This window comes from Candidatus Nitrohelix vancouverensis, from assembly GCA_015698305.1.
GTDB lineage: Bacteria > Nitrospinota > Nitrospinia > Nitrospinales > VA-1 > Nitrohelix > Nitrohelix vancouverensis.
In genome coordinates, this window is sequence record CP048620.1 from 371556 (window position 1) to 486898 (window position 115343).

The window sequence follows — 115343 nt, forward strand, 5'->3', positions numbered from 1 at the left end:
CGCAGTCGGCTGATGGAATCCGGCCTGAAAATCAGTTCCAATTTATTGCGCTTTGCAGACATCGTGAAATGAATACAGACATACCCAGCCTCGATTCAGTCCCCAAAAACGTTCGTCGGCGTTTTTTCATTTTATCTTTCATCCTCTGCCTGGCGATCCAGCTATACACGCTGATTCTTTGGCAAGCGCTTGTTAACGAGGAACATGAAAATATTCGCTCCACGGTCAGAAAGGAAGCGGAGAAATTCACCTTGGAATTCAAGGCGGAAATCACCAATGGAATCGTCGCCCTTGAACGAATGGCGGCGCGCATTAAAAATCACACCGCCTTGCCCGGGCACACAAGTCCTCACGTGTCGCTTTGGATTTTGGATGCGCAGTCTTTTTTAGCCGATTTCAATACGCTCGATTCAATAGGACAATTCGACCAGAAATTAAACGAACGGTGGAAGGTCACAAAGAAATCAGAAGCGGATCAAGCCAGCATGCAAGCGTTTCTGAACCGAGAAATCAATCTGGCCAATAACAATATCAAGTCCACCTTGATCCATTCTGCGACCTGGAGCAATTCTAGAAATCTTGTGGTCATCATTCCGCTGATGATGGGGGATAAAACGAAGGATTATCTGATCGCATCCTTTAACCTTGACGATCTGATCAGCAATATCCTTTTTAAATTTCCCGTAGAAGATTTTTCAATTATTTTCTCCAATAGCATGGAGGTTTTTAACAACGATCGGCAGTTTGATGATTATTCAAAATCCCCCTATGGCGCGCAGGAAGAAATCAATTTCCTCGGTCAGAAATGGGATCTCTATATTTGGCCAAACCCTGTTTTTCTTGAACATGGTAAAAACATATTGCCCGGCGTTGTGCTGTTTACCGGCATCCTGACCAATTTATTAATTATCGCCATCCTGTTCTTGTCCTTCAAAACATGGGTCGGATCAAAGAAGATTCTGGCCTTGAATCAAACGCTGGAGTTGAACGTAGAAAACCGGACCAAACAATTGCGTCTGGCAAAAGAGGAAGCGGAACGGGCCAACAGAGCCAAATCAGAATTCCTGGCCCGCATGAGCCATGAACTGCGCACGCCCATGAACGCTATTCTGGGCTTCACGCAACTGCTGGAAATGGACGGCTCTAATCTGACCGAAACTCAAAGGGACAATATACAAAAAGTCATTTCTGCCGGAAACCATCTCCTGGAACTCATCAACGAAGTGCTCGACTTATCGAAAGTCGAATCGGGCAATTTGAAATTGACCTTCGAGCTTATCGACATAGTGCCTCTGGTTGACAATGTCTTTTCCATTTCAAGACCTCTCGCTAACCAGCGCGGCGTCTCTCTCGAATACGAGAGAATCCCTGACGAAAATTATTTTGTCAAAGTGGACCCGCTTCGCATGAAACAAGTGGTGTTGAATCTGGTGTCCAATGCGATCAAATACAATAAACAAGGCGGTTCAGTTGTGGTCTCTTATGAAAAACCCAAAGCCAATAGAATTCGACTTGGCATCCGCGATACGGGACCCGGAATCCCCCATGAAAAACAAGACCGGCTGTTCAAACCGTTTGAGCGTCTTGACATTGATCAGGATCAAATAGAAGGGACAGGAATTGGTCTGACCATTTCAAAACAATTGGTCAATTTGATGAACGGGGCGATCGGCTTTCAAAGCGCGCCGGGCAGGGGCAGTTATTTTTATATCGACTTCCCTCTGTCTGCCAACATCACACAAACCGACGCAAAGGATAAATCTCTCGATGCAGAAGAACCCGCATCAGTTAAAAACAGCAAAAAGCAGATTCTTTACATTGAAGACATTCCCGCCAATGTGGAACTGGTGAGGCAAATACTGTTAATAAAATCCAATATCGATTTGCTATGGGCAGGAAATGCAGAGGACGGGATCTTGAGCGCGCAAAAGAACATCCCGGATTTGATTCTGATGGACATCCATCTACCCGGCATGGATGGTTTGACCGCATTCAAGCAATTGCAACAAATCGAAGCGGTCAAACACATCCCTGTGATCGCTCTTACAGCCGACGCCATGAATTTTGAGGTCAACAAAGTTTCCGACCTTGGATTCCACGCTTACATAACGAAACCCATCAACGTTGCGGCCTTCCTCAAAATCATCGACGAAATTTTACAGTAAGCCCGGGCGCAGATAACCGCGCTTCGCTTAAACTTTAAATTTACTCACCAGGCTTTGCAAATCGTTCGCGAGTTTTGACAACTCAACCGCCGCTTCACGAGTTTGACTCGAACCGTGAGTGGTTTCCTGTGCCGCCGTAGAGACGCCTGCGATATTCTCGGCAATCTCGCTAACGCCTTTGGAAGCCTCCGACACGTTACGCGTCATCTCGTTGGTCGTGGCGCTCTGCTCCTCCACAGCGCTGGCGATGGTGTTCGAAATATCATTTGTCTTGTTGATGATTTCGGTGATCTCTCCGATCGCCTCAACCACATCGCCGGTGCTTTCCTGAATCATCTGAATCTTCTGGCTGATCTCTTCCGTCGCCTTTGCGGTCTGCGTTGCCAGTTCCTTGACCTCGTTGGCGACGACGGCAAAACCTTTGCCCGCTTCACCAGCGCGCGCAGCCTCGATCGTTGCGTTGAGCGCCAGCAAGTTGGTTTGTTCCGCAATCGACGTAATGACCTTGATCACCTCGCCAATCTCCTTGGAATTATCGCCCAGCACATTAATGGTCCCGCTTGTTTTGCGAGTGATCTCGACCGCTTGCGACGAAACCTTCGCCGCCTGCGTGGCATTGCTTGATATTTCCTTGATGCTGGCGCTCATTTCTTCAGAACCTGTCGCCACGGTTTGTACGTTGGAACCGACCTCCTCGCTGGCCGCGGCGACAACTCCCGCCTGAGCCGAAGTCTCTTCCGCATTTGCAGACATCGTGGCGCTGGTCGCGGTGAGTTCTTCCGCCGCCGCGCTGACCGATTCAGCCGTCTGCCCGATTCGCCCCAGGTCATTTCGCAACTCATTAAAAAACTTGCTCAAGCCTTCGCCGAGTTGCCCTATGGCATCGGCGCCGCTGACCGTCACGCTTCGAGTGAGATCACCTACTGACGCCGAAGAAACCACTTCGAGTATGCTGTTCACTTTCGCCTGAAGCTCTTCCGCCTCTTTTCTTTCTTTCTCCGCCTGCTGTCGCTCCGCTTCGGCTTGTTCTACAGCGAGCGTTCTCTCACGTTCATCCTGCTCGGCTTTCTGAGTCCGTTGCAACGCCTCCTGTTCTCGTATTTTTTCATCATTTTCAATTTTTTCCTTCGCCTGTTTCAGCATGCCCTGCAAGGACTCTTCGAAATCCCCCTGCAATCCAAATTGCTCCTTGCTCACATTGCCTGCCAGTATCTCGCTGGATGATTTTAAAAAGACCTGCAGGCTCTTCAACATTTCGTTAAAGACTTTTCCCAATTCGCCAATCTCGTCATTAGATTTCACAACCACAAGATCCTGCTTGAGCTTTCCATGAGACATCGTGCTCAACTTGCCGGCAACTTCCACCAGCGGCGCTGAAATGGTTCGGGCCGACATCAGTCCCAGAGCTACGATGATGATCACGCCGATGAAACCAATAATCAGAATCGTATTTCTTAAATCTCGCGCAGGCCCGAGGGCTTCTGCCTCGTCAATTTCCGCGATGAGAGCCCATTTCTGATCCGCAATTTTTACCGGGGTGTACGCGGAAAACACGGTTCCGCCCGTGTAATCGATCAGAACTTTGGCGCCGGTGATTCCAGACAGGCTTTCGCGAGAGGCGTCTGTATCCACCTTTCCATTCGCCGGATCCGCAAAAGACGCTTTCACGCTATGCCCGACGGGATCGAGAAAAGAATCGGATCGCATCAATTTGTCGGAACCCACCAGATAGGTTTCCCCCGTTTTCCCCAGTCCCGAACGCTCTTGCATGATGGCGTTGATATCTCCCAAGGAAACCTGAAAGGCCGCTGATCCGATATAATTTCCCTTGGCGTCCATCAAGGGAGTCGCAATAAAACTAGCCGCTTCATTGGACGGATCGTACCAGGAAAAGTCCTCGAAAACCGTTCCCGATTTCGACTTTTTGAAAACCCGCGCCAGACCAGAATTGGACAGGGGGCCTGATATTAAATTCGTTCCAAGGTCGGATTCTCTGGCGACGGTATAAACCACATCGCCGTTCGGAGCAATGAGGAAGACGTCATAAAAACTAAACACTCTGTTGAATGTATCTAACCCTTCATGATGTTTACTGAGAAAATCCTTATAGGCCGAACTCTCAAGCCCTCCGGAATGAAAGGCCTCTCCAAAATCTTTCATCCCGTTCGCGAATCTTAAATTTTTTGGGATGTCTTCCATGAGCTTCAATTTATTTTCAAAATATTTTTCGATCTGAAGCTTTTTCACTTCGCGCAGGGAGGACAACTGATTGATCGCCTGCGTTGACAATGCGGAGGTAGACTGGTTCAAAGAAATGAGGGACACTGCGGAGAGAGGAACAATTCCAACGATCAGAAAAAGAATGAGCAATTTCTTTCCGATATTCATATGACCTCCAATGTCAAAACTGGAAAATATTTATGTGTATAAAGATACTAAATATTAACACAAGTAAATGTAAATATAGATGATTTACAGCTCTCATGTGTTTCTCTACTCTACATTCCAGAAGAATCAGGGGTCAGGCAAGCCCCCCTGCTCACCTCCAGAGGAGTAGGAATTTTTCCTATAATCATACTTCAACAAAACACTAACACAAAACAGACGCCAAGACGTCGGCAACCGCCAAGCTTTACCCAACTTTATAAAGGCGCTCCATTACCGGGGCTGATTTAAGGGGGCCTGCTCTATTAAAAGTACAAGCCGGGCGACAATTCCCAGCGAAACTTTATACCTGCGAGACGAGACGTTACAGTTGCGATCATCATCAACCCGCAGGCGGAAGATAATCGACGTTTGCAGATCCGACGGCCTCTGTTTCTATAGCGCTTCAGGTTTGAAAGAAAACTACAGGTGAGTTCGGGTTAAACGATCAGGAATCGCAAAGCGGGATACTTTGGGAAGGTTCATCTAAAATCGTTTGGATCGTTGAGTTTCTGAAAACTTCTTCCATCAAATGAATGGAGTGGTTGATTTTCTTATGCAAGGCGCAAAGATTGGTTCCATGCGTCTCCAGCTTCAGGGGACATTTTTCGATCTGCTGGATGGGGTCCACCACGTTGATGATCGAAAGCAAAGGCAATTCGTCGACCGGATGGTCCAACACATAGCCGCCATGCAAACCCCTCTGAGAGCGCACGATCTTACCTTTCGCCAGGGTGTGTAATACTTTGGAAAGGTAATGCTCCGGCACCTTGGTCAGTTTTGCAATCTCCACGGTTGTCAGAGGTTTGCCGGGATTTTGCGCCAGGCTGACCACCGCTCGCAGAGCGTATTCTACTGTTTGTGAAATCATATTTGGATTTTAACCCGATAAAAAAATCTTGACTTTGATCATAGCAGATCGTAAATTAAGATCAATCAAAAGATAAACATATCTTTTTATCTCCATCACAACACTCAGCAACAAACGAGGTCATCATGGAAGACAAAAAAGACAGCCCCGACCCACTCCCCCAGGACATCCAGTCCGGCCCAGCCATCCGCCATCTCGTCGATACATTCTATACAAACGTGCGACAGGATAACCTGATCGGACCGATTTTTGAAGAAACCGTCGAAGACTGGGGAAAACACCTGCCCACCATGTATCGTTTTTGGGAGAAACTTCTGTTCAACGTCCCCGATTACGACGGCAACCCCTTTCAAAAACACCTGAGCCTGCCTGTGCAACCGCCCCATTTTACGCGATGGATCGAATTATTCACTCAAACCGTGGACGACCATTTCGCAGGCCCCAAAGCGGAAGAGGCCAAGACCTTTGCCCGAAAAATAGCCAGCACCTTTCAGCTGAGAATGGGCCTGAAGCCTGAAAACCCCGAATGGGCGGTTCCGAATTATACGCGCGGATGATGGCAGGGGTCCAGAAACATATGAGGCCTCGCCAAACCTGTTTTTTCTGAATAAATTTCATGAATATCAGGAACAAGACAATGGACGCCATCCTACTGGCAGGAAAACAGGCAGAGAGCGATTTTGTTAACCAGAACCCACAAGCGAAGGAGCTGGAAGCGGACACGCACCTGCATGTCCACAAGGAAAACAACCTGCTTTTTCACAGGCGCTGGAAGCGTCTTTGGTATAAAATAGACGGTGGGTAGATCAACCTACGGAAGCTCGCATGCTATGCAAGGGAGCTTCCTCTTTAGCTTGTTCCCCGGCGCTATGGGAGAAACAAGGAAAGGAAACTCCGCATGTCAGTTGCAGATAAGAAAAAAGCATACAGCAGACTGAGCGCTCTTCAGTTGGCCGAGTCCCTTGGCAATGTCACCGAAGCCTGCAGACAGCAGGGCCTCTCGCGCGCGCAGTTTTATCAATACAAGCATCGCTTCAAAACGCATGGTCTGGAAGGGCTGGAAGATTTATCCCCCATCAATCGGCGCCATCCCTTAACAACGCCGCCTGAAGTTGTGGACACCATCATCCAGCTTTCACTGGAAAACCCGCAATGGGGGTGCGTTCGGCTTTCGGACCAACTCAAACTCAGGGACATTTCCGTTTCCAGCCCCACGGTGCAAAAGATTTTGATTCAGAATCGAATGGGATCAAAAAACCAGCGCCTGCGTAAACTCGAAAAGAACGCGCTGAACAGCAAAGTCGACCTGACTCCCGAACAGGTGATGATCCTGGAAAAAGCCAATCCCTGCTTTAAAGAAAGACATCGCGGCTATTTTCGTCCCGGTGAATTGCTAACGCAAAACACTTTGCTCGTCGGCTCCCTCGAAGGCATCGGTCGAGTCTACGCGCAAACCGTGATCGATATCTGCGGCTCTTACGCCTTTGGCTACCTGCACGTCGACAAACTGCCTGCGCACGCCGCCGCCATCCTGCATCGAAAAGTTTTACCGCAATACAAGGAATGGGGATTCGAGGTCAAATCGATCCAGACCGATAGCGGACGCGAATATCGAGGCAAGGATTATCACCCTTACAAGTTATATCTAGCTCTCAACGAGATACGGCACTGCCGCCTCAAGGGAGACCACCCCTCCACCAATGGGGGTTACATCGAACGATTCAACCGCGTCGTCATGGACGAATTCTTCCGCCCCAAATTGAAGGGGACGCGCTACGATTCACTCGAACAACTGCAAAATGATTTTGATCTCTGGCTGAAACATTACAACGAAGAACGTCGCCATCCCGGTTTCCCGAATAAAGGCAAACGTCCGATCAACATCATTCGGCAATTCAACCGTAGCATCCCCCAACCGGGCTAAACCGCCCGAATCAAGCGGCGGCCCGGTCGAGATCATTTCCGGTCTCGCTCCGAACGCCGCGCGACCGAAGCCGATCAAAACGAAACTGCAAAACCATTGCGTACAAAGCGGGCAGAACGATCAGGTTCAATAACGTCGCCGTGACCATTCCGCCGATCATGGGCGCGGCGATCCGCTTCATCAGTTCCGAGCCGGTCCCCTCTCCAATCATGATGGGCAGAAGCCCGACGATCGTGGAGATCACCGTCATCATGATCGGACGAATTCGAGAACAAGTCCCTTCCCAAACCACCGCCAAAACGTCTTGCCCGTTTTTAATGGCGGCGCAGGCCATTCGTTTTTCAAACAACTGCCCCGTATAAACCAACGCCAGAACGCCGATCTCCGCCGCCACGCCCGCCAACGCGATGAAACCGACAACCACCGCCACGCTCAGTTCGTATTGCAGGTAGTACAACATCCAGATACCGCCGACAAGGGCAAAAGGCAGTGAAAGCATAACGATCAAAGTCTCCGCCATGCGCTGAAAATTCAAATACAGGAGTAGAAAAATAATCAGCAAGGTGAGAGGAATCACGACCTTCAATCGCTCCTTCGCTCTTTGCATGTATTCGTATTGACCGCTCCAGGCCAACGAATACCCCGCAGGCAATACGAGACGTTCGTTCAAAACGGCTTGCGCCGTTTCCACATAACTGCCCACATCGATATCTTTCAAATCGATATAAATCCAAGCGTTCAAACGCGCATTCTCACTCTTGATGACAGGAGGACCTTTCTTGAACGAGATCGTTGCGACCTGCGCGATGGGAATATGATCGCCGCCCGGAGTCGGTATCAACACCCGCTTCAACTGGCTGATATCTTCGCGAAAGCCGCGATTGTAACGCACATTGACAGGGTAACGCTCCAGTCCCTGAATGACTGTGGAAACGTTCATGCCTCCGATCGCCGTTTGTATCACGTCCTGTATGTCGCCAACGGTCAGGCCATAACGCGCGGCCTCCTCCCGGTTGATATCAATATCCAGATAGTTCCCGCCGACGACGCGTTCGGAAAAAACGCTCAAGGTTCCGGGCAGGTCCTTAATAATGGATTCCGCCTTCATGCCCAGTTCCTGCAGAACTTCCAGATCGTTCCCGGCTATCTTGATTCCGACCGGCGTTTTGATTCCCGTCGAAAGCATATCGATACGCGTCTTGATCGGCATGGTCCAGATATTGGTCAGGCCGGGAATCTGCAAAGCCGCATCCATTTCCTGAACCAGTTTCTTATGCGTCATTCCAGCCCGCCATTCCGACGCCGGTTTCAGCATGATGGTCGTTTCCACCATGCTCAGCGGCGCCGAATCGGTCGCTGTTTCCGCGCGACCTATTTTCCCGAACACGCGATGGACTTCGGGAAAGGTTTTTATAATTTTATCCGTCTGTTGCAAAATCTCTTTGGCCTTGGTGATGGAAATACCAGGCAAGGTCGTCGGCATGTAGAGGATGTCTCCTTCATTCAAAGGAGGCATGAACTCAGAGCCGAGGCGCTGTAAAGGAACGACCGTCACCGCCAAAGCCACCAGAGCCGACAGAATCACCGGCGTCTTCAATCGAAGAGCAAGCCAGATCAGCGGTTTGAACAATCCCGTGAAAAGAAGATTGAAGGGGTTGTAACGTTCCGGCAGAACTTTGCCGCGCACAAAATAACCCATCAACACCGGCGTCAGCGTGATTGATAACAAGGCCGCCGCAAACAGCGAGTAGGTCCAGGTGAAGGCCATTGGAGTGAAGAGCCGACCCTCCTGCGCCTGCAAGGCAAACACGGGAATGAAGGCGGCGGTCATGATCAACAAACTGAAAAAAATTGCAGGCCCCACCTCTATCGCCGATTCGTAAATGATCTGCCAATGATTCTTCTCCCCCTTGTCCCGCGCCAGATGCTTGTGCGCGTTTTCTATCATTACGATGGCCCCGTCGATCAAAGCCCCGATGGCGATGGCGATGCCGCCAAGCGACATGATATTTGCGTTCAAGCCCTGCAGGTTCATGATGATGAAGGCCATGAGAACGCTGAGAGGAATGATGATGATCGCCACCAGTGCGGACCGCAAATGGAGCAGAAACAGAATGCAGATGAGAGAAACGCCGATGCCTTCTTCAATCAACTTTTCCTTCAGGTTGTCAACCGCGCTCAGGATCAGGCCCGAACGATCATAAACCGGAACGATCTCCACGCCATCCGGCAGCCCCGCCTTCAAAGCCTCCAGCTTCTTCTTAACATTTTCAATGACCTCCAGCGCATTCTCTCCATAACGTTGAACAACGATTCCGCCAACCACCTCGCCCTCGCCGTTCAAATCCACCAGACCGCGCCGCAACTCCGGCCCCACCTGCACCCGCGCCACGTCTCTCAACAAAACAGGAACGCCTTGCTTGTCCGCGCCCACCGGAACCGCGCGCAAATCGTCCAGAGTTTTGATGTAGCCGAGTCCGCGCACCATGTATTCCGTTTCGGACATTTCAAGAAGACGACCGCCTACGTCGTTGTTGCTTCTCTTGATCGCCATGACGATCTTGTGCAAAGGCAGGTCATAAGCGACGAGTTTGTTCGGATCGATCTCGACCTGAAACTGTTTGACGTAACCGCCGATACTGGCGACTTCGGAAACGCCGGGCACGGTTTGCAATTCGTAACGCAGGTACCAGTCCTGCAAGGAACGCAGTTCGGACAAATCGCGCTTGCCGGTGGAATCCACCAGCGCGTATTCATAAATCCAGCCCACCCCCGTCGCATCCGGCCCCAAAGTCGGCGTCACGCCCGCAGGCAAACGATCCGACGCAAAGTTCAACTGCTCAAGCACCCGACTGCGCGCCCAGTACATGTCCGTGCCGTCTTCGAAAATGATATAGACGAATGAGAGGCCGAAAAATGAAAAGCCGCGAACCACCTTGGCGTGAGGGACTGAAAGCATCGCCGTCGTCAAGGGATAGGTGATTTGATCTTCCACAATCTGCGGTGCCTGACCGGAATACTTGGTGAAGAGGATGACCTGCACGTCGCTCAGGTCCGGAATCGCATCCAGCGGCGTCCGGTTCATGGAATAAGCGCCCCAGGCCATGATGAAAGCCGTTCCCAGCAACACCAGAAACCGGTTCTTTAATGAAAAGCCAATGACATGTTTCAGCACAGGGTCTCTCCAGAAAAGCACGAAGATTCTTCCAAGCTGAGCAAGCCCTTCGAGCGATCGATGCGCCTCATTTCATCCCCTCCATCGCTGAGCGCTCAGCCATCGGAGCTTCTTCCAAATGAAGTTTCAGGTCGGCGTCCACGCCTTTCGAACCTTCCGACTTCAGCGCGCGCGCGGGTTTTCCCTCCTCATTCATTCTATTGAGCGCGTCTTTCATTCTGCTTTCAGAATCGATCAAAAACGTCGACGAAGTGACCACGCTCTCGCCAGACCTCACTCCCTCCAACACCTGGACATAACCTTGCGCCTTCACGCCGAGCTTGATCTGGCGCGACTCGAAACCTCCCGACTTGTTTTGCACCAGCGCATGCGTCTTGTCGCCGGAATGGATCACCGCCTCCTCTGGAATCGCCGCGCCGCGCGCGCTCGCCTCGGTTTTCAAGACGACATTCGCGAACATCTCCGGCTTCAAATCCCAGTCCGGGTTGGGAAACTCCATACGAACTTTCAAGGTGCGCGAATCCGCGCTGAGAACCGGATCGATGAAGGTCACATTGCCCTTATAGGTTTTTCCCGGAGCATAGGACAAAGTCATTTCCGCCTCCTGCCCCAATCGCACCCAGGGCGCCTCGTACTCATACACGTCGGCGATCACCCAGATCGTCGACAAGTCGGCGATCATGTATAAATTCATGCCCGGTTGAACGTGCATCCCATGCAAGACGTTCTTCTTTAAAACAAAACCTTTCACCGGCGAATGAATGTGCAGGTTTTTTTCAACCTTCCGGCTCTTCACCAGTTCGTCGATCTGATGTTGTGGCACATCAAACAATTCCAACCGCCTCAATGTCGACGCCAACAGTCCCTCAGCGCCGCGACTGATCTCAGGAAAAGGACTGTCCTTGAGCGTCTCCTGATAATTCAGAGCCAGAATCAACTCTTCCTGCGTCGAGACCAACTCGGGACTGTAGATATCCAAAAGCACATCGTTGCGTTTCACCTCCTGCCCGGTCACGTCGACGTAAAGTTTTTCGATCCAGCCGCCGTATTTGGTGTGAATATGATGCACCAGACGCTCATCGTAAGTCAGCCGACCCACCGTTCGGATCTCGCGTTGTAATGCGCGGTTTTTAACCTTCTCCGTTTTCACGCCAAAATTCTGGGTCACTGTCGGGCTGATGGACACCGAACCATCCGCCGAATCGTTCGCGCCTTCGTAGACCGGGATCAGATCCATTCCCATGGGGCTTTTCCCCGGGCGATCCGATTTGAACGAAGGATCCATCGGCGCCCGCCAGTATTTGATTTTCTTACCTGCCGATGTAGAATCGCCGGCAGTCGGTTGACCAGCGCCGCCCGCCGCCCCAGCCTGCCCGTGTATTCGGTCGACCAGCGCTTCGGTTTTTTCATAAACCCGATCGCTCAGGGGAACGGCCTTCTCCATCCCCATCGCAAACCAGCGTTCGCCTTGCTTGACCAGCTCGCTCATCACCTCAGGGCGCGTCGCGAATCCCATTAAAAACACGCCAAGAACCAAAGCAAACAGCAAGACCGCTCGCAGAAGACTGAATCTCTTTTCCCGCGCCTGCGGCTCGAAATCATCTTCCATAGGAAAAAGAACTTCATCCGCGTCGGCATCTTCCCGCTCTACTCCCCCAAGGCTTCCCATAGACTCATCCGCGCTCGTTTCAGGACCTGCCTGCGGCGAATGATCTCGAAAAAATTTCTTTTTGAATTGTTCAAACATTTTTAATATCCCGTATGAAATGGCTGATGAACCCGTTAGAAAAGATTTTTACCGACGACGTTTTCTATCTCCGCCAAATTCTTTTCATAATCCGCCAACTCCCGGTGATACCGGATATCCCAGTTGAACAAGGTCACTTGATTGCTCAGCAGGGTCAGAAAATCTACTTTATCCACGCTGTAGCCCGCCAGCGCCGACTCCAGAGACTGCTTCGCCTGCGGCAATATTCCCGTCTGAATCAACTGCAAGGTCTTGGTGATTTGCGCTTCCTTATCGACCAATTCCTTCACCTTGAAATAAATTTCATTCTTTTCTTTATTGTAGGCTTCGCGAAGCATATTCACCTGATGCGCGGTCTCAGCCACCTTTCGAGACTGCTTACTCTCGAACCAAATGGGGATGTTGATCCCGACAAACGCCGACACCATGTCCGCTCGCTCAGACACAAGGCCGTCTTCCCTTTGCCCGTATTGAACGCCGACATTAAAATTGGGATAGAACTCCTTCTCCGCGAGCCGCTTTGAAGTTTCATAACGTTCCCGGACGATCTGGATTTTTGACAGCAGGGGCCGGTTTGCATCGGCCATTGCCTGCAACTCTTCCACGGAAAATTTAAAAGAACTTTTGGCGATGCCATGAGGAATCGTGAGCGGCTCCTGAGGCAAACGATTCATCAGGGTATTCAGGCGCGCTTTTTCGAGGCTTGCCAGTTTTTCCAGAACGATCAGTTGATCGAGAATTTTTGTCAGTTCCACCTGGGCCTTCAACACATCCTGTTGAATGCCTTTGCCGACGGAATACTTGGTTTCCGCAATGGAGACAAACTGCTCCAGCAATTTCTTGTTTTGCAGGGTGATCTCCGTCGCCGTCAGCACGAAACACAATTCAAAAAAAGAATGCTTCACGCTTCGCACGAGCCCCAGACGCACTTCATCCAGATCCCGTTCGTTGATGAATACGTCCTTCTCCGCAATCTCGGCGCGCAGGGCCAGCTTGCCGGGAAAAGGCAGAGCCTGCGATACGGTGACGGTTTTCTGCGTCATCATCTCCTGACTGAAATCAAAGCTATCCGTCGGCATGTTCATCAAGCCGAAGCGGAGCATGGGGTCGTCGAGAGAACTCGCCTGAGAGGGGACTTCCTTCGACGCTTTGATGCGGCTTTGTATCTCTAAAACTCCCGGATTGCTTTGCAACGCCGTTGAAATAAAATTCTGCAGAACTTCTTTAAATGGATGCGGTTCGCCGCCGACTGCCTGAATCGGCGTGAAAAGAGCAAGCGTGAACAGCAGGAACGCTGAAAATGAGCGCATGATCGCCTCGTATTTCCGTAACAGGTGAATGAACTCCAGAAAAGCGCGCCGAATGCGGACGGATTTCAGCCGCAAGGCTCCAATCTGGACACAATGATTCTAGGGAAACGTGAAACGATTATCCGGGGGGATGGTAAAAAGGCAGGGGGAGCGGTTCCGGCTCCTCAACGATCGAGGCGCCCAGGTATTCAATAAAAGACGTTTCGTATTTAATGGCAGGAGTGGGGGTCAGGTTCAAGGTACAGCAGGAACTGCAGGTATCCACAACCTCGCACTCCGAAGAATCCATCATCAAAGGCATGGCGATGGAATAGGTCGTCGAGAACACCAAGCCTACAACCACGAAGATGGATATCAGAAAACGTCTTTTTAGAAATCTTTGAAAAGCCATAATTATATTTATCGGTTGATATACCATTAATATAAATCTTTTGTGCGGCGCGTCAACACATTATTCCGGTCGAATCCAATCATCTCCGTGTAATGCCTTGCGGTTGATTGCATTCTTCAAGCGCTCTAGAATACTTTCATTGAACAACTCGCTTCGCTTGCGCAAGCCGAATCATTCACCTTTTGAAAATGACCGAAACATGAAAGTTACCCTCTATCACAATCCCAAATGCAGTAAATCCCGTCAAACGCTGGAACTGCTGGAAGGACGCGGCATCCAGCCGACGATCATCGAATACCTCAAAAATCCGCCAAGCGCAGAAACGCTCAAAACCTTGCTGAGTCAACTCGGCATGACGCCGCGCGAATTGATGCGCCAGAATGAAGATGAATACGCCGAATGCAAACTCGACGATCCCTCATTGTCTGAAGACGAACTGATCGACGCCATGATAAACAATCCCATTCTGATTCAACGCCCCATCGTGCAATGCACGGACAAAGCCGCCATCGGTCGCCCGCCGGAACAGGTCCTGGACATTCTTTAGGCTCGCATTCCTTCGAGGAATCAAACGACCGGACCTCATTTCATTTCACTTTATAAAAAGTTCGGTACAGCGCGGGCAGTACCAGCAGGGTGAGCGCCGTGGAGGACAGAATGCCACCCACCACTACCGTCGCCAGCGGCCGTTGCACTTCCGCCCCGGTTCCCGTTGCCAGCGCCATCGGAATGAAACCGAACGACGCCACCAGCGCCGTCATCAACACAGGCCGCAGTCGAGTCAACGACCCGTGACGAATCGCATTGTCCAAAGATTCGCCTTCCTCCCTCAGTTTGCTGATGAAGGAAATCATCACGATGCCATTCAACACTGCGACTCCAGAAAGCGCGATGAAGCCCACCGCCGCAGAAATGGACAGCGGTATCCCGCGCATCCACAGGGCCAGCACGCCTCCGGTCAATGCAAGCGGAACTCCTGAAAATACGAGCAGAGCGTTTTTCATCGAATCGAAGGCGCTGAACAGGAGCAGGAAAATCAAAGCCAGGGTCAGAGGCACAACCACCCAGAGCCGTTTGGCGGCTGAGATCATGTTCTCAAACTGTCCTCCCCAGGAAATCCAGTAACCGGCGGGCAGTGTGACCTTTTGCCGAATCACCGTTTGCGCATTCTCGACAAAGGCGCCCAGGTCTCGCCCGCGCACGTTCGCCGTCACCACCACGCGGCGCTTGCCATTCTCCCGGCTGATTTGATTCGGCCCCTTCACCAATTTGAATCGAGCGACGGAACCCAGAGGAATGTAATTCGATTCCTTAATTGTCCTCTCTGTCGATAAGCCTTTGACGCCGCTGTGCTGATGACGACTCGGAAGCGGAAGCGGCATATTTTTTAATCGCTCCACGTCCTGACGCAGAAGATCGGGCAGGCGAACGATCAAATCAAAACGCCGATCACCCTCAAACACCTGTCCCGCAACTTTCCCGCCAATGGCTATCTCAATCGCGTCTTGCACGTCGGAGACATTCAAACCCATCCGCGCCATCTCCACGCGATCCATTTCCAATGTCAATATGGGCAGACCCGTCACCTGCTCTGTCCGCACATCCGCCGCTCCGGCAACCGTCGCAAGCGCATGTTCGACTTCTTCGGCTGAGGCGACCAGCGTATCAAGATCATCGCCGAAAACTTTCACCGCGACATCGCTCCGCACGCCCGCAATCAATTCATTGAAGCGCATTTCGATGGGCTGGGTGATCTCATACTGGTTCCCTGGGATTTCAGTCAATTTCGCCGCAAGGCCTTCTATAAGAACCGCCTTGTCCTGTGCGGGATTCTCCCAGTCAGAGCGCGGCTTGAGTATGACAAAGACATCGGCGACGCTCGGCGGCATGGGATCCGTGGCGACATCTGCGGTGCCAATTTTAGTGAACACAAAGTCCACTTCCGGCAGTTCCTTGATTTTTCGTTCCAGCGCATCTTGCATGCTCACGGACTGCGAAAGACTGGTGCCTGTGACGCGCAAGGCATGCAGGGCGATGTCGCGTTCATCCAGAGTCGGTAAAAATTCGGTTCCCATTTTGGTCGTCATCAAGAGACTGAGAACCACCAGAACCAGCGCAAGACTGAGCGTTGCGAGCCGGTTGGAAAGTGAAAAATCCAGCAAAGGCGCGTAAATTTTTTTCGCTGCTCCAAGCAGGAAGTTTTCTTTTTCAGAAATTTTTCCCGTCGCAAACTGCGCCACCATGGCGGGGATGAAGGTCAGAGAAAGAATCATCGCCCCGGTCAAGGCGGCGAGAACGGTGAAGGCCATGGGATGAAACATCTTGCCCTCGATTCCCGTCAAAGTCAGGATCGGAAGATAGACGATCATGATGATAAAGACGCCAAAGATGCTGGGTCGGGAAACTTCCCGCGTCGCCTCTCTGGCGAGCGCCAACCTCTCCTCTTTGGAAAGAACACGCCCTTTGCTCGCCTGCTCTTCCGCCAGACGTCGGTAACAGTTTTCCACGATAATCACCGCCCCATCGACGATGATACCGAAATCGATCGCGCCCAGACTGAGCAGGTTGCCGCTCACGCGATTGCTCACCATACCGGTCACAGCGAACAGCATGGACAAGGGAATGACCAACGCGGTGAGAAGAGCGGCGCGAAAATTACCCAGCAGAACAAAGAGCACCACGATCACCAGAAGCGCGCCTTCCAGCAAATTCTTGCGCACCGTCTCCAGAGTCGCATTCACCAGTCGGGTTCGGTCATAAAGGGTTCGGGCGACCACGCCGGGAGGGAGCGTCCGGTTGATCTCTTCCATGCGCTCGGCGACGCGCAGGGATACTTCCCGGCTGTTTTCTCCCTTCAGCATGAACACCGTGCCCAGAACCGCCTCTTTTCCATTCAAAGTCGCCGCGCCGGTGCGAAGCTCCTTGCCCAGACCGACCGTCGCAACATCCTTGATAAAGACTGGAACCCCGTCATGCGCGCCGAGCACAATATTGCGAATGTCTTCAATCCCCTTCACCTGACCCGGACTGCGAATCAGGTACTGTTCGCCCTGCCGTTCTATATAACCCGCGCCGACGTTCGAATTATTCTTTCGCAAAGCCTCCATCACCTGACTGAAGGTGATGCCGTAAGCGATGAGTTTTTCCGGGTTCGGCGCGACCTGATACTGCCGCTCGTAGCCGCCGATGCTGTTCACTTCCGTAACGCCCGGAACATTCAGCAATTGCGGGCGGATGATCCAGTCCTGAATCTCGCGCAGTTTCATCAGCGATAAGGCCGGGTCTTCATTCTGCGAAGGACTCGATTCCTCTTCCACCGACCACATGAAGATTTCTCCGAGTCCGGTCGCGATAGGCCCCATGACCGGTTCCGCGCCAGCGGGGAGGACGTCCTTGACCTCCTGCAATCTGCCGCCGATCAACTGCCGCGCGAAATAAATATCCGTACCGTCCTCAAAAATAGCGGTGACCTGCGACAATCCATATCGAGAAATGGAACGCGTGTGGATCAATCGCGGCAGACCTGCAATCGCGGTTTCGACGGGATAGGTGATGCGCTGTTCGGCCTCGGCAGGAGTGAGGCCCGGAACTTCCGTATTGATCTGGACCTGAACATTCGTGATGTCCGGCACCGCGTCAATGGGAAGGATTAAAAAATTATAGGCTCCCACCGCCGCCATGCCGAGAGTCGCGAGGATCACGAACAGGCGTTGCTTGATGGATGCGTTTATGATTTTATCGAGCATGATTGCGTCTCGTTTAATGTTGATGGACGGCGCCGGACTTTTCGATTTCGGCCTTTATCGTGAAACTGTTTTCCACGGCGTAGGATTCTCCCGCAGAAAGCCCGCCTGTGACCTCGACCCAGACGCCATCGCTGACGCCAAGCTCCAGAGGCCGCCCTTCGAACAAATCTCCATATTTCACAAACACCACCGACCAGTCCCTCAGGCTCTGGATCGCTGAACGCTTCACCGCGACCGGCGCGGTCCGCTCATCCAGAACAAGATCCACGCCGATAAAGGTTCCAGGTCGCCAGAGCCGATCGGGATTGGCGACGACCACCCGCCCCGTCACCGTCCGCGTGTTCACGTCGATCACCGAATCCAGATAGGTCAAACGACCCAGCCCTTCAATGCCCATCACGTCATTATAAATACGCACCGACTGCCCCAGCTTCACGCCCTTGAGATCGTTTGCGGGAATGGCGATGTTCGCCCACACGTCGGACAAGTCCGCCAGCACAAAAATATTATCGTCCTGACCCACCGCTTCGCCGGTTGTGAGATGTTTCTGGATGACGGTTCCGCCCAGGGTGGAACGCAATTCGTAATAGGTGAGCGTCGGTTCATCGTGCTCGCCGAGACGTTCAATCTGCTTCCGGGAAAGACCGATGGCGAGTAATTTTTGGATAGCCGTTTGCAAGTTCAGCTCTTCCATCTCCGCTTTTTTTTGTTTCTGCTGAATGGCCCAATCGCCGTCGTAAGCGATCTTCTCTCTCAAGGCCCGGTACTTGGCTTCGGCGCTTTTATGATCCTCCAAGGCGCGCAGGTAATCCGACTCGGAGGAAATACCTTTGTCAAACAGTCGTTTTTCCCGGAGATACACCGACTCCGTCCATTGCAATTTTGCGTAAGCGGGAATCAGGGTCTCCCTGTTCTGACCAATGACCAGCGTGTTCAAACGACGATAGACTTCGTCCGTTTCCAGTTTTTCTTCAAGCAGGTTCAGCATGGCCCGGGTGTTATCAAACACCTGCTTCTCCCGCTCCAGGTCGATGGCCGCCAGCTTCGAATGCTTCATCGCCGCAAGGTAGTTGATCTTCGCGTCCGCCAGTTCGCGGCTCTCGATGATGGCGAGCAGTTCGCCGCGCTTGACCTGATCGCCAAGGTCCTTGAAAACCTTCTTGACCACGCCGTTGAGTCGAGGAACGATATGGACCACCTTTTCCTCATTCAGTTCAATCTCACCGGTCAATCGGAGATTGGTTTTGATCGTTTGCGGCCCCGCCTTCTCAATGGTGATTCCCGAATTTTTCAGCGCGTTTTCAGGCAGTTCAACGCGCGCTTCGATCTGCGAATGATGCCAGGTATAAACCCTCTCCCGCCAGCGCGAGCGGATTTCCATTTCAAACGAATGCGGTTCGACAACAATTTCCTGTCCGAGAAGATAATCCCTCATCGGCGCAAAATGAATCCGATCCGTTCGATCCAGACGTTTCAATTCGATGGCCAGATCCACGTCCTCAAGTGGGATCGGCTCTCCATTGAGCTTTGTCGGGTAGACCCGGAACTGAGGCGGCGTTCCGCTCTCAAAGATCGAAACTTCCAACTGAAAATCATCCTTGGCAAACATCCAGCCACCGTGCGGGCCGCGCTTCATGACTTCGTCATGCGAATGCTCGCCGCTGTGTCCTTCATCCTTGTGCGTATGATCGGAATCGTCGGAATGTTCATGGTCCGATTCTTTCTTAGAGTCATGCGCGTGTTCCGCATCATGTTCCGCCGAAGCGGATTCGTGCCCGTGGTCATGCGCATCGCGAGACGCCTGTCGATCCATTTGCATGATCCAGACTCCGGCGACCAGACCCAGCCCCAGAATGACGATGGCCAAAAATGGAAAACGCGATTTCATTTTGAAGTCTCCTCGACGGATTCTTTGCCAAGCTCATCGCTACTTATCGTAAAACTGTCGGTCAGGTGTTTCAATTCAGCAGACGCTTTATGATATTCAGCAACGGCGTCCAGGTATTGCGCCTTGGTGTCAAACAGGGTTCTCTGGCTATCGAGCACATCAAGGAGGCCAAATTTTCCATACTTATACCCTTCGCTGATCGCGTCGAAAGCTTTTTGGGCGGCGGGTAAAATTTTCACCTGCAAGGCGCTGGCAAAGGAGTGAGCGTAGTAAAGCGATTGATACGCTTCTTGAAAAGTTTGATACACTTGTAACTCGGCGGCTTTGCGCCGTTCCCCTGCCTGCGCATATCTAATCCTTGCTTCAGCCACCCCCCCTTGATTGCGATCGAACAATTGCAGGGGAATGGAAAATCCGAACACAACCGCGCTATCGTCGGTTTCTTCCACTCTTCTAAAACCCCCTGAAACCGACAGATCCGGAATCGTTTTGGAAAGTTCAACATCTACCATCGCCTGCTGACGTTTTTCCTCGGACTCCCAGAACGCAAGGTGCGGAGTGATGAGCAACCGTTGTTTGAGCGGCTCCTTGGGCGGCACAGGTTCGATGCGGTGCAGATCTCCCAGCGCCTGATTGAAGTTCGGTTTGTCAGCCCCGCATACCCGGGCCAGTTCGCGCCGCGCTTTGTCCAATTCAATTTCTTCTCGCTTCAACTCAATGCCGTAATTTGCGAGCGCCACCTGAGCCTTGATAATTTCAATAGTAGGCGCCTGCCCCGCTTTGACTTTTTCATTCACCGCGTTATAAAACTGCTCGCCCAGTTCGATCTGCTCTTGCGCCAGTTCGATCTTGTGTTGCGACTTGAGGGTTTCTGCAAAGGCCTTATGCACATCCGCCAGCACGTCCAACCGCTTGCCTGTATAACTCCATTCAGCCAGCGATTCCGCCATCTGTCCGGCGTGCCTTCGAGCGTCGCGTTTGCCGCCCAGTTCGATCCGTTGTTCCAGCCTAATGGTAGTCTCAGATCGGTCGAATCCGCTAAACGAACCCGATCCCATTGCATCGTCCACGTCGATGGCGAGTCGAGGATTGGGAAGCAAACTGGATTGCAGGGTGCGAGCGCCGAGCGCCTGCTTTTCCAGAGAAAAAACGGCAAGGTCTGGGTTCCGCGCTAGCGCCTGCGCAATCGCGTCTTCCAGAAGCAAACTATCAACTTTCACATCTGTGAATTGAGGCGGGGCGATCGTTTCGGCCTGGGCGCAGGTAAGCGCCGCAAGGCTCAACAGGGAAACCACGCCCCAGGAAATCATAAATCGTTTCATGGGTCTGCTCTTATTTTCAGGCCCCGATAGCGCGCGGACAAACCTGGCGCTGACGCGCTGTATGCGCGTTCCATCGGAACGTTTTTAGAGTTGGAATAAAAAATTAAAAACTGGAGGAACTACAGAGGGGGAGAGCGCTCGCGTAACCGGTAGGAGACGGCGAAACGACTGACCGTGTCCGGTGGAAGCGCCACGGGTCCAGCTTGTGTAAATTGATGACGATCCTGCGTGACCGGAAAATCCGCCGATACTTTCAATACCTTGATCGGTTTCTGAGGATTCAGCGTTTCCTTATTGATGTCGATCTTGAAATGTTCTTCGCCCTGATGATCCAGAGGGTGATGGGTATGACCCGCCTCCTTATCATGGAAATGGCCTCCGCGAACCAGATTCTCCAGTTCCGGGGAATGGAAATGCCCGCCGTGTCGATGCGGCGACAAGTCGCCCGTATGACCGTGCACCATGTCCGGGTGGAAATGAAAGAAGGGAAACAATAAAAACTGTATTCCCAACACCCAGATCAAAGCCGTCAGGCGATTCTTGATTTTTTGAACACGACGAAACATGAATCAGCGTTCCCGTTGATGGCGTTATCTATTATTATCGGCTAGAATGGTAATAGTATAAGTCCATTTTGCATTTTTATGCAAGCGCCTCCGTATTTTCATGGACAACGAGGGCGCCCTGCTGATAAATATCGGATCAGAATCTTATCAAGCGCCGTGGAATGGGCGCGCCTCTGCAGGCAAGCGTCAGAGGGACTTCCATAGCCACCGTGTTTTAATTTTCCATAACAGCTCAACACCCCGTCGCTTCGCATGGCCCCAGGCGAGCGATAGAACCGCAACCACTTGCATGCTTCTGACCAATGATTAAAAAGAAACACAAAAAAAGGAAGGAGCACAGCAATAGAATCGGCTGGAGGGAGTGGGTTGCATTCCCCGACCTCAATGTGGACTCTATCAAAGCTAAGATCGACACCGGGGCCAGAACGTCCTCTCTCCACGCTTACGATATTCAGATAGATGAGGGCTCCAATTTAGTGAACTTCAAAATTCACCCCGTGCAACGGAGCGCCAAAGGAGAGATCCGCGCCACGGCGAAATTAATAGACGAACGTTCGATTAAAAGCTCCAATGGAGGCCTGTCCATTCGACCGATCATCATGACGCGAATCAAGATAGGCAACAAATTGTTCCCAATTGAACTGTCCCTGATCAACAGAGATCTGATGGGATTTCGGCTCCTGCTGGGACGAAGCGCGTTAAAAAATCATTACCTCGTAGATTCGGGAGCATCTTTTTTGATCCCACAAAACAACATGAAAGGCTCAAAACCATGAATATCGGAATTTTATCTTTGGGGCAAAAACTCTATTCAACCCAACGACTGGTTGAAGCGGCCAAAAAACGCGGGCACACAGCTGAAGTCGTTAATTATCTGAAATGCTACGTAAACATCACCTCGCACAAACCGTCGGTTCACTACAAGGACCGGGTGCTCAATCAATTCGACGCGGTCATTCCGCGCATTGGCGTGTCCAACACCTTTTACGGAACCGCCATTTTAAGGCAGTTTGAAATGATGGGCGTCTACCCGCTGAATGAATCGGTCGCCATCTCCCGATCCCGCGACAAATTGCGCTCCCTGCAGATTCTCGCTAAAAAAGGGATCGGTCTACCGGTTACAGGTTTTGCCCATTCCATCAAGGACACCGACGACATCATCGCTCTGGTCGGCAGCGCGCCGCTGGTGGTCAAACTGCTCGAAGGCACTCAGGGCAAGGGCGTGGTGCTGGCGGAAACAAATAAAGCGGCAGAAAGCGTCATCGGCGCCTTCATGGAACTGGACGCGCATTTTCTCGTTCAGGAATTCATCGCCGAAGCGGGCGGCGCGGACATCCGTTGCCTGGTCATCGAAGACAAAGTGGTCGCCTCCATGATACGACAGGGCAAGGAAGGAGAGTTTCGCTCCAACCTGCATCGCGGCGGTAGCGCGCAATCGATCAAAATCTCGCCGGAAGAACGAAGCACTGCGGTTCGTTCCGCAAAAGCGATGGGACTGAATCTTGCCGGCGTCGATCTGCTCCGCTCCAAGCACGGCCCGCTGGTCATGGAGGTCAATTCATCTCCGGGACTCGAAGGCATTGAAACCACCACCGGCATCGACGTGGCGGACAAAATCATCAAGTTCATGGAAAAAGACGCAAAACCGGGCAACACAAGAACCGCAGGGATCGGTTAGTGAAATCAGAATTTAAAATTGGCGGCGTCGTAGTCAAAAAGGGGGAATCCTGCAAGATCGATATCCCCGTCGCCAAACTCTACGACGGCACCGACGTTTCAATTTCCGTAGAAGTGATTCGGGGCAAAAAAGACGGCCCGGTACTGTTCATTTCCGCCGCGATTCATGGCGACGAAATCAACGGAACCGAAATTGTCTGTCGAATTCTAAAGAGCAAATCCCTGAAAAAAATGAAGGGAACCCTCATTGCCGTTCCGGTCGTCAATATATTTGGATTCAATATGCTGTCGCGCTATCTGCCCGACCGCCGCGACCTGAACCGCTCCTTCCCCGGCTCCCCCAAAGGCTCGCTGGCTTCGCGATTAGCGCATATCTTTATGAAGGAGATCGTTAAAAAGTCGACGCACGGAATCGACCTGCACACCGGCGCGATCCATCGAACCAATATCGCGCAAATCCGCGCCTGCATGACCGACACCGAGACCAAGGGACTGGCCTTCGATTTTGGCGTGCCCGTGGTTTTGAATTCCGACCTGCGCGACGGCTCCCTGAGAGAAGCGGCGCGCAGAAGAAATATCCCCATGCTGCTTTTCGAAGGCGGCGAAGCCTTACGTTTTGACGAACAGATCATTCAAATCGGCGTGCACGGCTGTCTCTCCGTCATGCGTTCCATCGGCATGCTCCCCCGCAAAAAAAATCCCGTGCGCCGGGAAGTCTTCGTTTCCTGGGGAACGCAATGGCTGCGCGCGCCCGCGAGCGGCCTGATTCGGACCTTTAAAGACGCCGGTTCCTACGTCAAGGAGGGCGATCTGCTAGGAGTGGTGACCGATCATTTTGGCGATATAAAGGGGGAAATTATCGCGCCGTTTGAAGGGATCATCATCGGTCAGCTCAAACTGCCTCTGGTAAATGGAGGAGACGCGCTGTACCATATCGCCAGTTTCCACAATACCAAAAAGGTTCAAAAATCCATCGAACAGATCGAGGATATTTATTGATCCATCCAACATCTGTTTCGATAGAAGTTTTCCCGCCAAACCTTTTCGACTCACAGACTCATTTTTTTCAACAATCGGCCGTTGAATCTATTTCAAAGGTTATTTCCCTCAGTCCCGCCGCCGAGTTTATAATCTTTAAACAACGCATCAAAGTTGCGGGCTTCGCCTTGTCTGTGCGAAAATGGACGCAACCTTCTTATGAATCGATTCAATTGAACAACCGAGACCATCAGGCCCGTCAATGACACCACTCCGCCCCAACCCGCGCCCTCTGAATTTGGCGTTTCACTCAATCCTATGCGCGATCTTTGTACTTGCTGGTTGCTCAGCCGAGGAAGAAAAAAAGGCCAACGGTTCCCGAGGCTTTTTTATCCCCGTAGAATTGGGAAGCGTGTCGTATCGCGACCGCGACGACCCATTGACGACCGTCGGCAATCTGCAGGCCACGCAGACGGTTTCCATTGCGCCTGAGGTTGCGGGAAAAATTGTGAAAATGTCCGTGCGCGAGGGAAGCCAGGTCAAGGCAGGCGATCCCCTGTTTCTCATCGATCCTGAAAAATTCCAACTGGAGCGGGAACGCGCGCGTCTCGAAATGCTAACGGCGGAGCATGAGCTTGAGAAAGAGAAAGCGGGTTTGCGGGAAGAAGATCGTCGACGGCTGGAGGCGGACAAACGCGCCGCTGAAAGCGCGCTGGAACTGAGCCTGAAAGAACTGGATCGTGTCAAAACGCTGGTGAGCAAAGGCGTGGTCGCGCGCTCGGAACTGGACAAGGCGGAAGATCAAACACGCCAACAAGCTGAAGCCTTAAAAATAAGCGTCGCGGCTGTCTCCGCCAGCCAACGCTCCCGGGAGGAGTCCATCGCCCAGGCCCAGGCCGCGTTGGATATCAAACGGGAAAACCTGCTAATCGCCGAATTGAATTTGAAAAAAACCGACGTTCGCGCGCCCTATGCGGGCGTCGTTATTTCCCGGCAAGGCGAAATTGGAACGGTGGCGTCCACCAGCACGCCGGTGATCAAAATGGCGGGAGTGAATGTGTTCACCGCCGTCTTTCAGCTTCCCGAAAAATACAGGGGCAAACTCTCCGCCTTGAAATCCGTCGATTTTTGGATCAAGGAAATCGATTTCAAATTCCGTCTCGACGAAGACCTCGACCGGCTGGTGCGCGTGATCCCTGCTTCGGATATTTATTCGGGGTCCATCTGGATATTGGTGGGACTCAAAAAACCGGCGCAGGAACTGTTCCCCGGCCTCACATTCGAAGCGACCTTGCATTTTAAAACGCGAAAGAACGTCCTGCATGTCCCTTCAACGGCTCTGGCCATCACCGAGCAAGGCTCCCTGCTTTACGTCGTCAAAGAAGGCAAGGCGCACCCTGTACCGGTGCGCGCTCTCAAGGAACAAAACGGTTTTGTTGAGGTGGTCGATTTCACCCGTCAACTGACCCCGAAAACCGAACTGATTGTGCGCGGCGCGGGCTCCGTCTTTCCCGGCGCGTCGGTCATGGTGTCGGGCGCCTGACCCGGTCCCCCAAAAAACCAACCGTTTCAGCGAACATCCTTCGCGCAACGAAAGCCTAAAAACTGAAACGCATTTTCAGGGTGCATCCAGTTGCGAAACCAGGTCGGCGAGAATTTGATCGTCACATGCGTTTGCGTCAAGCCGCCTCGGATGACGCGAAAGGTCTCCCTGTCCGCCCGCGGCTGACCGGGATAACCGTACCAGTCCGCCGTCCACTCCCACACATTGTGCCCCATCCCGTACAGGCCGTAAGGGCTGATCCATTCCGGCCGCTTCGCCACCGGCTCGGACAAGAACCCGGAGAATCCGTTATTAGGATGCTCGAAGAATCGACCCCAGGGCCATTTGCGCGAATCGACGCCGCGCGCCGCCTTTTCCCACTCCTCCTCCGTCGGCAAGCGACCTCCTTTGGAAGCGCAATAGGCCTGCGCCTCGGCATGGTTCACAAACACCACGGGAAAGTCCGCCTTGGATTCCGCAACGCTTCGTTTCGGATCGAATTGGGCGTAGGCGCCGCGACTGACTTCATAGCGGTCGATGAAATAAGCGGGAGTGGAAACCTTAACGCCCCCTCGCGTTCGCGGCTCGTCGGGATGCCCCATGATGAATTCGCCTTCAGGGATGTAGACCATGCCTTCGGGAACCTGAACGCCGGAAGGAATCTTCACGTCGAGCGTCTCGACCTCCGGCTCGCCGCAAGCCGACAGCGCAAGCACAGCGAGGATGAGAAAAATAGATCTCATCGGCGCCCGTCAGGAAGGACGCTTGTCAAAGGGATGAAACACCTCTCCGCCATTGATGGGGAGCGGTTTTTTGCCATAATCCAGGGGATGGTCGATGCCCGGCTGAATGGTGCCGTCGACCGAATAGGGACCGTAGTTCGACCAGTAATTGCGACCGGGTGAATCGGTGAACTGGATGCGGGTGATGTATTTTATATTTTTATAACCATACTTGAAGGGAACGATCAGGCGCAGGGGATAGCCGTGTTCCCTCGACAAGGGAGCGCCGTTCATGCGCAGGACAAACAACACGCGCGGACGCAACAGTTCTTCCAGCGGGAAGACTTCATAATACGAATCGGCGGAATCGAATTTCACATACTTCGCTTCCGGTTTGGGGTTGACCTCCTTCAGCAATTCTTCCATGCGAAAGCCTTCCCACTCCGCTTTCGCCGACCAGCACTCCACGCATTTGAGGCGCGAAATCTGCGACGTCGTTTTGAATCCAAACAGGTCTTCGTAGCCCAGTCCTACGGGCTTCTCCACGAGGCCGGAAACGGACAGACCCCATTCGTCGATATTGACTCCAAGGAAGGGGTTGGCGCTGCGGATATGGAATCCGGGCGTATCGCGGTTCTGCACATAATTTTCAGGGATATTTTTATCGTTGCGATAATCGCCGATCGCGGCGGCTTTGCCAGGAATAAACGCAGCGCCGACAAGCGAAAGCGCTTTGAGAAAGGTACGTCGATCAAATTTTTTCTTCAACAAACGGAAGGACATGGCGCCGCCTCCTATGACAGTCCAAGGACATCCTGCATATCATACAATCCCGGCTTCTGGTCGGCAAGCCACAAGGCCGCCCGCACCGAACCGCGCGCGAAGGTATCGCGGCTTTGCGCCCGGTGTTGCAATTCAAGGGTTTCACCCATGCCGCCGAACATGACGCGGTGTTCTCCTACGATATCACCGGCCCGAACCGTATGCACGCCGATTTCTTTGGGGCCGCGCACCGCGATTCCCTTGCGTCCGTAAACGCCGTCTTTATCCAGATCGCGATCCAGCGCTTGCGCCACAATCTCCGACAACCGCACGGCAGTTCCGCTCGGCGCGTCCTTTTTAAATTTGTGATGCGCTTCGACGATTTCGACGTCGTATGCATCCCCCAGCGCCTCAGCCATCAGACTGGCCATTTTGAACATGACGTTGACGCCAATGCTCATGTTAGGAGCCAGCACGCAACGAATATTTTTTGACAAGCGCTCGATCTCTTTTTTCTGCTCTGGTGAAAATCCCGTCGTCCCGATGACCGCCGCCACTCCCATTTCGGACGCAAGCCGGAGGGTTTCCATACTGGTCTCTGGAGAACTGAAGTCGATCACCGCGTCGGCCCCCTTCATGCAATCCGCCAGCGCGCCGACGATCGGGACGCCCTTCGTGCCGAGCCCTGCGATCTCGCCGATATCCGCCCCCACTTCGGAGCTACCGGGACGCTCTGCGCCGCCGTGAATGCAAGCCCCCGCCTCTTCAATACAGCCAAGGATCGTTTTGCCCATGCGGCCTGCGGCCCCCACTACGGAAATTTTGACCTGGCGTTCCATCAGACTCCTGCAAAAAATAAAGGTTGTAAAAGAATCGCGCCTGCACCCTGCTCAGTGCAGGGAATAGTCGCTCATGATCTTTTTAAGAAAATTCAAACTCGACTCCGTCAGCGGCGCCAGAGGTTGACGCACCTCGTCTTCAATCCAGCCCATCAGATGCAGAGCTTTCTTGACCGGAACCGGGTTGGTCTCCACGAACATCGCCTCGTTCAAGCGAAACAGTTCATGATGCAATTTGCGCGCGGTCTCCATATCGCCCTTCATCGCCGCGCCGCACAACTGCGCCACCTTTGCTGGAAGCACGTTCGCCGTGACCGAAATGACGCCTTTGCCGCCAACGCTTAGAATCGGCAACAATAGCGGATCGTCTCCGGATATCACGCTGAAGTCCTCGCCGCATCGGGCAATGACTTCCGTGATCTGCGTCAAGGAACCCGAGGCCTCTTTAATACCGACGATATTCCTGATTTTCGACAAGCGCTCCACCGTCTCCGGGAGCATGTTGACCGAGGTTCGACCTGGTACGTTATAAAGGATGATCGGTAAATCGGTCTCCTTCGCCACGGTTTCAAAATGGCGATACAAACCTTCCTGGCTCGGCTTGTTGTAGTAGGGCGTGATCAGCAGGGAACCGTCCGCTCCGGCTTTCTCCGCGTGTTGCGTCAGCTTGATCGCCTCAAAGGTCGAGTTCGACCCGGTGCCCGCAAGCACCGGAACTTTTCCGGCGCAGGCTTCCACCGCAATGGCGATGACCTGATCGTGCTCTTCATGCGTCAGAGTCGCCGATTCGCCTGTTGTACCGCAAGGCACGATGCCCTGCGTGCCGTTGGCGATTTGAAATTCGATCAGACGACGCAACGCGTACTCGTCCACCGCTTCGTTTTTAAACGGAGTTACAATCGCGACAAAAGAACCTTCAAACATTAGCTCGCTCAATCTCTATAAAAAAATTTAATATTCGCCAAGAACGCCGTCGAACGATTTGCTCGCCAGACCTTCAAGGAACACGTCGCCAAAACTGCCGTTGCCGGGTTGAAAATAAACCTTGAGAGTTTCGCCCCCGCGCGTTCGCGCCGAGATGGGAGAAGTCAATTCATGCTTGCGCGCCGCCAGCAGGGCCGATGCCACAACGCCCGTGCCGCAGGCCAGGGTTTCGCCTTCCACGCCGCGCTCGTAGGTGCGCACGACCAGACTGCCGTCGTCGTTCACCTGCACAAAATCCACGTTGGTTCCCGCAGGAGCAAACTGGGAATGAAAACGAACGCCGCGACCGATTCCGGCGACGTCGATGTTCTCAATATCATTGGTGTAAATAATCGCGTGCGGAACGCCCGTGTTCAGACTGTCGATCACAAAAGTCTCTCCATTGACTTCAACGGACTGATCGGGCCGGTGATCCACAGGCTTCGTGAGTTTGATTTTTACGGTCGACCCGTCCACGTCCGCTGTGATGACTCCGGCGACGGTTTCAAACGACAATTGCGATCCTGCGATTTTATTTTCAACCGCGTAGCGCGCGGCGCAACGTCCGCCGTTGCCGCACATTTCTGCAGAGGAACCGTCGTCGTTATAAAAGTCCCAGCGGAAATCAGCGTTGCTGGAAGGCTCGATAAAAATCAAACCGTCCGCGCCTACGGATGTTCTGCGAGCGCACACGCGTTTTACAAAATCTCTTTTTTGATCGTCGGGAATGAAGGGCTTGCGGTGGTCAATGATGACAAAATCATTGCCGCTCCCGCTCATTTTGGTGAATTGAATCGTCATGGCTCTTTTCGAAAGTGTTTATGCTGTTATGATGCATCCCGAATTGCGTTCGATTCCGCAATTGTCTTAATTTTTGAAGAATTTACAAAGGGCGATGCGGGGTCGAAAAATCTTATCACAGGCCTCGATAGGCGTCAATTGCCGACCCTTAGCGCTGATACGCGCATCCCAAAAAGGGTGAGGCGCCTCAGGCCTCAGGCGTCTTCAACATTTTTTGCAGGGATTTCCACTCGTCGCGAATCGCCGACTCCGCCTGCGCCTCCATCGCCCGATACGATGCAACGACACGACGTCCCATCGGGGTCAGGCTGGCCCCTCCGCCGCCTTTGCCGCCTGCGGCGCCGGCAACGAGGGGACTTGTAAAACACTGGTTCATCGTATGAATCATGTCCCAGGCCCGGCGATAACTCAACTTAAGAGAACGCGCCGCCTGGGAGATCGAACCGGTTTGATCGACGGCTTCGAGCAAATCCGCCTTGCCCGGCCCCAGCGCGATGACCTCCTCGCCGGAGACGCGAATGCGCGGACGACAATTGAAATAGGGTCGCTTCTTTTGCCGCGACGCCATAGGCCCCCTTCACTTCTATTGCGTGGTTTTTTTGATGGGCGTGATGCCGACCACATTGGGGATCGGCCAGCCAAACTGGTTTTCTCCCACCCCTCCGCCGCCAATCACGTATTTGCCGAGCCACTCCATATCCCGCCCTGAGGAATTGACGTACAGCTGAGCCTGCGGACCGCCTTCGGTATACATGGCCCTTTCCAGATCGATGGGCAACTCCAGCAACATATTGATGAAATCATACATCGAAAAAGGCGTCTGAACATGGATAAACAGGGTCCGGCCTTGTTTATCCGTACCGATCGCCGTCGCGCTCCACACCTTGTCCTGCGGCTTCCAGACATTCTTGCCCTTGCAGGAAACCATTCGTATGCTCTGGATCAAGGTCCCGTACTGCTCCCGCAAGGCGCCCAGGTTCTGGCAGTCCCGATCAATGATCTGCGCTTTCGGCAGGGAGTCGCCGACCGGATCGAACGCGAAAACGCTCCGATCCTTGGACAGCCAGTTGCTGTTCACATGCTCGCCGGTACGCATCAGAGACACGCTGGTCTTGAGATTGGCCTGATACATGCTGGCGTTGATGGTTGCCGTCAAATGATGTTTCCGCGCCCAGTCTTTAGCGGACAAATTTTTTCCATCCGCCTGGGCGGACGCGTTGATGAGATGAAAATCGAAAAACTCGGGATCGATTCGCAAAATCCTTATCTTTGAATCACCAAGCGTTGAGGACTGCGAACCGACAAAGACGCCCCAGTCCAGACCCGGCTCCAGCCTTTGCCATTCACCCGCTTTAGAAGACGAATTGATCTCCGCCAGAACGCTCTCGCCCAGCGTCGCCAGAATCAACAAGAAAACCAGCAATTGGATGCTGTAAACTCCAAAGCGTTTGATTTCATATTTCAGCGTTTTCCGCATCAATGAATTCCCCTACGATCAAAATTTCAAGGCCTAATGAAAATAGATTAAGCCTCATCTTGATACAAGCCTTTTCTAAACCGACCCGGACAAAGCTCAGCTTCGTTTCAGGGAACAGCAGGGCGTCCAAAGTCCTTGATTCCGTGGAAACATTTGATTTTTGTTAGCTTCTGGGGGATAATGGAGCCTTCAAACATTAATTCTACGTCCTCAAAACGATGAAATTGTCGTATGAACCCTGTTGTATGTTCGCCGACAGATTTTGAGTTTTTTTATAGCAGTCCAGGTCTGGGAAAATAGGCAGTCCCGATTAGAATCCGTATTACAACATCAAAAAAGGAGAGGTCCCAATGAAATTTGGAGTTCAATGTTTAGCAATGGTAGCGGCAACGATGCTGGTCGGTTGCACCACGGGTGGAATGCACGCTTCAAGCTCGCATTCTGCAAACAGCGGGCAGGTTCTCACGATCACGACGCCTGCAACCACTGCCGACGTCACCAATCCGGTGGAAGTTTGCATGGCGATCAACGGCTACACGGTTGAGCCTGCCAAGAACGGCGTGAATCCCGGTAAAGGCCACCACCATCTGTTGATCGACGTGGATGTTCCGAAAGATTTGAGCCAACCTCTCGCAAAAGATTCCGAGCATGTCCACATGGGCGACGGTTCGACCTGCAAGAGCCTCACTCTGTCTAAAGGCCAGCATGTCATCACGGCTGTATTTGCACAGGGCAATCACGTGCCCTACAACCCGCCGATCACCGCCGCGGTCATTGTTCACGTCAAATAAGTTCTGAAACGATTGAAATTCCGCCCCTGTTTTCAGGGGTGGAATTTTTTTGTTTGAAATTGATTCGATCCCCATAATCACTAGAATCGCGTGAATAGCCTCATGAACGAACCCTTAGCGCCTTCCGGCCTGCTGGTCGGCGACGACAACCTCATCAATCTGTATTACCTCAACGAACTGTACGGCAAGATTGCCCGTCATGTTTCCGGCGAAATCAGCCATTTTCTTGGCCATGACATTCCCATCACTTCGGGAATCTGGGGCGGCACCTATCTCATCGCCGACCCGACAGGGAAATGCCGACGCCGGGTCTGGCGTCTCTACAGCATCGTCAACCTGCCGCAAAACACGCCGCTGGATGAGCAAAAAAATCTGGAACGATTGATCGAGTTCTACTTCAAGGCCTACATCAGCGCCTTCAAGCCTTATGACATGGAACTGGATCTGAAAATGTGGGGCGGTAAACTGCCTTACGGGTGCAAAGAAAAACCCAGCTTCACCATGCATATGGAAGACGCGAACAAGCGCGTCAACTGGCTACGTTGTTTCTTCGTCTGGAATCAGGCGAGTTGGGAAGAATCCGTCATCTACGATCTGGTGAGGATCATCAAGGAATACAAACAATATTTCAATTTTGATCGCGGCAAGGTTGTTAAAGATGCCAAGGATTTGAAGTACATTCTGCAAGACGTCATCATCATCTATCGAACGCTGGAGAAAGCCTGCCACCCTGATTTCGTCGAACACGCGGAACCCATCATCGCCGATCTGACGCAACATTTCATGAAGGGCCTGCACGATGCTCCGCTCATTCAATCGCTGTATGAAAAGGTGTATGACAACGCGCTGATCTATGGCTACGAACAGGCTCTGGAAGGCCCGTATCAGGAGGCCGGGCTGGATATCAGAAAAATCGAACACTGGCCGGTGGAGAAAATCAACTGGGTTCCTGACGCTTTAGTGAAATCGCTCGCCCCGCCCATCACCCAAATGTTCGAAGGCTTTCGCAAAAATCTGGGCATCCCGCAGGCTGAAGACGACGATTTCTAATCGCCCGCAAAAATTCCCTTCCTTCAAAAAAATCGCGCCAGAAAGACAATGGCGACGGCGACCGGCGTGACGTATCGGATCAGAAAAACCCAGCCGCTGGCCCAGTGAAATGTGGTTTCATGACGCTCAATTTCGGCCTTGGCCTTGTCCGTACCCCAGATATAGGCGACGAAAATCGCCGTCAACATCCCGCCCAGAGGCAGAAGATAATTCGACGCGATGTTATCGACATGATCGAAAAAGGTCATGCCCCCCGGTTTGAAATCCGCCCACACGCCAAACGATAGCCCCGACGGAACCCCCAGCAGAAAGATGACTCCCGCCATCACGCAAACGGCGCGGTTGCGCGGCCAGCCTTTTTCGTCGATGAAATAGGCGACGACCACTTCCAGAAGAGAAATGCCGGAAGTCAGCGCCGCGATAAACAGCAGGATAAAAAACACGATGGATACAAACGCGCCCATCGGCATTTCGGAAAACACCGTAGGCAGAACGCTGAACACCAGACTCGGGCCTTCCGTAGGCTCCAGACCGACGGCAAAGACTGCGGGAAAAATGACCATGCCGACGAGAAGGGCGATCATGGTGTCGAATAACACGACATAAACCGTCGAGGCCGTCAGATTTTCTTCCGGCGGCAGGTAACTGCCGTATGTCAACATCGCCCCCATGCCCAGACTGAGCGAAAAAAAGGCCTGTCCCAGAGCGATCAGAATCACCTCCGGGGTGATCTTCGAAAAATCAGGTTGCAGATAAAACTTCACGCCTTCCATCGCCCCATCCAGAGTCAATGAACGAATCATCAGTAGAACCAAAATCACCAGCAAGGTCGGCATGAGAATATCGCAGGCTTTTTCGATGCCGCCATGCACGCCTTTGATGACCACGCCCGCGCACACAACAATGAACAGGAAATGGTACACCGTGCTTTCTATGGGGTTGGCGATGAACTGTCCAAAAAACTCGCCCGCCTGCTGGGGTGATGAAAAATGCACCGAGGCGCCGGACAGGGAATTGACCACGTAAGCGATCGTCCAGCCCCCCACCACGCCGTAAAACGAGAGAATCAAAAATCCTGCGAGCACTCCCATGTAGCCAACGGCGCCCCAGGCCTTCCCCGGCGCCAGACTCTTAAACGCGCCCACGGGATTGAGATTGGTGTGGCGCCCCAGAGTGAACTCGCTGAGCATGATCGGCAGACCGATCACCACAATGCAAAGTAAATAGACCAGCACGAAAGCGCCGCCGCCGTTCTGACCGGTGATGTAGGGGAACTTCCAGACATTGCCCAGGCCGATGGCCGAACCCGAAGCGGCAAGGATGAATCCCAGCCGACTGGTCCACAAGCCTCTTTGATTTGGGGGTGACGTCATGAATCCTTAAACCGTTTGATTAAAAATTCAAAAAAGGCAGGGAAAGGGAAAGGCTTGACTGATTTTGCGCCGCTTCCCTAGTATAATGAAACCATAACAATCTTTCCGTTTCATTATCGTTAACGCTCATGGCATTCGACATCGCAGACATTCTTGAAAAAATTCCTCAGCGTCCGGGAATTTATATCATGAAGGGGGCCAAAGATGAAATTCTTTATATTGGCAAGGCCAAGTCCCTCAAGAATCGCGTCCGCTCGTATTTTCAGAACTCGCGCAATCTGCATCTGAGAACGCGCACCTTCGTCGCCAAAGTTCGCGACATCAAGGTCCTGACCACCGAGACCGAAACCGAAGCGCTGATCCTTGAAAGCAATTTCATCAAGAAGCACCAGCCTCGCTACAACGTTCTGCTCAAGGACGACAAACATTATCCCTATCTGCGCCTGACCACCCAGGAACGCTTTCCCCGCCTGGAAGTCGTGCGCAAGGTGAAAAAAGACGGCAGCGCCTATTTCGGACCTTACACGATGGTTAAAGAAGTTCGCGAAACCATCCGGTTGATCTATCGTATCTTTCCGCTAAGACAGAGCCGCGACAAGCTCGACGGCAGCGCCATGCGTCGCCCCTGCCTGAATTATCAGATGGGTCGTTGTCTGGCGCCCTGCGCCGGTTTCGCCGAGGAAGCGGAATACGCCAAGGTCGTGCAGGATGTGACCCTGTTCCTGCGCGGCAAAAACACCGAACTGATCGACAGCCTGAAAGAAAAAATGAGCCTCGCTTCCGACGCCATGCGCTACGAAGAAGCCGCCGCATGGCGCGACAAGATCGCGGCGGTTCAAACGGTGCTCGACAAACAGAAAATCATTTCGACGGACCTCGAAGACCAGGACGCTATCGGTTATTACCGCGAAGGCGGTCTGGCGATGGTTCAAACACTGGTCATCCGGGGCGGGAAAATGGTCGGTGAAAAAATTTTCAAACTCAAAATTCGCGAGGAGACCGACCCAAACGAAGCGCTCTCCTCATTTTTGAAACAGTATTATTCGGGAGAGATCAACTTTCCCGAAGAGATATTGCTTCCGCACCCGATCGAAGAATCTGCGGTTATCGCAGAATGGCTGAGCGCCAGGCGCGGAAAAAGCGTGCGACTGGAAACGCCGGTGCGCGGCAAAAAGCGACATCTCGTCAACATGGCGGAAGAGAACGCGCAGTTCGCCCTGCGCACGGAACTGGACAAGGGCGACGTCGCCACCCGACTCCTGGAGGAGTTGAAAGAAGCCCTGCATTTAAAATTTTTCCCTTCCGTCATCGAGGGATTCGACATCTCCAATATTTCGGGAACCAACGCCGTCGGCTCCATGGTCTGCTTCGTCAACGGACAGGCCGACAAATCGCGCTACCGCAAATTCAAGATCAAACGCGTCGAGGGTATCAACGACTACGCCATGTTGCAGGAGGTGATCGAACGCCGCTACCAGCGTCTGCTCAAGGAGGACAAGCCGTTACCTAAGCTGGTGCTGGTCGACGGCGGACGCGGCCATCTCAACGCCGCGCTGAAAATCATCGACAAGCTGGGGATACGGGATCGACTCGACCTGGCCTGCGTCGCCAAGGGTCAATGGCGTCACCACGCCGAAACGGATGAAGTGCTTCTGCCGGACATGAAAGACCCTGTGCTGTTTTCAGAAAACTCGCCGCCTCGGTTTTTACTGCAACGGGTTCGCGACGAGTCGCACCGTTTCGCCATCAGCTTCCACCGCAAATTGAGAACGCGCGGCAATCTCGCCTCGCCTCTCGACGACGTGCCCGGCGTCGGCAAAAAACGTCGGCTGATGTTGTTGAAAAAATTTGGCAGTCTGGATAATATTCGCACCGCAACGGTGGAAGAGTTACAGGAAACGCCGGGCATTACGGAACAGATCGCAAAACGTCTTCGGCTCATCTAAAAAAATGCATACTCGTTCATCATGAGAATTATTTTCAGGAAACCATTTATTTTCATCCTCGCAGTTTGTCTGACTTTGTTCTCCACACAGACTTCCGCTAAAGAAGCTTCTATCGACACTGCCCGAAACCTGCTTGCGCTGGAAAAAGATTTTATCCACCAGCGCATCAAAGAAGATTGGGAGGCGATCTACCAGTATCAGCATCCGAAATATCGCGAAAAAATCTCCATCGAAGAGTTCAAATTCTTCAATGGTCGCCTGTCCTATAATTACAGGGAACTGGCGGACGCGCATATTTCAGGGGCCAAACCGCCGCCAGTCGAGTATATTAAAAAATCCGGTCACCAGCGGGACATGCTGGGCTTTCCGATTCCTTTTAAATTTCGCTGGGTCGCCAACCCTTTGTTCAAAATGCAGTCGCACTCCATAGACAAAGTCGCTATCAGCAAAAACGGAGCTTTGGCAAAAGTTGAATGGAAAGTCAACGGCCTTGAAAGAGTCGATCCGCGCTTCACCCGTATGGACATTTCCTACGAAATTCAACTCCCCTTCATCGACTACTGGGAAAACACTTCTGAGGGCTGGCGGATTTCGCTGTTAACCCTGGCTCCGAATATCAGCGGCGGACCTTTGATCAATTACCTGATTCCGAACGACAACAGCGCCTGGAAGCAGTCGGATTTTATCGAGTGGGACGCAGAACATTTGGAACACGCCGGATCAACAAACAATACTCTTTATTCAAAGGACGCCCAATGAGCGTGGACCTGCCTTTCCATCAATCCTGGCTCGACGATGACGAAATCAACGAAGTGACGGACACTCTTAAATCGGGATGGCTGACCACAGGACCCAAAGCCCTGCGCTTTGAAGAAGCCTTTCGCGAACAGGTCGGAGCGGGTTACGCGATCGCCCTGAATTCATGCACCGCCGGACTGCATATCGCCGTCAAGGTGAGCGGCCTGAAACCCGGCGATGAAGTGATCACCACTCCGATGACATTTCCGGCCACCTCCAATGTGCTGGCGCTCGAAGGGATCAAGCCGGTGTTCGTCGATATCGAACCGGGGACGCTCAACATCGACCCTGAAAAAATCGAAGCGAAAATCACTCCACGAACGCGCGCGATTTTACCCGTTCACTTCGCCGGTCACCCTTGCGACATGGACGCCATCGAAGACATCGCGCAAGGTCGCCAACTGAAAATCATTGAAGACGCCGCGCACGCGCTGGGTAGCGAATACAAGGGGAAAGCGGTCGGAGGAAGAGGCCATCTCGCCGCATTCAGTTTTTACGCCAACAAAAACATCACCACCGGCGAAGGGGGAATGCTGACTCTGGACGATGAATCGCAGGCGGAAACCCTGCGCGCGCTTCGCCTGCACGGCCTGAGCCGGGACGCCTGGAAACGTTTTGGCAAAAGCGGTTTTTCCCATTGGGAACTGAACTTCCCCGGCTACAAATACAATATGCCCGACATCAACGCCGCCATCGGCATCCATCAATTAAAAAAGGCGCCGCGTTTTCTACAACTTCGACAAGCTCATGCGGCGCGATACGACGCCGCATTCGCAAACGAAACCCTTATCGAAACCCTGCAAACCAAAGACTATGCGCTGAACAGCCGCCACCTCTACATCATCACCCTCAACACGGACAAGCTGACCGTCACGCGCGATGAATTTTTAAATCATATGCAGGAGGCGGGCATTGGCGTCGCTGTGCATTACATGGCTCTGCATTTACAACCCTACTATAAAAATGAATTCAATCTGCGCGACGAAGACTTCCCCGTCGCCACCCACTATTCCCATCGCGTCCTCTCTCTGCCGCTGTACCCCAAAATGACGGAAGCCGATGTGGATCGGGTGATCCAGACCACGCTGGACCTGATTCAAAAGTTCAGAAAATGATCAAGGTTTTATCCAATAAACTACGAACTCTGCTGATTCGCTTCACGGCCCCTTTACTGACTTTTTTTCAGGAAAATTTTTTACCACGTTCCCGCGCAATGCTGGAACGCTTGAAGGCCCGTTTGTTTCAGGCAAAGAAACCTCCCGCAAGGAAAAAGAAAAACGGTCAAAAGAAAAAGAAAGACGGCGATCCCAAAAAAGTTGAGCGTTCTCTTTCCGTCCTCAAAGGACTGGAGGCGGAACTGCGCCGGCAACTGGCGCGTTACCCTCACGAAGGAGACTATTATTATCAGCTGGGCGAGGTGTTGATGGACATGCATCGCTATGGCGAGGCCAGCGCGATGCTAAAGGAAGCGGTTCGCCTGAACACAAAAAACAAAAGCGCCCGCTTTGTACTCGCGCATTCCTATGTGGAAATCGGCCGCGATGAGGATGCCGTCGTTCTGCTTGAAGAAGAACTGATTAAAAAACCCAATTCGATGGCAGTCAAAAAAATGCTGGCGCGCGCTCACTCCAACCTTTCCGTTTCCTTTGGAAAACTGCGCCGGCAGGAGGATGCCAAGAAACATTTCCACGAGGCGATCAAAATCGTCCCCAACTATGGCCCGGCGCATTTGTCGATGGGAATCTGCTATACAGAGATGGGTTTTTACAAGGAGGCTCTGCAAAAATTTGACGACGCCCTGGCGCTTGATAAAAATTTATGGGTCGATTCAAATTACTACTGCGGCAAAGTTTATGTGAAGCAGGGAAAAAACCGCAAGGCGCTCAAACATTTCAAGATGGCGATTTCCGTCACCTGCAAGTCGGCCTTCCCTTATCTGCACCTGGGCTTGTTATACGTCAAGATGAAAAAATACAAGGACGCCGTCGAACCGTTGGAAACTGCATACAAGCTCAGCCCCAACCGCGTGCCGGAGGCGCCTTACAATCTGGGATGGACTCTGGTTCAACTGAAACGGTATGAAGAGGCTCTGGAGCCGTTGCGCACCGCCATGGAGCTGACGCCCGACGACGAGAACGTGTTGAAAATGATGGCGCGCGCATTGTACGAGTCGGCTCTGCAATGCCGGAAAGATAAGAAGTACGCGGACGAGGTGGAAAAATTGCGCGAGGCGGTTCGCCTGCAACCGGACGACCCTAAAATACGCGTGGCGTTGGGCCTGGCTTTCGACAATGTACGGGAAGGGTACTCCGCTATCTTCCACACAATCATCGCAAAGCAGTTATTCATCCAACTTAAAGATGTTAAACAGGCGGGAAAATGCGTCAAGGCGCTCAGCCAGTTTCTCTACAAATACCCTTTCAAACCTGAAGACTTTTCCAAGGTGAAAGCGCCGCTGATTCGGACTCGAAAATAAGGTTGGAGAGAAACTTCATCAGCCAAGGAAATTTCAAAAAGGTGAAGGCGCCGCTGGTTCGGGCTCGGAAATAAAATTTTCAAAGTGAATCGCTATTCTATTTTCATCTCGTAATCAAATCAGGCGCGTCATTCCAGATTTTTGAAGGCATCGATCAGTTCGTTCATCGCCTCGGATTTCATAGACTCATTCAAACGCTCCAGTTGATCGCTCAATTCCCTTTTGGTGCGGAATTTCAGTTCGATTTTTATTTCGTCGCTCTCGAAAGTTTTGCTGGTGCGCAATCGCGTTTCCGGGTGCAGTTCCAGTTTGTCCACCGCCGCCGCGACCTTACGATTCAATCGGGACAATAAAGGAAATCGGCGCGGATGCAGAGACTGGAAGACCTGGTCGTATTTTTGCGCAGGAGCAAAATGCGGATGCTCAAGAACGGACTGGATCGGGTCCCAGTCAATGATCTCCACCGGCGATACATTTTCCCGAATCGCCGTCTCGTCGATCAGTTCCACCATATCGCGCCACTTGTTCACGCCCGGTCGGAGCGTCGAAAACAAGTCCTCTGCGGCCTGTCGGCTCGCCGGGTCCCAGCCGCAAATGACATTCGCCACGCGCAATGAAACGTTCAAATCGTGCAGTAATTTTTTAAAGCCCGGACTCAGCTGGCTGGCCTGCAAAAACTCGCGCAGTAATTTTTTACTTCGCTCGAGACCTATCAGCGGCATATACTCTTGGAGAATCCGCGACTCGGGAACTCCCGCCCGGATCAACCGGTCGAGAATGACGCCTTTCTCCATATCGCCGTAACAGCGATGAGCCAGATTCTCGTTCAGGTTGGCCGCAAGCATACTCTCTGCGCTGTCGTCGACTTCCATCACAAAGGCGCTGATCTCGTCGATTCCCAGCTCTTCAGCAATTTGCAAGCGCCGATGACCGCTGATGATGCGATAGCGTTCCGCGCCAGCGACCAGCCCTACCGGGTGAACGATGCCAAGAGCCTGAATGGATTGTTTCAGGGCTTCCGGCGCCGGGTTCATTGAAAAGTCGGTCCACTTGTCGAGCAAGTCGATTTCGTTTAATTTTACCGTCTGAATCTGATTTAGAGAAATAGTCATGAATCTGAAGTTATGTATAAGATTGACAGGGTTGTTACCTATCCTGCTTACGGCTCTCGCCGCTTGTTCTCCGCCTCCATCGGGAATGGTCCTGGTGCCTGCGGGCGAGTTCATCATGGGAACCAACGAAACCGACGCTCTCAACCGCGCTATGGCCCTGGGACTGGATAAACCCTGGTTCGCCGATGAATCGCCGCAACGCAAGGTGAATCTCCCGTCTTTCTATATCGACAAATACGAAGTCACCAATGAGCAATATTATATTTTTTGTCAGGCGACCGGTCATCGCCCGCCGCCGCATTGGAAACGAAGCCAAAAATATCCCGAAGGAACCGGCCGTCTGCCCGTCACCGCCGTTAACTTCTTCGACGCCGCCGCGTATGCAGAGTGGGCCGGAAAGCGCCTGCCCAACGAGGCCGAATGGGAAAAGGCCGCGCGTGGATACGACGGCTGGATCTATCCCTGGGGCAACGAATTTTCTCTCGACTCCGCCAACATCAGCCCCAGCGCCACATCCAAAAGCGGACAGGGACTCAAACCCGTGGGAAGCTACCCGCATGCATCCAGCCCTTTTGGAGCGGAAGACATGGTGGGCAACGCCTGGGAATGGGTCTGGGATTATTATTTCCCTTATCCGGGCAACACCTACAAGTCAAAGGACTATAACAAAAAATATATAGTCGTTCGCGGTCTTTCTTATATGGGTATCGGCCATTTCTCGAAAAAAGATTACCAGGAAGCGCTGCGCTTGAAAGCGCGCGCATCGTTTCGGGAAAAATTAAATCCAATGTCGCGCAAAAAGGACCTCGGCTTCCGCTGTGTGAAAGACAAATTAAGCCTCTACGAACAATGGTTTGGCAAAGAACCCCCCGCCGTTAAAGAAGCCCAGGAACTGTGACGCGCTTTCAATTCGCCGCTATTTTCCGCTGATTCGATAAACCGCGCCCAGAAAATCATCCGAAAGAAACAACTCTCCTTTCGGCGACACTTCAACATCCACAGGTCGCCCGCTCGGGCTTCCGTCTTCCAGCAACCAACCGTCGATCCATGTTTCTTCCGAGATGATTTCCCCTTTCGCCGACAAGCCCAGACGAACCACTTTGTAGCCCGCAGGCTTGGAGCGATTCCAGGAACCGTGAAATGCGATGAACAGACTGTTGTCGTATTTTACGGGCAGAGCGCCAGTCTGATAAAACGCCAGACCCAGCGGCGCCATATGCGCGGTGAAGGTATGAGCCGGAACCTCCGTCTTCGAGCAATCCATACGCCCGCCAAAATCCGGGTCCGGTTTTCGATCCTCATAGCAATAGGGCCAACCGTAATGTTTGCCGAAACGGATGCGATTCAACTCTTCTCTGGGATGATCGTCGCCCTGCCAGTCGCGACCGTTATTGACGCCCCACAAGTCGCCGTCGTAAGGAGAGAATTCAATACCCACGGAGTTGCGCAGACCGCTGGCGAAAATTTCCGGGTCCGAACCATCCAGGTTGTAGCGCGAGATGGCCGCCCGTACTGGTTCCTTTTCCTCGCAAACGTTGCAGGACGAACCCACCGAAAGGTAGAGTTTTCCATCCTTGATTTTCAAGGTGCGGGTGAAATGCCCACCGCTGGGAATATCGGCGACGACCACTTCCGGCGCGCCATAAGCAAAGGGCGGCGACTCTCGACGCAAACGCACCACCTGCGTTTCTTCTGCAACATAAAGATAATAGCCGCTCTCCAGCTCGACAAAGGCCAAACCATGCGGCGCCCGCCGACCTGAGAGGATCGTTCGCATCGTATCCGCGCGTCCATCGTTATCCGCGTCGGGAAGGGCCGAAACGCGACCGGCGCGCGCCTGGCTGATGAACAGGTTGCCCAAATCGTCAAAGGCCATATGCCGCGCTTTGGCGACTCGCGCGAACAATTCGATCTTGATCGAAGGATCATGACGCAGTTTCAGCTGTTCCATCAACAGGGCATCTGCGGATTTTTCCACCGCCCCTGCCTGAGACGCCAGAAACAGAGTCAAAAATACAAGCGTAACGCCTCGATACAAAACATGTCTCATGCTCGATCCCTTTCAAACTGAATTGTCGAAACTCTTTAATTTTCAGAAGGATCTGTTAAAATAGCGTGTTCGCTCTGCAATTCCGCCAAAGTTGCAGAAACTAATTGAACCTGATCCTCTCTTCGCTAAATCGGCGTTTATTTAAAGATCGCCGTCTTGCTTATATTATCTCTTGACCCGATGGTCCTTACAAGCGACGACTGATGAAAATTCTCCAATCGCTAAACATGACCCGCAAGCCAAATTCAGGTTTTAAATCTTAATGCGCGCATCTAGCCGAAGCGTAGCATTTCGATACTCGCTCTCTCTGATAGCCGGGATTTTATTCGCCCTGATTCCAATCTCAGGAAACGCCTCGGAGATGGAAATCAGTGAATACCCGCCTTCCATCCGAACCCTGAACTACGCCTCTCCTGAAGAGCGGGCCGAAACGCTGGCGCTTGGCTACGTCACGCATAATCCCAAAAAACATTTTAAACGCCTGAAGCCGATGGCGGAATATCTGGCCGGACAACTGGATGGAATCCGGCATGGACGCGTTCTCATGGCAAAAACCAATGAAGAGATGGTCTGGCTGGTTCAAAATGGCCATGTCGATCTGGTTTTTGAATCGGTTGGCTCGGCCATGCAACTCGTCAAACAAGCCGACATGCAATTGATGCTTCTACAATGGAAAAAGGGGAGCAAGGACTATCACTCTCTCATCATCACGCATCAGAGTAGCGGCATGAAATCTTTAGCGGACCTCAAGGGCAAGCGAATCACTCTGGGAGAAGTCGACTCAACCACCTCGTATCAGATGCCCGTCGCCATTCTGGAGCGCGCGGGTCATTCCCTGATTCGCCTCAACCACCCCAAAGACCCTGTACCGCCTGGGAAAACGGGTTATCTGATCGTGTCGGGCGATGAAAAAACCATCGCCGCAAGCGTCGCGCGTCAACTCACCGACGCTGGAGCCTACAGCAATCAGGATTGGGAGTCCGCAAAGGACACGCCTGAGACCTATAAGAAAGAACTTTCGATCCTCTACCAATCTCGGGCCATTCCCAGAAGACTGGTTCTGGCGCGAAACACCTTGCCGGAGCCGATCAAAACGGCGCTCCGTTCTGTATTGCTGGACATGAAGAATCGACCCGATGCCGAACCCGTGTTGAAGCGGTTTTACAAAACCCGTCAATTCGATGAACTGCCCAGAGAAGCGTTGGAACAAATTGTTCAGATTCAACAACTGCTCGAATCAAGTTCACACTTGAAAAGTTTCTCGCAAAACCAATGAAATTAAATTTACAGGCCAAATATTTTATTCTGATCTTTTCATTGACCCTTGCGCTATCAGCCGCTTTTGGGAGTATTGTTTTTTATCAATCCCAAAAATCATTGGAAGCGGCAAAAACCTTCAGCACAAATTCCTTAAAAAATTTATCCATATCCCAACTTGAAAACAGAGCCAAAGAATTCGCTGAGTTTCTCGCCAGAAGCCTGGCCGCTTCTATTTATTTTTATGATTTCGACGCAATCAAAGCGCAAATCAAAGCCTCTGAATTGAGCTCTGATATTAATCAGATCCGGATATTTGACCATAAAGGCCTTATCCTGCACCGCTCAGGAGATCGCTCTGACGAAATATCCATCCCTAAAAACTCTCTCGGCATGAAATCGCTGGCCCAACGATCCATGCTGACCTTTTACGATAAAAATACTTACACCGTCACAACCCCCGTGTTGATTGAAGATGAGCTGATCGGGGGGATTCTTGTTCAATTTTCTCTGGGCGCCATGTGGAGGGAAATTGAACACGCCATGGTCGATTTTCAAGCCCTCGAAAACAAAGTCATACGTCAATCCTTTATAAACATTGGCGTCATCCTGGCCTTATTCGCTTTTCTCGATCTCGTCCTCGCGTATCTGATCGCCAGGCGATTGAGCGACCCCATCACATCATTAGCGAGCAGAGCTCAGGAAATTGGCCAGGGACGATATGAAGCGCCCTCCCCCTCCAAAATGCCGGATGAATTCAGGGGGCTTGCAGACGCTTTTGAAAATATGGGGAAGGAAATCAACGCCAAAACGGTTTCAAAAAAATTCCTCAACGCCGTGATCGATTCCATGCTGGGAATTCTGGTGGTTTTGAAACCGAACGGAGAAATGGAATTGATCAATCAGGCGACGCTGGACCTGCTCGGATACCGGGAAGCGCAGTTAAAGGATCGAAACATCGCGACCCTGTTCGATACCGATTCGACATTTTCAAACGACTTGCTGGCTCGACTGAGCCGCAAGGGTCGATTGGCCAACATTGAAAGTTCCCTCAAAACCCGCGCAGGGAAATCCATTCCAGTTTCGATCTCCGGTTCGGCGCTTCTCGATTGCGACGGCGTCGTGCAAAAATACATTCTTCTTGCTCACGACATCACCGAACGCAAACAGACGGAACAAAACCTTGTCAAGTATCGCGATAATCTGGAAGAACAGGTTCAGGAGCGGACCCGGGAACTGCAGGCGACGCATCAAAAACTTCTGCATTCCGAGAAGCTATCCGCTCTAGGCAAACTGATCGGTTCGGTATCGCATGAATTCAACAACCCGATTTACGGAATCAGCAATATCCTTCACCAGTTACGCGAACACGAAGGCCCTTTGAACGAAGAACTGAACCATCTCCTCGATCTGGCGATCCGCGAAACGCGGCGCATGAGCGATTTGATTCGCAGACTCCAGGGCTTTTATCAACCCATGGACGAAGTCGTGACTCTGGTGGACATCAACGAAATCATCAACGATATCCTGCTATTGAGCGACAAAAGCTTCAACGACAGAAAAATTATCGTCAAGAAAACGCTTTCCCCTTCCGGCGCCAGGATTCACGGCATCGCCGATCAAATTCGTCAGGTTCTGCTGAACATCATACAAAACGCCCAAGAAGCGATCGTGGGAAAAGGCGGGCTGATATGTATTTATACCAGACAAGAAATGGAGAAAACGTATATAATCATATCAGACGATGGCATTGGAATACCCAGGGGAAATCTGGACCGCATTTTCGATCCGTTCTTCACCACCAAGTCGAGCGTGAAGGGAACCGGGCTTGGACTTTCCATCAGTTATGACATCATAAAAAAACACGGCGGCGATATCAGCGTTGAGTCCCGACCGGAAGCGGGCGCAACATTCACCCTTTCGCTTCCCGCCAACATCGCGTTTGCCGCCGACCAGAAATCTCAATCTTCCACCTGAGCGACAAGCGCCTTGGGTGGATTTTTCTATTTTTTTATTACCCTATCCGACAGACTGATTCATGACTTTCACCGAAATTCTTAAAAAACAAATTCTGATACTGGATGGCGCCATGGGAACGATGGTTCAGGCGCTAGAATTGAGCGACTCCGACTTTGGCGGCCCTGAGTTTAAAATGCTCACCGACCTGCTGATTTTTTCTCGTCCGGTCGACCTCAAGAATATCCATCTCAGTTACTTGAAAGCGGGCGCCAATATCATTGAGACGAATACCTTTGGCGCGTCCCCCCTGCGCCTTGGCGAGTTCGATTTCTCGCAGATGGACGCTTCGCAGTTGAAATCCATTCCAGAGGGTCTGGATATCAGGCAATGCAATCTGGCCGACATCACGCGCGAATTGAATCTGCACGGCGCTCGCATCGCCCGCCAGGCGGTTGAAGAATACAAATCGCTCCCGGAATACGATGGCAGACCCTTGTTCGTGGCAGGCTCTATCGGCCCTTCCAATTATGTCTTGTCGAGCACCGACGCCGATTTGAAAAAAGCGACCTTCCCGCAAATTGAAGAGAATTTTCGCTTGCAGGTTGCGGGTCTGCTCGAAGGCGGCGCGGATATCATGTTGTTTGAAACGCAACAGGACATCCTTGAAACCAAGGCCGCCTTGTTCGGCGCGCACAAAGCCTTCAGAGAGGCGAAGAAATCAGCTCCGATCATGGTTCAGGTCACCGTCGATCAATTTTCTAAAATGCAGATTTTCAACACCGACATTCACGCCGCCTACACCACCGTATCCGGATTGGGCATCGACGTGTTCGGCATCAACTGCAACGTCGGACCGGAACTCATGCCGCCGACCGTCGAAAAACTCAGCCGCTATTGCAATCACCCCATTTCCATCGTCCCCAACGCCGGTCAACCGGTGTCGGAGGAAGGCAAAACCTGCTACAAATTATCGCCGCAGGATATGGCGAACGAAATGGAGCCCTTTGTCCATAAATGGGGCGTCAATATCATCGGCGGATGTTGCGGAACCAGCCCGGATCATATCTCTGCGCTGAGTCACAAATTCAAAGGAGTCGTCCCCGTCCCGCGCCAGACCGAACAGCGCGTCTTCGTTTCAGGCCCGCAAGTCGCAGTGCCGCTCGATAGTTCTGAAAGCCTGATCCGCATTGGCGAACGCCTCAATGTGCGCGGCAGTAAAAAAGTCCGCGATGCGGTCGAGCAGACCGAAACGATCAATCTACACGCTCTGGAAGAAGTCATGCGCGAACAGGTCGAAGACCTCGGCATCGAGATCATCGACGTGTGCATGGACAGCAATATTGTCGAGACGGAAAAAGCGCTTCCAGAAATCATTCACGGCCTCAACAGCGACTTCAAGGGCGTCATGTGCATCGACTCGTTTTCCGTCGAAGCGCTGGAGGAGGCGATCCAACGCTATCCCGGTCGCCCCATCATCAACTCCATCAGCCTGGAAGAATATCGCGACGGCGTGTCCAAACTGGACGCAGTTCTGGAAACCACGGCGGGACATCATCCCGTTTACATGGCTCTGGTCAACGGCCCGCTCGGCCCCGCGCAAACGGCGCAGGAGAAATACGACCTGGCCCTGGCCATCGTCGAGCAGGCCAAAGAACGCTACAACGTTACGCCCGATCAGATTTTAATCGACGTCAACGCCTATCCCATAGGCAGTGAATCGGTGGAAGGACTCAACTTCTGCGCGGAAACTCTGGAAGCCCTGCCGCGCATCAAAGCCATTCACCCGGACCTGAAAACGACGATCGGCGTCGGCAACCTCACCAACGGTTTGGCGCAAAAGCCCTACATGCGTATTGTTTTGACCAGCGTCTTTTTGCATGAAGCGCGCGAAAAAGGACTCGATTGCGCGATCCTCAATCCCAATCATTACGTCCCTCTGACCAGTCTTCCCGCTGAAGACGTGGCGCTTGCCAGAGACGTCATTCTCAATCGCAATATGGACGCCTTTGAGCGTTTGGAAGAAATTGCGATGACCAAGAAAACCGGGACCGTTCAGAAAAAAATCGATTACAACGCGCTACCTCTTGAGGAAAGCATCTGTCTTAAAATCAAAGACGGCAAGAAGGAAAAAATCGACGGCACTCTGGACAAGGACGGCTGGAAATACAACTACGCCGACTCCATCGTCCTGCAGGTCGCGCAGGCGGTCGACAAACACGAACCGCTCGAATTCATCAACAGCTATTTGATGAAAACCATGAAGGAGCTGGGGGACGGCTTTGGACGCGGCGAAGTAAGTTTGCCGCATCTCTTGAAAAGCGCCGACGTCATGCGCAACGTCATGACCTTCCTCGAAGCTTACATGCGGCAGAAGAGCGGCGCGGATTTGTCCGATCAGATTCAGTACAAGGGCATCGTCGTGCTGGGCACCGTGTATCAGGACGTTCACAGCATCGGCAAGGACCTTGCGAAAACGCTCCTGGAAAATTACGGCTATCGCGTCATCGATCTGGGCGTGCAGGCTCCGCTTGAAAAGTTCATCGAAACCGCAATCAATGAGAATGCCACGGCTATCGGCATGAGCGCGCTTCTGGTTCAGACCTCGAATCACATGATAACCGTCGCCCGCATGTTGCAGGAACGCAATATTTCCTTCCCGATTTTAATCGGCGGCGCGCCGGTGAACATGCGCCACGCCGGTTATGTGGCGATGCACGGTCAAAGCGACACCGGTCGCATCCTCGACAATGTCTTTTATTGCGAAAGCGGTATGGACGGCGTCAACGTCATGGGCAAGTTGATCGACCCCAAGGTTCTCAATTCAGTTTTGAAAGACAATCGGGAGAAGTTGACCAGCGAGTACCAACGCGCTAAAGGCCTGGCAGAAACGCATGACAAACTGTTGAAGGAATTGCCACGTCGCAAAGTCAGCTTCAAGCACCACGAACCCGCGCGCGACGGTTTCGGCATTCATCGACTGGAATTGAAACTCAGCAATATGGAATCCAATATCGATTCCAAAAGTCTGTTCTCGCTGAACTGGAAATACGGCAAGCGGTCCTCCTGGGAACAGCAGGGCGTGCAGGAAAAAGACCTGCAGACATTGCAAAAGGACTGGATCGAAAAAGCAGAGAGCAATCGCTGGATCATACCCCGCGCGAGCTTTGCATTATTGCCCGCTCAATCCGAAGAAGACACTGTCATTCTTTATGATCCAGAAAATACCGAGCGCGAACTGGGGCGCATCAAATTCAACCTCTGTGTGGGCAAGGGGCGAAAGGACAAGTTTTCCGTCGCCCAGTTTGTTCATCCCAAAAGTTCGGGCATCATGGACGCGGTGGGACTGCAGATCACCACCGCAGGGGCGCAACTGGTGGATGCGGTGGAAAAACTGAAAAACGATAACGACTCGGAATCCTCTCTCTATCTGCAAGGGCTGGGCGACCGGGTGACGGAGGATCTTGCAGAATACATTCATCAGTTGATTCGTCAACGCGCCGGACTCAAACGCGACCGCAAGGGCCAGCGCTATAGCCCCGGCTATGCGGCGCTGGAGGACATGCAGAACAATCAGGTGATCTGGAACATTTTGCAGGCGGAGGATATCGGCGTCACCCTCACCGATTCTTACGAATTCAACCCGCCCAGCGCCACCGCCGCGATCGTCTGTTTTCATCCCGACGCCAGTTACACCTGATACCGGTCGAAACTCGCCAGACAAGGCCACGCGACTTAACTGATGTGGAAAAATGTTTCCATGGTTTGACTTCGGCGCTTGAGGCATGCGATAGTAGCAGACCGTGGGCGTTGGGTATTCGCATTGACGTCTTCCCGCCCTTTTAAACCAATCACTCAATCATAATCAGGTTAACACGATGTCCAAGGAAACAGACCGGATACACGATACCAGCCAGTGTGAAAAATGCTTACCGGCCTTTTGCTGTAACTATTTTGCGTTTGGAATTGATGAACCGGAGACCCGCAAAGATTACGAAAGCCTGCTCTGGAAAATCGCGCACGAAAAAGTATCTATCTATATATATCGGAAGGCTTGGTACATCATGATCCATACCCGCTGCAATTTTCTATCGCCGACCAATAAATGCATGATCTACGAAACGCGCCCTTATATTTGCAAGGAACACAGCGTGGAGAATTGCGAATACACCGGCGAGGATTACGGCTTTTCAGAGCATTTTAAAAGTTACGACGACTTGCTGGTCTATATAAAGGAAAACACGAATTTTCGATTCAAACAGGAATTGACCGGAGTGGCTCCGAATATTGATTGAGGGAGTTGCAGGGAGGTTGATTCAGGCGGGAACTAAAAAGGGGGAGCCTTGCGCTCCCCCTTTTTTTATTTCTCTTCTTTTTTCTCTTCGTCTTTTTTCTTAACGGCTTTCTTAACTGCTTTGGGCTTCTTTTCAGCCGCTTTCTTTTCCGTCTTCTTTTCGGATTTTTCTTTCGTATCGTCCGCTTTGGCTTTCTTCGCCGCAGGTTTCTTCTCGGCTTTCTTTTCTACTTTGCTTGCCGCCGCTTTCGGGTCCGTATCGCGATCCACCAATTCGATGAACGCCATTGGCGCATCGTCGCCCTTGCGATTGCCAATCTTGATGATTCGCGTATAACCGCCCGGTCGTTCCGCGTAACGTTCCGCCAGCGGGCCGAACAACTTTCCGAGAATGTCCCGATGCGCGATCAGGCGAAGGGCTCTTCGACGCGCATGCAAGGTCCCTTTCTTACCGAGAGTGATCGTTTTTTCCACCTTGCTTCTCAATTCTTTTGCTTTGGGCAGGGTGGTGCGGATACGCTCTCGCTCCAACAGGGCCGTTACCATATTACGAAACATGGCCTTGCGGTGCGCAGTCGTGCGACCAAATTTTCTGCCTGCTTTTAAATGACGCATGGATCCTCGATTCCTATTCTATTGAGGGAACATTGATTAGGGTTCCAGTTCCGTTTCTACTTCTTTTTTCTTTCGCAACTGGCTGATTTGTTTCAGGTCTTCCTCTTCAACCTTGATACCCAAATGCAACCCCATTTCTTCAAGTATTTCTTTGATTTCATTCAATGACTTGCGGCCAAAATTCCTTGTCTTCAGCATTTCACCGTCGGTCTTCTGCACCAGTTCGGCGATGGTTTGAATATTTGCATTCTTCAAACAATTGTAGGAACGAACCGACAACTCCAGCTCTTCCACGCTTTTTGCAAGATTGGCGATGACTTTTTGTTTCTTTTCGTCGACCTGGGGAACCGTCGGTTCCGGCTCTTCATCAAAATTGATGAAAATCTGCATATGATCTTTGACGATCTTGGCGGCATGAGCCACGGCATCTTCAGGAGAAATACCGCCGTTGGTCCACATTTCCATAACCAGCGAATCGTAATCAGCCGACTGACCGACCCGTGTGTTCTCAATCTTGTAGGTGATTTTCTCAACAGGAGAGAATACCGCATCGATGGGAATCATTTGAACAGATTCATCTTCCATCTCTTGCGCTTCAGCAGGAACATAGCCTCGGCCCCGTCTGACAATCACTTCCATTTCCATGGAACCATTTTGATCAACTGATGCAATATGCAGATCGGGGTTCAAAACGACTACGTCGGGATCATTCGAAATCGACTGGGCCGTTATTTCGCCTGCGCCTGAAGATTTGAAATTGAGGCGTTTTTCCTGAATGCCAGGAGCCATCTGCAAATTGACTTGTTTGAGATTCAGGATGATCTCAGTCACGTCCTCAAGAACTCCCGGTATGGATGAGAATTCATGGAAAACGCCTTCAAATTTAACAGCGACAATCGCCGCGCCTTCAACCGAAGAAAGAAGCATTCTTCGGAGAGAGTTACCAATCGTCACGCCGTAGCCCCTTTCGAAAGGACCCGCCGTGAACTTCCCGTATGAATTTGACTTCGTTCGTTTATCGAATTCCAATCGCTTGGGTTTAACGATGCCCTGGGCGTTGAACATAGTGCCTCCGATTATTTACTTCCAGCAATCTATTATTATTTGATCCGCTTCGCCTAAATATTCCCGAAACAGGAACGGAGTTAGCGGGAATAGAGTTCGACGATCAATTGCTCCTGAATAGGAATATCGACGTCCTCTCGGGCGGGCAGGGCCTGCACAAGTCCCTGCTTGTTTTCTGGGTCGAACGCCAGCCAATGAGGCAGCGTTTTACCTTTCATTTTCTCCAAAGCTGTCTTGATAGGCGCTTTTTCCCCCTTGCGAGGATTGGGCGTTATGACATCGCCTTGTTTGAGGAAATAAGAAGGGATATTGACCTTTTTCCCGTTCACAAAAAAATGACTGTGCCGGACCAGCTGTCTGGCGGCGTTTCGCGAAGGCGCGAAACCCAACCTGAATATTACATTATCAAATCGCAATTCGAGCGACTGGAGAAGATTCTCGCCGGTGACCCCTTTTTTGCGGTCTGCGGCGGCAAACATATTGCGAAAAGGTTTTTCAAGCACGCCGTACACTCGTTTGGCCTTCTGCTTCTCGCGAAGCTGTATTCCATATTCGGAAAACTTCGCGCGTCGACCCTGGCCGTGTTGCCCCGGCGCATAGCCGCGCTTGTCAATTGCGCATTTGGCGGTCTCACATCGCTCGCCTTTTAGAAACAGTTTAATGCCTTCTCGGCGGCACAACCGGCATACAGATCCTCTATATCTTGCCAAACCCCGACTCCCTTATTAAAAAGGTTATTATTGGTTAAACTCTTCTCCGCTTGCGCGGACGGCATCCATTGTGCGGGATAGGCGTTCGATCGCGAATCACGGTAATTTCCATACCCACATTCTGCAATGACCGGATGGCAGATTCTCTTCCGGACCCTGGCCCTTTCACATGAACTTCCAGCTTTTTCATACCCATATCTCTTGCTTTTTGTCCTGCCTTTTCGGCGGCTACTTGAGCGGCGAACGGAGTGCTCTTTCGAGAACCTTTGAAACCCTGCGCGCCGGCGCTGGACCATGATACGACATTGCCCGACATATCGGAAATGCTAACGATGGTGTTGTTGAACGTCGCTTGGATATGCGCCACGCCCATCTCGGGAGCTGTCTTTTGTTTTTTCTTACCGCCCTTGCTTTTCTTCTCCGCCATGCTTATCCTTCCTTTCGGTTATTTTTTGGCTCGCGCGCCTACGGTTTTACGCGGACCTTTGCGGGTGCGCGCATTGGTGTGGGTGCGCTGACCCCGCGCCGGAAGTCCTTTCCGGTGCCGCAACCCGCGATAGCAACCGATATCCATCAATCGCTTGATGTTCATGGTCACTGCGCGTCTCAGGTCGCCTTCCACTTCATACTCTTTTTCTACCAGATTACGAATTTTGGTGACTTCGTCGTCCGTCAGGTCTTTCACGCGGACGTTATCGGCGATCGCCGATTTTTTCAGAATTTGTTTCGCCGCCGTCGGGCCGATGCCATAAATATATTCCAGGGCAATCACTGTTCGTTTGTCTCTGGGGATGTCAATCCCTGCGATTCTAGCCACTTTAGCTCCTTGTCAAATTTGGGTTTCGCCCAGTCGGTTCAGCCTTGGCGCTGTTTGTGTTTCGGGTTTTCGCAAATCACCCGCACAATGCCGCGCCTGCGAATCACTTTACATTTATTGCAAATCGGTTTTACGGAAGATCTTACTTTCATTACTTTGTTCCTGTTCTTTATTTATAGCGGTACGTTATTCGGCCTTTTGTCAAATCATAGGGGGACAGTTGTACTTTGACCTTGTCTCCTGCCAGGATACGGATGAAATGCATTCTCATCTTACCTGAAATATGGGCGACTACTTTATGCCCGTTTTCCAACTCGACCCTGAACATTGCATTGGAGAGAGGCTCAAGTACGGTCCCTTCTACTTCAATCGATTCTTCTTTAGACATATAGGGTCAGGGTAAAAGGGCGCAAACGCGAGAAAATACCTGCTCCACGTTTCCTTCGCCCAAGGCGGTTTTGAGTCGCCCTTGATTTTTATAAAATTCAATCAGTGGTTGCGTTTCCTTCTTGTAAATTTCCAAACGGTTAACGATGGTTTCGCGCTTGTCGTCTTCCCGTTGAATCAACTCGCCCCGACATCCATCGCAAACGCCCTTTTCCTTTGGCGGCCGGGCCGATTGATGAAACATCGTCCCACATTCCGAGCAAGTCCTTCGTCCGGTCAAACGATCTATCAGCGCGTTTTCATCCACTGCAATTTCTATGACCGCGTCCAGATCAACACCCATCGACTGCAACATTTCCGAAAGTTTTTCCGCTTGCACTCGAGTGCGGGGAAAACCGTCGAGGATGAAGCCATCCTTGCAATCTTCCTCCTTGACGCGCTCCCGGATCAAGTCGATGACCAGATCGTCGGGGACCAGATTGCCAGCGTCCATATAATTTTTAGCTTCGAGCCCGATCGCAGTTTGATCCTTGATCGCCTGCCTCAGTATATCCCCGGTCGACACCTGGGGGATATGATACTTATCTATCAGTAGCTTTGCCTGGGTCCCTTTACCAGCGCCCGGCGGCCCCAACAGGATGAGCCTCATTAATCACCCTCGTCGGCCTTTCAGTTTACCCTTTTTAACAAATCCGTCGTAATTGCGCATGACAAGGTGGGATTCAATCTGCTGCATGGTGTCAAGAGAAACGCCAACAACAATCAGCAAACTGGTACCTCCGAAATAGAACGGAATGTTGAAATATTTTATCAAATAATCCGGTAAAATACAGACTAAAGACAAGTAAACCGCGCCATAAAACGTGATTCTTGACAAAATCTGGTCAATATACTCCGATGTACGCGGCCCCGGTCGTATTCCCGGAATAAAGCCCCCGTACTTCTTCATGTTGTCGGCAACGTCTACAGGATTGAAGATAACGGCCGTGTAGAAATAACAGAAAAAGAAGATCGCCCCGACAAATATCATACTATAAATCAAATTTCCTGGCGTCAAAGCCGCTGACACGGTCTGCATCCACGGTTCGTTCACGAACTGTGCGATCGTCGCCGGGAACATGATAATAGACGATGCAAAAATCGGCGGAATAACGCCGGATGTATTCACTTTCAGAGGCAAATGCGTGCTCTGCCCGCCCATCATTTTACGTCCGACGACGCGCTTGGCGTACTGTATGGGTATGCGCCTCTGGCCGCCCTCCGTAAATACGATGGCTCCAACGACTGCGACCATCATGATCAGCAATGCCAGCATCACCAGAACCGGCAACTCGCCCGTTCCCATCAAGTCCATGGACTGGAAGATGGCGCTCGGCGTGCCTGCGACAATGCCTGAAAAAATGATCAAGGAAATGCCGTTGCCAATGCCCCGCTCAGTGATCTGTTCGCCCAGCCACATCAGGAATGCCGTTCCTGCGGTCAGCGTGAGGATGGTCATGACTCTGAATTCCCAACCCGGATGCGGCACAATTGGCGCGCCCGACGGGCTTTTCATCGCTTCCAGACCGACCGCGATGCCAGAGGATTGAACCATACTCAGAACAATGGTTCCGTAGCGCGTGTACTGCGTGATTTTCTTTTGCCCCTGCTCGCCCTCTTTTTTCAATCGAGCCAGATACGGGGACACCATCGTCATCAACTGCAAAATGATCGATGCGCTGATATAGGGCATGATTCCCAACGCGAAAACCGTCAAACGGCTCAATGCGCCGCCGGAAAACATGTCAAAGAAACCAAGAATGGTTCCTGACGCCCGCTCAAATATTTCAACCAACGCCGCAGAATTGATTCCAGGGGTCGGGATATGCGCCCCGATCCGGTAGACAACCAATACTGCCAGCGTGAATAAAATTCGTCGTTTTAATTCTGGAACGCGAAAGACATTACCAAAGGAATCAGCTCCACTCATTTAAACTGTCACAGCCTTTCCGCCTGACTTTTCAATCTGCTCAGCTTTCCCGCCGGATTTTTCGATCTTCTCAGCGGCTGTTTTGCTGAACTTGTGAGCTTGCACCGCGACTCCACGTGTCATCTCGCCATCGCCCAGAACTTTAACGCGATTCGTTTTCTTCACCAGTCCGCGCTCCTTCATGACTTCCGGGGTGATCGGATTCGCGTCGGTGATTTTTGCCAAATCGTCCAGATTGACAAGTTCGTATTCTTTTCGAAAGATATTGGTGAAACCTCTTTTGGGGAGCCTTCGCTGGAGAGGCATCTGTCCGCCTTCAAACCAGGGATGCGGCTTGCCGCCAGATCGAGACTTCTGACCTTTCTGGCCTTTGCCCGAAGTTTTGCCTGTGCCGGAACCGATGCCCCGACCGATGCGCTTGCGATTTTTCCGTACGCCAGGCGCAGGTTGTAAATTCGATAATTTCATTTGCTGGTTCCCGTCTTCCTTGCTTAAGCTTTGCCGCGCATCTCAGCGCATTCTTTTGCGCCGCGCAGAGAGGATAATCCTTCAATCGTCGCCTTCACCACATTGTGCGGGTTGTTGGTCCGCAGACATTTCGTCAAAATATCTTTAACGCCAACCGCCTCCAGCACAGCTCGCACTGCGCCGCCGGCGATCACGCCTGTACCGCGTGACGCGGGTTTCATCAGTACGCGACCCGCTCCATAACGGCCCGTCACTTCATGCGGGATGGAGCCTCCATCCAACTGCACTTTAATCAAATTCTTTTTGGCGCTTTCCACGCCTTTTCGAATCGCTTCGGGGACTTCGTTGGCCTTTCCAAGACCCCAGCCCACTTCGCCGTCATGGTTACCCACAACCACAAGCGCGCTGAAGCTGAAACGTCGACCGCCCTTAACCACTTTAGCTACGCGGCGGATATTCACCACCTTATCAACAAATTCCTGTCTGGCCTCGCCTTGTCCCTGCAATCCACACCTCCACTATTTGATGTCCCCGACGGCGCTTTCTCCGTCCGGTTAAAACTTAACTCCCTTTTCCCTGACTGCATCGGCGAGGGCACGAACCCTGCCTGCATAAATAAAACCGTTTCGATCGTAATACACTTCATTGATTCCCTGCTTCACGGCTTTTTCGCCGAGCAGTCCGCCCACCAGGGCCGCCGCTTTCACGTTGCCGCCGTTGCCCACCTGGCCCCGAATGGATTCGGAAAGAGTGGACTCGGACACCAGGGTCTTGCCCTGCTGGTCGTCAATGATTTGCGCATAGATATGTTTAGCGCTTTTGAATACCGTCAAACGCAATTTTGTTTTGTCGCGTTGTACGGCATTTTTAACCCGAATCTTGCGCTTGTCGCGAAGCGCCTGTCTGAGCGATGTTTTCATTCTTATCCCTTAGCTCCCGCAGTCTTACCAGCTTTACGGATGATTCTTTCAGTGGAGTACATAATGCCCTTACCCTTGTAAGGCTCCGGCGGTCGAAACGCGCGAATCTCTGCGGCGGCCTGTCCCACTTTTTCGTTATTCATTCCTATTACTTTAATCGTATTCGCTTTCGAATCCACTTCGAACTGAACCCCTTCTGGCGGCGGGTAAAGGATGGCGTGAGAATGACCCACGTTCAAGTTCAAATCCTTGCCCTTCAGTTCGACGCGATAACCAACGCCGACAATATTCAGTTGCTTGACAAATCCGTCGGTGACGCCGATGACCATGTTATTGATCAGAGATCGGGTGAGTCCGTGCAGGGATCGATCCTGTCGACTCTCGGTCGGTCGCACAACGCGAATCTCAGCGCTCTCAATTTCTATCTTCATGTTCGGATGCAGTTCGCGCTCCAATTGCCCCTTGGGACCCTTGACCGTCAGACGGCTACCCGCCAACTTGCACTCCACCCCGGAGGGAACCACTACCGGTTTTTTTCCAATTCGAGACATTCCTGTATATCCTTCACATCCGCTTTTGATTTAAATTAGAGCGTTCCATCCGCCCTTGCATTCTTGAGCTTGTTACCAAACGTATCCAAGCACCTCGCCGCCTACTTTTTTCTTGCGGCAATCCTCATCGGTCAAAACCCCAGAGGATGTGGTGAGAATCGCGATGCCCAGCCCATTCAAAACTTTTGGCACCTCATCCGATTTCACATAATTCCGACGTCCGGGAGTGCTCACCCGTTTGATGCCGCGAATGACAGGAGTTCCCTCATGATATTTCAAATAAAGGCGCAGGATACCCTGCTTTCCATCGTCAAACATCCGATAGTTTCGAATGAATCCCTCTTCCTTGAGAATCTCCGAAATACGGGTTTTCATTTTGGACCCGGGCACTTCCACCCGGTCCTTTTTCACCATCAATCCATTTCGGATTCGGGTAAAATAATCAGCAATAGGGTCTGTCATCGACATAATTCAGTACAACTCCTTAACTTGGACTCAGCGTCGGTTTACCAACTCGATTTCGTTACGCCTGGGATCTCTCCCAGCAAGGCTCGCTCTCGAAAGCAGATACGGCACATGCCAAACTTTCTGAGAAAAGCTCGCGGACGCCCGCACACCCGGCACCGGTTGTACTCGCGCACATTGAATTTCTTAACTTTTAATGATTTAGCTATTAGGGATTTTTTGGCCATTGTTCTTTCCGCCAGGTTTCGGTACCAGAACGCTCAAAAGGTTACAATTATTTTCTGAGAGGGAAACCCAGATGTCTCAATAAACACCGTCCCTCTTCATCGTTTGTTGCCGTGGTGCAAATGGTGATATTCATTCCTTTGATTTTGTCCACCTTGTCAAAATCGATTTCCGGGAAGATCAATTGTTCCTTGATACCCAGAGAATAGTTGCCGCGACCGTCGAAAGATTTCGGCGACAGGCCTTTGAAATCGCGCACGCGAGGAAGAGCGAAACTCACCAGACGCTCGTAAAACTCGTACATTCGCTTGCCGCGAAGCGTGACGCGAACTCCAATCGGAACGCCTTCGCGCAACTTGAAATTCGAAATGGCTTTCTTGGCGCGTGTCACAACCGGCATCTGCCCGCTGATGACACGCAACTGCTCTACGCCGGCTTCGATCAGCTTGGAATCCTGAATCGCTTCGCCCAGCCCCATGTTCAAAACTATTTTGTCCAGCCGTGGAACCTGCATGACATTTTTCAGCCCGAGTTCCTTCTGAATCGCCGGCTTGAATTTTTCTTGATATGCTACTTTGATATTCGCCATGTTAAACCCTGTCTATAACTTCGCCGCACTTCCGGCACGCGCGGACTTTTTTTCCGTCGTCCAGCAGTTTGCGCTTGAAACGAACTCCCTTGCCACACTTGTCGCAAACCAGGAGAACATTAGATATATGGATCTTGCCTTCGCGTTCCACAATGCCGGGTTGACGGGTCTTGCCATCGCCCTTCATATGTCGCTTGAATAAATTGAGTTTCTCGATCGTGACGCGTTCCTGATCGGGGAACAATGCCAGGATCTTCCCCTTCTTACCTTTTTCTCGCCCAGAAGTTACCTGAACGATATCGTCTTTTTTCAATCCAAATTTTATTTGCGCGTTAGCCATTAAAGCACCTCGGGGGCTAAAGACAGAATTCTCATAAACCGTTTGGCTCGCAACTCTCTAGCAACCGGACCAAAAATACGGGTTCCGAGAGGCTCCTTGGCGTCGTTTATCAGCACTGCGGCGTTGGTATCAAATTTAATATAGGTTCCGTTCGGCCGACGAATTTCCTTGCGGGTGCGAACCACCACCGCTTTTTTCACGTCGCCTTTTTTGATTGGAGTGTGCGGTTCCGCCTCTTTCACGGAAACGACGATGATGTCGCCAATGCGGGCGTAACGTCGACGCGAGCCTCCGAGCACTTTAATGCACTGAACCATTTTGGCCCCGGAGTTGTCAGCCGCCTCCAATACCGTTCTCAACTGAATCATTTGCTTTCCACCCTTCCAATGATCTCCGCCTTTTTAATGACTTCAACAAACATCCAGCGCTTGGTTTTGCTGAGAGGGCGCGTTTGACAGATGCTCACAAAATCGCCCACCTGACATTCGTTTTTCTCGTCGTGCACGCTGTATTTGCTGGTACGCTTGACGATCTTCTTGAAAGTCGTGTCGGCATATTTGCGCTCGACGCGCACCATCACGGTCTTATCCATTTTGTCGCTTACGACCGTTCCTGTAAGCGTTTTTCTTGTCTTCTTCTCTTCCAAAAGATGCTCCTAAGTCAAGTAACCGGCGCTGTCTGCCGCAAAACTATTATTCTTTTGCCTCGGCTGTTTCCGTCTTGCTTTCGCTTGCGGATTCAATGGCCGCGGCCTGCCCTGTCAATTCATGCTGAATGGTCTTGATCCGCGCAATATCACGACGAATCGAGCGCACCCGGGAGGGATTCTCAATCTTGCCGGTCGCCAGTTGAAACTTCAAATTGAAGGACTCCTGGCTCAAATCGGCAACTTTCTCTTCCCGCTCTTTTTCTGATAATTCTCTAATTTCCTGTGGTTTCATCACTATATCACACGCTCTAAAAGATCTTAAATCTGTTCTTTGAGTACAAAGCGAGTCGCAATGGGAAGCTTATGAGCCGCCAATCGAAACGCTTCTCGAGCCGCTTCCTCTGAAACGCCTTCCATTTCATACAGAACTCGCCCGGGCTTCACTACGGCGACCCAATATTCCGGGTTGCCTTTACCTTTACCCATTCGCGTTTCAGCGGGTTTTTTGGATACCGGTTTGTCGGGGAATATTCGCAACCAGATCTTCCCGCCGCGTTTAACATGACGGGTCATTGCGATACGAGCGGCTTCGATCTGGCGATTGGTGATTCGACCGCATTCAACGGCCTGCAAACCAAAGGCGCCAAAATCCACCTTACCTCCGCGGAACGCCACCCCGCGCATACGACCTTTATGTCGTTTACGGTATTTAACCTTTTTTGGCATCAACATAGCAATCTACCTTAACCTTTCCACTCCAGACTGTGACGCCCGGTTATTCTCCAGCGGTTTCTTTTTCAGGCGCTTCGCTCTTCGAAGGAAGAATCTCTCCCTTGTAAACCCATACCTTGACGCCGATCGCGCCAAAAGTGGTTCGCGAAGTGGCCGTACCATAATCGATGTCGGCGCGAAGCGTATGCAGAGGCACGCGTCCTTCGCGATACCATTCGCTTCTTGCAATTTCGGCTCCGCCCAATCGACCGGAAACCTTGACTTTCACGCCCTTGGCTCCAAATCGTCTCGCCGATACCACGCTCTTTTTCACAACGCGTCGGAAAGAAACTCGTTTCTCCAACTGAAGCGCAATGTTCTGGGCGATCAAGGTGGCGTCGAGTTCAGCGCGCCGGACTTCCTTGATGTTCAGGCTGACCTGCTTGCCGGAAAGCATTTTCTGCAACTCTTCCTTCAAGCGATCCACTTCCAGCCCCTTTTTACCGATGATGATGCCAGGGCGGGCGGTGTGAATATTGATCCGCACTCGGTTAGCCGATCGCTCCACCTCTACCCGCGACACGCCAGCGTGCGACAAGGTTCGGGTGATATAATTTCTCAGCTTGATATCCTCCAAAAGGAGGTTCGCATAATCTTTTTTTGCGTACCAGTTAGCGCTCCATGGCTTGTTAACACCTAAACGGAAACCGTACGGATGTACTTTTTGACCCAAAGTGACCTCCCCTAGCCTTTCTCTTCCAGCACCAGCATTAAATGACTGGTTCGCTTTCGAATCGGAGTCGCCGTACCGCGCGCCCGAGGTATATTACGCTTCCATGTAACCCCTTGATCGACACGGGCCGATTTAATGACCAGATCGTCTACGTCAAGAACCTTGTGATTCTCTTCCGCATTGGCAATGGCCGATTTCAGGAGCTTCTGAAAAATCCCCGCCGCTTTCTTAGAGCTGAACTGGAGGACATTCATCGCATCGTTTACATTTTTCCCGCGAATCAAATCCGCAACCAACGCCGCTTTTTGCGGCGAGGTGCGCGTGTGTCTTAAAATAGCTTTAACTTCCATAATTGCGAAATCCGTCTAAGTGACTTTATTTACCCGGAGGGGTTTTTTTAGTTTTGCCGCTATGCATCTTAAAAGTACGCGTTGGCGAAAATTCTCCCAGTTTGTGCCCTACCATATTCTCCGTCACAAACACGGGGATGAATTTTTTTCCATTGTGGACTGAGAAAGTATGCCCCACAAAATCCGGGGTGATCGTCGAACGACGCGACCAGGTCTTGATGACCTTGCGCTCATTCGCCTTATTCATCTTTTCTACCTTGTCGCCCAGCGATGTATCTACAAAGGGACCCTTTTTTAGGGAACGTGCCATAATTTTTCCGCCTGATCTTTAAAACGTTATTTCTTACGTTTGGACAAAATAAACTTATTGGACTGCTTGCTGATTTTTCTCGTCTTCAAACCCTTGGCGATCTGCCCCCAAGGACTACATGGGTGACGCCCGCCGGAAGACCGGCCCTCGCCGCCGCCCATAGGATGGTCGACCGGGTTTTTAACAACCGCTCGAACTCGCGGTCGTCGACCTTTCCATCGGGTTCGACCTGCTTTACCGATTGAAATATTTTCATGGTCTGCATTGCCGATCGTGCCTACCGTTGCCCGGCAGTTCACGTCAATCAGCCGAACTTCTCCAGACGCCAGCTTCACGTTTGCGTATGCGCCTTCTTTTGCCATCAACTGAACCGAAGTTCCAGCGCTTCGCGCCAACTGACCGCCTTTACCAGGTCGCAATTCCAAATTGTGCAAGATGGTGCCTTCGGGGATGTTCTTCAATGGCAGACAATTGCCATTGCGCACTTCCGCTTCCGGTCCGGACAATATCTGATCGCCTACCTTCAGATTATTTGGCGCCAGGATATAGCTTTTTTCTCCATCGGCGTATACCAGCAGAGCGATCCGCGCTGAGCGATTCGGATCGTATTCGATTCCTGCAACTTTAGCGGGAATCCCATCTTTGGTTCGGCGAAAATCCACCAAACGGTATTTCTTGCGGTGTCCACCGCCGCGATGCTTGACGGTGATTCTACCGTTACTGTTACGACCGCCTGTGCGGGAGATCGACTGAACCAGACTTTTTTCGGGCGTTGACTTGGTGATATCGTCAAATCCGGAGATGGTCTGGAACCGTACTCCCGGCGACCTTGGCTTAAGTTTCCTGATGGGCATTTAGATCACACTCCTTCAAACAGCTCAATCTTATCGCCTTCTTTAAGAAGAGCGATTGCTTTCTTCCATTTTTTACTGTATCCGACATTACGGCCATATCGGCGCTTTTTACTTTGCACCATGCTCGTATTGACAGAGAGCACTTTCACGCCAAAGATTTTCTCAATTGCGTTTTTAATCTGAATCTTGTTAGCGTCGGGGTGCACGCCAAAAGTCACGCGATTGCTTTCCTGCTGGATCGTCGCGCTCTTTTCAGTAACAAGCGGTTTTCGCAGAATTCGGTAATGTTCTTCCATTAGTTCAATCGCTCCTCAATTTTCTTCAACGACTCGGGAGTGCAGACAATCTTGTCATGATTCAAAAGATCGAATACGTTCAACCCATCAACCTTCAAAATCTTGGAGCCGGGTATATTTCTCATGGCCAACTGCAAATTCACATTATCTTCACAAAGGATGAACAGCGTGCTGGCTGGCAATTCAAGACTCTTCATCAGCGCAACCGCTTCCTTCGTCTTCGGATTATCAAGATTCAACTTGTCGACGACAGCCATTCTTTTTTCTCTAACGCCGTCTGTTAAAGCCGATCGCAAGGCAATCTTCTTCGCCTTCTTGTTCATCTTGAAATCGAAGTCTCTTGGCGTCGGACCAAAAACCGTCATACCGCCGCGCCAGATCGGAGATCGGCTGTTACCCGAGCGCGCCCGACCGGTGCCCTTTTGCCTCCAGGGCTTCTTACCGGAACCATGCAGATCGCCCTTGTTGCTGATCGTCGAAGCATTGCCGCCGCGTCGCGTCGCCAACTGCAATCTCACGTATTGATGCACCAGGTCTTTTTTAATTTTAACGTCGAACACCTCGGGGGACAGTTCCACCGATCCCACCTTCTGGTTCGAAGCGTCTACTAAGTCCAGTTCCGCCATCTTACTTCTTTCCACCCTTACGGGATTTGATAATTTTAACAATTCCGCCGTTAGCCCCTGGCACCGCTCCATTCAGGAGAAGAGCGTTTTTGTCCTTGTCGACGCGAAATACTTTCACATTATGAACGTGAATCGTATCTCCGCCCATTCGACCCGGCATTTTCTTGCCTTTGAACACTCGGCCCGGATAGGTATGCATACCGATGGATCCGCCGCCGCGAAAAGCTTCATGACTCCCGCGCGATGCAGGAGCGCCATGAAATCCATGACGTTTCATTACGCCGGCAAAACCTTTACCCTTGGACACGCCAACGATATCGACACAATCACCCGCTTCGAAGATCTCGACCGAAAGGGGCTTGCCCAACTGATCTTCCTCGATATCCTGACCTCTAAACTCCGTCAGAATTTTCGCAGGCTTTATCTTGTGTTTTTCGTAGAATCCCCGCATCGGCTTATTGACATTCTTATCCTTTTGCTCGCCATAAGCCGTCAATACCGCCTGATACCCGTCTTTCTCCTCGGTCCTTCGAAATACGGGAATGCATTTCTCAACCTGGACGATGGTGACTGGAATACAGTCGCCCTTCTCCGAAAAAATCTGGGTCATTCCTATTTTTTTTGCCAGTAAAGCTTCCATAACTCTTTTCAATTCTCAGCCGACCGCATAACGATCAGAGTTTAATTTCAATATCCACGCCGCCCGACAAGTCCAGCTTCATCAACGCATCCACCGTTTGCGGCGTCGGCTCCAGAATTTCCAGAAACCGTTTGTGCGTACGAATCTCGAATTGTTCCCGGGATTTCTTATCCACATGCGGCGAGCGAAGAACCGTCCATCGGTTTCTCACTGTCGGCAGAGGAATCGGCCCCACAACCCGGGCGCCAGTGCGCCGGGTCGTTTCTACAATCTCTCCCACTGACCAGTCCAGCAACTTATGATCGTAGGCTTTCAGCTTAATTTTTATTTTCTGATCGCTCATTACTCGATAATCTCACTTACAACTCCAGCGCCCACCGTTCGGCCGCCTTCTCGAATAGCGAATTTCAAACCCTTGGCCATTGCGATCGGAGCGATCAAAGTCACTTCAAGCGCCACGTTGTCGCCGGGCATAACCATCTCAACGCCGGAAGGCAAGGTCGCCACGCCGGTGACGTCTGTGGTTCGGAAATAAAACTGCGGTCGATACCCGTTAAAGAAAGGCGTGTGTCGCCCGCCCTCGTCTTTGCTCAGGATATACACTTCCGCTTTGAATTTAGTATGAGGCGTGATGCTTCCGGGCTTGGCAAGAACCTGTCCACGCTCGATCTCATCGCGCTTGGTGCCGCGCAACAAAATACCCACGTTGTCGCCAGCCTGTCCCTCGTCCAGCAACTTGCGAAACATTTCAACGCCGGTCGCCGTGGTCTTGGTGGTCGGTCGGATACCAACGATCTCAACTTCCTCGCCCACCTTAACAATCCCGCTCTCAACACGACCCGTCGCTACCGTTCCGCGACCGGAAATACTGAAAATATCTTCGATCGGCATCAGGAAAGGCTTGTCAACAGGACGCTCTGGAACCGGGAAATACTCATCCAACTGACCCATCAACTCCCAAATGCACTTGGTCTTCTCTTCATCTTCCGGATTCTCCAGAGCCTGCAGGGCAGAACCGCGAATGATCGGAACATCGTCGCCCGGGAATTCATATTTGGAGAGCAACTCACGAACTTCCAGCTCAACCAGGTCGAGCAATTCTTCATCGTCAACCATGTCGCACTTGTTCATAAACACAACGATTTTCGGCACGCCAACCTGTCGAGCCAGGAGGATATGCTCGCGGGTCTGAGGCATGGGGCCGTCTGAAGCGCTGAGCACCAGAATCGCGCCGTCCATTTGCGCCGCGCCAGTGATCATATTTTTTACATAGTCGGCATGGCCCGGGCAGTCGACATGAGCATAATGACGCTTGTCGGTTCGATACTCAACGTGAGCGATTGCGATGGTGATGCCGCGCTCGCGCTCTTCCGGAGCTTTGTCGATTTGATCAAAGGGGGTATAATCTGCATAACCTTTTTTAGACAAAACCTCAGTGATTGCCGCCGTCAACGTGGTTTTACCATGGTCGACGTGACCGATCGTGCCAACATTCAGATGAGGTTTATCCCGGACGAACTTCTCTTTTGCCATTTCAATTCACTCCAGATTAATGTGTTTATTGTTTGCGTTTATTTATTTATGTTTCAGACGGCCAGTTTTTCTTTATCTGCACCCGAAATTTTAGCTATCAGCTCTTCAGCAATCTGCTGAGGAACAGCCTCATACTTGGAGAATTCCATCGTGTAATTGGCGCGACCCTGCGTCGCCGACCTTAAATCCGTGGAATACCCAAACATTCCCGACAGCGGCACTTCGGCGCGAATCACCTTGGCCCCGGACCGATCACTGAGATCCTTGATCTTGCCGCGCTTGGAATTCAACTTACCAATGACGTCGCCCATAAATTCTTCCGGCGTGACGACCTCCACTTCCATAATAGGCTCCAACAGAACCGGGCTTGCCTTGCGGCTCACCTCTCTGAACGCCATGGATGCGGCCATTTTGAACGCCATTTCCGACGAGTCAACATCATGATACGATCCATCCAGAAGAGTCACGCCCACATCAACCACGTTATATCCGCAGAGGATGCCGCGGGCCATCGCCTCTTCAATTCCCTTCTGAACCGGGGCGATGTATTCCTTCGGAATTGCGCCACCGACGATCTTGTTGACAAACTCAAAACCGGAACCCGCTTCGCGCGGCTCCAGCAAAATCTTGACATGACCATACTGACCACGACCACCCGTCTGCTTGACGTATCGATACTCGCCTTCGATCGGCTTGGTAATGGTTTCCTTGTAGGCCACCTGAGGCTTCGACACAGAAACGTCCATGGAAAACTCGCGACGCATTCGATCGACAATAATCTCCAAATGCAACTCGCCCATACCCGAGATGACCGTTTGATTGGTCTCGGGATCCACTTTGACGCTGAAGGTCGGATCTTCCTGCAATAATTTCTGCAAACAATCTGAAAGCTTGTCCTGCTCGGCCTTGGTTTTAGGCTCAATAGCGACTGATATAACCGGCTCAGGAAAGGAGATGGATTCGAGGATGATAGGATGGTCCTGGGAACATAAGGTGTCCCCAGTAAAAGTCTTCTTCAAACCAATAGCCGCGGCGATATCGCCCGCTCTCACCGAGGTCACTTCCTCCCTCTTATTCGCATGCATGCGAAGCAGTCGACCGACGCGCTCACGCTGATTCTTGGTCGAATTATAAACATAGCTTCCGCTCTTCAATTCACCAGAATACACCCGAACAAACGCCAGCTGACCCACAAATGGATCGGTCATGATTTTGAACGCCAAAGCCGACAAGGGCTCGCCATCTTCAGGCTTGCGCGCCTCTTCCTGCTGGGTATTGGGATTTTCACCAACTACCGGAGGGGTCTCCAAAGGCGAAGGCAGGTAAAGCGTCACCGCATCCAGCAACTGCTGAACGCCTTTGTTCTTGAAAGACGCGCCGCACAAAATAGGGGTAAACTGCAGGTCCAAAGCGCCCTTACGCAGAGCCGCCAGCACCTCAGCCTCCGTCACTTCCTCGCCGCCGAGAAACTTCTCCATCAAAACCTCGTCCACATCGGCCAAAGCTTCCAGCAGAGCCTCACGGTATTCATCCGCTTGCTCGCACATATCTTCAGGAATGTCTACCGTCTCATAAGTCTCGCCGTTGTTATTGGCCTCGGAATACACATTCGCCTTCATCTTCACAAGGTCGATGACGCCGACAAAATTATGCTCCGATCCGATCGGCAACTGAATCAATACCGGCTTCGCATTCAAACGACTCTTCATTTGACTGACAACATTGAGAAAATCAGCTCCCGCGCGGTCCATCTTATTAACAAAGCCTATTCGTGGGACGCGATACTTGCTCGCCTGTCGCCATACTGTCTCCGACTGAGGCTCCACGCCGCCCACCGCACAGAATACGCCGATCGCGCCATCTAAAACGCGTAGGGAACGCTCCACTTCAGCCGTAAAGTCAACATGACCGGGGGTATCAATAATATTCACCAAATGGTCGCGCCAAAAACAGGTGGTCGCCGCCGACGTGATCGTGATGCCGCGCTCTTGCTCCTGCTCCATCCAGTCCATGGTCGCGGTGCCGTCATGCACTTCACCGATTTTGTGACTTCGCCCGGTGTAGTACAGAATTCTCTCCGTCGTCGTGGTTTTACCCGCGTCGATGTGCGCAATAATGCCAATATTTCTCACCCTTTCCAAGGGCGTCTTTTTACTCATAATCGAATCAAATTTTAAGAGGGTTTTTTACCACCGGTAATGAGCGAAAGCCTTGTTAGCTTCTGCCATACGATGCACTTCATCCTTCTTCTTGACGGAACCGCCCGTGTTATTGAACGCATCCAGCAACTCACCCGTCAATTTTTCAGCCATCGACCGACCCGGTCGAGCCTTGGCATGCTGAATCAACCAGCGAATACTAAGCGCAACACGACGACTCTCCTTCACCTCAACGGGAACCTGATAGGTTGCGCCGCCCACTCGTCGCGATCGCACTTCCAGCAAAGGAGCCGCATTCTCCACAGCTTTCTTAAAAACCTTCAACGGCTCTTCTTTAGCTTTCTCACCCACTGCATCCAAAGCGGAATACAGGATGCGCTCAGCAAGACTCTTCTTACCCTGGCGGAGCACACAGTTAATGAACCGCGCCACCAGAATATCGTTATACTTGGGATCAGGAATGATCTGTCGCTTTTGTGCTTCTCTTCTACGTGCCATTGTTTATTCTGGTCTCAATTAAGATTTTTTAGGCTTCTTTGCGCCATATTTCGAACGCCCTTGCATTCGCTTGTCCACACCCAGCGTATCAAGACAACCACGAAGCACATGATAACGCACACCCGGCAGGTCTTTCACACGACCCCCGCGTATCATCACGATAGAGTGCTCCTGAAGATTGTGCCCGATACCCGGAATATAGGTCGTGACCTCCATACCATTCGTCAAACGCACGCGCGCTACCTTGCGCAACGCAGAGTTCGGCTTCTTTGGAGTCGATGTATACACACGAACGCAAACACCCCTCTTCTGAGGACATGATTTCAGCGCCGGACTTGCGGTCTTTCGAACCGCTTTTTTACGACCTGATCGCACTAATTGATTAATTGTCGGCAAAACGAATTTCTCCTACCAGCCATCGCAATACAACACGAGGCTACCGATCGCTCACAGCACTTAAATTTAAAAAAACAATAACTTAAGCGCGTTTGTTTTCGCTAAGATTTACGGCGTGAAAAGTTAGTAATCTTATCACTGAAAATTCAGGAGTCAAGGCAAAACTACAAAAATCTGAGAGAATTTTTTATTCGGCAGGTACAGCCGTCTCTTCCTCTTCAATTTTATCCTCTTCGTCCATTCCAGGCTCTTCGATCCGAATGCCGGTGTAAGCTCGACAGCCAGTCCCTGCAGGGATCAATTTGCCCATAATGACATTCTCCTTCAGACCCACCAGATCGTCCCTGCGACCGCTCACGCTCACTTCTGTGAGAACGCGCGTGGTCTCCTGGAAGGAAGCCGCCGAGATAAAACTTTCCGTACTCAGCGACGACTTGGTGATGCCCAGCAGAACCGGCGAACCCTTCGCCGGTTTCTGATTATTCTTGATCGCTTCCTGATTTCTTTCGTTAAACACTTTCTTGGTGACTTGTTCGCCGATGAGCAGATCCGTTTCTCCCGGTTCCTCGATGATCAAGTGGCGCAACATCTGCCGGACAATGACCTCGATATGCTTGTCGTTGATAGCGACGCCCTGGAGTCGATAGACCTCCTGAACCTCGTTCACCAGATATTTCTGCAACTCGTTTTCACCCAGAATCCTCAAAATATCGTGAGGATTGGACGCGCCGTCCATCAGCGGCTCGCCGGCGATCACTTCGTCGCCTTCGTGCACGTTGATGTGTTTGCCGCGTGGGATGAGATACTCGAATTCTTCTCCGGTTTCGGTCTCGACGATGACTTTGCGCATGCCCTTGACGAATCCGCCAAATTTGACCTTGCCCGCGACTTCGGTGATGGTGGCCTGCTCATGCGGCTTGCGGGCTTCGAACAATTCCGCAACACGCGGCAGACCGCCGGTGATGTCTTTGGTCTTCGCCGATTCGCGAGGGATTTTCACGATCATGTCGCCTGCGTGCACCGCGTCGCCTTCGGTAACGTTGATATGTGCGCCTGCGGGCAACAGATAGCGCCGTAGCGTTTCGCCTTTTTCATCTTTAATGGAAACGCGCGGCTGTTTTTTCTCGTCGCGATGACTGATGATGACTTTGGTGGACAAGCCGGTGATTTCGTCAAAATCCTCTTTCATGGTCACGCCTTCAACCACGTCGCCAAAGGCTACGGAACCCGAAACCTCGGTAACGATTGAGTTGGCGTAAGGATCCCACTCTACCAGCGTTTGGCTTTCCTGAACCTCCTGCCCGTCGTTCACCTTCAGTTTTGCCGCATAGACCACAGAGTAGCGTTCTTTTTCGCGGCCGTTCTCGTCCTGAATGGCGATGAAGCCGTTGCGGTTCATGACGATGATTTCGCCATTATGGGTTTTGATCGTTCTCAGGCCCATGTATTTCACAAAACCGCCCTTTTTGCTCTGCAAGGTGGTTTGCTCAACAACGCGACTCGCCGTTCCGCCGATATGGAAGGTACGCATGGTCAGCTGGGTTCCCGGTTCGCCGATGGATTGCGCCGCAATGACGCCGACCGGCTCGCCCACTTCAACCCAACCCATGGTAGCCAGATTGCGTCCATAGCATTTGATGCAGATACCGCTTCGCGATTCACAAGTCAGACCGGATCGAATTTCCACGCTCTCGACGCCTGCATTTTCGATGATCTCTACCGCCTGCTCATCGATCATGTCGTTGGCTTTGATCAATACTTCGCTGGAGAAAGGATCGCACACATCTTCCAGCGCGGTTCGACCGAGAATACGTTCGCCGAGCGGCTGAATGACTTCTCCGGCTTCGACCAGCGCAGACACGGTCAAGCCCTTCAAGGTGCCGCAGTCTTCTTCGTGAATGATAATGTCCTGGGCCACGTCCACCAGACGTCGCGTGAGGTAACCGGAGTTCGCCGTTTTCAAAGCGGTGTCCGCCAAACCTTTGCGCGCGCCATGGGTCGAAATAAAATACTGGATAACCGACAGGCCTTCGCGGAAGTTTGCGGTGATCGGCGTTTCGATGATCTCGCCCGAGGGCTTGGCCATCAAACCGCGCATACCCGCCAACTGACGCAACTGCTGTGCGGAACCGCGCGCTCCGGAGTCGGCCATGATGAAGATCGAGTTAAAATCTTTCATGTCGGCGCCGTCTACGATTCGCTCGTCTTCCTCTTCCAGCTCGCGGAACATTTCTTCCGAAACTTTTTCGGTGACATGCGCCCAAATATCGATCACTTTATTGTATCGCTCGCCGTTGGTGATCAAACCGTCGCGGTACTGCTGATACACTTTCAATACCTGCTCGCGGGTTTTTTCCACCAACGATATTTTTGCATCCGGAATCTTCATCTGATTGAGGGAAATGGTCAAACCGGCTTCGGTTGCAAACTGGAACCCGAGTCGTTTGACGCTGTCCAGCAAGCCGACGGTTTTTTCACGACCCGCTATCAGGAAGGATTTGGATATCAATTCCGACAAGGCTTTCTTGTCCATCAAGCGATTGATCATATCAAACGGCAATTCACTCGGCAGTTCTTCGCCCAGCATGATGCGTCCGGTCGTGGTTTGCACCAGCTCTCCCTGAACGCGAACCATGATGCGCGCCTGCAGGTCAAGCTGACCGGCATCGTAAGCGGCGATCACTTCCTTGGAATTGGCGAATACTTTTCCCTCGCCCCTAACGTTGCCCTTGACCTTCGTCATATAATAACAACCCAGAACGATATCCTGGGACGGCACCGCAATCGGCTTGCCGTTCGACGGGGACAAAACGTTGTTGGAGGACATCATCAACAACTTGGCTTCCACCTGCGCTTCCATGGAGAGCGGCACATGGACCGCCATCTGGTCGCCGTCAAAGTCGGCGTTGAACGCGGTACATACCAGGGGATGCAATTGAATGGCCTTGCCCTCGATCAGTATGGGCATGAACGCCTGAATTCCGAGTCGATGCAATGTAGGCGCGCGGTTGAGCAGAATGGGGTGACCGTCGACCACTTCTTCGAGCACTTCCCACACTTCGGGCCGCTCCTGCTCTACCAGTTTTTTTGCAGTTTTAATTGTCGCCGCATAGCCTTTTTTCTCAAGCCGACTGAACACAAAGGGCTTGAACAACTCCAGGGCCATTTTCTTGGGCAGTCCGCATTGATGAAAATCCAGTTCAGGTCCGACAACGATGACGGATCGACCGGAATAGTCAACGCGTTTGCCAAGCAGGTTCTGTCGAAATCGACCTTGCTTGCCTTTGAGCATATCGCTCAGCGATTTCAGCGGGCGTTTGTTCGTGCCGCGCAGGGTGCGTCCACGACGTCCGTTATCAAACAGAGCGGACACCGCTTCCTGCAACATGCGTTTTTCGTTACGGATAATGATCTGCGGCGCTTTCAACTCCTGCAATCGCTTCAGGCGATTGTTGCGGTTGATGACGCGGCGGTATAAATCGTTGAGATCGGAAGTCGCAAAGCGTCCGCCATCCAAAGGCACCAGCGGGCGCAACTCGGGCGGAATCACGGGAACGACCTTGAGGATCATCCATTCGGGTTTGTTGCCGGATTTTCGGAACGCGTCAATGATTTTGAGGCGCTTCGAAAACTTCCGCTTGTTCATGACCGAACGGGTATTCTCCAGATCGACCTTGATTTTTTCGATTTCTGCATCGAGATCGAGAGAGGTCAGCAATTCAAGAATCGCTTCCGCGCCGATCATCACTTTCAAGGTGTCGGGGAACTCCATCTCCGCTTCATGATATTCTTCTTCAGCGAGGAGTTGACCGCGTTGCAGATCGGAATCGCCCGGATCCACGACAACATAATTTTCAAAATAAATGATGCGTTCCAGGTCTTTCAGGCTCAGGTCGAGCACATGACCGATGCGGGACGGCAATCCCTTGAAAAACCAGATATGAGCAACCGGGCTGGCCAGTTCAATATGCCCCAGGCGTTCGCGACGCACTTTGGACAGAATGACTTCCACGCCGCATTTCTCACAAACGACGCCTTTGTGCTTCATGCGCTTGTACTTGCCGCAGTTGCACTCCCAGTCCTTGACCGGGCCAAAGATCTTGGCGCAAAACAAACCGTCGCGCTCTGGCTTGAAGGTTCGGTAATTTATGGTTTCGGGTTTCTTGACCTCGCCATAGGACCACGAACGAATTTTCTCAGGCGATGCCAATCGAACTCGAATCGCGTCAAACATGATGGGATTCTTGGGCTTTTCGAAAAACATAAAGCTATCCACCAGGTTTATCTCCTTTTGTTAGTATGCGCACACATGAAAGCTGAATTGAAACGCATGGTTGACGGGTTTGATTTATTTTATTGACTCGATCAACTCAACGTCGATCGCCAGACTCTGCAACTCTTTCACCAGAACGTTAAACGATTCCGGCAGGCTGGGCGTCAAGTTGGTGTCGCCCTTGACGATCGCTTCGTACATACGCTTGCGACCTTCGACGTCGTCGGACTTGACGGTCAACATTTCCTGCAGAGTGTAGGCCGCGCCATAGGCTTCCAGCGCCCACACTTCCATCTCCCCCAGACGCTGTCCGCCGAACTGAGCTTTACCGCCCAGCGGCTGTTGCGTGACCAGCGAGTAAGGACCCGTAGAACGGGCATGGATCTTGTCGTCTACAAGATGATGCAGTTTCAACATATAGATATAACCCACCATGACCTTTTGTCGAAAACGCTGGCCGGACCTGCCGTTGACCAGGGTCATCTCCCCCGCTTCCGGGAAATCATGGGCGTGTAAAATGTCTCGAATATCCTGCTCTTTGGCGCCGTCGAAAACCGGAGTCGCCATATGCTCGCCTGTTACTTTCGCCGCCATACCCAGATTGGTCTCCAGAATCTGCCCGACGTTCATACGAGACGGTACGCCAAGCGGATTCAGAATGAGCTCAATGGGTGTGCCGTTTTCAAGATAGGGCATATCCTCTTCAGGAACGATAGTCGACACGACGCCCTTGTTTCCATGACGTCCCGCCATCTTGTCTCCAACCTGCAACTTGCGTTTCATTGCAAGGAAGACCTTGACCATCTTGATCACGCCAGGGGCCAGATCGTCGCCTTTTTTCAAACGCGCAACCTTGTCCTCTTTCATGGTCTTGAGAATATTGACCTGATCGGCGCAACTTTCAGCCCATTCCTTGAACTGATCCGTCACAGCTTCCGAACAAGGCGTCGAGGGCAGGTCTTTCACGCCCAGAACATCCAATTCCTCTTCCGTGATCTTCTGACCTTTCTTGAATTTTGCTTTGCCGACCGTGGTCGACTTGCTTGCGGTAGCGCCAAGTAATGCGGCGCGCATTCGTTTCTCGGTCTCGCTGATCACGATTTTGATTTCGTCGTTGAAATCTTTTTCAATCAACGAAATTTCTTCCGTCTCAATGGAGAGCGTGCGCGAATCCTTATCAATGCCTTTTCTAGAAAACACCTTGACGTCGATCACGGTGCCCTGAATTCCCGGTGGAACGCGCAGGGAGGTGTCGCGAACGTCGCCGGCTTTTTCACCGAAGATCGCTTTCAGCAGTTTTTCTTCGGGGCTGAGCTGGGTTTCCCCTTTCGGAGTGATCTTTCCGACCAGGATATCATTGGGCTTGACGTTCGCCCCAATGCGAATGATTCCGCTGTCGTCCAGATTCTTTAACGCATCCTCCCCGACGTTGGAAATATCCCGCGTGATCTCTTCTTTACCCTGTTTCGTATCCCGAGCCTCAACTTCAAACTCTTCAATATGAATCGAGGTGTAGACGTCCTCCTTCACCAGCTTTTCGCTGACGATGATCGCATCTTCAAAGTTGTAACCGTGCCAGGGCATGAACGCCACAAGCGCGTTGCGCCCCAGAGCCAGTTCGCCGAGTTCCGTCGAAGGTCCGTCGGCAATCACCTGACCGGCCTTGACCTTGTCGCCCGTTTGAACGAGAGGCTTCTGATTAATACAGGTGTTCTGATTGGAACGCTGAAACTTGGACAGCGTGTAAATATCCACATTCGAATCCAGCAATCGACTTCGCGATGTCTTGGCCTTGCCTTTTCCTTTTCCTACGGTACGAACCACAATACGCGTGGCGTCGGCGCTGATGACTTCGCCGTCGTGTTCGGCGACAATGACCGCCCCGGAATCGCTGGCGACAATCGCCTCCATTCCCGTTCCCACAAAAGGCGCTTCCGCCCGCAGGAGAGGGACTGCCTGACGTTGCATATTGGAACCCATCAAGGCCCGGTTGGCGTCGTCGTTTTCGAGAAAAGGAATCAGGGATGCCGCGACGCTGATCAACTGCTTCGGCGACACGTCCATATAATCAATCTTTTCGGTCGGAGACAGAATGAAGTCGCCGCCTTGGCGCGCAGAGATAATTGGCTCAACAAATTTGCCATTATCATCCATTCTTGCGTTCGCCTGAGCGATGACGTAATTATCTTCTACCATTGCCGTATGAAATTCGACGTCTTCGCTGGCCCGGCCTTTTTCAACGCGCCGGTAAGGCGTCTCGATGAAACCGTACTCATTCACTCGCGCATAGGTGCTCAAAGACGCGATCAAACCAATATTCGGTCCCTCAGGCGTTTCAATCGGGCAAATACGACCGTAATGCGTCGGATGCACGTCGCGCACTTCAAAGCCCGCGCGCTCCCGCGTCAAACCGCCCGGCCCCAAGGCGCTCAATCGTCGCTTGTGGGTGACCTCGGACAAAGGATTGGTCTGGTCCATGAACTGGGACAACTGACTGCTTCCAAAAAATTCCTTGATCGCCGCCGTGACCGGTTTCGAATTGATGAGATCATGCGGCATGGACACTTCTAAATCCTGAATGGACATGCGCTCAATGATCGCGCGTTCCATACGAACCAGACCGACTCGGAACTGATTCTCCAGAGACTCGCCCACAGCGCGGACGCGACGGTTGCCGAGATGGTCGATGTCGTCGATCGTTCCCACGCCATTGCGCAGGTCAACCAGATGACGAACCACGGCAACCAGATCTTCCAGGTTCAGAAGTCGATTGTTCTCAGGAATATCCAGATTGAATTTCTGATTCAGCTTGATGCGCCCCACCACCGACAGATTGTATCGCTTGGTGTTGAAGAACAGGTTGACGAACAAACTGCGAGCAATGTCTGGCGTTGGCGGATCGCCGGGACGCAGACGCTTGTAAATCTCGCGAATCGCGTCGATTTCGGAGGTGATTTTCGCCGCCGCAATGGTGTCGCGAATACTGGTGTCCGGCGTCTCGTCGTCAATGCGCAGAACGCTGATTTCCGCAGGCGCGTTCTTCTTGATATTGGCAAGAACGTCTTCGGTGATCAGGGTGTTGGATTCCACCAGCGCTTCGCCGGTTTCCGCGTCGATGATATCGTCGAACAGGTATTTGCCAATCAAGCTCTCCTCGTCAATCTCAACCTTGGAGGCTCGCGCCATGCGCTGAACTTTTTTCTTCAAAACCGGCGTGACTTTTTTATTGGCCTTGAGGACGACTTCGTCTGATTTTGAATCGACGATATCTTCCAGAGTTTTGAAACCCACCATCAGACTCTTGGAGTTGATGAAGAAACGACTCTCCTCGCCCTTGGTGGTGATGCTGATTTTTTCGATCGGGTAGAACGCTTCCAGAATCTGCTTGTTATCCATCCCAAAGGACTGCAGGAGGATGGTGGCCGGAAGCTTGCGACGTCGGTCGATCTTAACGTAAAGAATGTCTTTGATGTCGAATTCGAAATCGACCCAGGAACCGCGGTCGGGAATGATGCGCGCCGAATAAAGCACCTTGCCGCTGACATGCGTCTTGCCCTTGTCGTGCGAGAAAAACGCGCCGGGAGACCGGTGCATCTGGCTCACGATAACGCGCTCAACGCCGTTGATCATGAAGGTGCCGGTCGGACCCATCATGGGCATTTCGCCCAGAAAAATCTTCTGCTCTTTCACTTCGCGAATGACGTTAATCACCACCTGCTGGACTTTTTCGTCCTGCAAGCGCTGAACAATTTCTTCCGTAGCCAGCGTACGAGACGCCACGATCACCTTGCCGGTCGCAGGACTCTTCACCTCTTCCATGATGTGCTGACCCACAAGGGTCTTCAGATTCTTGGCGTTGAGGTCAATGCGCTCCCGGTCAAACAAAACAAGCCGAACCATTATCTTAATGGGATCGGCATAGGTCAGCCCTTTTTGGCGGCATTCGCTCAGCTTATATTTTTCCTTATAAGCGACTTCCTGCCCTGTTTTTGAGCAGACCACTCCCGGTCCGCCCAGTTCACTGAACTCTCCCTCGCTCGTTTCCCACACGCCGACTTCATAGCCGACGTATTCAATACGAGCGTTAATATTCAGATCTGAAATAGGAAAAATATCCTGAAACACTTCCTCCAACCCCTGGCTTTTACGCTCGCCAGGAGCGACTTCCCACTGCAGAAAGTGTTCAAAGGACTTTTTCTGAATTTCAATCAGATTAGGGATATCAATTACTGTTGGAATTTGGGCGAAATTTTTCCTATTTCTCAAACTGACAAGCGCTTTTTGAGAACGGCTTTTCGTCATAGGCTGCCTAACCCTCTATAGAAAAGGTTAAAAAAAGAAAATGTGTGTCTGACGCAAATCAAAGATCGGGGAATTACTTAATTTCAACCGAACCGCCGGCCGCTTCGATCTTGGCTTTGATATCGTCCGCTTCTTCTTTTTTAACGCCTTCTTTCAGGGGCTTGGGCGCGCCGTCAACCAGATCTTTCGCATCTTTCAGACCCAATCCAGTGATCGTGCGCACTTCTTTAATGACCTGAATTTTCTTGTCGCCCGCCGCAGACAGAATAACGTCGAACTCCGTTTTCTCTTCCGCCGCGCCGCCAGCGTCGCCGCCCGCAGGCATTGCCATCATAGCCGCCGGAGCCGCCGCAGTTACGCCATACTTGTCTTCCAACTCTTTTACAAATTCCGACATCTCCAACACGGTCATCCCGTCAATAAAAGAAATGACATCATCTTTCGTCACAGACATTTAAAATCTCCTTTCACAAAATATATAAAAACTATTAATTATTGAAATATTCAGATTCAGACCCGCCAGTATTCGCCGCTTCTTATTCGGAAGCTTTTTTGTCTTTCACGGCGTCCAGCGTACCAACCAGTTTTCGCAACAGACTGCTGAACACACCCACGAAATTGGTGGTGGGCCCTTGCATTACGGACAGCATTTGAGAAATCAAAACTTCTTTCGATGGCAAATCAGCCAGCGCTTTCACCTGCGCAGGCGTGCATTGCTTGCCTTCGACCACGCCGCAAATGATTTCCGGGTTTTTCTTTGGCCCTGTCTTGGAGTATTCCATCAACGCTTTTGCGGGAGCCACCGCATCGTCGTAACTCAAAGTCAGAGAAACCGGACCTTTCAGCTGATCACTCATCACCTCAAAAGACGTGTTTTTGGCCGCTTCGCGCGCCAAGGTATTCTTGATGACGCGAAATTCAATCGAACGCTCCTTCATGTGAGCGCGCAATGCGGTGATCTCCAGAGCGTCGATGCCCTGGTAATTTGCCAGCACGGCGGACTTCGCCTTTTGAAACACTTCCGTCAATTCTTCGACTGCTTTTATTTTTTCAGCGTTGGGCACGTTGCAACCTTTCGACTTTGTTTCCTGATAATTACTTTTTGACAAGCTCCGCTGGAGCCAACCACCCTCAGTTCATCACGTGGTTGATTTTGATGCCGATTCCCATCGTCGTCGACAGAGACACGCCGCGAATATAGAGACCCTTACTGGAAGACGGCTTCAATTTCACCAACATCGACACCAGCGCATCGTAGTTTTCTGCAAGATCGTCCACGCTGAAACTTGCTTTTCCCAGCGGCGCATGAATGATGCCCGCCTTGTCAACGCGAAAATCCACTTTTCCCGCCTGAATCTCTTCGATCGCCTCTTTAACGTTGAACGTTACCGTTCCCGTTTTCGGATTCGGCATCATGCCGCGAGGCCCCAGCACGCGACCCAGCTTACCCACAACGCCCATCATGTCGGGAGTAGCCACAACGCGATCAAACTCCATCCAGCCGCCTTGAATTTTAGCCGCCAGCTCATCGCCGCCCACATGCTCGGCGCCGGCGTCCAAAGCTTCTTTTTCCTTTTCGCCTTTGGCGAACACCAGCACTCGAAACGTTTTCCCCGTTCCACGCGGCAACACCACGCTTCCGCGCAGGTTCTGATCCGCCTTGCGCGGATCGACGCCCAATTTCACGGCAACGTCTACGGATTCGTCAAATTTCGCCTGAGCGCCTTCTTTCGCCAGACCGATCGCGTCCTTCAACTCATAACGCGTGTTTCGATCGACCTTTTCCTGAAACGCTTTCTGCTTCTTGCTTAACTTCGCCATTTCAATTCCCTCGTTCCAATTAACCTTCTACCTTAAGCCCCATGCTTCTGGCGGAACCCTTGATAATGTTTACAGCCATATCCAAATCGCTCGCATTCAGGTCGTTCATCTTGGTTTTCGCGATCTCCTGAACCTGTGCCAGAGTCACCTTGCCAACAAACTCCTTACTCGGATTCGACGATCCCTTGGCGATGCTCGCCGCCTGCTTGAGCAGAACGGACGCCGGAGGCGACTTGGTGATAAAGTCAAACGTGCGATCCTTGTAAACGCTGATGACCACGGGAATAATCATTCCCTCCTGACCCTGCGTCGAGGCGTTGAACGCCTTACAAAAATCCATGATATTCACGCCATGCTGACCCAATGCAGGACCCACTGGCGGAGACGGGGTCGCCTGACCCGCCGGAATCTGCAACTTAATCAGCCCGGTTACCTCTTTTTTAGTCGCCACGAAACCAATTCCTTTCTAATTATCCGTTATTCACTAAATTCTTCAATTTCTTATCGCCAGGCCAGGATCAGACCCGCTCGATCTGCGGAAATTCCAGCTCCACAGGCGTTCCGCGCCCAAAGATCGACACCATGACCTTAACTTTACCCTTGTCATGATTCACATCGTCCACCACCCCGTTGAAATTGAGGAATGGACCCTCGATCACGCGAACGCTTTCACCCTTCTCAAAAGAAAATTTCGGCTTCGGACGAGAAGACTCACCCTTAATCTGATCCATGATCGTCTTGACCTCACCCTCAGACAAAGCCACCGGGTGCCCGCCAGCGCCGGGAAAACCCGTCACCTTCGCGGTATTTTTGATCAGATACCAGATATCCTGATCCATCACCACATTGATCAAAACGTAACCAGGAAAAAATTTTCTGGAAGAAATTCGCTTCTTGCCCTTGCGAACCTCAACCACTTCTTCCGTGGGAATCACCACATCTCCCAGAACGTCCTTGCGACCCGTCGTCTCAAACTGCTCCAACAGGCTCAACTTCACCTTGCGCTCGTAACCGGAATAGGTATGAATGACATACCATTTTTTTTCGTCGGAATTCTCTTCCACAGGCCCCCTTGAGATCGCGATTAAATGAGACTTTGCACCAGCTTGGCCAATAACATATCAACCAAACCAAGGAACACCGACATCAGAAGCACCGTCACCAAAACGACCATCGTGCCGCCCATCGACTCTCGCCGGGAAGGCCACGTCACCTTTTTAACTTCCACCTTAACTTCTGATAAAAACTGTATTGCCTTGGCTATCATTTCTTTCCAAACCACCGTTAAAATAAGTACAGGCCAGGAGGGATTCGAACCCACAACCCTCGGATTTGGAGTCCGATGCTCTAACCAATTAGAGCTACTGGCCTTGGTTTTCCTGGACTTAAATCATCGAAGGCGCCACGGGTATCTCGCCCATCCACAACCCGGCACGCAAACGTAAAATTTTATTTTGTTTCCTTATGGGGGGTGTGCTTCCTGCAGAAGCGGCAATATTTTTTTATTTCGAGCCGATGCGTCGTTTTTTTCTTATTTTTTGTCGAAGAATAATTACGTCGCTTACAATCTTCGCATGCCAACTGAATAATATCTCTCATAATCGCCCGTCAAATTAAAGCCAACCCTGTTATTCTAAAGCCGCCGAACCCCGCGCCCAACGACAATCCATCCTATAAAAATAAGCCCACGATCGGGATTGAACCGATGACCTCTTCCTTACCAAGGAAGCGCTCCACCACTGAGCTACGCGGGCATTCTCCGCGATATCACCCACCAAATACCTGAAATCCAAAAGGTGGAGCGGGAAACGGGACTCGAACCCGCGACCCTCAGCTTGGAAGGCTGACGCTCTAGCCAACTGAGCTATTCCCGCCCAATTCCCGCAATATAGCTGAATGGGGAGGGGAGGATTCGAACCTCCGAAGGCGGTGCCGACAGATTTACAGTCTGTTCCCTTTGGCCACTCGGGAACCTCCCCGTTCTAATTCGAAGGCATTCTTCCTTCGCGCTAATTCACTGCAAAAACACAAAAAAAGCGCGAAGTCCTCTTAAATCCGACTCCTCACGCCATAGCAATGCATGGAGCTGGCAAAGGGACTCGAACCCCCGACCGGCTGATTACAAATCAGCTGCTCTACCAACTGAGCTATGCCAGCTCAGCGAAATGGAAATTTTGGATTCTAAAGGTTTTATGTGACGCCTGTCAATACAAAAAGACACTTCCTTAGATTTTTTGAGGAGCCGCAAGGGCTAAATTCTCAGAAGCCTAAATGGTCAGACGGCAACGCACTTGCTCGTATTTTTTACTCACTTTAACACGCTTGCAAGTGTTTTCACAGATTATTTTTACTTTTTTTCTATCTTTTCCAAAATAATTATATTCTGCTGGCGCGGAGGCTTTGGCGGCGGGGGTTTGACTCTTTTTTTTCGCTTCAGCGTTTTACTGATAACACGCTTACGGGAACTCTTTGATTTTTTAACGCTTGCCTTGTTTTCTCGCTTGTTTGGCCTTTTCACGTTAAATTTTCTGCGGCAATACTCCAGAGTGTAACGAAAATTATAATAATCGACGGAATTTTGCGCGTCTTCAAAAGATACGATATAGGGGATCAGCAGAGGGGAGGAAAGCAGATACATCCAGCCTTTACCCGATTCGCCTGTGTAAAACTGCCCGCCTCCGGGGATCACCGAATACAGACGGGCGATTTCTGGGTCCAAGTAGCGGTATTCTTTGTCACAGCCTCTCTTTATATAGGAAGCCATCTCAAATTCCATGTCGGGCGTGATTTGCTTGAAGCGCATGCGGGGGTCCACGCCGGCGCGGGAACTCACGCAACCGGAAAGGATGACGCCCGCCAACACTATCAGCGCGACTAAAACGGAATTTTTTACAGCAAAAACCCTCATAACCTAATGAATTATATAGGATTATAATTTTTAATCAAATCAACGCGCGGACTTCGGGCCTGAGCGATAAAATGGTCTTTCTATTTAACGGCTCTTTGCGCTAAGCGCTTGATGTTTAATAAGCCTGGGTCGTTCAGGAGGCGGGTTCTGCGTGTGGATGCCAGACGATCTTGCCGCGACTCATGACAAAATCAGCATTCTGGCGTGTTTCTTCGAATGGCAGGGTTTCGGGATCTTCAACATCGGCGGGCATACGAAATCCAATCACATCGGCGGGGCGCCCCGGGGCCAGAATACCGGAATTCAGGCCCAGGGCCTTGGCGCCTTCGCGCGTGGCCATCTCCAACCAGGCGCGGTGGCTGATTTCGGGAAAAGTCGCGCTGGCAATCCTCAATTCGCGAAGAAAATTCAAGGATTCGTTGCTGGCGAGGGAATCGGTGCCCAATCCGACGGCTATCTTGCGGGCGCGCAGTTCGGGGATCGGCAATAGCTCGCGCCGTCCAAACCATTGCGAGCTTCCGGGACAGAACACGGCGCTGGCTTTGTTCGACGCGATCCGATCCAAATCGTTCATATCCATATGATTGGCGTGGATGAGGGTCATCTGATTGAGAACGCCCAAGGCGTCGAGATAGGCGACGGGGCCTTTTCCCGGAGGACGCCAGTTCGGGTCCAACGCTCCGCGTTCTTGCAGAAATGCCGCCATCTCGCCGCCGCCCTCCTTCAAAAATCGCTCTTCCTCTGGAAATTCGGCGACGTGACAAGACCAGGGCGCGGAATGGCGCTTCGCTAATTTTCGTAACGCTTTGAACAATTCGGGGGAAACGGAATACGGGGCGTGCGGGGCGATGCCGGAGCGCAGGCTTTCACTGCCTGCGTCGAAGGAATCGAGCAGATCCTCCAGCCGCGCCACGATCTGCGTTGCGGCGTCGGACTTGAAGCCCAGCGTTTCCCAAAACAAAATCTGGCGAAAGGGAAAGTTTGCGTACTCCGGCAGTAATTCCGCTTGCGACAGATAATCACCAAGGGAGGTCACGCCGGAGCGCATCATCTCCTGCGACGCTTCACGCATCGCTTCTAAACGCTCGGAGAAAGTAACGGCGGCGTTAACCCTCAACAAATCGCGCACCCAGTCGGTGAAGCGTTCGCGCTTTTGCAGTTTGCCCTTGAGCGCAGACAGGGATAAATGACAATGCGCGTTCACGAAACCGGGAAGCAAAAAATAATCGCTCAGATCAAGCGTGCGTATATCGGCGGGGCCTTGACTGCTCGCTTCAATGGAGAGGATGCGATCGCCTTCGATCAGCAGTTGTCCGTCTCGAACGGCTTCGCCCTGCATCGAGGACAAGGCGCCAAATTTTATTTTCAATTTTTCAGCCATCGCATTTTTGCAAATCGCGCGGTGTTGTCTCCAGCCGCCTAGAAAAAAGTCCGGTCGCGATAAAGGCGGTAAGCGTCGCCAAAATTTTCGATCAATGCCTGTTCTTCTCTTTTGGCGCGGAACCGGTTCAAAGGTAGCACGACGAGCGCCAGATAGGCCAGACCGAGCGCAGACCCGCAGGCCAGAAACATACCCAACAGATTGAGGCTGATGCCGACGTAAACCGGATGCCGAATCCATCGATAAATGCCGCCCGTCGCCAGACTTTCCGCGCCGGGGAACACCGCCAGCCGCTTGCCCAACGAGGCGAAACCCGCGATCCAGACGATCAACCCCAGAGCCGCGCAGGCCAGACCGACATAGACCAGCCAGCGATGTCCGAATCCGAAATCTTTGGGTAAGAAATAGACCGCGACCAGAGGGATCAGATAAAGGGAGGGAATCAATATGCCGAGGAACAAACCGCGAACGCCCTCGCCTGAATAGCCGCTCATGAATCGCTAGTCCAGCAGGTCTTTAAGAAAGGCCTCGCGTCCTTCGAGGATTTCTACTTCCAGCGACACCTTGTAAATCGGCAGGCTGAAGACATGATCGACAAATTTCACGGCGTCTTTTTCGGTGGTCACGATCATCTCTGCGCCGGAGTCCATCGCTGATTTTTCGATGGCTCTCAAATCAATCGCCTCGTAATCATGATGATCCGGGAAAGCCTGATAATAAGTCAATCGCGCCGAAGCCTCTTCAAGAATGCGCCGGAAGTCTTCGGGATTGGCGATGCCGCAAAACGCGGCGACGCGTTTCTGGCGAATGACGCTGGCTTCCAGACTCTCTCCCGCTTGCAGGGGAACCAGCAAATCGAGTCGCATGGAAGATTTCATGATGGGAATATCGCCGAGTAATTTGGAATCGACGCCCGGCGTTCGCCCTTTGCCGGCGTATCGCGTCACGCAGACCCGGTCGGCCCGTCGCGCGGCGCTTACAGGTTCGCGCAGTTCTCCTGCGGGAAACAGACTGCCGTTGCCGAAGGGTCTTTGATGATCGAACAATAAAATATCGAAATCTCTTTGCAGGGAGAGGTGTTGAAACCCGTCATCGAGGACCAGCGAATCGACGCCGAAATGATCCATCGCATAACGCCCGGTCTGGTAGCGGTCGGCTCCGGTCAATACCGGAATATTCTGCAGGCGCTGGGCGATCATCACCGGCTCGTCGCCGGCAAAGTCAGGCGATAGCAGAATCTCGCGTCCGTCGCACACCACATTGACTTCCTTATTGGACCGCCCGCCGTAACCGCGACTCAGGATCGCCGGTTTGCGTCCGTGTCCGCGCAGGGTTTCCGCTATCATGATCACGAAGGGAGTTTTTCCGGTGCCGCCGAGGGTGAGATTGCCGACGCTGATGACCCGGCAGTCGAGTTTTCTCTGCGGAAACAAGCCCCATCGGTAGGCCCATAAGCGAAACTGGATCGCCCAAAAGTAAATGCCAGAAATTATCTTCAACCCAAGGTAAATGGGTATATGATAAAACTTTCGCTGGGGCGAAATGACCTGGTAAAAGAATTTTTCTAGTGACATATGTTCATCCGTTATCAACCTTAGAGAGTATACTCGCTGTTTATGGATTTTTTATACAATATCTTTTCCAGCGCGCTGGCGCTGGTTCTTTCTCCGATTTTATTATTCAAGATGGCGACCAACGCTGCTTTTCGCGCAGAAATACTGGAGCGCGCACGCGTTTCGCCGCAACTCGACGCGTCTTCGGGATGCGTGTGGTTTCATGCCGCCAGCGTCGGCGAAGCGCAAGCCGCCAAAATTGTCATTCAGGCCTTGCGCGCCGACAAGCCAAAGCAGGCGATTGCCTTGTCCACTTTCACGCGTTCGGGCAGGGAGTTCGCCCTTAAGGAAGGACTCGAACCGGTCTTTCTGGCGCCGTTGGATTTGTCTCTCTTCGTCCGACCCTTTCTAAACCGACTGCAACCGCGCCTGCTGGTATTGATCGAAGCGGAGTTCTGGCCCTGCCTTTTGCGTTCCTGTCTCAACAAAGGCATTCCTGTTTTGCTGGTCAACGGTCGCATGACGGAAAAGACCTATACCTCCTATGCGCGCTTCGCCTGGTTCTTTCGCTGGATGACCGAAGGCGTCGTGCATTTCTCCATGCGCGGTCAGGAGGATGCGGATCGCATTCGCAATCTGGGAATCGACGCAAGCCGCATCTCCATCGCGGGCAACGTGAAGTTCGACGCGCTCGACTCCAGCTCATCCCAATTTAAAGGAAGTTTGATCGACAGTCCGCTCAAGATCACCTTCGGCTCCACGCGTCCCGGCGACGAAGGGCCTATCATCGAAGCCATGATGAAATTACGCGAACAGTTCAGCGATCTGTATTGCGTGATCGCGCCGCGCCACCTCGAACGCATGAGCGAAGTGGAACGTTTGATTAAAGAATATGGACTCGATTACAAACTGCACTCGCGCATCGGCGAGGACGATTCCGACGCGCCTCTCATTCTGGTCGATCAAATGGGTGTGCTGAAGCATTATTACTCCGTCGCCTCCATTGCCTTTGTTGGCGGCGGATTCAACCCGCGCTTCGGCGGACACAATATTCTGGAACCGGCGGCCTACAATCTGCCCGTCCTCTTCGGACCGCATATGAATAATTTCGTCGAGGAAGCCCGACTGCTGACGGAATCCGGCGGCGGCTGGCAACTCGCCAACGTCCAGGCGCTCTACCCCGCGCTTCTGGAATTGCTGGAAAACAGCGACGAACGCAAACGACGCGGCGCGGCGGCGCGCAAGGTTCTGGAAGAGAATCAGGGCGCGGTTGAAAAATCTCTGGAGTGGATCGACGAAATTCTGGACAAAGAATGATTGTTATCTACCATCTCATCGGCATCGCGCTTTTACCCCTCATCGTTCCCGGCTTCGCGCTTTACGCCTTTTTTTCCCGCTATAAATGGAAACATCTGGCCCAGCATTTTGGCCGCGTTCCTGCCCTGTCCCAGGATGATAGACCGATTCTATGGTTGCAGGCCCTGTCCGCCGGAGAAGTTCAAAACGCCGTTCCGCTATTAGCCAAACTCAGCGACAAAAAACCGGACCTGCGCATCGTCGTCTCGGTGACCACCGATTCCGGCTATGAAATGGCGAAGCGCAAACTCAAAGACATCGCGGAATGCATCTTCTTCCATCCGCTCGACATACTGCCCTTCACCGCAATGGCTCTCAAGCGGATTCGCCCAAACGCCTACGCCCTGATGGACACCGGTTTCTGGCCCGGCATCCTGCGTCAACTGCGCGCCCGCAATATTCCAGCGCTCCTGCTGAACGGGAGATTGTCGCAACGGTCCCTGAAGCGCTACCAGAGCCTGCGCGGTCTGAGCGCGGGCGTCCTCAACTGTTTTTCCGCGCTCTACATGCAGAACCAAAGCGGCAAAGACGGTTTGTTGCAACTGGGCATCGACGCGGAGAAAATCCATTTGGCCGGGGATTTGAAATTCGATACCGTCGAAGCGGTGTCTGCGACCGAGGCGCAACGTCTGCGCGAAACCTACAAATTCAAGGATGAAGCGCTGGTCTGGATCGCGGGAAGCACCCACGCGGGGGAAGAAGAAATCATCGCCAATGTTTTCAAAAATTTGAAGGAAAGTTTCCCGACGCTCACGCTGATTCTGGCGCCGCGCCGACTGGAACGCGTCGATGAAGTGATGGCGCTGTTCAAGGCAAAGCAGATCCGCACGCTCCTGCGCTCTGAATTCCAGCGTACCGGGCCAATGTCTTACGATGCGGTGATCCTCGACACCTATGGCGAACTGGCAAAGACCTACGCCATCGGACACGTCGCCTTTGTCGGCAACAGCCTCGTGCCGCCCGGCGGCGGACACAGCCTGATCGAACCCGCCGCGCAAGGCCTGCCCGTATTGCACGGACCGTATATAGAAAACTTTTCCGACACCGCCGATTCGCTTTCGCGCAACCAGTTGGCGGTCGCGGTACAAGACCCGCAAGGGCTCGAAGACACGCTCCGGGTTCTGCTCCAGAACTTCGGTCAGCTCGCCAAAAACGCCTCCTCCCTCCTGCAACAATACAAAGGCGCCTCCGACACGCTCGCCCTGCGCATTATCGAAACGCTGGAACGCCCCTCGACCGACTGAAAAACAAGCGCGAATTATCTAAAGATAAACGGACTCAAGGTCATGGACGCCAAATAAAAAAAACCTGCGGCCTTGTCGCCGCAGGTTGCAATCTGGATTTTTCTAAATTGGCTGGCTATACAAAAACGATTTATATCCCGTCGCGTTCCTCCGCCGCCTCGCGCGCGATCGCTTGCTCGATGAGCATTGCCGCGTGTTCCGCATCTTCCCATGCTTCCACCTTCACCCATTTATCCGGCTCCAGGTCCTTGTAGTGGGTGAAAAAATGTGAAATCTGACCGAGCAGGATTTTCGGCAAATCGTAATACTGGTTGATGCCGGTGTAATAGGGGTTGAGCGCATCGACCGGAACCGCCAGAATTTTCTCGTCCTCGCCCTGCTCGTCACGCATTTTCAACACACCAACCGGGCGGCTTCGCACGATACAACCGGACATGAAACCGGAATTCGACACCACCAGCACATCGATCGGGTCGCCGTCTTCCGAAAGGGTATGCGGAACGAATCCATAATTGCAAGGGTAGCGCATGGAAGTATGCATCACGCGATCCACATAGATGGCGCCGGATTTCTTGTCCAATTCGTATTTCACCGGGTCGCCGCGATAAGGCACTTCGACAATAACGTTGATATCCCAGGGCGGCGCCTGGCCGGTCGGTATTTTATTAATATCCAAAATGGGGCCTGTTTTTTATAAAGGTTTCTGATTATAATGCGGCTGTCGCAAACCAAGCGCGTTCGAAGCGATGACTTGCGCTAGCGAGGCGGGAATCCTCATTAATTCAGGCTACATAATAACGGCTCTTCCGCAAATGGGAAATAAAAAACTATCATTAACAACGCCTGGGCGGGAATTTTTCTAACAGACGCCGTAAATACAGGCGGATTTGATGACATGTCATAGAAAGATACGGGCGCAAAAGACGCTACCCCTCGTCAAAAATCAGAACGCCGAGCTTGCCCAACACCTCTTCCATCACTTTTTTAGGAGCCTTGGATTTATACTTCGCCTGACGAACCCGCCAGTCCACGCTCTTGATCTGATCGACCAGAACGCACCCCGCTTTGGAAGGCAGTGGAACCGCAAAGGGATAGTTTTTTATTTTTGAAGTGATCGGACAGGCCAGAGCCAGACCCGCCTTGTCATTGTAGATTTTGGGAGAGATAACCAGAGCCGGTCGATGCCCCGCCTGTTCGTGTCCCGCCTGAGGATTGAAATCGAGCCAAATGATATGCCCCTTTTCGGGTACATAATTCTTTTTGGCTACCATACTTCTTTGCCTTCCGGCGCGCCAAAATCGACCTCGCCATAGGTATTCTCTATTTCACCGACCAAATCTTTCAGGGAGTATTTTTTGAGCGGCTTCACCAGCAGATGATCGCCCTGAACGCTGATCGCCACCTTGTCCCCGCTTTCCAGCCCCACTTCCCTGGCGTAAGCTTTGGGAATTCTCAAACCCAGGCTATTTCCCCACGCGCTGATTGTCGAATCCATGATTCCTCCTTAACCTGTCCACGCAAAACAAAAGATATATATAGTATATCCCAAAAATATGATTTTCAATATTTTTCAGACAATTTTTCAAGCTACCCCAAAACCTCGCCTATGGCTACTATAGGGAGACCTTGGGTTGTAAATGTTGTTTTGAGAAACAACTCGCATGACAATACATGGAGGACTATCATAGAAAAAAACATTGGAGGGATTGTGGAGGCACTGGCGAAAAAAGTTGAACAATTTGCTTTTCATGGTTTTGTAGGGTTTAAGCAAAGCTTGGAAAATTATCTGACAATGGATAAATTGGTCGGGAAAGACTGCCATGAACAAGAGGGGCTTTTAAGTGACTCTCATAAACAAATAGCAGAGGTTTTTATAAGAGATATTGCCTTGTATATTTATAAAATTTTTTACGATCAAACCTCACAAATAAAATACAGGGAACTCAAAAATCGGGTCTTAGAATTGGAGAACCCTAATAAACAGAAACTAATCGAATACATTGATAAAATCGATGAGTTAATTCCAAGCAAGGACTGCTTAAAAAGCCATAGGGATAAGCGGCTAGCTCATTTGGATGAATTGGAAATCACCAAAGACCTCCAGTCTCAATTCCCCGAGATGGATTTTTACCAATGGTTTCTATGTGAAGTGCGAGAGCATGGAAAAATCAGATTCATGGACTATCTGCAAGCATTTTGCTACCACGCCCTTGCAATAGTAGAAAGGGACTCATCAGGTTTCATGGAAGAATGCCAAGGAATTAAAAATAAATCGGTAATTTTTTGGGCCTTTGCCACAAAGGTGGTAAAAGACAATAATGAAGCCGATGAACTACTTCAACGAAGCCGAGAACGGATTCCGTAACCAAAAACTCTCACATATTTATTTCGTATCGGGTGCTACGTCCGCCTCCGGTCGCCGAAAAAATACCTCTTTCTAGCAAATCCTGCAAATCCCTCGTGGCAGTGGCTTTCGAAGTCTGACAGATCGCCATGTATTTTTTGGCGCTCATACCTCCTGTAAAGCCTTTCGGCCCTTCCTCCAGCATTCGTTTGACGGCTTTTAACTGACGCTCGTTCAATTCGTCTTGGAATTTGTCAAAGAATTTCGTTTTTCTTAAGGTAAAGTCGATCTCCTCTTCTGCCTGGATTTGGGATGCAAGAACCCGATTGGCAAAATAAGCAATCCAGGCTGTGATTTCATTCGATCTTTGCCCTTCTTTTAAGGCCTCGTAATAATCTTTTTTATTAGCTTCGATGGTTTTTGACAAACTCAAGAGAACGGGACGGCCTATTCCCTGTGATAACGCTTTCTCAGAAAGGACGCGACCAATCCTTCCATTGCCATCTTCAAAGGGATGGATGGTTTCAAAGTAAAGATGCGTTATCGCAGATCGTACAATCGCTCTTTTGATTTCGTTTTTTCCACCGGGAGCGGTGTCGTTAAACCACTTAATGAAAGCAAACATTTCTATTGGAACGATTTGGGAGGGAGGAGCTTCAAAATGAATTTTTTCCCTTCCGACGGGCCCCGAAATCACCTGCATGGCTTCCTTGTGGGTGCGCCATCTTCCGGCTTTAACTTTGTCGCTTCCTTTCAAGACCATTGAATGCCAGGAAAACAATTTCCCTTTGGACAGTTTTTCCTCAAACGTGTTTCTTACATCGATCATGAGTTCGGCAATGCCTTGGGCTCTTTTATCATGAGATTGCAGGGCATTCCCCAATCCAAGATTATTCCTGATAGAAGACATGACATCCTGGCGGCTTAAAAATTCGCCTTCTATTTCGGAAGTTTTAATGGCTTCGGCGACCATGATATCGATCATGGCCTCGTCCCGGTCGGCTTCCGGCAAGCCTTCCAGCAAGCCGCCAACCCTTCCCACACGTTCCACAAATGCAAAGAGAACATCCTCAATGCCGCTGAGATCGTATATAAAATGAGGCCAATCTGATAGTTGCCAGTTATAAGTCATGAGCCAAACATAACACTTATTCAGCTCAAATAAAACAATATTGTGAGCCGATTATCTCGATTATTCGGCTCAGAAAATGGGCGAGCAATTTAGAGGAGGTACGAGTGAGCGAATAAAGTTTAAGCCCATAAAGAATACAGAGTAAGGCGCTTGAAAAATTACTCTCGGCGGAAGAGGAGGTATTGACGGGAAAATATTGAGGAACAATGAAAAGCTTCCACCATAGATCAGACAGCGCCCCCTCCACGGGGAGTGGTGGGTGGTGCGAAGGGCGGGAATCGAACCCGCACGGTGTTGCCACCGCAGGATTTTAAGTCCTGTGCGTCTACCAGTTCCGCCACCCTCGCATCCTGTCTGAATTAAATCTCATGTTGGCGCAAATTGCAATGCAGTTCTACTCACGCGCGCATTGTATTTGACGCCGCCGCCGTCTACAATGGCGACCATTGGCTGGGAGGCGGATTGTACACATATTCTGCCTCCTGGCAAAATTAAAAAAATACAGCGCCGCGCTCCGGGCGTTTCGGGCGCGCTTGCGCGACTCCTTCATAAAGAAAAACTGTTTTGGACAATTCTAAAAAAATCCGCATCCTCGCGAAATTCTTCCCGGCGGGAAAGGACATGTCGGCTTTTCTCGAAATCGACGAGCCGCTGGACGTTTTGATCGACACTCTGCGCGAACTGGAAAAATTACGCAAATTGCGAATATGGACGCGCGACACTTTCAATCTGGATCTGGCCCTGGCGCCGCAGACTTTTCATGCGCTTCTGGATATTTCGGCGATCAATTTTGTCGAATCGACGGACCGCAATCTGGAGGTGCAGGTGGTCAGCCTGAAAGAGACGCGTCAGCCGGACGACCCGGTGACGGTGGGCAACCTGAACATCGTGATGCGGGAATTGTACCGCGCGCTGGAAGGGGCGGCGGAGATCAAACGCGCGGAGTTGAAGTCGCTGTTGTTCGGCAAGGACATCGCCGCGGACCGGGTGGCGCTCGCGGAAGATTTACTGGCGCGATGGAAGCATGCGCGCGAACAGCGCATCTTGTTCTTTCCCCTGCCCTGGAAAACTCGCGCGGTGGAAAACGAATTGCAGGCGGCCTTTCCGCAGGCGCGTGTGCCGCGTCCGCTCGACCCGGCCTTTGGGCAGGCGATGGCGGAAATCGATTTTTACCGGCATTGCCTGAAACTGAATGATAAGTGGAAGGCGCTCAATCTGAATATGTTCGAGCTGATTCGCGACGAGGCGCTGTCTGGCGCGCTGGAAAATGTGCAGGAAATGGGGAGCCTGCTCTGGAGCGTGGTCTACAAATACCCAACCATCAGCGGAATATCAGAACTCGCGGGAATCCGCATGGACGATATCGCGACGCTGTTCGCAGACCCCAAGCAGTCCGAGGCCTGAACCGGACGATTCGCCCTCCAAACTCGAAAACTTGCGAGCCTGTCGGGCAGATTGAAAATTTTTCAGGCCTTGACTTGAAAACCTTCGACCTTGTCGAGCAGGAGATGTTTGACGGTGGATTTCTCTTGCGCTTCTTTCAACGCGTTCTTTCCGTCGTCTTTGATTTTGTTGAGACGCATGTCCAGCCGCACCAGATTGGAAAACAGCGGCAGGAACCGGGCTATTGCGATGGCGCCTTCGTCGGTGATGTTATTGTCGGAAAGCACGAGATTCTGCAAGCTCAACAAGTTGTCCGAAACGGCGATAAATTTAACGCCGTCGTTGCCAATCGAGTTATAAAACAGGTTCAGCGAGGTCAGATTGGTCAAGACCGTGGACTGCGACAGGTATTTCGCGCCCTTCGCTTCGATCAGGTTGGTGCCCATTTCCAGCGTGGTCAAGTCGCGCAGGGATTCCATGCGCGAGATGTCTTTGGCGCCGTATTCCTTCAGGTAACAGGCGGTCAGGTCCAGGGTTTTGCCATCCTTACTGAGATTGGCGTTAACGGTCATGACCGTTTCGTTGGATGATTTTGCGTAGCCTTTTGCTTCTTTCGCTCCTTCGTATTCCATAGTTCCTCAGTTCTGGCGTTTCATGATTGAACGTCCGGGGCCAAATGACCCAACGGACAGGACAATGTTCTCGATGGAGGCATTATACATCATAATATACTCTGAACCGGCGCCAATTTTTCAGGTTTATGCCTGCGAACGGCGCTTTATTGCTTTGATTTTCCCCATAAATCTTTGTATGATGACAGATAAATAGATACTTTCCAATTGGCGACAAAGGAAACAATTGTATGGCAAATATATATCAGTCCGACATGGAATTGAGTCTGGGCAATAACGTTATTGTGACCCAGATGACCCAGGCGATTAACTGGGCGCGAAAATATTCCTTCTTTATTTATCCGTTCATCACCGCTTGTTGCGGCATGGAGTTCATGTCTGTGGCGGGGCCGCGCTACGATCTCGACCGTTTTGGAGCGGCGTTTCCGCGTTTCTCCCCACGGCAGGCCGACTTGCTCATGGTGGTGGGAACCATCAGCCACAAGCAGGCGCCGATTCTGAACCGCGTTTACAACCAGATGACGGAGCCGAAATGGGTTGTCGCTTACGGAGTGTGCACGGTTTCCGGCGGATTCTACGACAATTACGCGACGGTGATGGGCATCGACACCATCATCCCGGTGGACGTTTACATTCCCGGCTGTCCGCCGCGACCGGAAATGGTCATTGACGCGCTGATCAAATTGCAGGACAAGGTGCAGGCGGAAACCCTTCACGATCACGTGAAAGGTCCTTCGCCGGTGACTCCACTGGATGCGCTGTAGTCGCTAGCTGTCTTAGCAAAACGAATTGAACGGAGAAGGCCTTCGCGGTCTTCTCCGTTTTTTTATGGTTGCTGAATTTCCCTCAATCGTTTCTCTATATTTTCGCGAAAGCGACGCCCGCCTTCCCGCTCGATTCCGGTGATGCCGGGATGCGCCAGCAATTGGTCGATGCCGTCGAGCTTTCCGCGCACGTATTCTTCCAACCGCTCCGATGCTGAAAGCCCCTCCCTTGTCGCGTCCCATCGATTCAAAAAATGAAAATAGAGCGCCGTTCTCTGCTCCGCATCTTTGATCTTCAAGCCCAGTTGCAGATGCATCAACGCCTCTTTCTTTCGATCCACCCGATAGCCAAGGAACAGGTTGTCGGTTTTCTCCATTTGATTTCGCAATATCTCAAAGGCCTGCTCCTGCTGGTCGGAACTGATCGTCAAAGGCGGCAAGGTCAGACTTCGGGCCGCGGCGATATCCAGCAATAACGAGGGGACGCCGGTTTGCTCGCTGAGCATGGCGGCTTGCAAGGGGTAGCGGCGGTTGAGCTCGGCGGCGTCTTTCAGCAAGGGTTCCATGTTGCGCGTCGCCTCAGCGATCCTGTTCAAAGAATCCTCTTCGAAAGGATTGAGGAACCACTGCGCCTCCTGCGGCAGAGTCATCTCGCGAACATCGCGGGCGTAATAGCGTTTCAAAATTTCCGGGAAATCCGGCGCGAAAAACGCCTGGATCACATTTTCAAAATACGGGTAGTTCAGCAATAAGAAGCCGGGATCAGAGCGGGCGTTGAGCGCATAAGCCTCCAGCTCGTTCGCCGGGCCAAGAAAGCTCTGCGCCAGATGAAGCGTTTCATGAACATGCGTGTTCAGGCGGTATGCATGGGCGTCAATGAGAACTGAAGCGGGGAACAATCGAATGGCGTCAAAGGTCGCGTGCGCCAGTTGACCCGAGGACAATAAAGGATCGGACCAGGATTGAATGAGGTATTGCCGCAAGGGAACGGCAGGCGTTTCGGGAGAGGCTTCCTTCAAACGCGCGAGCGCCGTCGTCATGCGATTGGCGGCGTTGTCGAGCAAGGTTTCGCCTTCGTGGCATTGGTTACAGCCAAAGGCCTCGAAGCCATAGATCGCGAAATGCGTCGCTTCCGCCTGACCCGGCAACTGAACGGTTTTTTCTGCGACATCCAGAGCCGCGATATCCTGCGGCGAAGAGGCCAGCTTATGAATGCCGATCAAGCGGGCCAACTCGCCCGGAGCCATAGCGCCAGCGAACGCGGGAGCAGAACTCAGACAACAGACCGAGAACGCCCAAAGGATTCTACTGACCAGCGAATCGCGCACGCCTCACCTCGAACCCTTCCAGCGACCCCGAGCCGCTATTTCTTCTCGTTCAAAATATTCAAACGTTGCCAGACGCTGATAACCTTGCGCCCATTGCGATCCTCTTTCAAACCGTCCCAGACCGCAAGAGCCACCAGAGCCGGTTGATCGCGAATGAGCTCCACGTCCCATTTGCCGTCCTTCGTCATCTGCCTCAGGAACACAACCGTCCATTCGCCGTCCTTCCAGGTTCCGTAGCCCTCGACATTTTGCCGTTCCTGCGGTTGCGGCGTGATGGTTCCAAAACCTTCCGCGTTCAACTCCTCCACCGCGTTTTCGCCGGTCGGGTTGAGACGCGCCACAGGATTGGACATCAAGCCGCCAAAGATCAATGCGTCCATATCCACGCCGCCGGTGGAGTATTCCATATCATCCTCCGCCTCCAGGGCTTCTTCCAGACCGGCGCGCCAATGCCAGATATTGACCGGCTTGTTGCGATTGCCCATCCCGAAAAACGGCTCGTTGTGACCATGCGTGTGCAGGGTGGTCGCGCCGAGCGCGAACTGAACAGCGGAGCCGTCGCGGAACACATCCTGCGTCTTTTCAGAAAAAGCGTCCTTGGTCGGGTCGAGCCATTTGAGACGAATCGCCAGATACTCGCCGTTATTGACCGACGCGAAATTGATCGTCTCCACTGCGCCGCGCCGAGCGGATAGCGGACGCAAGACCAGCTCTTTGGTCTCCACGCCATCCCAGACCGGGCTGTCTGGCGCGGTGTCCAACTCGACATCGACTCTATAAGAATAAAGATCGGTCTCAAATTCCGCCTTGGTCAAACCACCGCGAAAGCGCGAGCGGATAAAATGAACCAGCGCCCAGCGGTCTTCCTCCGGCAAATGCGCGAAAGATTCCATCGGCGTGCCGTCAAAGCCTGCGCTCAGCGTTCTATAGATATCTGCAGGTTGAAACCCGACCTTGAACAATGCGGGCCGGGTGATGTCGTGTACGAACACAGCGTGGTTCCAGGCGTCGATCAAGGAATCCGCAACCTTTCCATCACCCTGCCCCGACGCGCCGTGACAGTTGATACATTTTTGCTCGCTCCACAGAACCTTTCCACGCGCCACAATTTCAGGCGTCGATGGCGGGGGAGAGCCGATATCCACCGGATCGCCCGCCTGCTCTTCCTGAAAGCGCGTCGAAAATCCTTTGATCATATCCACCAGCGCCCAGGTGTCTTCCGGAGACAAAGCGTCGCCCCATGCGGGCATCGAGGTGCCGGGCACGCCGTTGATGATGGTGCGATACAAATCCTCATCGCGCGGCAAGGAGCCGGTGGGAGTGGAGCGAAATTTGAAAATGCCTTTACGAAAATCACGCGGCCAGGGGAACAGGTAACTCACCGCCTTGCCGCCGCCGTTGCCGTCTTCGCCATGACAGAACACGCACATATGCAGGTAAATGGCTTTGCCGCGCGCCTTCAAAGCGCCGCTGTCTTCCTGTCGAGGTTGCAGGGATTTCAGGTCATGCATTCCACGAGTGCGAAACAAGTCGCCCGGCTCCGGTTCGCCGCCGTGCATATGGTGCATATCATGATCCTGAGGCTCCTGAATGCGGTATTGATCCCCCGCATCCGGGATTGCGCTCTCGACGCTTTCCCGAACCTGATGATGTTTATGATCCATCCCTCCTTCATGCATGTCATCTGCAAGCGCAAGGCCCCATGATCCCAGAAACAAGAAAGCGGCAGACCCAAGGGTCGCCGCAGTTTTCCATCTGGTAATTCGGCTCCAATAACAATTCATTTCGTGATCCTCATGACAAGAGGATGGAGACTTGAAACCCGGCTCCATTCCATGTTGAACGGGTGATTTCTTTTATTTTACTATTTAGCCGGAACCCTGCATCTTCACCGGCTGAATCTTTCAGCATTCCCTAACAGGCTTCATCAAAATCATTTGCCCGCCTGTAGCGCTAACTTGGCTCCCTGACCAAGATCAGAAAGGTCTTCCAAGAGAGAAAACTTATCCAATCATTTGCCCGCTTGTCGCACTAACTTCGCTCCTTGCCCCAAGTCGGAAAGGTCTTTTAAATTAAAATAAAGCTCTTTATGGCCCAGGCCAAAGTACCAGGCGAAGTCCAGACCGCGCTCGTCGCGAGTCCACAGATAATAACTGCCGCCCTCTTCAAACTCTTTCGCCAATCCCAAAGCCTCGTTGTCCTTACTGCGATTCGTGCGCGCGGCGTCCCAGAGTCCTTCCAGTTCCGCTCGCGTCGGCAAACGCCAGTCCGAATATCCCGCCAGTTTCTCGGCGTTTTTCTGGCCAAGGTATTCCAGCGCGTCGTACCAGTTGAGCGCCTTTTTCAATTCATGGTGCGAGTCGCCCTTCTGCCACATCAGACCCGAGCCTTTATCCAGAACCGCTCCATTGCCTTGATCCTCATAAGGCCCCACCGCAAAGGCCGGAGCGACAAAACCGATCAGGAGACAAAACAAACATCCTATTGAAATCAATTTCCAATCTTCAAAGCAACGAAGATTCCTGAAAACGCCTTCATGAGTTAATTTCATATAGCCCCTGAAATATGTCCATTGAGATTGTAGATTCGTTAATTATACAAACAGAAATTCGATTTGTCATCCAGAGGCTGTCAAAACTGTCGCGCATAAAATTCCATTGCCAAGCCCCACGCCTTCCATTAAGGTTATCATGAACAAACGCTTAGGAAAACGATAATGGAACTGATTCACGCCCCGCGATTGAACGCCGAATCGCTGACCTGGTTGAACGCCCGAAAACCTTTGGACCTGCCCGATCTTGCCGGGCATCTGGTGATTCTGGATTTCTGGACTTTTTGCTGTATCAACTGCATCCACATCATCCCCACGCTGAAAAGTCTGGAAGAAAAATACCCTGACCAGTTGGTGGTGATCGGCGTTCACAGCCCCAAATTCCCAGCCGAGCAACGCGTCGAGAATCTTCAGGCGGCGGTGCAACGTTATGAAATCGTTCACCCTGTCGTGCACGACCCCGACTTTACGATCTGGAAACAATACGCCATTCGCGCCTGGCCCACGCTGGTTTTCATCGGCCCCGACGGCTATATTCTGGGCGAATTGCCCGGCGAACCGGACCCGGAGATTTTAACGGCGACTCTCGACGCCCTGATCGAAGATCTTGAAAAAAAGAAGGTCCTGCAAAACAAGGCAGCGGAATTGTTAAAACCCGCAGGGGTCGTAGACAGCAGCCAATTACGCTTTCCGGGAAAAATCGCCTACAGCTCAAGCGACCGGGAGTTTGCCATCGCCGACAGCAACCATAATCAAATCGTAACCGCCGACATGAGCGGCGCCATCAGCCGACGCATCGGGAGCGGAGAGATCGGACAGCGCGACGGTTCGTTCGAAGAGGCGCAATTCTACCGACCGCAGGGCTTGTGCTATCAAGACGGTCTGATCTGGGTGGCGGATACGGAAAATCATCTGATTCGAAAAATAGACTTGAAGGCGGGAAAGGTTTCGACCGTCGCCGGAACAGGGAAACAGGGAATTCCCCTCAAAGGACAGTCCAAAGCGCTGGAGATTGCCATCAGTTCCCCCTGGGACGTCTCCCTGCACGATGGCTGGCTCTATTTCGCCAACGCGGGGACGCATCAGATCGGAGTTCTACATATCGACGAAGCAAGCGTTTCGCAGTTCGCAGGCACCGGAGCGGAAGCGCTGGTGGACGGGCCGCGTCTTACCGGAGTGTTCGCGCAACCCAGCGGCCTGAGCGTTGGAGAGGAAAAATTATTTCTGGCGGACAGCGAAACCAGTTCCATCCGTAGCGTGCGGCTGGACGATATCGGATTGATCGCAACCTATGTCGGGACCGGCCTGTTCGACTTCGGCGACGCCGACGGCAAGGGCAAGCAGGCGGTTTTGCAACATGCGCTGGGCCTGCATTACGATCAGGGCAAGCTCTACATCGCCGATTCCTACAATCACAAAATCAAAATTCTGGATTTAAAATCGCTTGAGACGACAACGCTTCAAGCCTCTGTCGATCTGCTCTGCGACGATACCAGTTGCACGCGACTGTCGGAACCTGCGGGCGTGGTCAAGGTGGGAGGGCATCTCTATGTGTCCGACACCAACAATCACCGTATCGTCAAAATCGATTTGAACTCTGGACGCTCTGAAATTTTCATCAACTGAATATGGACCCCATTCGATACGGATTTATGCAAACCATCATAGACTTCATCGGCTCGTTACCCCCGCTTCTGCAACTGCTCGCCGGCGTGTTCGGCACGCTCGCCATCATCAAAACTCTCATGATCGTCGTGGATTTTATTGAGGACAGGCGGGAAGGAAAAGGCTGAGCCTTATCTTTCAAGCGGGAGACTTCAGGTGAGGATCATCTGCCGGGCGTGTTCTCTCGCCGCGTCGGTGATCGTGGCGCCTGCAGACATACGCGCGATTTCTTCGACGCGCTCTTCATATTTCAAAAGCTCGATCACGGAGCGGGTGCGTTTGCCCTTCACTTCCTTACGCACTGAAAAATGCGCGTCCGCCATGCCCGCGATTTGAGGCAGGTGGCTGACGCAGAACACTTGCTTGGTCGCCGCCAGTTTTTTCAGCTTCACACCGACTTTTTCAGCGGTGTTGCCGCCGATGCCGGTGTCCACTTCGTCAAAGATCAAAACCGGAACGTCGTCCTGCTTGTTGAGAATCGTTTTGATTGCCAGCATCACCCGCGAGATTTCGCCGCCGGAGGCGATCTTTGCCAGAGGCCTCAGTTCCTCGCCGGGGTTGGGAGAAAATAGAAACTCCATTGTCCCCAATCCCAGAGATCCCAGTTTGGTCGCCTTGCCGCGAAACTTGACAAAACTGTCGGCGTCGGCGTCGTAACTGAAACGCGTTCCAAACTGAACGGAATTCATGTTGAGGTCGCGCAATTCCTTTTCAATTTTATCCTTTAATTGTTCTGCGATCTTTTCCCGGCGATCGGCAAGCTCCGTCGCCATTTGCTGTAATTTTTTCTGATGATCTTTAATTGAATTTTCCAGCGACTGCATGGACTCCTGAGAAGAAGCCAGCGACTCCAGTTCGCTTGCAATGGCGTCGCGCCGCTCCATGACGGCGGAAAGATCGCCGCCGTATTTACGCTTCAAGCCTGTGAGCTCTGCGAGGCGGTCCTCAATCTCTTCCAGACGCGATGGGTCGGACAAAATCGAACGGGCATAATCCCGCAACTCCTCCGTCAACTCCTCAATCTCGAACAAGGCGGTTTGCGCCCGTTCGCTCAGGGGTTTCGCTTCTTCATCAATACCCGCCAAAGATTCCAGTTCGCGCAGAGCCTGTCCCAACTGGGAGAGAACGGCAGGGTCCGCTTCAGACAAGATATCCTGCGCCCGCGACGCGGACTGATGCAGTTTTTCTGAATTGCGTAATTTGTTGCGTTCGGCAAGCAGATCGTCTTCCTCGCCCTCCTGAAGATTCGCCTGCTCGATTTCATTGAGCTGAAAACTCAGCAACTCTTCACGTTCTTTCTTCGACGCCTCGGCCTCGCGCAGACGCCGCAACGCATCAACATCCTTTCTCCAGGCCGCGAAGGCTTCGCCGAGTTGAATTCGATCCGTCATGGTCTTGCCGTACAGGTCGAGCAGGTCCAGATGGTTTTCCGGGTGCAACAGGGTCTGGTGATCGTGTTGACCGTGAATGTCCACGAGGCGGGAACCGAGATTTGATAAGGCGGCGACCGAAACCTGGCTGTCGTTGACAAAACAGCGGCCCTTGCCGTTGCTCGATAAAACCCGTTTGACGATCAATTGACCGTCGTCGAGTTCAACGCCGAGTTCATCCAGCATCCCCAGCAAGCGTTTTCCATCCACCTGAAAACAAGCCTCCACGCGCGCCGAAGTTTCTCCGGTGCGAATGCAATCGTAATCGGCGCGACCGCCGAGGATGAGGTTGAGCGCATCGAGAAGAATCGATTTACCCGCCCCGGTCTCTCCGGTCAGAACGTTCAGACCGGATTGAAAATCGACGGTCAATTTGTCGATGATCGCGAAATTTTCAATTTGAAGATGTGAAAGCATGACAGTCAGTTGCCGTTTTGCGCTGAGAGTTCGCCCAACAGTTGTTTCGCTTGATTCGCCGTTTCAGGGTCGCCAATCGCGGAAGAAGTATTCATGAGTCGGGACAGGCGCCGTAGCGTTGCAAGGGCTTCGGCGGATTCGCCGCGCGCCTTGAGAATTTCCGCAAGATAAAGATAGTTTTCCATGAACAGCGGTCCGTTCTCAACGGCCCGTTTCAAATAATCCAGCGCCCGATTCTTATCGCCGCCAAGAATAACAGGCAGTTCAAAATACAGTTTTCCAAGGGCGCGATACGGGCCGCCATGATCGACCTTTGGATTCAAACGAGCGGCGATTTCCATATTTTCGCGCAAGGGGTCGATAATGCCGATACTTTTCCACAGCCCTTGAAGTTGCCCCAGTCTGCCAATGCATAACCCTTTAAAAAAATAACCGTGCGCGGATTGTTGGCTGATCTCCGTTGCGCGCGTCGCCTGCTCGATACAGCGGCGATAATACTCCTCGCGTTGCAATCCTTCGGAGCGTTTCGCGATCGCGTAAAAAACCCGCCCCATACGCCAGGCCGTCTCATCATCCGGCCCCGGAGCCGATTGGCGTAACTCTTTTTCCAGAGACAGAAATTCCTGAACCGTTTCGCCCTCCGTATACAATCGATCCAGCCGGGCATAAGGATCGGAAACGTCGGCGAAAATGGCGAGCATGAACAACCATGTCAGTGAAGCGGAGATCATACTTTTAATTTCATTTTTTTAAAGGGCGCTTACGCTATAATATAAAGTGACGACATTTCATCAGGTTCGCTGTCTGGCGAACTCCAAGCTCCCGATTCAATAATCTATCATAAGCGCCCTATGATTCAATCCGTTAAAATTATCGCTTTTATTCTTTTATGGACCGGCCTGACCCTGTCCCCGGCCCTTGCAAACAAGCAAACCGGCGCGGCGCCTCAGACGACCGTGGAGCAATTGCTCGACGCCATTCAAAAAATCAAAATTGAAAACGACAAGGGGAAAGCTCAAAACGCATCGGAACACACCCCACACGCACTGAGCAAACTCAATATGGAATGGATCAGCGCCAAAGCGCTGGGTAAATACTGGGATCAGCGGACGGAGGTTGAGCAAAAAGAATTTACCGAATTATTGTCGCAGTTGTTCGTTCATGTCGCTTTCCCCAATTCGGGAAAATTTTTCGCCGAGCTTAAAATTCACTACGGCAAGACGACGCTCAATAAAGACCGCGCCATCGTTCCGATGAAAGTGGTTCACACGGAGGAAGGCGAAGTGGGAATTGATTTTCACCTGCGAACGACGGACAAGGGCGAATGGAAAATCGTCGACGTCGATCTGGACGAGGTCAGCATGAGAAACAACTTGCGCAATCAATTCTACAAAATACTCGCTAAGGACGGTTACCCGGACCTTATCAGACGTATGACGGAGAAACTCCAGGAATCCAAAGGCTGAGGCCATGCCTGCACAGTCCCTCGCTTCGTCGTCCACGCCTCCGGATTTATTCCGGCAAGAACTTGCCGCCGTCGTTCTGCTGATCGGCGCCTTCGCCTTTCTGTTTCGCAATATTCTTTTCTCCGGCGAAATTTTCTATTTCCGCGACATCCTGCAATACGCCTATCCCATGAAGCGCTTCCTGTGGGAATCGTTTCACAACGGGAGTCTGCCGCTTTGGTGGCCGGAGATCTCTGGCGGTGTTCCCTTTCTCGCCCTGATGCACCCCGGCGCCTTCTACCCTTTGTCGGCGCTGTTTTTTCTTGATGATTTCAACACAGCCTTCAATCTCTTCTTTCTGATCCAGCACTGGTTGCTGACGATCTTTGTCTACGCGCTTTGCCGCAACAATTCGATGTCTCCCGCCGCTTCATGCGGCGCCGCCATCGTCGCCTTGTACGGCGGTTTTTTCCTGTCGCTGTCGTCTTATCACAATCATTTTCAGTCCGCGATCTGGTTTCCGCTCTCTCTTCTGCTCTTTCGGGAATTCGCGAAAACCCGACACCGCGCCAGTTTCGCCGGACTCGTGATCATTCTTGCCGTTCAGCTACTGGGCGGAAGCCCTGAAATGTGTCTGCTCAGTTACATCGTCCTGACGCTGTATGCGCTGTTCATGATCCCCGGATCGCAAAACTTTGGGAGCGCCTCGCGTGTCGGCTGGTTGATGTTTTCAATCCTGCTCGCCATGGTCTTGTCGGCGATGCAGTTGCTTCCGACCTTTCGCTTGCTGGAACAGACGGTGAGGACGGAGGGGCTTGACTTCGCCGCCAGCGTTCGCTGGTCACTGCTCCCGGGCGATCTCAAGGCTTTTGTATTGCCCGAAAATTTCCGCCAATACATGTTCAAGCCGGGAGCCACAGTCGACTATTTCCTGCAAAGTCCGTATATGGGCCTGCTTGCGATCACGACGCTCTTGTTGACCCTGCTCTGTTTTTTGAGGAACCGGGCGCTGAGCTTTTGGACAATCCTCTTTGCTCTGGGCATCTTCTTCGCTTTAGGCGAACACAATCCTCTTTATGTCTGGTTTTTCGATCACGCGCCCCTGTTCGACAAATTTCGCTACCCGGCGAAATTTCTTTTTCTCTCGGCTTTCGCCCTGGTCTTTATCGCCGGACACGGCATCGACCTGCTCGCTGATAAACTGAAGGCAAAGCCTGAGGCCAACACGGTACTGCGCTGGATTCTCGTCGCGTTGATCTTCTCTGTGGTCAGCCTTTCCTTATCGGCTCCGGGACGGGGCATCTTGTCGCCGCTGATCTTCTTTTCGTCTTTCATCGTAGCCGCATCCCTACTCGCGAAAAGTAGAATGAGCGCCGCGTCCTTCAAATGGATTCTGGTTCTGTTATCGCTCGCTGAATTGTCTTACAGAAACATTCCTCTCATTCCAAGCGCTCAGGATTCGTTTTATGCCCAGCCGCCGACCCTGGCTCGTTTCTTTCATCAACAAGAGCCGCCGTTTCGAATTTATTCCGGCGATCTGGACGGCAAGGTCCTGCCCACCAAGCAATCCTTTCCCAAGGCAAAGAATATGCATTTGCTGAGCAGAACCTACAAGGAACGGCTGTATCCAAATCTCAGCTCCGCGTATGGGGTGGAGTCGGTGGACGGGCTGACGGCCCTGAAGCTGAAGGATGTGGAACGCTGGACGCAAACTTTTATCAACGCATCCAATGAACGTCGCAAGATAATGCTGGAGAGAAGCAACGCGCGTTACTGGATCACGGAAGAGCTTTCCACGCCTCTCTCCGAAACCTTTCCCGTCGGCCTGAATCAGATTGTCGAACTCCGCGAACCCTTGCCGCGCGCTTTTATCGTTGGAGAAACGAGACGCGTGTCCGATGCGGACGCTATGAGTCTTTATTTCGATCCGTCTTTCGACCCCAAACAGGTCGCCCTCACCGAAGCGCCGCTGAACCTCAAAGGAGGCGCGCCTTTCACCGACGTTTCCAATTCGATTGCATACGCTCGCAATGGACTGAGCCTCGAGATTCGTCTGGATCGACCGGGAATGCTGACGCTCCTCGACAACTGGTTCCCCGGATGGGAAGTGAGCGTGAACGGACAAGCCGCTCAGGCGCTCAAGATCAACGGCATGTATCGCGGCGTTGCGCTGGGCGCTGGAATGAATCGCGTCGAGTGGAAGTTCTGGCCGGAAGGCCTGAGCGCCGGACTGTCGATCAGCGGCGCGGGTTTAGTGTTTCTGCTCCTCACGCTCCGACTGGGATGGAAGCGACGCGGCGCCTGAGTCCGGTCTATTTGGAGGTCATCTGATAAACCCCGTCCCAGGATTCCGGCGGCGGGTCTTTCAAATACTCGTCGCAACGAGCGATGAAGGTTTTGGACGGTCCGTCTCCCGGTCGTCTGTTCAGGGTGTCGTTGAATCGGTTCTTCGCCGCTTCAAACTCCTGCCCCCTGTACAAACGCAGTCCATCTTCAAAACATCTCATGGCCTGCATGCTTTCAGGGTCCAGTTCCCCTTTTTTTGCAAGAACTTCATAGATGGTGATGGGTTCGTTCTTGCCAACGACGCGGATCATATCGAGTTCCCTGATTTCAAGATCGTCTTTGACATCTCCATAGGTGTATTGGCTGATCATGATCGCGGTGCCGTAAACTTTGTTTACGCCCTCCAGACGCGACGCCAGATTCACGGAATCGCCCATGATCGTGTAATCCATTCTCATTTTCGAACCCATGTTGCCGACGACCATTGAGCCCGTGTTGATGCCCATGCGAACGTGTAAATCCGGCTTGCCCTGCTTGCGCCACTCGTCGCGCATGACGCTGATTTTTTCATTCATTGCCAGCGATGCAAGGCAGGCTTTGAGGGCGTGATCCGGGTACTCGATGGGAGCGCCGTAAAACGCGATGATGGCGTCGCCTTCATACTTGTCGATGGTGCCGTCGTATTGCATAACAACGTCAGACATCGCCGTTAAATATTCGTTGAGAAATTCCACAAGGTCATTGGGCGTGAACTGTTCGGAGAAGGAAGAGAAACCCGCGATGTCTGAAAAATAGGCCGTCATGCGTCGCTCAATGCCTCCCAGCTTGAGGAGCTTGGGGTCTTTCAATAAACGATTGATGACCTCGGGCGACAGATACTGACCAAATGCGCCCTGAATGAACCGGCTTTGTTTTGATTGAAAAAAGTAATTGTAGCTGGTGATCGAAATGAACACCAAAAGGATCTGCAATGAGGGGTAGGTCAAATTGATCAACACGCCCTGATTGAACATGTGTTGGGCAAAAAAGAAAAACCCCACAAACAGGCTGGTGGAAAATACAAATCCCAAGGCCCAGTTCGCCTTGGGAAGAATCGCTGAAAGCAAAACTCCAAAAAAGATGATCAAGGCATAGTTCAGGGTGTGGTACCACTTCGGTTCGTGCAGGTAGTTGCTATGCAAGATATTATCAACGATGGTGGCGTGAATTTCGACGCCGGGGAACAGGTTTTGAAAAGGCGTCGGTCGTAAATCCGTAAGGCCCTTTCCCGTCGCGCCGACCAGAACCAAACGACTGTCCAGCAAATCCGGGTCCACCTTGTCCTGTAAAATATCAATGACCGAGTAGTAAGGGAACTGACCCTTGTCGCCGTAAAAATTGATCAGGAATTTGGCGTGCAGATCCGTCGGCACTTTCAAATCGTTGATGAAAACCGATTCCACTCCAAACTCACCCGCGCGAAAATTCGGCGGCGGCTCCTCAAGAAAATGCGCCAGCGCTTGCAGGAAAAGCGGAGCGTAGTAATGCTCCTTCGCTTTAACAATCAAGGGAAAACGCCTGAGCACGCCATCACGATCCGGTTGAATATTCAAAAACCCGCCGCCCATGGATTTTTCAATGAACATCGGCAAGCTGTTTTCAACGGCGTTAAAATCCAATAGAAAATCAAGGTGCGCGTTCGGCTTGATCTGTGGGCTGATATAACGCGTCGACTCAATCGCGCGAAGATTATCGTCGATTTGCTCCTTCGACAAATGACTCACCACGTCCACGTCGTCATGAAAAAAATATCCCAGGACTACGTTTTCAGACTTTTCAATCAGGTCGGCAAAATGTTCATCCGAAGTCTGTTGAGACATGATCTCATTCAGAATCTCCTGCACCGTTTCCGATGGCAGACCAATGCTACTTGCAGAATCTTCCAGCAAAACCAGAGCTTCGGAACGACTGCCCGAACCCGATTCTGCGAACACCACGTCGTATCCGATGGTGATCACTCCCATCTGGGTCAACTTCTCGGTGAGCAAGGCCAGCACAGAGCGCGGCCAGGGCCATTGCCCGAGAGCGTCGACGCTCTTCTCATCAATCGCAACGACCGCCACTTCCGGACCTGGATCGATTTCTCCCCGGTTTACAAAGCGAATATCAGTCAGGTGATTTTCCGCAACTTCCAGAATCGCAGGCTGCCATGCCGCAAGAAGAACCACGAAGACAGACAGCAAAAATCCTAGTTTTAAGGGAGTTATTCGAAAAAATTTCGTCATTAGGAAAAGAATCAGATTTATATGCTAGAATTTATTATACGCTGGATGTGGGTAATTACTAAGAGTTACAGCGCTTTACAGAGCAAAACTTATACAATCTTCTGAAAGGCAAATGTCGGTATGAAAATTTCAAAACCTGGAATTCATTCACATGTTCATTCAGCTCCGTTTTACCTGCAGTCCCTGTTTCTGTTGATCGCAACTGTATTCGTTATACAGCCCGATATCGCCAGCGCCAAGCAAGTCGCTACGCTGGAAAATGTACAGGGAAATGTCCGCGTCTATAAGGAAGGAAAAAACCGCGGGCGCAAGGGCATGGAAGGCGCCGCGCTCTCTACCAATCAAATCGTTAAAACCGAAGGAGACGACGCCTCCGCCGACATCGTCTTTGGAAATGGGGACCGCGTTCGCGTGACCCCAAATTCTGAAATGAGTCTTTCCCAACTGGAAATAGGCGATTCCAGTTCTAAAATTGGCATCCAGCTTGCCGCAGGAAAAATTTTCAACGTCGTCAACAAATTATCTTCAGACTCCTCCTACGCCGTGAATACTCACACAGCGATCGCCGGAGTGAAGGGAACTGTTTTTTCCGCCGAAGTCGATAGCGACCAATCGGTCTTCATGGTTCTGGAAGGCAAAGTCGAAGCCTCCAGCGCCAGCATGCAGGGCAACAGCGTGGATGTCGCCGAGATGCACAAGACCATCGTAAAAAAGAATGAAGCCCCGGAAGAACCTGTCGAAATGACCCCGGAAGAAATCGCCATGTTCAATCTTCTCGAAGACATCAGCGACATGATCCGCGACTCCATTCAGGAAAGCATTCAGGATGATCTGCGCCAGCAATTGATGGAACAGGGCGGCGATATTCTCATCAACCCCTGATCGTATCTATTTTAGGTCAACCACCCCGAATCCGACCTTGTCGGCTTCGGGGTTTTTCGTTTCTATGGCCTCATAATAATCCTCGCCATGCTATAATTTCCGCTGGATTTACCTTTTAATTTCACGCCACCTTCATGCAGACTTTCTTTCTCTTCCTCTTACTCGGCTGGATTGCGCTGGGCTCAAACTACAATCCCGAACTTCCCCTGAAGCATTTTGAGATAGCCACGATCACGGCTATGGCCAGCCTGTTCTTCCTGCTTGTCAACCTATGGAGCGCATTTCGCCGCAGGGAGGCAATCAACCTGCCGCTCAACGGTCCGGCGTTTTGGATCCTGCTCTTCTTTCTATGGGGAGCCGCCGGGTATTTTTACACCTCCCGGCTGGAGGCGACCTTTTTCATGACCGTGCGTTATTTAGGAGCCGCCGCATTTTTACTCGGTATGATCCTGCATCTGAAACGATCTTGTCAAATCGTTCAAGCCCTCTGGGCGATGTCCGCATTCGCCGCTGTGATGGCGGGGATCGGAATTTTACAATATATGGAATTCCCCTACGTCATTGGAGCGGGGCCGTTCGCGCCTCTCTCGACAGGCTTGTTCATCAATCCAAATTTCTTTGCAGGCTATCTGCTGATCCATATCCCCTTTTGTCTCTATCTGATCAAGCGGACGAAAAATCATTTTTTCAGGTTGGGGCCGATTCTTTTTTTGCTCGCCTTACTGGCGGGACTTGGCTTGACCGATTCTCGTGGCGGGCAATTAACTGCGGCTTTTATACTCTTGCTTTGCAGTCGTTATTTTTCAGTCCGTATACAAACCTGGTATGATGCACTCAGCTTGAAAAGAATCAGTGCGATCCTGCTCCTCGGCGCCGCTCTCATCGCTGTCCTGAATTTTACTCGCCTGGGTCAGTTTGGTGAGTTCGTGGAGAATTTGTCTCAACCGCTTCCGCCTTTTACCAGCGTTCAAACCCTGGAATCTATTCCCGAAGAATCGGATCTCTTAAAGATGGGACCTTTTAGTCAGGAACAGGGCTTTTGGACGGCTCTTGGATTGCGCCTGGTATTATGGAAAGTAGCTTTTGCTATCGTAGATGATTTTCCAGTATCGGGGAGCGGCCCCTGGACCTATTATCTCTTGCTTCCTCTTTTCCTAAAGGCCTATGACTTCAGCCACACGCCGGATCATATCGTCTCCGAACTGGACCGCATGGTTCATGCCCATAACTGGCTCCTGCAATCAGCTTCAGACACCGGTCTTGTCGGCTTGTCTCTACTTCTCATGGGGCTGGTACGGATAGTTACAAGCTATCGCTCCAATGCCTCTATCGATAATGACGAACAACGCTCGCTATCCAATTTCATCTTTCTCGCCCTAGTCGCTTTTTTTGTACATAACCTGATCGAATACAATTGGCCGGAACCCGTTTTCATTTATTTTTTCGCGACGGGCGTCGCTTTTATGAACTTCCTTCAACAAGATCCACAATACACAACCGCTCCGGCCTGGTTTGGAGATCGTCTGCACTGCCTTAATTTTTTAAGCATCGCAGTCATATGTTTTTGCTCTCTCAGCGCTTTCTTTTTCTACCAAAAAGGACTTTCCCAGGCTCAACAACAAATACAGGTATCTAGCCTCCAGAACAAACTGGAACGACTGCATCTGCTTTGCCCGCGTTGCGACCTGCCTTATCTCAATTTAGCCGCTATCGAATTGTGGAAATTTCAAACCCGTAATGACTTGAATGCATTATCGCTTGCTGAGAAAAACATCCATCTCGCTCTGCAAGTCAGCGTGGTTAATCCTGAAATCGCACTGCAATGGGGAAAACTACAATTCATGCTTAATGAGCCTGCGCCTTCACGCATTGCCCTTGAATTTGCCGCCAGAAAAAGGTCAACACGAGACGCCGCTAAAGAATTGCTTGGAAAACTACGCGACTGAATTTGTATCTCTCTTTTCTTACATCCCCTCTTTCCATTCAAGTAATCTCACTTCACATCAAGTAATCTCACTTCACATAGAACAATCCCATAGCTAACTGATACAACTACCCTAGAAATGCTTTAGGAGATGAGGAACAACAGGGGGGTGACTGCACCTGGCTTGCCTGGAGAACTGAGTCCGACGATTTATCGGGGAGGAAAGAAAAAACAAAACCGGAACTCCTTGAGGAGTTCCGGTTTAAGGGGGATGCTTGCAATTAAATCAAAAATCAATCAACCAATCAGGATGCGTCTCCAGATGCAGTCGCCGTACCGTTGGCAAATCCCGGCTGAATGATATCTTCAAGTACGATAGCTTCAGTTTGTTCTTCTACTTCCTGAGCAATTTCAGCAGAAATTTCTGCGCTGATCTCACCCATAATTTCTCCCATCACATCCAAAGCTCCCAACAAATCTGCGTCAAAACCCTGAGCATTTGATTTGGAATCGAAACTCTGAAGAGCGAAGAAACTTACAGCCATCGCCAAACCAAAGGCAACAAACTTTTTCTTAAGGCTCATTTTTTTAAGGCTCACTCTTTTTTCTCCTCAATATCTAATATGATAGTTAGCGTTTGTTAGAATGCCGCTTTCAGGCCGAGTTCGAAATGGTTGTTCCGGTAAAAACTTGCGAACTCATTCGATCGGTTGTACGTGTGCTGATACTTGCCTTCCAGAACCAGGTTCTGCAAGTAACCCCATTTCGTGACCAGGGTTTTATCAAGCGTCGCAGTGTACTTCTGCTCGTCATCTTCTCGGTCCCTATTGCCGCCCGCTTCGAGCTTACGCGCCTGATACTCTTTTCGAGCGTATTGCGCGCCGGCGGTCAAATTGACGCCATAATAGAGAGGAGTTTTAAGACCCGCTTTGACGGTGTATACGTCTCGATCAAAAACGCTGCTTTTCGCCTCGTCTTGGGCCCACTTTACACCAAGGTCGACTCGACGTTTGAAATTGTCGAAGAAATAATACTGAGCGATACCCGCGCCTGTCGTTTCCGTATTACGCAGGCTGGTGCTCCAGTTGTTCGCATCGGAGTACAGAGCGTGAATAGAAGTGAGGCCCCATTTTTTGTGCATGTAGTTGAATGAGGGGCGGATATAATGAATGCCACTGAAATCGTCGCCATCTACAATATTGTAGATGTATTTGTACATCAACTGAATGTTCACCAAGGCATTGATCTTGTAGGTCGAGTTGATGCCGAACATTTGAGTGGTGATGTCGCGGTCGCTGTTCTCTTCATAAAGCGTTTGAGAGACGTCGTAGTCAAACTTGAAAGACAACTTGTTCGTGTAGTTATAATTGTATGCCAGATTCGAGGTCCACTTGAAACCGGTGTCGTCGAATTCCTTGCCCTGCAAGGCCGTAGGAATATTGCCCCGGTCAGGAGCGCCCAGCAAGTTGTCGTCGCGAATCGCCGATCCGCTGATTTTAAAACTCCAGCTCTTTCCTCCGCCCGCCGCATCCATACTCGGAGCGGCCGAAACCGCCTGAGGCGCTGCAACTGCCAGAGCCAGCAGGCCCGTCGCCATCACACTCATCCAACGTTTCATTTTGATTGCATTCATAGTCTACCCTGTGGCTATTCTTGAAGATTGATTTTTAATAATTGCAAACTGAATTCGGTGTCTCTTTCGCACAGATTCTGCCCCCCGCAAAAATCCTGCGAGCATACTTGGGCTATAAAATACTACATGGCGCCCATTAAGTCAACTATTTAGCTAGCCTTTGCACGTATTATTTTTATTGAACAAGGAATTATCGTTAATTTGACATAGGATGTCAACCTTTAATCTCATCAATAGTTTGTTTTTCATTGGATTAGCCCACCCTGCGTTTCGGCGATCCGCATCTTGCAATTAAAATTTAGCTTTTCACTCCCCACGCCTTTTGATACAGTTTTACACTTCTGCCTGAGCGTATCCCTACTCATTAATAAAAATACTGCCAACGGGACTCTTGGCCTAACTTTCGCCCTGCCATACGGCGCTAACTGAATTGGAATTCTCGAATGTTTAAAATTGGAATGGTCAGCCTGGGTTGCCCTAAAAATACGGTTGATAGCGAATGGGCGCTGGGCGATCTCGCCGCGCAGGGCTTCAGCCTCACACCGAACGCTGAAGAAGCCGATTGCCTGATCGTCAACACCTGCGGCTTTCTCGAGTCCGCTACGCGCGAATCCATTGATACCATTCTGGAAATGGCTCAGTACAAGAAAGACGGCGTCTGCAAAAAACTGGTCGTCACCGGATGTCTTTCCGAAAGATACGGCGAGTCTTTGCTTAAAGAAATCCCTGAAATTGACCACCTGTTGGGCGTGGGGCAATACTCGCAACTCCCAAGCCTTCTATCGGAAAGTATGAACAAGGCGACGGTGGATTCTGAACGCGATTTAACGACGCTTCCGCCCACCTTTTTTCTGAGCACAGAACATCGCGTTCTGACCACGCCCAATTATTCCGCTTACTTGAAACTCGGCGAAGGTTGCTCCAACAAATGCGCTTTCTGCATCATTCCCAAGCTACGCGGTCAGTTCAAAAGCAGAACGCCGGAGACCATCGTCGAAGAAGCGCGGTCTCTCGTCGGGCGCGGCGTGAAGGAACTCAATCTGATCTCACAGGACACCACCATGTACGGCGTCGACCTGCGCATGAAAAACGGACTGGTGACTCTGCTCAGGGAACTGGTCAAAGTTGACGGCGCGGAATGGATTCGCCTCTTCTATTGTTACCCGACTTTCATCACCGAAGAATTGCTGGACTTCATCGCCGCCGAACCCAAAGTTTGTAATTATATCGATGTCCCGCTTCAGCACACCCACGACGACATGCTTCGCTCGATGAAACGCCAGGAATGCGAAGCGGGCGTTCGCAAAATGATAAGCTCCATGCGCTCCAAAGCGCCCGACATCGCCCTGCGCACCACCTTCATCACCGGCTTTCCCGGAGAAACCGAAGCGCATTTCCAGCACACGCTCGCATTCATGAAGGAAATCCAGTTCGATCACGTCGGCATCTTTGCCTACTCTGATGAAGAAGGCACCACCGCCTTTGATTACGCCGACAAGGTTCCGCCGGAACTCGGCGCCGAACGCAAGGACGCTCTGATGGAAGCGCAGAGGGAAATTTCGCGCAAGAAAAACGAAAAACTCATCGGCTCGGTTGTGTCCGTCCTTACGGAAGGCATCGACCCGGAGGAGGACTACATCGCCACCGGACGCATGGAGAGCCAGGCTCCGGACATCGACGGACAGGTCATCCTCGAAGAATGCGACGCCGAAGCGGGCGAGATCATCTCCGTGAAGATCACCGGCGCCGACGACTACGACCTCGTCGGCCGACCCGTTTGATCGAAGCCTTTGCGCGAATCTCGGAGGCATTGCTAGCATGAAACTTCAACGCATCGGCGTATTGACCGGAGGCGGAGATTGCTCGGGGCTGAACGCCGTGCTCCGCGCCGTTGTGCGCACCGCCAGCATCCGGCACGATGTTCGCGTCTTCGGGTTCGAAATGGGTTTCGACGGTCTCATCTTCGACCGCTGGCAGGAATTGACCACCGCAAACACGCGCGACCTGCTAACGCGAGGCGGCACCCTTCTCGGCGCGACCAATAAAGGCAATCCCTTCGACTATAAAACTCGCGAAAAAAATGGAAACATCCGAAGCGAAAATCTCTCCGCGCAAGCGCTCGATAATTTCAATCGACTGAAACTCGATTGTCTGATCGCCATCGGCGGCGAAGGCACTCTGGAAATCGCGCATCAATTCTCTGAGATGGGCATGCCCGTCATCGCCGTGCCCAAAACCATCGACAACGATCTGGCGGGAACCGACTACACCTTCGGCTTCCAAACCGCTGTGCAGGTCGCCTGCGACTCCCTCGACCGATTGCACACGACAGGGAAGAGCCATCAGCGCGTGATGATCCTCGAAGTGATGGGCCGCACCGCAGGCTGGATCGCCCTCGAATCCGGCATCTCCGGCGGCGCGCACGTCATTCTGATTCCTGAAATTCCCTATGATAAAGAAAAGGTGCTGGAGAAAATCCGTCTTCGCGAAGCGGGCGGTCATCCCTACACCGTCATTGTCGTCGCCGAAGGCGCCAGCGAAACGGGCGGCGCTCCCGTCATCTCGGAATCGGCAGAACAACGTTTGCAAAACACCGACCGGCTGGGCGGCGTCGGTCACGCCCTCGCCAGAGACCTCGAATCCCAACTCGATCACGAAGTCCGTTGCACCGTACTCGGCTACATTCAACGCGGCGGCAGTCCCAATAGCTTTGATCGAATCCTGGCCACGCGCCTGGGCGCCTACGCGGTTCGCGCCGCCGTCGAGCAGAAATTTGGCAGTCTCGTCGTCCTGCGAACCCCCAACCTCGCCCTGCTCCCCCTCGCCGAAGTCGCCGGCAAGGTGCGGCTCGTACCGCCGGATTGCCAGCTTCTGCAAACCGCAGAAGACATCGGAATCTGCCTCGGTCGCTGACCCGAGCGCCCGCCAATGCAGTTTTTTCTAAAAAAATCCACTTTCCCGGCTTATAATGTTGTAACCATTTTATCAATATGATAGTGTGATCGGTCAAATCCCAAGGGGGAAAATTTAGACCATTCGTTATCCGCGCTTTGTTTCACGAGAAAACGACCCGCCTACACAATCCGTTTGAATACTTGTAGTTAGCCTTTCAAACCGGCTTGCAGAGCGATAGAATTCCAGGCGCATTTTAAAAA

Annotated in this window: 113 protein-coding genes and 6 tRNA genes (1 of these 119 only partly in view); 34 read left to right on the forward strand and 85 right to left on the reverse strand. The window is 51.9% G+C overall.

The features are described from left to right. Both G3M78_01805 and G3M78_01810 read left to right on the forward strand, forming a co-directional pair. Positions 1-72, forward strand: the end of a protein-coding gene (locus tag G3M78_01805; GenBank protein QPJ64199.1) for a YfiR family protein. The gene continues 462 nt to the left of window position 1, outside the view; 72 of the gene's 534 nt are visible here — the last part of the coding sequence; its start codon lies off the left edge, out of view; the stop codon is at positions 70-72. After that, on the forward strand, positions 69-2165 hold the full coding sequence (locus G3M78_01810; GenBank protein ID QPJ64200.1) for a response regulator: 2097 nt from the start codon (positions 69-71) through the stop codon (positions 2163-2165). Before G3M78_01805 ends, G3M78_01810 begins: the two co-directional genes overlap by 4 nt. Positions 2166-2192: 27 nt before the next feature. On the opposite strand, the gene G3M78_01815 is transcribed toward G3M78_01810, so the two are convergent. Then, on the reverse strand, positions 2193-4553 hold the full coding sequence (locus G3M78_01815; GenBank protein QPJ64201.1) for a HAMP domain-containing protein: 2361 nt from the start codon (positions 4551-4553) through the stop codon (positions 2193-2195). Between the two features lie 484 nt (positions 4554-5037). Further along, a complete protein-coding gene (locus G3M78_01820) occupies positions 5038-5460 on the reverse strand; it encodes an Rrf2 family transcriptional regulator (protein ID QPJ64202.1) in 423 nt (140 codons plus the stop codon). Positions 5461-5585: 125 nt separating this feature from the next. Between G3M78_01820 and G3M78_01825 the strand changes: the two genes are divergently transcribed. From G3M78_01825 to G3M78_01835, 3 genes are all read left to right on the forward strand, one after another. Next, positions 5586-6017, forward strand: a complete 432-nt coding sequence (locus tag G3M78_01825) for a group III truncated hemoglobin (GenBank protein ID QPJ64203.1) — start codon at positions 5586-5588, stop codon at positions 6015-6017. A gap of 80 nt (positions 6018-6097) precedes the next feature. After that, positions 6098-6265, forward strand: coding sequence for a hypothetical protein (locus tag G3M78_01830; GenBank protein QPJ64204.1), 168 nt, complete (start codon positions 6098-6100; stop codon positions 6263-6265). A 93-nt stretch (positions 6266-6358) separates the two neighbouring features. After that, the gene (locus G3M78_01835; GenBank protein QPJ64205.1) at positions 6359-7384 is read left to right on the forward strand and encodes a transposase; all 1026 of its coding nucleotides are present in this window, start codon (positions 6359-6361) and stop codon (positions 7382-7384) included. Between the two features lie 10 nt (positions 7385-7394). Here the strand turns inward: G3M78_01835 and G3M78_01840 are convergent, their stop codons facing one another. The 4 genes from G3M78_01840 to G3M78_01855 form a co-directional block, all read right to left on the reverse strand. After that, positions 7395-10559, reverse strand: coding sequence for an efflux RND transporter permease subunit (locus G3M78_01840; GenBank protein ID QPJ64206.1), 3165 nt, complete (start codon positions 10557-10559; stop codon positions 7395-7397). A gap of 67 nt (positions 10560-10626) precedes the next feature. Then, the gene (locus tag G3M78_01845) at positions 10627-12306 is read right to left on the reverse strand and encodes an efflux RND transporter periplasmic adaptor subunit (GenBank protein ID QPJ64207.1); all 1680 of its coding nucleotides are present in this window, start codon (positions 12304-12306) and stop codon (positions 10627-10629) included. Positions 12307-12341: 35 nt separating this feature from the next. Next, entirely contained in the window at positions 12342-13616 is a 1275-nt protein-coding gene (locus G3M78_01850) for a TolC family protein (protein ID QPJ64208.1), read from the reverse strand. A 118-nt stretch (positions 13617-13734) separates the two neighbouring features. After that, a complete protein-coding gene (locus G3M78_01855) occupies positions 13735-14007 on the reverse strand; it encodes a hypothetical protein (protein QPJ64209.1) in 273 nt (90 codons plus the stop codon). Positions 14008-14206: 199 nt separating this feature from the next. Here G3M78_01855 and arsC point away from each other — a divergent pair, with 199 nt between their 5' ends. After that, positions 14207-14554, forward strand: coding sequence for an arsenate reductase (glutaredoxin) (arsC, locus tag G3M78_01860; GenBank protein ID QPJ64210.1), 348 nt, complete (start codon positions 14207-14209; stop codon positions 14552-14554). A 40-nt stretch (positions 14555-14594) separates the two neighbouring features. On the opposite strand, the gene G3M78_01865 is transcribed toward arsC, so the two are convergent. From G3M78_01865 to G3M78_01880, 4 genes are all read right to left on the reverse strand, one after another. Then, positions 14595-17753 (reverse strand): CusA/CzcA family heavy metal efflux RND transporter, encoded by a 3159-nt coding sequence (locus G3M78_01865; protein QPJ64211.1) that lies wholly within the window; start codon positions 17751-17753, stop codon positions 14595-14597. Positions 17754-17766: 13 nt separating this feature from the next. After that, complete coding sequence (locus G3M78_01870; protein QPJ64212.1) at positions 17767-19641, reverse strand: HlyD family efflux transporter periplasmic adaptor subunit; 1875 nt, start codon at positions 19639-19641, stop codon at positions 17767-17769. Further along, positions 19638-20963, reverse strand: a complete 1326-nt coding sequence (locus G3M78_01875; GenBank protein ID QPJ64213.1) for a TolC family protein — start codon at positions 20961-20963, stop codon at positions 19638-19640. The genes G3M78_01870 and G3M78_01875 overlap by 4 nt, the downstream gene beginning before the upstream one ends. A 119-nt stretch (positions 20964-21082) precedes the next feature. Next, a complete protein-coding gene (locus tag G3M78_01880) occupies positions 21083-21529 on the reverse strand; it encodes a hypothetical protein (GenBank protein ID QPJ64214.1) in 447 nt (148 codons plus the stop codon). Positions 21530-21831: 302 nt separating this feature from the next. On the opposite strand from G3M78_01880, the gene G3M78_01885 reads away from it, so the two are divergent. The 4 genes from G3M78_01885 (at position 21832) to G3M78_01900 (ending at position 25727) form a co-directional block, all read left to right on the forward strand. Next, positions 21832-22305 carry an ATP-dependent zinc protease gene (locus G3M78_01885; GenBank protein ID QPJ64215.1) on the forward strand — a complete coding sequence of 158 codons (474 nt, stop codon included), beginning with the start codon at positions 21832-21834 and terminating at the stop codon, positions 22303-22305. Beyond that, a complete protein-coding gene (gene rimK, locus G3M78_01890; protein QPJ64216.1) occupies positions 22302-23207 on the forward strand; it encodes a 30S ribosomal protein S6--L-glutamate ligase in 906 nt (301 codons plus the stop codon). The genes G3M78_01885 and rimK overlap by 4 nt, the downstream gene beginning before the upstream one ends. Continuing rightward, complete coding sequence (locus G3M78_01895) at positions 23207-24205, forward strand: succinylglutamate desuccinylase (protein ID QPJ64217.1); 999 nt, start codon at positions 23207-23209, stop codon at positions 24203-24205. The genes rimK and G3M78_01895 overlap by 1 nt, the downstream gene beginning before the upstream one ends. 241 nt (positions 24206-24446) lie before the next feature. Then, complete coding sequence (locus tag G3M78_01900; protein QPJ64218.1) at positions 24447-25727, forward strand: biotin/lipoyl-binding protein; 1281 nt, start codon at positions 24447-24449, stop codon at positions 25725-25727. Positions 25728-25753: 26 nt separating this feature from the next. Here G3M78_01900 and G3M78_01905 read toward each other — a convergent pair whose 3' ends face one another. From G3M78_01905 to G3M78_01935, 7 genes are all read right to left on the reverse strand, one after another. Then, positions 25754-26470, reverse strand: coding sequence for a formylglycine-generating enzyme family protein (locus G3M78_01905; protein ID QPJ64219.1), 717 nt, complete (start codon positions 26468-26470; stop codon positions 25754-25756). Between the two features lie 9 nt (positions 26471-26479). Next, complete coding sequence (locus G3M78_01910) at positions 26480-27232, reverse strand: molybdopterin-dependent oxidoreductase (protein QPJ64220.1); 753 nt, start codon at positions 27230-27232, stop codon at positions 26480-26482. A gap of 11 nt (positions 27233-27243) precedes the next feature. After that, a complete protein-coding gene (gene dapB, locus G3M78_01915) occupies positions 27244-28050 on the reverse strand; it encodes a 4-hydroxy-tetrahydrodipicolinate reductase (protein ID QPJ64221.1) in 807 nt (268 codons plus the stop codon). Positions 28051-28101: 51 nt separating this feature from the next. Next, positions 28102-28974: a 4-hydroxy-tetrahydrodipicolinate synthase gene (locus tag G3M78_01920; protein ID QPJ64222.1), complete on the reverse strand. Its 873-nt coding sequence runs from the start codon at positions 28972-28974 to the stop codon at positions 28102-28104. Between the two features lie 27 nt (positions 28975-29001). Continuing rightward, the gene (locus tag G3M78_01925; protein ID QPJ64223.1) at positions 29002-29814 is read right to left on the reverse strand and encodes a diaminopimelate epimerase; all 813 of its coding nucleotides are present in this window, start codon (positions 29812-29814) and stop codon (positions 29002-29004) included. Positions 29815-30001: 187 nt separating this feature from the next. After that, positions 30002-30382: a LysR family transcriptional regulator gene (locus G3M78_01930; GenBank protein ID QPJ64224.1), complete on the reverse strand. Its 381-nt coding sequence runs from the start codon at positions 30380-30382 to the stop codon at positions 30002-30004. Between the two features lie 15 nt (positions 30383-30397). Further along, entirely contained in the window at positions 30398-31291 is an 894-nt protein-coding gene (locus tag G3M78_01935; protein QPJ64225.1) for a phosphodiester glycosidase family protein, read from the reverse strand. Positions 31292-31668: 377 nt separating this feature from the next. Between G3M78_01935 and G3M78_01940 the strand changes: the two genes are divergently transcribed. After that, a complete protein-coding gene (locus G3M78_01940) occupies positions 31669-32082 on the forward strand; it encodes a DUF4399 domain-containing protein (GenBank protein ID QPJ66737.1) in 414 nt (137 codons plus the stop codon). A gap of 102 nt (positions 32083-32184) precedes the next feature. Next, the gene (locus tag G3M78_01945) at positions 32185-33132 is read left to right on the forward strand and encodes a hypothetical protein (protein QPJ64226.1); all 948 of its coding nucleotides are present in this window, start codon (positions 32185-32187) and stop codon (positions 33130-33132) included. A 23-nt stretch (positions 33133-33155) separates the two neighbouring features. Here G3M78_01945 and G3M78_01950 read toward each other — a convergent pair whose 3' ends face one another. Then, the gene (locus G3M78_01950) at positions 33156-34505 is read right to left on the reverse strand and encodes a sodium-dependent transporter (GenBank protein ID QPJ64227.1); all 1350 of its coding nucleotides are present in this window, start codon (positions 34503-34505) and stop codon (positions 33156-33158) included. A gap of 128 nt (positions 34506-34633) precedes the next feature. Here G3M78_01950 and uvrC point away from each other — a divergent pair, with 128 nt between their 5' ends. The 4 genes from uvrC to G3M78_01970 are packed head-to-tail and all read left to right on the forward strand — an operon-like array spanning position 34634 to position 39725. Next, positions 34634-36451 (forward strand): excinuclease ABC subunit UvrC, encoded by a 1818-nt coding sequence (gene uvrC, locus G3M78_01955; protein QPJ64228.1) that lies wholly within the window; start codon positions 34634-34636, stop codon positions 36449-36451. Between the two features lie 21 nt (positions 36452-36472). After that, positions 36473-37210, forward strand: a complete 738-nt coding sequence (locus G3M78_01960) for a hypothetical protein (protein ID QPJ64229.1) — start codon at positions 36473-36475, stop codon at positions 37208-37210. Then, entirely contained in the window at positions 37207-38364 is a 1158-nt protein-coding gene (locus tag G3M78_01965) for a DegT/DnrJ/EryC1/StrS family aminotransferase (GenBank protein ID QPJ64230.1), read from the forward strand. Before G3M78_01960 ends, G3M78_01965 begins: the two co-directional genes overlap by 4 nt. Next, a complete protein-coding gene (locus G3M78_01970; protein ID QPJ64231.1) occupies positions 38361-39725 on the forward strand; it encodes a tetratricopeptide repeat protein in 1365 nt (454 codons plus the stop codon). Before G3M78_01965 ends, G3M78_01970 begins: the two co-directional genes overlap by 4 nt. 128 nt (positions 39726-39853) lie before the next feature. On the opposite strand, the gene G3M78_01975 is transcribed toward G3M78_01970, so the two are convergent. Next, entirely contained in the window at positions 39854-40837 is a 984-nt protein-coding gene (locus G3M78_01975; protein ID QPJ64232.1) for a ParB N-terminal domain-containing protein, read from the reverse strand. Between G3M78_01975 and G3M78_01980 the strand changes: the two genes are divergently transcribed. Next, complete coding sequence (locus G3M78_01980) at positions 40836-41735, forward strand: formylglycine-generating enzyme family protein (GenBank protein ID QPJ64233.1); 900 nt, start codon at positions 40836-40838, stop codon at positions 41733-41735. The genes G3M78_01975 and G3M78_01980 overlap by 2 nt on opposite strands. Before the next feature lie 18 nt (positions 41736-41753). Here the strand turns inward: G3M78_01980 and G3M78_01985 are convergent, their stop codons facing one another. Beyond that, positions 41754-42887: an oxidoreductase gene (locus G3M78_01985; protein QPJ64234.1), complete on the reverse strand. Its 1134-nt coding sequence runs from the start codon at positions 42885-42887 to the stop codon at positions 41754-41756. Between the two features lie 361 nt (positions 42888-43248). On the opposite strand from G3M78_01985, the gene G3M78_01990 reads away from it, so the two are divergent. From G3M78_01990 to G3M78_02005, 4 genes are all read left to right on the forward strand, one after another. Next, positions 43249-44163 carry a phosphate/phosphite/phosphonate ABC transporter substrate-binding protein gene (locus G3M78_01990; GenBank protein ID QPJ64235.1) on the forward strand — a complete coding sequence of 305 codons (915 nt, stop codon included), beginning with the start codon at positions 43249-43251 and terminating at the stop codon, positions 44161-44163. Between the two features lie 374 nt (positions 44164-44537). Further along, positions 44538-46121 carry a PAS domain S-box protein gene (locus G3M78_01995; protein QPJ64236.1) on the forward strand — a complete coding sequence of 528 codons (1584 nt, stop codon included), beginning with the start codon at positions 44538-44540 and terminating at the stop codon, positions 46119-46121. A 61-nt stretch (positions 46122-46182) separates the two neighbouring features. Then, complete coding sequence (locus G3M78_02000; protein ID QPJ64237.1) at positions 46183-49800, forward strand: dihydropteroate synthase; 3618 nt, start codon at positions 46183-46185, stop codon at positions 49798-49800. Positions 49801-49978: 178 nt separating this feature from the next. Continuing rightward, positions 49979-50395 (forward strand): YkgJ family cysteine cluster protein, encoded by a 417-nt coding sequence (locus tag G3M78_02005; GenBank protein QPJ64238.1) that lies wholly within the window; start codon positions 49979-49981, stop codon positions 50393-50395. Between the two features lie 65 nt (positions 50396-50460). Here the strand turns inward: G3M78_02005 and rplQ are convergent, their stop codons facing one another. The 51 genes from rplQ to lpxK all read right to left on the reverse strand — a co-directional run bounded on the left by rplQ (position 50461) and on the right by lpxK (position 85529). Beyond that, positions 50461-51009, reverse strand: a complete 549-nt coding sequence (gene rplQ, locus G3M78_02010) for a 50S ribosomal protein L17 (GenBank protein QPJ64239.1) — start codon at positions 51007-51009, stop codon at positions 50461-50463. A 36-nt stretch (positions 51010-51045) separates the two neighbouring features. Beyond that, complete coding sequence (locus G3M78_02015; GenBank protein QPJ64240.1) at positions 51046-52074, reverse strand: DNA-directed RNA polymerase subunit alpha; 1029 nt, start codon at positions 52072-52074, stop codon at positions 51046-51048. 80 nt (positions 52075-52154) lie between these two features. Further along, the gene (rpsD, locus tag G3M78_02020) at positions 52155-52784 is read right to left on the reverse strand and encodes a 30S ribosomal protein S4 (GenBank protein ID QPJ64241.1); all 630 of its coding nucleotides are present in this window, start codon (positions 52782-52784) and stop codon (positions 52155-52157) included. 34 nt (positions 52785-52818) lie between these two features. Beyond that, positions 52819-53211, reverse strand: a complete 393-nt coding sequence (rpsK, locus tag G3M78_02025) for a 30S ribosomal protein S11 (protein ID QPJ64242.1) — start codon at positions 53209-53211, stop codon at positions 52819-52821. 18 nt (positions 53212-53229) lie between these two features. Beyond that, positions 53230-53601, reverse strand: coding sequence for a 30S ribosomal protein S13 (gene rpsM, locus G3M78_02030; protein QPJ64243.1), 372 nt, complete (start codon positions 53599-53601; stop codon positions 53230-53232). A gap of 38 nt (positions 53602-53639) precedes the next feature. After that, complete coding sequence (rpmJ, locus tag G3M78_02035; GenBank protein QPJ64244.1) at positions 53640-53753, reverse strand: 50S ribosomal protein L36; 114 nt, start codon at positions 53751-53753, stop codon at positions 53640-53642. 17 nt (positions 53754-53770) lie between these two features. Further along, positions 53771-53989, reverse strand: a complete 219-nt coding sequence (gene infA, locus G3M78_02040; protein QPJ64245.1) for a translation initiation factor IF-1 — start codon at positions 53987-53989, stop codon at positions 53771-53773. Between the two features lie 6 nt (positions 53990-53995). Further along, on the reverse strand, positions 53996-54637 hold the full coding sequence (locus G3M78_02045) for an adenylate kinase (protein ID QPJ64246.1): 642 nt from the start codon (positions 54635-54637) through the stop codon (positions 53996-53998). 3 nt (positions 54638-54640) lie between these two features. Continuing rightward, a complete protein-coding gene (gene secY, locus G3M78_02050; GenBank protein ID QPJ64247.1) occupies positions 54641-55957 on the reverse strand; it encodes a preprotein translocase subunit SecY in 1317 nt (438 codons plus the stop codon). Beyond that, a complete protein-coding gene (gene rplO, locus G3M78_02055) occupies positions 55958-56425 on the reverse strand; it encodes a 50S ribosomal protein L15 (protein ID QPJ64248.1) in 468 nt (155 codons plus the stop codon). A gap of 23 nt (positions 56426-56448) precedes the next feature. Next, positions 56449-56931 (reverse strand): 30S ribosomal protein S5, encoded by a 483-nt coding sequence (rpsE, locus tag G3M78_02060; GenBank protein QPJ64249.1) that lies wholly within the window; start codon positions 56929-56931, stop codon positions 56449-56451. Positions 56932-56979: 48 nt separating this feature from the next. Then, positions 56980-57345, reverse strand: coding sequence for a 50S ribosomal protein L18 (locus tag G3M78_02065; GenBank protein ID QPJ64250.1), 366 nt, complete (start codon positions 57343-57345; stop codon positions 56980-56982). 2 nt (positions 57346-57347) lie between these two features. Next, positions 57348-57896, reverse strand: coding sequence for a 50S ribosomal protein L6 (rplF, locus tag G3M78_02070; protein QPJ64251.1), 549 nt, complete (start codon positions 57894-57896; stop codon positions 57348-57350). A 72-nt stretch (positions 57897-57968) separates the two neighbouring features. Continuing rightward, positions 57969-58364 (reverse strand): 30S ribosomal protein S8, encoded by a 396-nt coding sequence (rpsH, locus tag G3M78_02075; GenBank protein QPJ64252.1) that lies wholly within the window; start codon positions 58362-58364, stop codon positions 57969-57971. Between the two features lie 38 nt (positions 58365-58402). Beyond that, on the reverse strand, positions 58403-58588 hold the full coding sequence (locus tag G3M78_02080; GenBank protein QPJ64253.1) for a type Z 30S ribosomal protein S14: 186 nt from the start codon (positions 58586-58588) through the stop codon (positions 58403-58405). A gap of 47 nt (positions 58589-58635) precedes the next feature. Next, positions 58636-59175 (reverse strand): 50S ribosomal protein L5, encoded by a 540-nt coding sequence (gene rplE, locus G3M78_02085; protein ID QPJ64254.1) that lies wholly within the window; start codon positions 59173-59175, stop codon positions 58636-58638. 1 nt (position 59176) lies between these two features. Then, positions 59177-59515: a 50S ribosomal protein L24 gene (locus tag G3M78_02090; GenBank protein QPJ64255.1), complete on the reverse strand. Its 339-nt coding sequence runs from the start codon at positions 59513-59515 to the stop codon at positions 59177-59179. After that, the gene (gene rplN / locus G3M78_02095; protein ID QPJ64256.1) at positions 59515-59883 is read right to left on the reverse strand and encodes a 50S ribosomal protein L14; all 369 of its coding nucleotides are present in this window, start codon (positions 59881-59883) and stop codon (positions 59515-59517) included. Before rplN ends, G3M78_02090 begins: the two co-directional genes overlap by 1 nt. Further along, positions 59880-60161, reverse strand: coding sequence for a 30S ribosomal protein S17 (rpsQ, locus tag G3M78_02100; GenBank protein QPJ64257.1), 282 nt, complete (start codon positions 60159-60161; stop codon positions 59880-59882). Before rpsQ ends, rplN begins: the two co-directional genes overlap by 4 nt. Positions 60162-60207: 46 nt before the next feature. Continuing rightward, complete coding sequence (rpmC, locus tag G3M78_02105; GenBank protein ID QPJ64258.1) at positions 60208-60456, reverse strand: 50S ribosomal protein L29; 249 nt, start codon at positions 60454-60456, stop codon at positions 60208-60210. A 26-nt stretch (positions 60457-60482) separates the two neighbouring features. After that, the gene (gene rplP / locus G3M78_02110; protein QPJ64259.1) at positions 60483-60896 is read right to left on the reverse strand and encodes a 50S ribosomal protein L16; all 414 of its coding nucleotides are present in this window, start codon (positions 60894-60896) and stop codon (positions 60483-60485) included. A gap of 43 nt (positions 60897-60939) precedes the next feature. Continuing rightward, positions 60940-61608, reverse strand: a complete 669-nt coding sequence (rpsC, locus tag G3M78_02115; GenBank protein QPJ64260.1) for a 30S ribosomal protein S3 — start codon at positions 61606-61608, stop codon at positions 60940-60942. Between the two features lie 11 nt (positions 61609-61619). After that, on the reverse strand, positions 61620-61958 hold the full coding sequence (gene rplV / locus G3M78_02120; protein ID QPJ64261.1) for a 50S ribosomal protein L22: 339 nt from the start codon (positions 61956-61958) through the stop codon (positions 61620-61622). Positions 61959-61983: 25 nt separating this feature from the next. Next, positions 61984-62268: a 30S ribosomal protein S19 gene (rpsS, locus tag G3M78_02125; protein ID QPJ64262.1), complete on the reverse strand. Its 285-nt coding sequence runs from the start codon at positions 62266-62268 to the stop codon at positions 61984-61986. Positions 62269-62294: 26 nt separating this feature from the next. Then, positions 62295-63122 carry a 50S ribosomal protein L2 gene (rplB, locus tag G3M78_02130; GenBank protein ID QPJ64263.1) on the reverse strand — a complete coding sequence of 276 codons (828 nt, stop codon included), beginning with the start codon at positions 63120-63122 and terminating at the stop codon, positions 62295-62297. 5 nt (positions 63123-63127) lie between these two features. After that, entirely contained in the window at positions 63128-63418 is a 291-nt protein-coding gene (gene rplW, locus G3M78_02135; GenBank protein ID QPJ64264.1) for a 50S ribosomal protein L23, read from the reverse strand. Beyond that, a complete protein-coding gene (gene rplD / locus G3M78_02140; protein QPJ64265.1) occupies positions 63418-64044 on the reverse strand; it encodes a 50S ribosomal protein L4 in 627 nt (208 codons plus the stop codon). Before rplD ends, rplW begins: the two co-directional genes overlap by 1 nt. Position 64045: 1 nt before the next feature. Beyond that, entirely contained in the window at positions 64046-64684 is a 639-nt protein-coding gene (gene rplC / locus G3M78_02145; GenBank protein ID QPJ64266.1) for a 50S ribosomal protein L3, read from the reverse strand. 34 nt (positions 64685-64718) lie between these two features. Then, entirely contained in the window at positions 64719-65027 is a 309-nt protein-coding gene (rpsJ, locus tag G3M78_02150; protein QPJ64267.1) for a 30S ribosomal protein S10, read from the reverse strand. Further along, positions 65027-66217: an elongation factor Tu gene (gene tuf / locus G3M78_02155; GenBank protein QPJ64268.1), complete on the reverse strand. Its 1191-nt coding sequence runs from the start codon at positions 66215-66217 to the stop codon at positions 65027-65029. The genes rpsJ and tuf overlap by 1 nt, the downstream gene beginning before the upstream one ends. A gap of 53 nt (positions 66218-66270) precedes the next feature. Beyond that, positions 66271-68376 carry an elongation factor G gene (fusA, locus tag G3M78_02160; GenBank protein ID QPJ64269.1) on the reverse strand — a complete coding sequence of 702 codons (2106 nt, stop codon included), beginning with the start codon at positions 68374-68376 and terminating at the stop codon, positions 66271-66273. A gap of 27 nt (positions 68377-68403) precedes the next feature. Then, positions 68404-68874: a 30S ribosomal protein S7 gene (gene rpsG, locus G3M78_02165; protein ID QPJ64270.1), complete on the reverse strand. Its 471-nt coding sequence runs from the start codon at positions 68872-68874 to the stop codon at positions 68404-68406. An 18-nt stretch (positions 68875-68892) separates the two neighbouring features. Next, entirely contained in the window at positions 68893-69270 is a 378-nt protein-coding gene (locus G3M78_02170) for a 30S ribosomal protein S12 (GenBank protein ID QPJ64271.1), read from the reverse strand. A gap of 187 nt (positions 69271-69457) precedes the next feature. Further along, a complete protein-coding gene (rpoC, locus tag G3M78_02175) occupies positions 69458-73549 on the reverse strand; it encodes a DNA-directed RNA polymerase subunit beta' (protein ID QPJ66738.1) in 4092 nt (1363 codons plus the stop codon). A gap of 69 nt (positions 73550-73618) precedes the next feature. Further along, on the reverse strand, positions 73619-77443 hold the full coding sequence (gene rpoB, locus G3M78_02180; protein QPJ66739.1) for a DNA-directed RNA polymerase subunit beta: 3825 nt from the start codon (positions 77441-77443) through the stop codon (positions 73619-73621). Positions 77444-77918: 475 nt separating this feature from the next. Continuing rightward, positions 77919-78299 (reverse strand): 50S ribosomal protein L7/L12, encoded by a 381-nt coding sequence (gene rplL, locus G3M78_02185; GenBank protein ID QPJ64272.1) that lies wholly within the window; start codon positions 78297-78299, stop codon positions 77919-77921. Between the two features lie 82 nt (positions 78300-78381). Continuing rightward, on the reverse strand, positions 78382-78909 hold the full coding sequence (gene rplJ / locus G3M78_02190; protein QPJ66740.1) for a 50S ribosomal protein L10: 528 nt from the start codon (positions 78907-78909) through the stop codon (positions 78382-78384). A 67-nt stretch (positions 78910-78976) separates the two neighbouring features. Further along, on the reverse strand, positions 78977-79666 hold the full coding sequence (locus G3M78_02195) for a 50S ribosomal protein L1 (GenBank protein ID QPJ64273.1): 690 nt from the start codon (positions 79664-79666) through the stop codon (positions 78977-78979). Between the two features lie 19 nt (positions 79667-79685). Then, positions 79686-80117: a 50S ribosomal protein L11 gene (gene rplK / locus G3M78_02200; protein ID QPJ64274.1), complete on the reverse strand. Its 432-nt coding sequence runs from the start codon at positions 80115-80117 to the stop codon at positions 79686-79688. A 67-nt stretch (positions 80118-80184) separates the two neighbouring features. Further along, a complete protein-coding gene (nusG, locus tag G3M78_02205) occupies positions 80185-80730 on the reverse strand; it encodes a transcription termination/antitermination protein NusG (protein ID QPJ64275.1) in 546 nt (181 codons plus the stop codon). A gap of 20 nt (positions 80731-80750) precedes the next feature. Then, positions 80751-80933, reverse strand: coding sequence for a preprotein translocase subunit SecE (gene secE / locus G3M78_02210; protein ID QPJ64276.1), 183 nt, complete (start codon positions 80931-80933; stop codon positions 80751-80753). A 29-nt stretch (positions 80934-80962) separates the two neighbouring features. Then, positions 80963-81037: transfer RNA gene (locus G3M78_02215), tRNA-Trp, on the reverse strand. Positions 81038-81115: 78 nt separating this feature from the next. After that, a complete protein-coding gene (rpmG, locus tag G3M78_02220) occupies positions 81116-81265 on the reverse strand; it encodes a 50S ribosomal protein L33 (protein QPJ64277.1) in 150 nt (49 codons plus the stop codon). A gap of 83 nt (positions 81266-81348) precedes the next feature. Then, a tRNA-Thr gene (locus G3M78_02225) sits at positions 81349-81420 on the reverse strand. Positions 81421-81463: 43 nt separating this feature from the next. Continuing rightward, a tRNA-Gly gene (locus G3M78_02230) sits at positions 81464-81540 on the reverse strand. A gap of 23 nt (positions 81541-81563) precedes the next feature. Beyond that, positions 81564-81645 (reverse strand) — tRNA-Tyr (locus G3M78_02235). A gap of 102 nt (positions 81646-81747) precedes the next feature. Continuing rightward, a tRNA-Thr gene (locus G3M78_02240) sits at positions 81748-81823 on the reverse strand. Between the two features lie 190 nt (positions 81824-82013). Beyond that, positions 82014-82574, reverse strand: coding sequence for a hypothetical protein (locus G3M78_02245; protein ID QPJ64278.1), 561 nt, complete (start codon positions 82572-82574; stop codon positions 82014-82016). A gap of 133 nt (positions 82575-82707) precedes the next feature. Then, positions 82708-83955 carry an amidohydrolase family protein gene (locus G3M78_02250; GenBank protein QPJ64279.1) on the reverse strand — a complete coding sequence of 416 codons (1248 nt, stop codon included), beginning with the start codon at positions 83953-83955 and terminating at the stop codon, positions 82708-82710. Between the two features lie 38 nt (positions 83956-83993). Then, positions 83994-84449, reverse strand: a complete 456-nt coding sequence (locus tag G3M78_02255; protein QPJ64280.1) for an isoprenylcysteine carboxylmethyltransferase family protein — start codon at positions 84447-84449, stop codon at positions 83994-83996. 6 nt (positions 84450-84455) lie between these two features. Then, positions 84456-85529: a tetraacyldisaccharide 4'-kinase gene (gene lpxK / locus G3M78_02260; GenBank protein QPJ64281.1), complete on the reverse strand. Its 1074-nt coding sequence runs from the start codon at positions 85527-85529 to the stop codon at positions 84456-84458. 42 nt (positions 85530-85571) lie between these two features. Here lpxK and G3M78_02265 point away from each other — a divergent pair, with 42 nt between their 5' ends. Both G3M78_02265 and G3M78_02270 read left to right on the forward strand, forming a co-directional pair. Then, positions 85572-86825 carry a 3-deoxy-D-manno-octulosonic acid transferase gene (locus G3M78_02265; GenBank protein QPJ64282.1) on the forward strand — a complete coding sequence of 418 codons (1254 nt, stop codon included), beginning with the start codon at positions 85572-85574 and terminating at the stop codon, positions 86823-86825. After that, on the forward strand, positions 86822-88108 hold the full coding sequence (locus G3M78_02270; GenBank protein QPJ64283.1) for a hypothetical protein: 1287 nt from the start codon (positions 86822-86824) through the stop codon (positions 88106-88108). Before G3M78_02265 ends, G3M78_02270 begins: the two co-directional genes overlap by 4 nt. Positions 88109-88238: 130 nt before the next feature. Here the strand turns inward: G3M78_02270 and ppa are convergent, their stop codons facing one another. From ppa to G3M78_02285, 3 genes are all read right to left on the reverse strand, one after another. After that, complete coding sequence (gene ppa / locus G3M78_02275) at positions 88239-88784, reverse strand: inorganic diphosphatase (GenBank protein QPJ64284.1); 546 nt, start codon at positions 88782-88784, stop codon at positions 88239-88241. Between the two features lie 250 nt (positions 88785-89034). Beyond that, complete coding sequence (gene mazF / locus G3M78_02280; GenBank protein ID QPJ64285.1) at positions 89035-89379, reverse strand: endoribonuclease MazF; 345 nt, start codon at positions 89377-89379, stop codon at positions 89035-89037. Beyond that, positions 89373-89603, reverse strand: a complete 231-nt coding sequence (locus G3M78_02285; protein QPJ64286.1) for an AbrB/MazE/SpoVT family DNA-binding domain-containing protein — start codon at positions 89601-89603, stop codon at positions 89373-89375. Before G3M78_02285 ends, mazF begins: the two co-directional genes overlap by 7 nt. Before the next feature lie 111 nt (positions 89604-89714). Here G3M78_02285 and G3M78_02290 point away from each other — a divergent pair, with 111 nt between their 5' ends. After that, complete coding sequence (locus G3M78_02290) at positions 89715-90473, forward strand: hypothetical protein (protein ID QPJ64287.1); 759 nt, start codon at positions 89715-89717, stop codon at positions 90471-90473. Between the two features lie 10 nt (positions 90474-90483). Here the strand turns inward: G3M78_02290 and G3M78_02295 are convergent, their stop codons facing one another. Both G3M78_02295 and G3M78_02300 read right to left on the reverse strand, forming a co-directional pair. Continuing rightward, entirely contained in the window at positions 90484-91584 is a 1101-nt protein-coding gene (locus G3M78_02295; protein ID QPJ64288.1) for a Fic family protein, read from the reverse strand. Between the two features lie 260 nt (positions 91585-91844). Further along, a tRNA-Leu gene (locus tag G3M78_02300) sits at positions 91845-91931 on the reverse strand. A 217-nt stretch (positions 91932-92148) separates the two neighbouring features. Here G3M78_02300 and G3M78_02305 point away from each other — a divergent pair. After that, the gene (locus tag G3M78_02305; protein QPJ64289.1) at positions 92149-92988 is read left to right on the forward strand and encodes a hypothetical protein; all 840 of its coding nucleotides are present in this window, start codon (positions 92149-92151) and stop codon (positions 92986-92988) included. A gap of 62 nt (positions 92989-93050) precedes the next feature. Here the strand turns inward: G3M78_02305 and G3M78_02310 are convergent, their stop codons facing one another. Next, positions 93051-93599: a hypothetical protein gene (locus tag G3M78_02310; protein ID QPJ64290.1), complete on the reverse strand. Its 549-nt coding sequence runs from the start codon at positions 93597-93599 to the stop codon at positions 93051-93053. 230 nt (positions 93600-93829) lie between these two features. Here G3M78_02310 and G3M78_02315 point away from each other — a divergent pair, with 230 nt between their 5' ends. Then, a complete protein-coding gene (locus G3M78_02315; GenBank protein ID QPJ64291.1) occupies positions 93830-94363 on the forward strand; it encodes an NADH-quinone oxidoreductase subunit B in 534 nt (177 codons plus the stop codon). Between the two features lie 62 nt (positions 94364-94425). Here G3M78_02315 and G3M78_02320 read toward each other — a convergent pair whose 3' ends face one another. The 3 genes from G3M78_02320 to G3M78_02330 form a co-directional block, all read right to left on the reverse strand. Then, complete coding sequence (locus G3M78_02320) at positions 94426-95691, reverse strand: hypothetical protein (protein ID QPJ64292.1); 1266 nt, start codon at positions 95689-95691, stop codon at positions 94426-94428. Between the two features lie 35 nt (positions 95692-95726). Next, positions 95727-97370 carry a c-type cytochrome gene (locus tag G3M78_02325; protein ID QPJ66741.1) on the reverse strand — a complete coding sequence of 548 codons (1644 nt, stop codon included), beginning with the start codon at positions 97368-97370 and terminating at the stop codon, positions 95727-95729. 332 nt (positions 97371-97702) lie between these two features. Next, positions 97703-98242 (reverse strand): DUF1566 domain-containing protein, encoded by a 540-nt coding sequence (locus G3M78_02330; GenBank protein QPJ64293.1) that lies wholly within the window; start codon positions 98240-98242, stop codon positions 97703-97705. A 165-nt stretch (positions 98243-98407) separates the two neighbouring features. Here G3M78_02330 and G3M78_02335 point away from each other — a divergent pair, with 165 nt between their 5' ends. Together G3M78_02335 and G3M78_02340 are read left to right on the forward strand one after the other, a co-directional pair. After that, positions 98408-99868 carry a redoxin domain-containing protein gene (locus G3M78_02335; protein ID QPJ64294.1) on the forward strand — a complete coding sequence of 487 codons (1461 nt, stop codon included), beginning with the start codon at positions 98408-98410 and terminating at the stop codon, positions 99866-99868. A gap of 26 nt (positions 99869-99894) precedes the next feature. Then, complete coding sequence (locus G3M78_02340) at positions 99895-100035, forward strand: hypothetical protein (protein ID QPJ64295.1); 141 nt, start codon at positions 99895-99897, stop codon at positions 100033-100035. A 24-nt stretch (positions 100036-100059) separates the two neighbouring features. Here G3M78_02340 and recN read toward each other — a convergent pair whose 3' ends face one another. Both recN and G3M78_02350 read right to left on the reverse strand, forming a co-directional pair. Then, positions 100060-101754, reverse strand: a complete 1695-nt coding sequence (recN, locus tag G3M78_02345) for a DNA repair protein RecN (GenBank protein QPJ64296.1) — start codon at positions 101752-101754, stop codon at positions 100060-100062. 5 nt (positions 101755-101759) lie between these two features. Next, positions 101760-102485 carry a hypothetical protein gene (locus G3M78_02350; GenBank protein QPJ64297.1) on the reverse strand — a complete coding sequence of 242 codons (726 nt, stop codon included), beginning with the start codon at positions 102483-102485 and terminating at the stop codon, positions 101760-101762. A gap of 120 nt (positions 102486-102605) precedes the next feature. Here G3M78_02350 and G3M78_02355 point away from each other — a divergent pair, with 120 nt between their 5' ends. Further along, positions 102606-103220, forward strand: a complete 615-nt coding sequence (locus G3M78_02355) for an ABC transporter substrate-binding protein (GenBank protein QPJ64298.1) — start codon at positions 102606-102608, stop codon at positions 103218-103220. A gap of 4 nt (positions 103221-103224) precedes the next feature. After that, positions 103225-105504, forward strand: coding sequence for a hypothetical protein (locus tag G3M78_02360; GenBank protein QPJ64299.1), 2280 nt, complete (start codon positions 103225-103227; stop codon positions 105502-105504). Positions 105505-105511: 7 nt separating this feature from the next. On the opposite strand, the gene G3M78_02365 is transcribed toward G3M78_02360, so the two are convergent. Then, positions 105512-107707, reverse strand: a complete 2196-nt coding sequence (locus G3M78_02365) for an adenylate/guanylate cyclase domain-containing protein (GenBank protein QPJ64300.1) — start codon at positions 107705-107707, stop codon at positions 105512-105514. Positions 107708-107869: 162 nt separating this feature from the next. Here G3M78_02365 and G3M78_02370 point away from each other — a divergent pair, with 162 nt between their 5' ends. Together G3M78_02370 and G3M78_02375 are read left to right on the forward strand one after the other, a co-directional pair. Continuing rightward, positions 107870-108631 (forward strand): hypothetical protein, encoded by a 762-nt coding sequence (locus G3M78_02370; GenBank protein QPJ64301.1) that lies wholly within the window; start codon positions 107870-107872, stop codon positions 108629-108631. A gap of 134 nt (positions 108632-108765) precedes the next feature. Continuing rightward, a complete protein-coding gene (locus G3M78_02375; GenBank protein ID QPJ64302.1) occupies positions 108766-110577 on the forward strand; it encodes an O-antigen ligase family protein in 1812 nt (603 codons plus the stop codon). Positions 110578-110860: 283 nt separating this feature from the next. On the opposite strand, the gene G3M78_02380 is transcribed toward G3M78_02375, so the two are convergent. Together G3M78_02380 and G3M78_02385 are read right to left on the reverse strand one after the other, a co-directional pair. Beyond that, entirely contained in the window at positions 110861-111154 is a 294-nt protein-coding gene (locus tag G3M78_02380) for a hypothetical protein (protein ID QPJ64303.1), read from the reverse strand. A gap of 41 nt (positions 111155-111195) precedes the next feature. Next, positions 111196-112188, reverse strand: coding sequence for a DUF560 domain-containing protein (locus G3M78_02385; GenBank protein QPJ64304.1), 993 nt, complete (start codon positions 112186-112188; stop codon positions 111196-111198). A gap of 443 nt (positions 112189-112631) precedes the next feature. Between G3M78_02385 and rimO the strand changes: the two genes are divergently transcribed. Together rimO and G3M78_02395 are read left to right on the forward strand one after the other, a co-directional pair. Next, complete coding sequence (gene rimO / locus G3M78_02390; protein ID QPJ64305.1) at positions 112632-113969, forward strand: 30S ribosomal protein S12 methylthiotransferase RimO; 1338 nt, start codon at positions 112632-112634, stop codon at positions 113967-113969. Between the two features lie 37 nt (positions 113970-114006). Further along, positions 114007-115101, forward strand: coding sequence for an ATP-dependent 6-phosphofructokinase (locus G3M78_02395; protein QPJ64306.1), 1095 nt, complete (start codon positions 114007-114009; stop codon positions 115099-115101). Positions 115102-115343 lie beyond the last annotated feature (242 nt).

Excerpts from the sequence above, each read along its gene's own strand:
- G3M78_01810 (QPJ64200.1), top strand. The coding sequence starts at position 69 with ATGAATACAGACATACCCAGCCTCGATTCAGTCCCCAAAAACGTTCGT.
- G3M78_01815 (QPJ64201.1), bottom strand. The coding sequence starts at position 4,553 with ATGAATATCGGAAAGAAATTGCTCATTCTTTTTCTGATCGTTGGAATT.
- G3M78_01820 (QPJ64202.1), bottom strand. The coding sequence starts at position 5,460 with ATGATTTCACAAACAGTAGAATACGCTCTGCGAGCGGTGGTCAGCCTG.
- G3M78_01825 (QPJ64203.1), top strand. The coding sequence starts at position 5,586 with ATGGAAGACAAAAAAGACAGCCCCGACCCACTCCCCCAGGACATCCAG.
- G3M78_01830 (QPJ64204.1), top strand. The coding sequence starts at position 6,098 with ATGGACGCCATCCTACTGGCAGGAAAACAGGCAGAGAGCGATTTTGTT.
- G3M78_01835 (QPJ64205.1), top strand. The coding sequence starts at position 6,359 with ATGTCAGTTGCAGATAAGAAAAAAGCATACAGCAGACTGAGCGCTCTT.
- G3M78_01845 (QPJ64207.1), bottom strand. The coding sequence starts at position 12,306 with ATGTTTGAACAATTCAAAAAGAAATTTTTTCGAGATCATTCGCCGCAG.
- G3M78_01850 (QPJ64208.1), bottom strand. The coding sequence starts at position 13,616 with ATGCGCTCATTTTCAGCGTTCCTGCTGTTCACGCTTGCTCTTTTCACG.
- G3M78_01855 (QPJ64209.1), bottom strand. The coding sequence starts at position 14,007 with ATGGCTTTTCAAAGATTTCTAAAAAGACGTTTTCTGATATCCATCTTC.
- arsC (QPJ64210.1), top strand. The coding sequence starts at position 14,207 with ATGAAAGTTACCCTCTATCACAATCCCAAATGCAGTAAATCCCGTCAA.
- G3M78_01865 (QPJ64211.1), bottom strand. The coding sequence starts at position 17,753 with ATGCTCGATAAAATCATAAACGCATCCATCAAGCAACGCCTGTTCGTG.
- G3M78_01870 (QPJ64212.1), bottom strand. The coding sequence starts at position 19,641 with ATGAAATCGCGTTTTCCATTTTTGGCCATCGTCATTCTGGGGCTGGGT.
- G3M78_01875 (QPJ64213.1), bottom strand. The coding sequence starts at position 20,963 with ATGAAACGATTTATGATTTCCTGGGGCGTGGTTTCCCTGTTGAGCCTT.
- G3M78_01880 (QPJ64214.1), bottom strand. The coding sequence starts at position 21,529 with ATGTTTCGTCGTGTTCAAAAAATCAAGAATCGCCTGACGGCTTTGATC.
- G3M78_01885 (QPJ64215.1), top strand. The coding sequence starts at position 21,832 with ATGATTAAAAAGAAACACAAAAAAAGGAAGGAGCACAGCAATAGAATC.
- rimK (QPJ64216.1), top strand. The coding sequence starts at position 22,302 with ATGAATATCGGAATTTTATCTTTGGGGCAAAAACTCTATTCAACCCAA.
- G3M78_01900 (QPJ64218.1), top strand. The coding sequence starts at position 24,447 with ATGACACCACTCCGCCCCAACCCGCGCCCTCTGAATTTGGCGTTTCAC.
- G3M78_01905 (QPJ64219.1), bottom strand. The coding sequence starts at position 26,470 with ATGAGATCTATTTTTCTCATCCTCGCTGTGCTTGCGCTGTCGGCTTGC.
- G3M78_01910 (QPJ64220.1), bottom strand. The coding sequence starts at position 27,232 with ATGTCCTTCCGTTTGTTGAAGAAAAAATTTGATCGACGTACCTTTCTC.
- dapB (QPJ64221.1), bottom strand. The coding sequence starts at position 28,050 with ATGGAACGCCAGGTCAAAATTTCCGTAGTGGGGGCCGCAGGCCGCATG.
- G3M78_01920 (QPJ64222.1), bottom strand. The coding sequence starts at position 28,974 with ATGTTTGAAGGTTCTTTTGTCGCGATTGTAACTCCGTTTAAAAACGAA.
- G3M78_01925 (QPJ64223.1), bottom strand. The coding sequence starts at position 29,814 with ATGACGATTCAATTCACCAAAATGAGCGGGAGCGGCAATGATTTTGTC.
- G3M78_01930 (QPJ64224.1), bottom strand. The coding sequence starts at position 30,382 with ATGGCGTCGCGGCAAAAGAAGCGACCCTATTTCAATTGTCGTCCGCGC.
- G3M78_01935 (QPJ64225.1), bottom strand. The coding sequence starts at position 31,291 with ATGCGGAAAACGCTGAAATATGAAATCAAACGCTTTGGAGTTTACAGC.
- G3M78_01940 (QPJ66737.1), top strand. The coding sequence starts at position 31,669 with ATGGTAGCGGCAACGATGCTGGTCGGTTGCACCACGGGTGGAATGCAC.
- G3M78_01945 (QPJ64226.1), top strand. The coding sequence starts at position 32,185 with ATGAACGAACCCTTAGCGCCTTCCGGCCTGCTGGTCGGCGACGACAAC.
- G3M78_01950 (QPJ64227.1), bottom strand. The coding sequence starts at position 34,505 with ATGACGTCACCCCCAAATCAAAGAGGCTTGTGGACCAGTCGGCTGGGA.
- uvrC (QPJ64228.1), top strand. The coding sequence starts at position 34,634 with ATGGCATTCGACATCGCAGACATTCTTGAAAAAATTCCTCAGCGTCCG.
- G3M78_01960 (QPJ64229.1), top strand. The coding sequence starts at position 36,473 with ATGAGAATTATTTTCAGGAAACCATTTATTTTCATCCTCGCAGTTTGT.
- G3M78_01965 (QPJ64230.1), top strand. The coding sequence starts at position 37,207 with ATGAGCGTGGACCTGCCTTTCCATCAATCCTGGCTCGACGATGACGAA.
- G3M78_01970 (QPJ64231.1), top strand. The coding sequence starts at position 38,361 with ATGATCAAGGTTTTATCCAATAAACTACGAACTCTGCTGATTCGCTTC.
- G3M78_01980 (QPJ64233.1), top strand. The coding sequence starts at position 40,836 with ATGAATCTGAAGTTATGTATAAGATTGACAGGGTTGTTACCTATCCTG.
- G3M78_01975 (QPJ64232.1), bottom strand. The coding sequence starts at position 40,837 with ATGACTATTTCTCTAAATCAGATTCAGACGGTAAAATTAAACGAAATC.
- G3M78_01985 (QPJ64234.1), bottom strand. The coding sequence starts at position 42,887 with ATGAGACATGTTTTGTATCGAGGCGTTACGCTTGTATTTTTGACTCTG.
- G3M78_01990 (QPJ64235.1), top strand. The coding sequence starts at position 43,249 with ATGGAAATCAGTGAATACCCGCCTTCCATCCGAACCCTGAACTACGCC.
- G3M78_01995 (QPJ64236.1), top strand. The coding sequence starts at position 44,538 with ATGAAATCGCTGGCCCAACGATCCATGCTGACCTTTTACGATAAAAAT.
- G3M78_02000 (QPJ64237.1), top strand. The coding sequence starts at position 46,183 with ATGACTTTCACCGAAATTCTTAAAAAACAAATTCTGATACTGGATGGC.
- G3M78_02005 (QPJ64238.1), top strand. The coding sequence starts at position 49,979 with ATGTCCAAGGAAACAGACCGGATACACGATACCAGCCAGTGTGAAAAA.
- rplQ (QPJ64239.1), bottom strand. The coding sequence starts at position 51,009 with ATGCGTCATTTAAAAGCAGGCAGAAAATTTGGTCGCACGACTGCGCAC.
- G3M78_02015 (QPJ64240.1), bottom strand. The coding sequence starts at position 52,074 with ATGTTCAACGCCCAGGGCATCGTTAAACCCAAGCGATTGGAATTCGAT.
- rpsK (QPJ64242.1), bottom strand. The coding sequence starts at position 53,211 with ATGGCGGAGAAGAAAAGCAAGGGCGGTAAGAAAAAACAAAAGACAGCT.
- rpmJ (QPJ64244.1), bottom strand. The coding sequence starts at position 53,753 with ATGAAAGTAAGATCTTCCGTAAAACCGATTTGCAATAAATGTAAAGTG.
- infA (QPJ64245.1), bottom strand. The coding sequence starts at position 53,989 with ATGTCTAAAGAAGAATCGATTGAAGTAGAAGGGACCGTACTTGAGCCT.
- G3M78_02045 (QPJ64246.1), bottom strand. The coding sequence starts at position 54,637 with ATGAGGCTCATCCTGTTGGGGCCGCCGGGCGCTGGTAAAGGGACCCAG.
- secY (QPJ64247.1), bottom strand. The coding sequence starts at position 55,957 with ATGAGTGGAGCTGATTCCTTTGGTAATGTCTTTCGCGTTCCAGAATTA.
- rplO (QPJ64248.1), bottom strand. The coding sequence starts at position 56,425 with ATGAAATTATCGAATTTACAACCTGCGCCTGGCGTACGGAAAAATCGC.
- G3M78_02065 (QPJ64250.1), bottom strand. The coding sequence starts at position 57,345 with ATGAAAACATCGCTCAGACAGGCGCTTCGCGACAAGCGCAAGATTCGG.
- rplF (QPJ64251.1), bottom strand. The coding sequence starts at position 57,896 with ATGTCTCGAATTGGAAAAAAACCGGTAGTGGTTCCCTCCGGGGTGGAG.
- rpsH (QPJ64252.1), bottom strand. The coding sequence starts at position 58,364 with ATGTCGATGACAGACCCTATTGCTGATTATTTTACCCGAATCCGAAAT.
- G3M78_02080 (QPJ64253.1), bottom strand. The coding sequence starts at position 58,588 with ATGGCCAAAAAATCCCTAATAGCTAAATCATTAAAAGTTAAGAAATTC.
- rplE (QPJ64254.1), bottom strand. The coding sequence starts at position 59,175 with ATGGCGAATATCAAAGTAGCATATCAAGAAAAATTCAAGCCGGCGATT.
- G3M78_02090 (QPJ64255.1), bottom strand. The coding sequence starts at position 59,515 with ATGGCTAACGCGCAAATAAAATTTGGATTGAAAAAAGACGATATCGTT.
- rplN (QPJ64256.1), bottom strand. The coding sequence starts at position 59,883 with ATGATTCAGTTGAGAACGGTATTGGAGGCGGCTGACAACTCCGGGGCC.
- rpmC (QPJ64258.1), bottom strand. The coding sequence starts at position 60,456 with ATGAAACCACAGGAAATTAGAGAATTATCAGAAAAAGAGCGGGAAGAG.
- rplP (QPJ64259.1), bottom strand. The coding sequence starts at position 60,896 with ATGTTGATGCCAAAAAAGGTTAAATACCGTAAACGACATAAAGGTCGT.
- rplV (QPJ64261.1), bottom strand. The coding sequence starts at position 61,958 with ATGGAAGTTAAAGCTATTTTAAGACACACGCGCACCTCGCCGCAAAAA.
- rpsS (QPJ64262.1), bottom strand. The coding sequence starts at position 62,268 with ATGGCACGTTCCCTAAAAAAGGGTCCCTTTGTAGATACATCGCTGGGC.
- rplB (QPJ64263.1), bottom strand. The coding sequence starts at position 63,122 with ATGCCCATCAGGAAACTTAAGCCAAGGTCGCCGGGAGTACGGTTCCAG.
- rplW (QPJ64264.1), bottom strand. The coding sequence starts at position 63,418 with ATGGAAGAACATTACCGAATTCTGCGAAAACCGCTTGTTACTGAAAAG.
- rplD (QPJ64265.1), bottom strand. The coding sequence starts at position 64,044 with ATGGCGGAACTGGACTTAGTAGACGCTTCGAACCAGAAGGTGGGATCG.
- rplC (QPJ64266.1), bottom strand. The coding sequence starts at position 64,684 with ATGGAAGCTTTACTGGCAAAAAAAATAGGAATGACCCAGATTTTTTCG.
- rpsJ (QPJ64267.1), bottom strand. The coding sequence starts at position 65,027 with ATGAGCGATCAGAAAATAAAAATTAAGCTGAAAGCCTACGATCATAAG.
- tuf (QPJ64268.1), bottom strand. The coding sequence starts at position 66,217 with ATGGCAAAAGAGAAGTTCGTCCGGGATAAACCTCATCTGAATGTTGGC.
- fusA (QPJ64269.1), bottom strand. The coding sequence starts at position 68,376 with ATGAGTAAAAAGACGCCCTTGGAAAGGGTGAGAAATATTGGCATTATT.
- rpsG (QPJ64270.1), bottom strand. The coding sequence starts at position 68,874 with ATGGCACGTAGAAGAGAAGCACAAAAGCGACAGATCATTCCTGATCCC.
- rpoB (QPJ66739.1), bottom strand. The coding sequence starts at position 77,443 with ATGGTTCGGCTTGTTTTGTTTGACCGGGAGCGCATTGACCTCAACGCC.
- rplL (QPJ64272.1), bottom strand. The coding sequence starts at position 78,299 with ATGTCTGTGACGAAAGATGATGTCATTTCTTTTATTGACGGGATGACC.
- G3M78_02195 (QPJ64273.1), bottom strand. The coding sequence starts at position 79,666 with ATGGCGAAGTTAAGCAAGAAGCAGAAAGCGTTTCAGGAAAAGGTCGAT.
- secE (QPJ64276.1), bottom strand. The coding sequence starts at position 80,933 with ATGATAGCCAAGGCAATACAGTTTTTATCAGAAGTTAAGGTGGAAGTT.
- rpmG (QPJ64277.1), bottom strand. The coding sequence starts at position 81,265 with ATGAGAGATATTATTCAGTTGGCATGCGAAGATTGTAAGCGACGTAAT.
- G3M78_02245 (QPJ64278.1), bottom strand. The coding sequence starts at position 82,574 with ATGAGGGTTTTTGCTGTAAAAAATTCCGTTTTAGTCGCGCTGATAGTG.
- G3M78_02250 (QPJ64279.1), bottom strand. The coding sequence starts at position 83,955 with ATGGCTGAAAAATTGAAAATAAAATTTGGCGCCTTGTCCTCGATGCAG.
- G3M78_02255 (QPJ64280.1), bottom strand. The coding sequence starts at position 84,449 with ATGAGCGGCTATTCAGGCGAGGGCGTTCGCGGTTTGTTCCTCGGCATA.
- lpxK (QPJ64281.1), bottom strand. The coding sequence starts at position 85,529 with ATGTCACTAGAAAAATTCTTTTACCAGGTCATTTCGCCCCAGCGAAAG.
- G3M78_02265 (QPJ64282.1), top strand. The coding sequence starts at position 85,572 with ATGGATTTTTTATACAATATCTTTTCCAGCGCGCTGGCGCTGGTTCTT.
- G3M78_02270 (QPJ64283.1), top strand. The coding sequence starts at position 86,822 with ATGATTGTTATCTACCATCTCATCGGCATCGCGCTTTTACCCCTCATC.
- mazF (QPJ64285.1), bottom strand. The coding sequence starts at position 89,379 with ATGGTAGCCAAAAAGAATTATGTACCCGAAAAGGGGCATATCATTTGG.
- G3M78_02285 (QPJ64286.1), bottom strand. The coding sequence starts at position 89,603 with ATGGATTCGACAATCAGCGCGTGGGGAAATAGCCTGGGTTTGAGAATT.
- G3M78_02290 (QPJ64287.1), top strand. The coding sequence starts at position 89,715 with ATGGCTACTATAGGGAGACCTTGGGTTGTAAATGTTGTTTTGAGAAAC.
- G3M78_02295 (QPJ64288.1), bottom strand. The coding sequence starts at position 91,584 with ATGACTTATAACTGGCAACTATCAGATTGGCCTCATTTTATATACGAT.
- G3M78_02310 (QPJ64290.1), bottom strand. The coding sequence starts at position 93,599 with ATGGAATACGAAGGAGCGAAAGAAGCAAAAGGCTACGCAAAATCATCC.
- G3M78_02315 (QPJ64291.1), top strand. The coding sequence starts at position 93,830 with ATGGCAAATATATATCAGTCCGACATGGAATTGAGTCTGGGCAATAAC.
- G3M78_02325 (QPJ66741.1), bottom strand. The coding sequence starts at position 97,370 with ATGCATGAAGGAGGGATGGATCATAAACATCATCAGGTTCGGGAAAGC.
- G3M78_02330 (QPJ64293.1), bottom strand. The coding sequence starts at position 98,242 with ATGAAATTAACTCATGAAGGCGTTTTCAGGAATCTTCGTTGCTTTGAA.
- G3M78_02335 (QPJ64294.1), top strand. The coding sequence starts at position 98,408 with ATGGAACTGATTCACGCCCCGCGATTGAACGCCGAATCGCTGACCTGG.
- G3M78_02340 (QPJ64295.1), top strand. The coding sequence starts at position 99,895 with ATGCAAACCATCATAGACTTCATCGGCTCGTTACCCCCGCTTCTGCAA.
- recN (QPJ64296.1), bottom strand. The coding sequence starts at position 101,754 with ATGCTTTCACATCTTCAAATTGAAAATTTCGCGATCATCGACAAATTG.
- G3M78_02350 (QPJ64297.1), bottom strand. The coding sequence starts at position 102,485 with ATGATCTCCGCTTCACTGACATGGTTGTTCATGCTCGCCATTTTCGCC.
- G3M78_02355 (QPJ64298.1), top strand. The coding sequence starts at position 102,606 with ATGATTCAATCCGTTAAAATTATCGCTTTTATTCTTTTATGGACCGGC.
- G3M78_02360 (QPJ64299.1), top strand. The coding sequence starts at position 103,225 with ATGCCTGCACAGTCCCTCGCTTCGTCGTCCACGCCTCCGGATTTATTC.
- G3M78_02370 (QPJ64301.1), top strand. The coding sequence starts at position 107,870 with ATGAAAATTTCAAAACCTGGAATTCATTCACATGTTCATTCAGCTCCG.
- G3M78_02375 (QPJ64302.1), top strand. The coding sequence starts at position 108,766 with ATGCAGACTTTCTTTCTCTTCCTCTTACTCGGCTGGATTGCGCTGGGC.
- G3M78_02385 (QPJ64304.1), bottom strand. The coding sequence starts at position 112,188 with ATGAATGCAATCAAAATGAAACGTTGGATGAGTGTGATGGCGACGGGC.
- rimO (QPJ64305.1), top strand. The coding sequence starts at position 112,632 with ATGTTTAAAATTGGAATGGTCAGCCTGGGTTGCCCTAAAAATACGGTT.
- G3M78_02395 (QPJ64306.1), top strand. The coding sequence starts at position 114,007 with ATGAAACTTCAACGCATCGGCGTATTGACCGGAGGCGGAGATTGCTCG.